Origin of the sequence: Morganella sp. GD04133, assembly GCF_029835375.1 — a bacterium.
GTDB lineage: Bacteria > Pseudomonadota > Gammaproteobacteria > Enterobacterales > Enterobacteriaceae > Morganella > Morganella morganii_B.
Map to the genome: position 1 here is coordinate 1 of NZ_JAODZS010000015.1, position 110,934 is coordinate 110,934.

The 110,934-nt window shown below is 52.2% G+C and carries 93 protein-coding genes and 1 tRNA gene; 61 read left to right on the forward strand and 33 right to left on the reverse strand.

Going from position 1 to position 110,934, the window contains the following annotated elements:
* Positions 1-59: 59 nt before the first annotated feature.
* The 5 genes from N7387_RS08890 to aspA all read right to left on the reverse strand — a co-directional run bounded on the left by N7387_RS08890 (position 60) and on the right by aspA (position 5,246).
* Positions 60-1,319: an integrase arm-type DNA-binding domain-containing protein gene (locus N7387_RS08890; RefSeq protein WP_279798259.1), complete on the reverse strand. Its 1,260-nt coding sequence runs from the start codon at positions 1,317-1,319 to the stop codon at positions 60-62.
* A gap of 195 nt (positions 1,320-1,514) precedes the next feature.
* Positions 1,515-1,590, reverse strand: a tRNA-Phe gene (locus N7387_RS08895).
* Positions 1,591-1,717: 127 nt separating this feature from the next.
* Positions 1,718-2,290, reverse strand: a complete 573-nt coding sequence (locus N7387_RS08900) for a transcriptional regulator (RefSeq protein WP_262881771.1) — start codon at positions 2,288-2,290, stop codon at positions 1,718-1,720.
* Between the two features lie 114 nt (positions 2,291-2,404).
* Complete coding sequence (locus tag N7387_RS08905; protein ID WP_262860669.1) at positions 2,405-3,706, reverse strand: anaerobic C4-dicarboxylate transporter; 1,302 nt, start codon at positions 3,704-3,706, stop codon at positions 2,405-2,407.
* Positions 3,707-3,821: 115 nt separating this feature from the next.
* Positions 3,822-5,246 carry an aspartate ammonia-lyase gene (aspA, locus tag N7387_RS08910; RefSeq protein WP_262860670.1) on the reverse strand — a complete coding sequence of 475 codons (1,425 nt, stop codon included), beginning with the start codon at positions 5,244-5,246 and terminating at the stop codon, positions 3,822-3,824.
* A gap of 378 nt (positions 5,247-5,624) precedes the next feature.
* Here aspA and N7387_RS08915 point away from each other — a divergent pair, with 378 nt between their 5' ends.
* The 7 genes from N7387_RS08915 (at position 5,625) to N7387_RS08945 (ending at position 12,957) form a co-directional block, all read left to right on the forward strand.
* On the forward strand, positions 5,625-6,131 hold the full coding sequence (locus N7387_RS08915) for an FxsA family protein (protein WP_025154712.1): 507 nt from the start codon (positions 5,625-5,627) through the stop codon (positions 6,129-6,131).
* Positions 6,132-6,303: 172 nt separating this feature from the next.
* Positions 6,304-6,597 carry a co-chaperone GroES gene (locus N7387_RS08920; RefSeq protein WP_004240601.1) on the forward strand — a complete coding sequence of 98 codons (294 nt, stop codon included), beginning with the start codon at positions 6,304-6,306 and terminating at the stop codon, positions 6,595-6,597.
* 64 nt (positions 6,598-6,661) lie between these two features.
* The gene (groL, locus tag N7387_RS08925; protein WP_004234968.1) at positions 6,662-8,308 is read left to right on the forward strand and encodes a chaperonin GroEL; all 1,647 of its coding nucleotides are present in this window, start codon (positions 6,662-6,664) and stop codon (positions 8,306-8,308) included.
* Positions 8,309-8,468: 160 nt separating this feature from the next.
* On the forward strand, positions 8,469-9,209 hold the full coding sequence (locus N7387_RS08930) for a MurR/RpiR family transcriptional regulator (RefSeq protein WP_279798276.1): 741 nt from the start codon (positions 8,469-8,471) through the stop codon (positions 9,207-9,209).
* A gap of 274 nt (positions 9,210-9,483) precedes the next feature.
* Complete coding sequence (locus N7387_RS08935; RefSeq protein ID WP_262860673.1) at positions 9,484-11,040, forward strand: PTS transporter subunit EIIC; 1,557 nt, start codon at positions 9,484-9,486, stop codon at positions 11,038-11,040.
* A gap of 11 nt (positions 11,041-11,051) precedes the next feature.
* On the forward strand, positions 11,052-12,422 hold the full coding sequence (locus N7387_RS08940) for an adenylosuccinate lyase family protein (RefSeq protein ID WP_262860687.1): 1,371 nt from the start codon (positions 11,052-11,054) through the stop codon (positions 12,420-12,422).
* Positions 12,423-12,609: 187 nt separating this feature from the next.
* Positions 12,610-12,957 carry a DUF4156 domain-containing protein gene (locus N7387_RS08945; protein ID WP_004234982.1) on the forward strand — a complete coding sequence of 116 codons (348 nt, stop codon included), beginning with the start codon at positions 12,610-12,612 and terminating at the stop codon, positions 12,955-12,957.
* A 329-nt stretch (positions 12,958-13,286) separates the two neighbouring features.
* Here the strand turns inward: N7387_RS08945 and N7387_RS08950 are convergent, their stop codons facing one another.
* Both N7387_RS08950 and epmB read right to left on the reverse strand, forming a co-directional pair.
* Positions 13,287-14,069 (reverse strand): class I SAM-dependent methyltransferase, encoded by a 783-nt coding sequence (locus N7387_RS08950; protein ID WP_279798280.1) that lies wholly within the window; start codon positions 14,067-14,069, stop codon positions 13,287-13,289.
* 98 nt (positions 14,070-14,167) lie between these two features.
* Complete coding sequence (gene epmB, locus N7387_RS08955; RefSeq protein WP_279798282.1) at positions 14,168-15,196, reverse strand: EF-P beta-lysylation protein EpmB; 1,029 nt, start codon at positions 15,194-15,196, stop codon at positions 14,168-14,170.
* A gap of 40 nt (positions 15,197-15,236) precedes the next feature.
* Between epmB and efp the strand changes: the two genes are divergently transcribed.
* Positions 15,237-15,803 carry an elongation factor P gene (gene efp / locus N7387_RS08960; RefSeq protein ID WP_004234989.1) on the forward strand — a complete coding sequence of 189 codons (567 nt, stop codon included), beginning with the start codon at positions 15,237-15,239 and terminating at the stop codon, positions 15,801-15,803.
* 380 nt (positions 15,804-16,183) lie between these two features.
* On the opposite strand, the gene N7387_RS08965 is transcribed toward efp, so the two are convergent.
* The 3 genes from N7387_RS08965 to eptB all read right to left on the reverse strand — a co-directional run bounded on the left by N7387_RS08965 (position 16,184) and on the right by eptB (position 19,677).
* Positions 16,184-16,825 carry a hypothetical protein gene (locus tag N7387_RS08965; RefSeq protein WP_279798285.1) on the reverse strand — a complete coding sequence of 214 codons (642 nt, stop codon included), beginning with the start codon at positions 16,823-16,825 and terminating at the stop codon, positions 16,184-16,186.
* On the reverse strand, positions 16,822-17,526 hold the full coding sequence (locus N7387_RS08970) for a hypothetical protein (protein ID WP_279798287.1): 705 nt from the start codon (positions 17,524-17,526) through the stop codon (positions 16,822-16,824). Before N7387_RS08970 ends, N7387_RS08965 begins: the two co-directional genes overlap by 4 nt.
* Before the next feature lie 477 nt (positions 17,527-18,003).
* Complete coding sequence (eptB, locus tag N7387_RS08975) at positions 18,004-19,677, reverse strand: kdo(2)-lipid A phosphoethanolamine 7''-transferase (RefSeq protein ID WP_279798289.1); 1,674 nt, start codon at positions 19,675-19,677, stop codon at positions 18,004-18,006.
* A gap of 256 nt (positions 19,678-19,933) precedes the next feature.
* Between eptB and N7387_RS08980 the strand changes: the two genes are divergently transcribed.
* The 11 genes from N7387_RS08980 to hycI are packed head-to-tail and all read left to right on the forward strand — an operon-like array spanning position 19,934 to position 31,232.
* Positions 19,934-20,554: a 4Fe-4S dicluster domain-containing protein gene (locus N7387_RS08980; RefSeq protein WP_279798291.1), complete on the forward strand. Its 621-nt coding sequence runs from the start codon at positions 19,934-19,936 to the stop codon at positions 20,552-20,554.
* A complete protein-coding gene (gene hyfB / locus N7387_RS08985; RefSeq protein WP_279798293.1) occupies positions 20,551-22,566 on the forward strand; it encodes a hydrogenase 4 subunit B in 2,016 nt (671 codons plus the stop codon). Before N7387_RS08980 ends, hyfB begins: the two co-directional genes overlap by 4 nt.
* 11 nt (positions 22,567-22,577) lie before the next feature.
* Positions 22,578-23,528 carry a respiratory chain complex I subunit 1 family protein gene (locus N7387_RS08990; RefSeq protein WP_276582655.1) on the forward strand — a complete coding sequence of 317 codons (951 nt, stop codon included), beginning with the start codon at positions 22,578-22,580 and terminating at the stop codon, positions 23,526-23,528.
* Positions 23,529-23,541: 13 nt separating this feature from the next.
* Positions 23,542-24,984: a hydrogenase 4 subunit D gene (locus N7387_RS08995; protein ID WP_279798299.1), complete on the forward strand. Its 1,443-nt coding sequence runs from the start codon at positions 23,542-23,544 to the stop codon at positions 24,982-24,984.
* A 12-nt stretch (positions 24,985-24,996) separates the two neighbouring features.
* A complete protein-coding gene (gene hyfE / locus N7387_RS09000) occupies positions 24,997-25,647 on the forward strand; it encodes a hydrogenase 4 membrane subunit (RefSeq protein ID WP_279798302.1) in 651 nt (216 codons plus the stop codon).
* Between the two features lie 4 nt (positions 25,648-25,651).
* The gene (locus N7387_RS09005; protein WP_024474458.1) at positions 25,652-27,232 is read left to right on the forward strand and encodes a hydrogenase 4 subunit F; all 1,581 of its coding nucleotides are present in this window, start codon (positions 25,652-25,654) and stop codon (positions 27,230-27,232) included.
* Between the two features lie 2 nt (positions 27,233-27,234).
* The gene (locus N7387_RS09010) at positions 27,235-28,968 is read left to right on the forward strand and encodes a hydrogenase large subunit (RefSeq protein WP_108656143.1); all 1,734 of its coding nucleotides are present in this window, start codon (positions 27,235-27,237) and stop codon (positions 28,966-28,968) included.
* Between the two features lie 15 nt (positions 28,969-28,983).
* Positions 28,984-29,535: a hydrogenase 4 subunit H gene (gene hyfH, locus N7387_RS09015; protein WP_025151931.1), complete on the forward strand. Its 552-nt coding sequence runs from the start codon at positions 28,984-28,986 to the stop codon at positions 29,533-29,535.
* Entirely contained in the window at positions 29,532-30,314 is a 783-nt protein-coding gene (locus N7387_RS09020; protein WP_279798309.1) for an NADH-quinone oxidoreductase subunit B family protein, read from the forward strand. The genes hyfH and N7387_RS09020 overlap by 4 nt, the downstream gene beginning before the upstream one ends.
* Positions 30,307-30,741 carry a formate hydrogenlyase maturation HycH family protein gene (locus N7387_RS09025; protein WP_279798311.1) on the forward strand — a complete coding sequence of 145 codons (435 nt, stop codon included), beginning with the start codon at positions 30,307-30,309 and terminating at the stop codon, positions 30,739-30,741. The genes N7387_RS09020 and N7387_RS09025 overlap by 8 nt, the downstream gene beginning before the upstream one ends.
* Positions 30,738-31,232 (forward strand): hydrogenase maturation peptidase HycI, encoded by a 495-nt coding sequence (gene hycI / locus N7387_RS09030; protein ID WP_279798314.1) that lies wholly within the window; start codon positions 30,738-30,740, stop codon positions 31,230-31,232. Before N7387_RS09025 ends, hycI begins: the two co-directional genes overlap by 4 nt.
* Before the next feature lie 85 nt (positions 31,233-31,317).
* Here the strand turns inward: hycI and N7387_RS09035 are convergent, their stop codons facing one another.
* Entirely contained in the window at positions 31,318-31,680 is a 363-nt protein-coding gene (locus N7387_RS09035; RefSeq protein WP_262862451.1) for a hypothetical protein, read from the reverse strand.
* 382 nt (positions 31,681-32,062) lie between these two features.
* Between N7387_RS09035 and N7387_RS09040 the strand changes: the two genes are divergently transcribed.
* The gene (locus N7387_RS09040) at positions 32,063-32,377 is read left to right on the forward strand and encodes a hypothetical protein (RefSeq protein WP_279798317.1); all 315 of its coding nucleotides are present in this window, start codon (positions 32,063-32,065) and stop codon (positions 32,375-32,377) included.
* 58 nt (positions 32,378-32,435) lie between these two features.
* Here the strand turns inward: N7387_RS09040 and N7387_RS09045 are convergent, their stop codons facing one another.
* From N7387_RS09045 to N7387_RS09055, 3 genes are all read right to left on the reverse strand, one after another.
* A complete protein-coding gene (locus N7387_RS09045; protein ID WP_004235011.1) occupies positions 32,436-32,633 on the reverse strand; it encodes a YbdD/YjiX family protein in 198 nt (65 codons plus the stop codon).
* 78 nt (positions 32,634-32,711) lie between these two features.
* On the reverse strand, positions 32,712-34,814 hold the full coding sequence (gene cstA, locus N7387_RS09050) for a pyruvate/proton symporter CstA (RefSeq protein WP_279798320.1): 2,103 nt from the start codon (positions 34,812-34,814) through the stop codon (positions 32,712-32,714).
* 269 nt (positions 34,815-35,083) lie between these two features.
* The gene (locus tag N7387_RS09055; RefSeq protein ID WP_279798322.1) at positions 35,084-36,235 is read right to left on the reverse strand and encodes a hypothetical protein; all 1,152 of its coding nucleotides are present in this window, start codon (positions 36,233-36,235) and stop codon (positions 35,084-35,086) included.
* 201 nt (positions 36,236-36,436) lie between these two features.
* On the opposite strand from N7387_RS09055, the gene N7387_RS09060 reads away from it, so the two are divergent.
* Both N7387_RS09060 and N7387_RS09065 read left to right on the forward strand, forming a co-directional pair.
* Positions 36,437-36,832 carry a type III secretion system chaperone gene (locus tag N7387_RS09060; protein WP_279798323.1) on the forward strand — a complete coding sequence of 132 codons (396 nt, stop codon included), beginning with the start codon at positions 36,437-36,439 and terminating at the stop codon, positions 36,830-36,832.
* Between the two features lie 17 nt (positions 36,833-36,849).
* Positions 36,850-37,461, forward strand: a complete 612-nt coding sequence (locus N7387_RS09065; RefSeq protein ID WP_279798325.1) for a hypothetical protein — start codon at positions 36,850-36,852, stop codon at positions 37,459-37,461.
* A 53-nt stretch (positions 37,462-37,514) separates the two neighbouring features.
* Here the strand turns inward: N7387_RS09065 and N7387_RS09070 are convergent, their stop codons facing one another.
* Positions 37,515-38,426 carry an EamA family transporter gene (locus tag N7387_RS09070; protein ID WP_279798326.1) on the reverse strand — a complete coding sequence of 304 codons (912 nt, stop codon included), beginning with the start codon at positions 38,424-38,426 and terminating at the stop codon, positions 37,515-37,517.
* A gap of 510 nt (positions 38,427-38,936) precedes the next feature.
* On the opposite strand from N7387_RS09070, the gene fdhF reads away from it, so the two are divergent.
* The gene (gene fdhF / locus N7387_RS09075) at positions 38,937-41,090 is read left to right on the forward strand and encodes a formate dehydrogenase subunit alpha (protein WP_279798328.1); all 2,154 of its coding nucleotides are present in this window, start codon (positions 38,937-38,939) and stop codon (positions 41,088-41,090) included.
* Positions 41,091-41,314: 224 nt separating this feature from the next.
* On the opposite strand, the gene N7387_RS09080 is transcribed toward fdhF, so the two are convergent.
* Positions 41,315-42,922 (reverse strand): sigma 54-interacting transcriptional regulator, encoded by a 1,608-nt coding sequence (locus N7387_RS09080; RefSeq protein WP_262861481.1) that lies wholly within the window; start codon positions 42,920-42,922, stop codon positions 41,315-41,317.
* Positions 42,923-43,361: 439 nt separating this feature from the next.
* Between N7387_RS09080 and hydN the strand changes: the two genes are divergently transcribed.
* The 4 genes from hydN (at position 43,362) to N7387_RS09100 (ending at position 46,228) form a co-directional block, all read left to right on the forward strand.
* Positions 43,362-43,910, forward strand: a complete 549-nt coding sequence (gene hydN, locus N7387_RS09085) for an electron transport protein HydN (protein WP_262861494.1) — start codon at positions 43,362-43,364, stop codon at positions 43,908-43,910.
* 10 nt (positions 43,911-43,920) lie between these two features.
* Complete coding sequence (gene hypA / locus N7387_RS09090; RefSeq protein ID WP_045137921.1) at positions 43,921-44,262, forward strand: hydrogenase maturation nickel metallochaperone HypA; 342 nt, start codon at positions 43,921-43,923, stop codon at positions 44,260-44,262.
* Positions 44,263-44,294: 32 nt separating this feature from the next.
* On the forward strand, positions 44,295-44,567 hold the full coding sequence (gene hybG, locus N7387_RS09095) for a hydrogenase maturation factor HybG (RefSeq protein ID WP_046893071.1): 273 nt from the start codon (positions 44,295-44,297) through the stop codon (positions 44,565-44,567).
* 248 nt (positions 44,568-44,815) lie between these two features.
* The gene (locus N7387_RS09100; protein WP_262881752.1) at positions 44,816-46,228 is read left to right on the forward strand and encodes a sucrose-6-phosphate hydrolase; all 1,413 of its coding nucleotides are present in this window, start codon (positions 44,816-44,818) and stop codon (positions 46,226-46,228) included.
* Positions 46,229-46,284: 56 nt separating this feature from the next.
* On the opposite strand, the gene frdD is transcribed toward N7387_RS09100, so the two are convergent.
* Genes frdD through frdA form a run of 4 tightly spaced genes read right to left on the reverse strand, consistent with a single transcriptional unit; the run spans position 46,285 to position 49,592 of the window.
* Positions 46,285-46,641: a fumarate reductase subunit FrdD gene (gene frdD, locus N7387_RS09105; protein WP_279798335.1), complete on the reverse strand. Its 357-nt coding sequence runs from the start codon at positions 46,639-46,641 to the stop codon at positions 46,285-46,287.
* 17 nt (positions 46,642-46,658) lie between these two features.
* Positions 46,659-47,051 carry a fumarate reductase subunit FrdC gene (gene frdC / locus N7387_RS09110; RefSeq protein WP_262868167.1) on the reverse strand — a complete coding sequence of 131 codons (393 nt, stop codon included), beginning with the start codon at positions 47,049-47,051 and terminating at the stop codon, positions 46,659-46,661.
* 11 nt (positions 47,052-47,062) lie between these two features.
* The gene (locus tag N7387_RS09115; RefSeq protein WP_262861485.1) at positions 47,063-47,797 is read right to left on the reverse strand and encodes a succinate dehydrogenase/fumarate reductase iron-sulfur subunit; all 735 of its coding nucleotides are present in this window, start codon (positions 47,795-47,797) and stop codon (positions 47,063-47,065) included.
* A complete protein-coding gene (gene frdA, locus N7387_RS09120) occupies positions 47,790-49,592 on the reverse strand; it encodes a fumarate reductase (quinol) flavoprotein subunit (RefSeq protein WP_279798339.1) in 1,803 nt (600 codons plus the stop codon). Before frdA ends, N7387_RS09115 begins: the two co-directional genes overlap by 8 nt.
* 607 nt (positions 49,593-50,199) lie before the next feature.
* Here frdA and glpA point away from each other — a divergent pair.
* The 4 genes from glpA (at position 50,200) to N7387_RS09140 (ending at position 55,110) form a co-directional block, all read left to right on the forward strand.
* Positions 50,200-51,846 carry an anaerobic glycerol-3-phosphate dehydrogenase subunit A gene (gene glpA / locus N7387_RS09125; RefSeq protein WP_279798340.1) on the forward strand — a complete coding sequence of 549 codons (1,647 nt, stop codon included), beginning with the start codon at positions 50,200-50,202 and terminating at the stop codon, positions 51,844-51,846.
* On the forward strand, positions 51,836-53,122 hold the full coding sequence (gene glpB / locus N7387_RS09130) for a glycerol-3-phosphate dehydrogenase subunit GlpB (protein WP_279798341.1): 1,287 nt from the start codon (positions 51,836-51,838) through the stop codon (positions 53,120-53,122). The genes glpA and glpB overlap by 11 nt, the downstream gene beginning before the upstream one ends.
* Entirely contained in the window at positions 53,119-54,315 is a 1,197-nt protein-coding gene (gene glpC / locus N7387_RS09135) for an anaerobic glycerol-3-phosphate dehydrogenase subunit GlpC (RefSeq protein ID WP_279798343.1), read from the forward strand. The genes glpB and glpC overlap by 4 nt, the downstream gene beginning before the upstream one ends.
* 126 nt (positions 54,316-54,441) lie before the next feature.
* Complete coding sequence (locus tag N7387_RS09140) at positions 54,442-55,110, forward strand: DUF3313 domain-containing protein (RefSeq protein WP_279798344.1); 669 nt, start codon at positions 54,442-54,444, stop codon at positions 55,108-55,110.
* A gap of 73 nt (positions 55,111-55,183) precedes the next feature.
* Here the strand turns inward: N7387_RS09140 and N7387_RS09145 are convergent, their stop codons facing one another.
* Together N7387_RS09145 and N7387_RS09150 are read right to left on the reverse strand one after the other, a co-directional pair.
* A complete protein-coding gene (locus N7387_RS09145) occupies positions 55,184-56,287 on the reverse strand; it encodes a glycerol dehydrogenase (protein ID WP_279798346.1) in 1,104 nt (367 codons plus the stop codon).
* 201 nt (positions 56,288-56,488) lie between these two features.
* Positions 56,489-57,157, reverse strand: a complete 669-nt coding sequence (locus N7387_RS09150; protein ID WP_004236234.1) for a 7-cyano-7-deazaguanine/7-aminomethyl-7-deazaguanine transporter — start codon at positions 57,155-57,157, stop codon at positions 56,489-56,491.
* A 188-nt stretch (positions 57,158-57,345) separates the two neighbouring features.
* Here N7387_RS09150 and tusA point away from each other — a divergent pair, with 188 nt between their 5' ends.
* Complete coding sequence (gene tusA / locus N7387_RS09155; RefSeq protein ID WP_262881864.1) at positions 57,346-57,600, forward strand: sulfurtransferase TusA; 255 nt, start codon at positions 57,346-57,348, stop codon at positions 57,598-57,600.
* A gap of 22 nt (positions 57,601-57,622) precedes the next feature.
* The gene (locus tag N7387_RS09160; protein ID WP_279798348.1) at positions 57,623-58,462 is read left to right on the forward strand and encodes a DUF817 domain-containing protein; all 840 of its coding nucleotides are present in this window, start codon (positions 57,623-57,625) and stop codon (positions 58,460-58,462) included.
* 51 nt (positions 58,463-58,513) lie between these two features.
* Here N7387_RS09160 and N7387_RS09165 read toward each other — a convergent pair whose 3' ends face one another.
* From N7387_RS09165 to N7387_RS09175, 3 genes are all read right to left on the reverse strand, one after another.
* Positions 58,514-67,903, reverse strand: coding sequence for an autotransporter outer membrane beta-barrel domain-containing protein (locus tag N7387_RS09165; protein ID WP_279798349.1), 9,390 nt, complete (start codon positions 67,901-67,903; stop codon positions 58,514-58,516).
* A gap of 507 nt (positions 67,904-68,410) precedes the next feature.
* Positions 68,411-70,816, reverse strand: coding sequence for a zinc/cadmium/mercury/lead-transporting ATPase (locus tag N7387_RS09170; protein WP_279798352.1), 2,406 nt, complete (start codon positions 70,814-70,816; stop codon positions 68,411-68,413).
* Between the two features lie 140 nt (positions 70,817-70,956).
* Entirely contained in the window at positions 70,957-71,589 is a 633-nt protein-coding gene (locus N7387_RS09175) for a lysoplasmalogenase family protein (RefSeq protein ID WP_262860840.1), read from the reverse strand.
* 105 nt (positions 71,590-71,694) lie between these two features.
* Here N7387_RS09175 and N7387_RS09180 point away from each other — a divergent pair, with 105 nt between their 5' ends.
* The gene (locus N7387_RS09180; RefSeq protein ID WP_262860841.1) at positions 71,695-72,048 is read left to right on the forward strand and encodes a DUF2500 domain-containing protein; all 354 of its coding nucleotides are present in this window, start codon (positions 71,695-71,697) and stop codon (positions 72,046-72,048) included.
* Here the strand turns inward: N7387_RS09180 and N7387_RS09185 are convergent, their stop codons facing one another.
* Together N7387_RS09185 and rsmD are read right to left on the reverse strand one after the other, a co-directional pair.
* Positions 72,049-72,336, reverse strand: a complete 288-nt coding sequence (locus tag N7387_RS09185) for a DUF1145 family protein (RefSeq protein ID WP_025151899.1) — start codon at positions 72,334-72,336, stop codon at positions 72,049-72,051.
* Complete coding sequence (rsmD, locus tag N7387_RS09190; protein WP_279798357.1) at positions 72,327-72,935, reverse strand: 16S rRNA (guanine(966)-N(2))-methyltransferase; 609 nt, start codon at positions 72,933-72,935, stop codon at positions 72,327-72,329. Before rsmD ends, N7387_RS09185 begins: the two co-directional genes overlap by 10 nt.
* Before the next feature lie 269 nt (positions 72,936-73,204).
* Between rsmD and ftsY the strand changes: the two genes are divergently transcribed.
* The 8 genes from ftsY (at position 73,205) to N7387_RS09230 (ending at position 82,070) form a co-directional block, all read left to right on the forward strand.
* Positions 73,205-75,412, forward strand: a complete 2,208-nt coding sequence (ftsY, locus tag N7387_RS09195) for a signal recognition particle-docking protein FtsY (protein ID WP_279798429.1) — start codon at positions 73,205-73,207, stop codon at positions 75,410-75,412.
* Positions 75,413-75,418: 6 nt separating this feature from the next.
* Entirely contained in the window at positions 75,419-76,084 is a 666-nt protein-coding gene (gene ftsE, locus N7387_RS09200) for a cell division ATP-binding protein FtsE (protein ID WP_004236250.1), read from the forward strand.
* Entirely contained in the window at positions 76,077-77,048 is a 972-nt protein-coding gene (gene ftsX, locus N7387_RS09205) for a permease-like cell division protein FtsX (RefSeq protein ID WP_279798361.1), read from the forward strand. The genes ftsE and ftsX overlap by 8 nt, the downstream gene beginning before the upstream one ends.
* A 170-nt stretch (positions 77,049-77,218) precedes the next feature.
* Positions 77,219-78,073 (forward strand): RNA polymerase sigma factor RpoH, encoded by an 855-nt coding sequence (gene rpoH / locus N7387_RS09210; protein ID WP_279798363.1) that lies wholly within the window; start codon positions 77,219-77,221, stop codon positions 78,071-78,073.
* 76 nt (positions 78,074-78,149) lie between these two features.
* Entirely contained in the window at positions 78,150-78,395 is a 246-nt protein-coding gene (locus N7387_RS09215) for a Pathogenicity locus (protein WP_072869204.1), read from the forward strand.
* A 1-nt stretch (position 78,396) separates the two neighbouring features.
* Positions 78,397-79,518, forward strand: a complete 1,122-nt coding sequence (locus tag N7387_RS09220) for a sugar diacid recognition domain-containing protein (protein ID WP_262860845.1) — start codon at positions 78,397-78,399, stop codon at positions 79,516-79,518.
* A 134-nt stretch (positions 79,519-79,652) separates the two neighbouring features.
* A complete protein-coding gene (locus tag N7387_RS09225) occupies positions 79,653-80,921 on the forward strand; it encodes an SLC13 family permease (RefSeq protein WP_046893048.1) in 1,269 nt (422 codons plus the stop codon).
* A 12-nt stretch (positions 80,922-80,933) separates the two neighbouring features.
* Complete coding sequence (locus tag N7387_RS09230) at positions 80,934-82,070, forward strand: glycerate kinase (protein ID WP_279798369.1); 1,137 nt, start codon at positions 80,934-80,936, stop codon at positions 82,068-82,070.
* Position 82,071: 1 nt separating this feature from the next.
* Here N7387_RS09230 and N7387_RS09235 read toward each other — a convergent pair whose 3' ends face one another.
* Positions 82,072-82,902: a hypothetical protein gene (locus tag N7387_RS09235; RefSeq protein ID WP_279798372.1), complete on the reverse strand. Its 831-nt coding sequence runs from the start codon at positions 82,900-82,902 to the stop codon at positions 82,072-82,074.
* A 434-nt stretch (positions 82,903-83,336) separates the two neighbouring features.
* Between N7387_RS09235 and N7387_RS09240 the strand changes: the two genes are divergently transcribed.
* The 5 genes from N7387_RS09240 to livF are packed head-to-tail and all read left to right on the forward strand — an operon-like array spanning position 83,337 to position 88,171.
* Positions 83,337-84,449 (forward strand): branched-chain amino acid ABC transporter substrate-binding protein, encoded by a 1,113-nt coding sequence (locus N7387_RS09240; RefSeq protein WP_262882713.1) that lies wholly within the window; start codon positions 83,337-83,339, stop codon positions 84,447-84,449.
* A 47-nt stretch (positions 84,450-84,496) separates the two neighbouring features.
* The gene (gene livH, locus N7387_RS09245) at positions 84,497-85,423 is read left to right on the forward strand and encodes a high-affinity branched-chain amino acid ABC transporter permease LivH (protein ID WP_004236259.1); all 927 of its coding nucleotides are present in this window, start codon (positions 84,497-84,499) and stop codon (positions 85,421-85,423) included.
* Positions 85,420-86,703: a high-affinity branched-chain amino acid ABC transporter permease LivM gene (locus tag N7387_RS09250; RefSeq protein WP_279798377.1), complete on the forward strand. Its 1,284-nt coding sequence runs from the start codon at positions 85,420-85,422 to the stop codon at positions 86,701-86,703. Before livH ends, N7387_RS09250 begins: the two co-directional genes overlap by 4 nt.
* Positions 86,700-87,470, forward strand: a complete 771-nt coding sequence (gene livG, locus N7387_RS09255) for a high-affinity branched-chain amino acid ABC transporter ATP-binding protein LivG (protein WP_262860851.1) — start codon at positions 86,700-86,702, stop codon at positions 87,468-87,470. Before N7387_RS09250 ends, livG begins: the two co-directional genes overlap by 4 nt.
* On the forward strand, positions 87,470-88,171 hold the full coding sequence (gene livF, locus N7387_RS09260; RefSeq protein WP_262882709.1) for a high-affinity branched-chain amino acid ABC transporter ATP-binding protein LivF: 702 nt from the start codon (positions 87,470-87,472) through the stop codon (positions 88,169-88,171). The genes livG and livF overlap by 1 nt, the downstream gene beginning before the upstream one ends.
* On the opposite strand, the gene N7387_RS09265 is transcribed toward livF, so the two are convergent.
* A complete protein-coding gene (locus N7387_RS09265) occupies positions 88,172-89,014 on the reverse strand; it encodes a tetratricopeptide repeat protein (protein ID WP_279798381.1) in 843 nt (280 codons plus the stop codon).
* A gap of 56 nt (positions 89,015-89,070) precedes the next feature.
* Here N7387_RS09265 and N7387_RS09270 point away from each other — a divergent pair, with 56 nt between their 5' ends.
* The 9 genes from N7387_RS09270 (at position 89,071) to N7387_RS09310 (ending at position 99,183) form a co-directional block, all read left to right on the forward strand.
* Complete coding sequence (locus N7387_RS09270; RefSeq protein ID WP_279798383.1) at positions 89,071-89,259, forward strand: hypothetical protein; 189 nt, start codon at positions 89,071-89,073, stop codon at positions 89,257-89,259.
* Positions 89,256-89,726, forward strand: a complete 471-nt coding sequence (locus N7387_RS09275; protein ID WP_279798386.1) for a GNAT family N-acetyltransferase — start codon at positions 89,256-89,258, stop codon at positions 89,724-89,726. The genes N7387_RS09270 and N7387_RS09275 overlap by 4 nt, the downstream gene beginning before the upstream one ends.
* A gap of 130 nt (positions 89,727-89,856) precedes the next feature.
* Positions 89,857-89,946 carry a potassium-transporting ATPase subunit F gene (locus N7387_RS09280; RefSeq protein WP_071997682.1) on the forward strand — a complete coding sequence of 30 codons (90 nt, stop codon included), beginning with the start codon at positions 89,857-89,859 and terminating at the stop codon, positions 89,944-89,946.
* Positions 89,946-91,628, forward strand: coding sequence for a potassium-transporting ATPase subunit KdpA (gene kdpA / locus N7387_RS09285; RefSeq protein WP_279798393.1), 1,683 nt, complete (start codon positions 89,946-89,948; stop codon positions 91,626-91,628). The genes N7387_RS09280 and kdpA overlap by 1 nt, the downstream gene beginning before the upstream one ends.
* Positions 91,629-91,644: 16 nt before the next feature.
* Entirely contained in the window at positions 91,645-93,693 is a 2,049-nt protein-coding gene (gene kdpB, locus N7387_RS09290) for a potassium-transporting ATPase subunit KdpB (protein ID WP_279798396.1), read from the forward strand.
* Between the two features lie 9 nt (positions 93,694-93,702).
* Entirely contained in the window at positions 93,703-94,293 is a 591-nt protein-coding gene (kdpC, locus tag N7387_RS09295; RefSeq protein WP_279798398.1) for a potassium-transporting ATPase subunit KdpC, read from the forward strand.
* A gap of 15 nt (positions 94,294-94,308) precedes the next feature.
* A complete protein-coding gene (gene kdpD / locus N7387_RS09300) occupies positions 94,309-96,996 on the forward strand; it encodes a two-component system sensor histidine kinase KdpD (protein ID WP_279798401.1) in 2,688 nt (895 codons plus the stop codon).
* On the forward strand, positions 96,993-97,676 hold the full coding sequence (gene kdpE, locus N7387_RS09305; protein WP_279798403.1) for a two-component system response regulator KdpE: 684 nt from the start codon (positions 96,993-96,995) through the stop codon (positions 97,674-97,676). The genes kdpD and kdpE overlap by 4 nt, the downstream gene beginning before the upstream one ends.
* Positions 97,677-97,842: 166 nt before the next feature.
* The gene (locus N7387_RS09310; RefSeq protein WP_025151876.1) at positions 97,843-99,183 is read left to right on the forward strand and encodes an anaerobic C4-dicarboxylate transporter; all 1,341 of its coding nucleotides are present in this window, start codon (positions 97,843-97,845) and stop codon (positions 99,181-99,183) included.
* Positions 99,184-99,237: 54 nt separating this feature from the next.
* On the opposite strand, the gene N7387_RS09315 is transcribed toward N7387_RS09310, so the two are convergent.
* The gene (locus N7387_RS09315) at positions 99,238-100,794 is read right to left on the reverse strand and encodes a methyl-accepting chemotaxis protein (protein ID WP_279798431.1); all 1,557 of its coding nucleotides are present in this window, start codon (positions 100,792-100,794) and stop codon (positions 99,238-99,240) included.
* 530 nt (positions 100,795-101,324) lie between these two features.
* Here N7387_RS09315 and N7387_RS09320 point away from each other — a divergent pair.
* Complete coding sequence (locus N7387_RS09320; protein ID WP_279798407.1) at positions 101,325-102,578, forward strand: amidohydrolase family protein; 1,254 nt, start codon at positions 101,325-101,327, stop codon at positions 102,576-102,578.
* 93 nt (positions 102,579-102,671) lie between these two features.
* On the opposite strand, the gene N7387_RS09325 is transcribed toward N7387_RS09320, so the two are convergent.
* The gene (locus N7387_RS09325; RefSeq protein WP_279798409.1) at positions 102,672-104,849 is read right to left on the reverse strand and encodes a TonB-dependent siderophore receptor; all 2,178 of its coding nucleotides are present in this window, start codon (positions 104,847-104,849) and stop codon (positions 102,672-102,674) included.
* A gap of 117 nt (positions 104,850-104,966) precedes the next feature.
* Positions 104,967-106,382, reverse strand: coding sequence for a DHA2 family efflux MFS transporter permease subunit (locus N7387_RS09330; protein ID WP_279798411.1), 1,416 nt, complete (start codon positions 106,380-106,382; stop codon positions 104,967-104,969).
* Positions 106,383-106,506: 124 nt separating this feature from the next.
* Here N7387_RS09330 and N7387_RS09335 point away from each other — a divergent pair, with 124 nt between their 5' ends.
* The gene (locus N7387_RS09335; protein WP_279798413.1) at positions 106,507-106,944 is read left to right on the forward strand and encodes a MarR family transcriptional regulator; all 438 of its coding nucleotides are present in this window, start codon (positions 106,507-106,509) and stop codon (positions 106,942-106,944) included.
* Between the two features lie 34 nt (positions 106,945-106,978).
* Here N7387_RS09335 and N7387_RS09340 read toward each other — a convergent pair whose 3' ends face one another.
* Positions 106,979-107,329, reverse strand: coding sequence for a hypothetical protein (locus N7387_RS09340; RefSeq protein WP_279798417.1), 351 nt, complete (start codon positions 107,327-107,329; stop codon positions 106,979-106,981).
* Positions 107,330-107,728: 399 nt separating this feature from the next.
* Between N7387_RS09340 and N7387_RS09345 the strand changes: the two genes are divergently transcribed.
* The 3 genes from N7387_RS09345 to N7387_RS09355 all read left to right on the forward strand — a co-directional run.
* Positions 107,729-107,995 carry a hypothetical protein gene (locus N7387_RS09345; RefSeq protein ID WP_279798420.1) on the forward strand — a complete coding sequence of 89 codons (267 nt, stop codon included), beginning with the start codon at positions 107,729-107,731 and terminating at the stop codon, positions 107,993-107,995.
* A gap of 1,059 nt (positions 107,996-109,054) precedes the next feature.
* Positions 109,055-109,843 (forward strand): hypothetical protein, encoded by a 789-nt coding sequence (locus N7387_RS09350; RefSeq protein WP_279798421.1) that lies wholly within the window; start codon positions 109,055-109,057, stop codon positions 109,841-109,843.
* A gap of 527 nt (positions 109,844-110,370) precedes the next feature.
* Positions 110,371-110,934: PAAR domain-containing protein (locus N7387_RS09355; protein ID WP_279798424.1), on the forward strand; the 564-nt coding region annotated here is incomplete at its 3' end.

Below are 110,934 nucleotides of genomic sequence, written 5' to 3' on the forward strand. Positions count from 1 at the left end.
TTCAGTGGTATAAGTTTATTGAATAAGACGTATTACAATAAAGTATTAACTATGATTACTTAAAAAGGATTATTCACTTTCGCATAATCAAAAGGTGAAATAGTTTGTTCTCGGTTAGCATCCAGAAAATCAGCCCACCATTGCAGCATCAGTCTGCGTTCCTCGAGAAACTCCGCCTTGTGAATATAAGCTGCACGTACACCATTACGCTCCTGGTGGCTCATCTGACGCTCTACCGCATCTCTTGACCATAATCCTGATTCGATCAATGAACTACAGGCCATAGCTCTGAAGCCGTGACCACAAACATCAACTTTCGTATCGTATCCCATAAGTCGTAATGCATTATTTACCGTGTTTTCACTCATCGGCTTCCAGGGATTGTGATCACCCGTGAAGATCAATTCATGCTCACCGCTGATAGTGTGAATCACCCGGAGAATATCCAGCGCCTGAGTTGAAAGCGGTACCAGGTGCTCTGTACGCATTTTTGAGCCACGATGAGAGAATTTTACACCTTTAATTGGTTTTCGTTCAGAGGGGATAGTCCACATGGCTTTTTCAAAATCTATCTCGGGCCAGCGGGCAAAGCGAAATTCACTGGAGCGGATAAATATCAGCAAAGAAAGCTGTGTTGCCAGTCTGGTCATGATTTGTCCCCGGTAAGTATCAAGACGTTCCAGTAACTCAGATATCCGACTCAGTGGCAATGCAGGTCTGTGCTGTCGTTTAACTGTGGCCAGCGCCCCCGCCATATCGGTAGCGGGATTATAATCAATGATCCCGGACTGTGCGGCATATCGCATGATAGCGGAAATTCGCTGTTGAAGACGGGCTGCTACTTCATAAATCTCTTTTGCTTCAGCAGCTTTAACCGGAATAAGTAAATCAGGTGTTTTCAGTGATGTAATATCCCGTGAACCAATATAAGGGAAAACATGCGTCTGAAGGCTTTTCCAGGTTTTTTCCCTGTGGGATTCTGACCAGGTTTTGTTGCTTTTATGCCAAAGTCCGGCAATGGCTTCAAAGCTTTGTGAAGCGTCTGGTAACGCTTTCTTTATCCGTTTCTGTTCGCAAGGGTCGATACCCTCAGCAATCTGCTTACGTGCGCTGTCTCTTTTATCACGTGCGTCAGAAAGGGACAATTCAGGATAAATTCCCAGAGCCAATGTTTTTTCTTTTCCCTGAAAGCGGTAGCGGAGTCTCCAGTAACGTGAGCCATTGGGATGAACAAGCAAAAACATGTTGCCGGAATCAGCAAGTTTATAGGGTTTTTCTTTCGGTTTTGCAGCCCGAATCTTAGCGTCAGTAAGTGCCATAAAAGGGGTCTCCGGAAGGCGAGAGGGTACAAATTCCTGTCGAATCAGGGTATACCCTCATTTGTACCCACGCAAGTGACTTGATGCGGGTAGAATTTGGTTGAGTTGGGTTGAATGAAGAACTACGGAGAAGTAGATATCTGGCGGGCTTTATAAACGAAAACGGACCTCCGTAGAGGTCCGTTGACATGAATTTGGTGCCCGGACTCGGAATCGAACCAAGGACACGGGGATTTTCAATCCCCTGCTCTACCGACTGAGCTATCCGGGCAACGGGGCGCATTAAACCGTATTCCGTGGTTTGCGTCAATGCCTTTCTGTCAAAAAACCATAAAAAAAGTGTGAGTGTGCTCTTTTTATGCAGAATGCGGACGCAATTTATGCAGGTGATGAATAAATCAGCTGAGCGCACCATTTTTACGGCAGCGGGCGATAGTCAGCACATCTTCCGCCAGCCGGCGGGCCGTATCAATATCACCGGTGCTGCGGGAAATCAGCAGCTTGCTCAGGCATCCTTCCAGAATCAGTTCCAGCTGACGGGCCACCATATCACAGTCATCAATATCCAGCTCTCTGAGCAGCTCTGTAGTGAATGCAAAGGCACTTTGTTTCTGCTGGCGGGATAACTGATGGATCGGGTGATCCGTATCAGGAAATGCGCTGCTGGCCGCAATAAACAGGCATCCCGGAAAACGGTTTTCCCTGACACGTTCCGCCAGTGCCGTGTAACGGGCAAGCAGTTTGTCTTCACAGGACAGAGACTCATCCAGCAGAACGCGGCGCTGCCAGATATCAATCTGATTACCGTGGTAACGCAGGCAGTCGTAGAGCAGGTCATTACGGGTCGGCCAGAAAATCCGCAGGCGTTCGGGATCAATGTCCAGGTTATCGTTGAGGGTGGCTTCAGACATCAGAAGGCCGCGGTTTTCCAGCAGACTCAGTGCCTGATTGAGGACGTCTTCACGTTGCACAGCAGGTTCTCCCTGATAGAGGCATATAATCCAGAATAACGTGAGTACCGGGGAAAGGCGAGAGACGCAGAAAAATAAAATCCGCCCGGGAGGGCGGATTGAGATTGCAGGGAATTACAGAACAATACTGCCGATCAGGAAGCCGAAGCAGACCGACAGGGCAACACCAATGGTGCCCGGGATAAAGAACGGGTGGTTGAAGACCAGTTTGCCGATACGGGTGGTCCCGGTGTCATCCATCTGAACCGCCGCGACCAGTGTCGGGTAGGTCGGCAGGATAAACAGGCCGGAAACCGCTGAGAAAGAGGCAATGGCAGTCAGTGGTGTGACACCCAGCGCCAGCGCCATCGGCATCAGTGCTTTGGCGGTGGCGGCCTGTGAATAGAGCAGGGCAGAACAGAAGAAGAAAATAACCGCCAGCAGCCACGGATGCTGCGTGATTAAATCACCGGCAGTCAGTTTGATCCAGTCCAGGTTCGCCTGAACGAAGGTATCGCCCAGCCACGCCACACCCAGGATACAGATACAGGCGCTCATCCCGGCTTTAAAGGTACTGGAGTTCAGGATGATATCTGTCTCTACCTTACAAATCAGGGTGATAAGTGTCGCGACACTGAGCATGATAATCAGGATGGCGTTAGTGGTTGTCATAATCGGTTCAGACAGCAGACCGACACTCTTACTGTTGACAACCGCAAAGACCACAACAGACAGGACACCGAGCAGGAACAGGAGAACAGACAGCTTGGCAGCCGGTTTGATGGCGGCTTTTTCACTGCGGTTCAGTTCCACCACACCTTCGGCAAGGCGTTTCTTAAAGACCGGGTCATCAGCAAGTTTGTCATCAAACAGCCAGGAGACAATAAAGGACATCAGGATGATCGCAACAAAGGTGGATGGCAGCAGGATCATCAGCAAATGCAGATAACTGACGCCCATCGGCTCCATGACCGATGACATATACACCACCGCCGCTGAAATCGGTGATGCGGTGATCCCAATCTGTGCCGCCACAACAGCAGTGGAAAGCGGACGGGAAGGTTTAATCCCCTGTTCTTTGGCAACTTCGGTGATCACCGGCAGGGTCGCCAGTGAAATATTACCGGTGCCGGCAAACAGTGTCAGAAAATAGGTAACGATCGGGGCGAGGATGGTGATATAGCGCGGATTGCGGCGCAGCAGTTTTTCAGTCTGCTGAACCAGATAATCCAGCCCGCCCGCGACCTGCATGGCAGAGATTGCAGCGATTACAGCCATTATAATGGAGATCACGTCGAACGGGATACTGCCCGGTTTCACGCCGATGGCGGCGAGGGCGAGAACCCCCAGTCCGCCGGCAAAACCGATACCTATCCCTCCGAGGCGAGCCCCGAGATAAATGGCCAGCAGTACGATAATAAATTCGATGGCTAGCATAAGTGCTCCTGTAAAATCCCGTAGAAAAATGTTAAATTTTTGTAGTAGGGTAATAAAAAAGCACGTTACCTTGCGATGACGTGCTTTTGTGTTCTATGTATTTCTTATTATTATATTAATCATCAAAACGCTTTGCTTTATAGGCTGGGTTTTTTAAGTTATCAATCGAGAAAATATCGTCCAGCTCAGCTTCTGTCAGCAGGCCGCGCTCCAGAACCACTTCGCGTACGCTCTTGCCGGTTTCCGCGCAAATCTTACCGACGATATCCCCGTTATGGTGACCGATGAACGGGTTCAGGTAGGTCACGATACCGATAGAATTGAATACATACGCTTCACAAATTTCTTTGTTGGCCGTAATACCGGAAACGCATTTTTCACCCAGATTGCGGCAGGCGTTGCTCAGCAGAGAGATAGATTCAAACATGGCCTGACCGATAGCCGGTTCCATCACGTTCAGCTGTAACTGACCCGCTTCGGCCGCCATAGTGACGCACACATCGTTACCAATGACTTTGAAACAGGCCTGGTTTACCACTTCCGGAATCACCGGGTTCACTTTAGCCGGCATGATAGAAGAACCCGCCTGCATTTCCGGCAGATTGATCTCTTTGAGACCCGCACGCGGACCGGAAGAGAGCAGACGCAGGTCATTACAGATTTTGGAGAGTTTCATCGCCAGGCGTTTCAGCGCGCTGTGCAGCATCACGTAAGCACCGCAGTCAGAGGTGGCTTCAATCAGGTCTTCTGCCGGTACACACGGCAGACCGGTGACTTCCGCCAGTTTCTCCACCGCCAGTTTCTGATAACCCGGTGCGGTGTTCAGCCCGGTACCAATCGCGGTGGCACCAAGGTTAACTTCCAGCACCAGCTGAGCGGTGTGATGCAGGTTTTTGATTTCTTCTTTCATCAGGACAGCAAAGGCATGGAATTCCTGGCCTAATGTCATCGGAACGGCATCCTGTAACTGGGTGCGGCCCATTTTCAGAATGTCTTTGAATTCATCGGATTTGGCATCAAAGGTGCCTTTCAGATACTCAACAGATTTAATCAGCTGGCTGATTGAATTGTAGACGGCGATACGGAAGCCGGTCGGGTAAGCGTCGTTGGTGGACTGCGCTTTGTTCAGGTGGTCGTTCGGGTTAAGGAACTCATATTCCCCTTTTTTGTGGCCCATCAGTTCCAGACCGATATTTGCCAGCACTTCGTTTGTATTCATGTTCAGTGAGGTACCGGCACCGCCCTGGAAAACATCCACAGGGAACTGATCCATACATTTACCGTGGATCAGGACTTCATCGCAGGCTTTGATAATGGTATCCGCAATGGCACGCGGAATAGTGTGGAGTTCTTTATTCGCCATGGCAGCGGCTTTTTTCACCATCACCATGCCACGGATAAATTCCGGGACATCATTGATTGTACGGTCGCTGATATAGAAATTTTCGATAGCCCGCAGTGTATGGACACCATAGTACACATCGTCCGGCACTTCGCGTTTACCCAGCAGGTCTTCTTCGATACGAAAATTATTTGACATGAGAACCTTCTTTGATTGAATGGTTGCCTTACTTAATAGTAAGAACAGCAATTATATTATTTTGTCCGATATTAATAGTGAGTATCACTTAGTTTATTGCATTCGCAGTGATGATATGCTGAATTTGCGTTGAATCCTTTTAGCCAGATCACTTATTAACTGAAATGTTTGCACTATTATCACTCTTATGTGCGATAAATCACAAATATCATGTGCGATTCCGGCACATGCGGCGCTTGAAAACATCGAAAATGACCCCATCATTATGAACATCTATGACTAAAAATCGAATTTACAGCGCGTCTCTTAGAAGTAGTTCACAAAGGCTGACAAAGGGGCGGTTTTTTACATCACAGTGCACCACATAAGGAAGACGTTATGCGTTGGTTACCCCTTATCCTCATTTGTCTGCTGATTTATATTGAGGCGGTCATATTTGTTCATGTGGCATCCGCCATCGGTGTGTTTATGACACTGGTGCTGGTGGTGCTGACATCCTGTCTCGGCGTGTCTCTGGTGCGCAACCAGGGAATGCGTAATCTGAGTCTGATTCAGCAGAAAATTCAGGCGGGTGAAAGCCCGGCGGCAGAAATGATCAAAAGCGTTTCTCTGGTGCTGGCCGGGATCCTGCTGGTTCTGCCGGGCTTTTTCACCGATTTCTTAGGGCTGTTGCTGCTGCTGCCGCCGGTACAAAAACTGCTGGTATCCCGTGTGCTGCCGTTTATCCGTGTGTATCAGCCGCGGACGAACCCGTTCGCCGGTAACGCGGCAAACCAGGGGAATGTCTATGAAGGGGAGTTTGAGCGCCGGGGGGACACACCATCACAGCGGCTCAACCAGTCACCGGCATCGCACAACGATGATAACCCGCAGGATAAACCCTGATATCTGAACAGTTTGGACAGAGACCGTGAAATTTCGTATTTTTTTCGTCTCTGCCCCCTTGAACTTGTCCGGCACTGACCCCATCTGCTCAAACATGGCAATGGTATTAGTATCCGGCCTGAACCTTTAATCCACGTTATTTGATACGGATTTTTTTACAGGAGATCTATCAATGAAAATTCGTCCTTTGCACGACCGTGTTATTGTTAAGCGTAAAGAAGTTGAAGCGAAATCAGCGGGCGGGATCGTCCTGACCGGTACAGCGGCAGGTAAATCGACCCGTGGTGAAGTGCTGGCAGTAGGTAACGGTCGCATCCTGGAAAACGGCGAAATGAAACCACTCGACGTTAAAGTCGGTGATATCGTGATTTTCAATGATGGTTACGGCGTAAAAGCTGAAAAAATTGATAATGAAGAAGTGCTGATTATGTCTGAAAGCGACATCCTGGCGATTGTCGAAGCATAATTACACCGTACTGGTTGTACTCAGATCTTCTTAAACCATAAAAGCATTCGAAGGAATAGAAATAATGGCAGCTAAAGACGTAAAATTCGGTAACGACGCCCGTGTTAAAATGCTCCGTGGTGTCAATGTTCTGGCAGACGCAGTAAAAGTCACTTTAGGTCCGAAAGGCCGTAACGTTGTGTTAGACAAATCTTTCGGCGCACCGGTTATCACGAAAGATGGTGTGTCTGTTGCGCGTGAAATCGAGCTGGACGACAAGTTCGAAAACATGGGCGCACAGATGGTGAAAGAAGTTGCCTCCAAAGCGAACGACGCGGCGGGCGACGGTACCACCACTGCAACCGTACTGGCTCAGTCTATCATCACTGAAGGCCTGAAAGCCGTTGCTGCGGGCATGAACCCGATGGATCTGAAACGCGGTATCGATAAAGCCGTTGTTGCAGCCGTTGAAGAACTGAAAAAACTGTCTGCACCATGCTCTGATACCACTGCAATCGCGCAGGTAGGTACTATCTCTGCAAACTCCGATGAAACCGTCGGTAAACTGATTGCAGAAGCAATGGATAAAGTCGGCAAAGAAGGCGTTATCACTGTTGAAGAAGGCACCGGCCTGGAAGATGAACTGGATGTTGTTGAAGGTATGCAGTTCGACCGCGGTTACCTCTCCCCGTATTTCATCAACAAACCGGAAACCGGTTCTGTTGAATTAGAAAACCCGTACATCCTGCTGGTCGACAAAAAAATCTCCAACATCCGTGAACTGCTGCCGGTTCTGGAAGGCGTTGCCAAAGCAAGCAAACCGCTGATGATCATCGCAGAAGATGTTGAAGGTGAAGCGCTGGCAACACTGGTGGTTAACACCATGCGCGGTATCGTGAAAGTGGCTGCAGTGAAAGCACCGGGCTTCGGCGACCGTCGTAAAGCGATGCTGCAGGATATCGCAACCCTGACCAACGGTACTGTTATCTCTGAAGAGATCGGTATGGAGCTGGAAAAAGCGACTCTGGAAGACCTGGGTCAGGCAAAACGTATCGTTATCAACAAAGATACCACCACTATCATTGATGGTGTGGGTGACGAAGAGACTATCGCAGCACGCGTTGGTCAGATCCGTCAGCAGATCGAAGATTCAACCTCAGATTACGACCGTGAAAAACTGCAGGAGCGCGTAGCGAAACTGGCAGGCGGTGTTGCTGTCATCAAAGTCGGTGCGGCAACTGAAGTTGAAATGAAAGAAAAACGTGCCCGTGTTGACGATGCTCTGCATGCAACCCGCGCAGCGGTTGAAGAAGGTGTGGTTGCCGGTGGCGGTACTGCATTAGTCCGCGTTGCGGCTGCCCTGACTGCGCTGACCGGTGATAACGAAGATCAGAACGTGGGTATCCGTGTTGCGCTGCGCGCAATGGAAGCACCTATGCGTCAGATCGTTGAAAACGCCGGTGAAGAACCATCTGTTGTTGTTAACACCGTGAAAGGCGGTAAGGGTAACTACGGTTACAACGCAGCAACCGAAGAATACGGCGACATGATCGCAATGGGTATCCTGGATCCGACTAAAGTCACCCGTTCTGCTCTGCAGTTCGCCGGTTCTATCGCGGGTCTGATGATCACCACTGAAGCGATGATCACTGAACTGCCTAAAGACGACAAAATGGATTTAGGTGCAGCCGGTGGTATGGGCGGCATGGGCGGTATGGGCGGCATGATGTAATCATGTAGTCTGACTGCAATTGTTTGCTGAAAAAGCCTGTAACCTTAAGTGGTTACAGGCTTTTTTGTGTGTCCGGTTTGTCTTTCATAATATCCCACTGTTTATCATCATTATGAGGTACTATTGAAGGATATCGCTGCTGAAATGGGGGAGTGCGGATATGCTGGATTTTCTGAAGAATTACGATAACTTAACCGTCAGTGAGAAGAAAGTATTAAAATATCTTACCGAAAATATTGCCGATATCCCCTGGCTGAATATTAATGAATTAGTCGCCAAAACGTTTGTTTCCAAAACGGTGATTATCAATTTATCGCAGAAATTAGGTTTCAGCGGGTTTAAAGAACTTAAATTTCAGATTAACAATCATATCCTCTCACAAAATAAAGCAGAGAAAAAAGCACCGGCATCCTATAAAAAACAGCTCGAGAATAATATTCATAAGACCTTCACACTGATTAATGAAGAGCAGATCCGCGATTGTGCAAAAACATTGCGCGGTTCACGGAATATCTTTCTGGTGGCGCGGGGAACCAGTAAGGCGGTCGGTTACTATCTGGAGCATTTATTATTTTCGCTGGGGCTGCACTGCTTTTTTATTAATGATTATAACCTTTCTGACTCCTTCACCCGCCTTGTCAGCAAAGATGACACTGTGATTTTTATCTCTCTCTCCGGCGGAACCAAAAAGATTATTGAAACCGCAAAAATCGTCCAGCTGAAAGATGCCCATATCATCAGTATGACCGCCTTCCACACCAATGAACTGACCACTTACGCAAATAACACTCTCTTTTGCTTCTCTGACAGTTATGACACCAAACGGGATGACTCAAAGTCCAGAACAGGATTTTTTATCCTGGTGGATTTATTAATTAATGAGCTGGAAAGTTTGCTGTAAATAAATGCGCTCATTATTTAGCTTAAGTTGAATTGAATGCTTTTCGTTCAATAATTCCTGCTGTTTTTAAAATAATTGTTTGTTCGAAAAATCATTAACAGAACGTCTTAAAAATCATTATCGCTATGATTTTAAAGTCATTATCACCTGGAAATGACCCGGGTCATAATATAAGACCTGAGATAATATTTAAAACCGTACCATCATTTCATTTCAAAAACGCAGTGCTAGTATTCCGGGTAATATCAATATTCTTCGTCGCAGGGAAAATAATATGGCTAAAAGAAAATTCGGGGAGTCGATCCAGCGCTTTGGCCGGACACTGCTCCTGCCTATCGGGGTTCTGGCTCCGATAGGTATGATTCTGGGGATCAGCGGTGCATTAGTGCAGACCTACATGATCGCCCGGTTCCCTTTCCTCGGAAATGAAACGGTTAACGCACTGCTTGTCAGCATCCGCTCTATTGCGGGGGTTATTTTTGACAACATTCCGCTGCTCTTTGCCATGGGGGTTGCCTACGGGATGAGCCAGCGTGATAAGGGGATCGCGGTCTTTGCCTCTGTGGTGGGGTATTTGTCGCTGATTATCACCATGAATATCTGGCTGGTACTCACCGGTAAACTGGCGGATCCGGCCATTATGGGGCAGGTGGGGCAAATTAAGGTTCTGGGGATCCAGACCTTAAATATCAGTGCCGCCGGAGGGATCATCACCGGTCTGATTGCCGCGTGGGCAACGGACAAGTTCTATAACCTTGAACTGCCGACAGCCTTTGCGTTTTTCTCCGGTAAAAAATCTGTTTCCATCATTATGGTCGGCCTGATGATCATGGTCGGCGCGACATTACCGTTTATCTGGGAAGTGCTGGTTCAGGGGCTGATGAAACTCTCTGCTGTCTTCCTCAGCCCTGTCGGGCCGTTCTTTACGGCGGGTGGTGAGCGTCTGTTTATTCCGTTCGGTCTGCACCACGTCTGGAACGTGTTGTTCAGATTTACCGAAGCCGGCGGTACCTATGTAATCGACGGGCAAACCTATGTTGGTGTTGTTCCGGCATTGACTGAAGTGTTATTCAAACAGGGCCCGGGAACGGAATACTGGGCGATGATGCCAAGCCTGACGCGCTTTATGGCGCAGCAGCAAATGCTGGTGACGCTGTTCCTGTTCCCGGCAATAGCATTAGCTATCTATAAAACATCGAAGAAAGAGAACCGTGCGGAAGTGAAATCCATGCTGGTGACGATGGTACTGACTGCCATGCTCGGTAACGTCACGGAACCGCTCGAATTTACCTTCGTGTTTATCGCACCGCTGCTGTATTTAATTTATGCCATCATCGTGGGGATTGGTGCGGTATTGCTGTCATTTGCTGGTGTCGCGATTGGTTATATCCGCGGAACCATCTTCGATTTCACGATTTTCGGTCTGCTGTACGAGCGCACAAACTGGATATTCCTGGTGCTTATCGGTACCGGTCTGGCGGTGGTGACGTTCTTTATCTTCCGCTGGGCGATCCTCCGGTTCGATATTAAAACGCCGGGCCGTGAAGAATCCAGCAATCTGAAAAACACGTTAATTAAAGAAAAACGTTATGGTGAAATTGCGGAAATTCTTATCGAGGCTTTAGGCGGAAAACAAAATATCCGCAACGTCGATAACTGTATTACCCGTATGCGTATCGATATCGAAGAAGTGAATAAGATTGATAAAGAATTAATGTCGGAATCAGGATGTACTGCATTCTTCTTTCCATCGGCAAACCACGTCCATGTTGTTTACGGACCGAAGGTTGAATTTGTCCGCAACGCTGTTGATGAAGCAATGAAGAAATAAAAGGATATATGATGAGAGCTTTATATGATTCTAAAAGTAAAACCATCGATGACCGCGGCATAAAAGCGCTGCTGTCAGATGAGGCCAAATACACTACCTGGCTGATGTTTGAATCAGTGTTAGCTCAGGCACAGGCAGAACTGGGGTTTATTCCCCGGTCTGCTGCCGATGAAATTAAAGAAAAGGCGGTTATTGAGAATATCGATTTTGAAGAAATGAGCCGTATCTATCAGAAAATCGGTCATGGCTTCGTACCGTTTTTAAAAGTATTAGTGAATGCCTGCTCGGAAGAGAGTGGTAAATATATCCATTACGGTATTACCACCCAGAATATTCAGCAGAGTTCGCAGCTGTATATGATGAAAACAGTGCATAATAAATTTATGCTGCTGTTAAGCGAGATCCTCGAAAATTTATCGCGTCTTGCCGAAAAAACCAAACACATGGTGATGCCGGGCAGGACACACGGGCGTCATGCTATTCCTATCACTTACGGCTACAAAGTGGCGGTGTGGATCAGCGATTTTATTGATTGCAGCCAGCGCATGAAAGAGTGTGAAAAGCGGGTATTCACTATCATGATGGGCGGTGCGGTCGGGGCATTTAACACCATGCCGGGTATCGGTCTGGAAGTCCAGAAGCGGGTTGCTGAACTGACCGGCATGCATGCGATGGAAGTGCCGTCCCGCAACCTGAGTACGCATAAACTGGAGTATATGGCGAACCTGGCGCTGATGGCGAATATCTGCCACAAAATCGGTGAGGAAGTTTACAGCACCACGCTGGAAGAGATCGCGGAAGTTTCCGAGGGCTTTACCAAAGGCACGGTGGGCAGCAGCACCATGCCGCACAAAATTAACCCGAAACTGGCCAAAGGGATTATCGCGAATTCCCAGAAACTGTACTCACTGCCGGGTGTCGGCATGTACTCCGCCGTCAGACCGTATGAGGGCGACAGCAGCTCTTATATGTTATTCGACGGACTGATCGAAGAAGCACTCGAACTGACCACCGAAGTGCTGCTGAGAACAGAAGAGCTCACCAGAACCATCGTACCTCATGAAGAAAGAATGCTGCACAACGTCATGAGAAACAAAGGGCTGGATAACACTGAGTACGTGATGATGAAAATGGCGGAAAAGCTGGGTAAAGATAAAGCTCACTCATTACTGTATGAGGAAGCGATCAAAACCGCCGCGGATGGTGAGGATTTCTACACAAACCTGACGAAAAACGACACCATTACCGCCGCCTTCAGCAATGAAGAAATCAAAGCAATGTTAGATCCGCGCGCGTATATTGGTCTGTCTGTCGAAATCGCCGAAAAAGAAGCAAAACGCGGTTCAGATGCTGCTCAGAAAATTAAAAAAGACTATCAGTAAATTACCGGGCTGACACAGGGAAAACCAAACCGGCACTCTGAGGAAACTCAGGTGCCGGTTTTTTTATGCATAATTTGCGGCTGATTGCGATCAGCGGGTGGTTTTCAGCGATTAGTTTTTGAAGTCGCTGCCACAAAGTGGTTAAATTAGCTGTATAAATTTTTTCCAACCGTGAATGAGGAAAACTATGCGGATTAAAATGTTACCCGGTGCGCTGGCACTGTTATTACTGGCAGGCTGTACGACCACGAACGAACTGAGCTCCGCCGGATCACAGGTCCGCTTTTCCGAAGAGCAGCCACCGGCAGAATGTCAGAAATTAGGTGAAGTTACCGGTGTACAGAGCAACTGGATGACCGGTGTCGGTAACGAAAGCAGCTCTATGCGCGGTGCGGCAAATGACCTGCGTAACAAAGCCGCCGCAATGGGCGGTAATGTGATTTATGGTCTCGGCAGCCCGGCTGAGTCAGCCATTGTGTCCAGCCTGATCCCGGTGGATAGCAAGCTTACTGGTCAGGTTTTTAAGTGCCCATAATTTCGCGTCATCCTTCCGTCCATAGCGGTGTTGGCTGCGCTCAGCGGCCCGGGTCACATACTGATGTATGCTCCCCGTGCCTCTTAGCTTGCCGCCTTGCTCTGAACGAAATGATTTAGCGAAATCCTGAGATTCTGATAAAAAACCGCCGTTAAAATTAACTGGTGGTTTTTTTATTCAGATGCAGAAAGCACAGGTAACAGGTAAAAAAGAACAGAAAGCATGCGGGCCATGGATGTGTTCACAGCGACTTTCTGCTTTTACCGGTTATCAGCATGGCACCGTAATCACGGTTTGTTGTATCTGTATTTACGAAAACGCACGGAAACTCAGCCAATCTTCACTGCCGCAGTGGCAATAAATGTCGGCAGATAATTATCGATAACAAAACGCGGGTTCGGTTGCCAGTCTTCATAAAAATCTGTCAGATGAAAACCGGCTTTCAGTTGTCCGCCGATTAAATCGGTCAGGGAATGACCAAACACAAAAGCCTCCTGCCGTGCCTGCTTTTCTGCCACCTGCTCTGGTGTTAAGGCTGCCAGTTCAGAGAACGGCATTTTATATGCCGGTCTGATAATGCCTTCTTCGCGGTATTTCACATCACGATCGCCGACAAAGACCACTGAATTAAAGAAACTGGCCAGCAGTGTGCCGCCGGTTTTCAGTACGCGGTGGCATTCACGCCATACCGGATTCACATCCGGGATATACAGATTGGAAATCGGATGGAACACGCAGTCAAAAGTACCATCCGCAAATGCGCTGAGATCCCGCATGTCGCCCTGTACCGCCTGCAGTGTCAGCCCGTCGCGCTGAGCAACCTGACGATCATGTTCAAGCTGTTTATCTGATAAATCAAACACCGTTACATCAGCACCGGCGGCAGCCAGTACCGGGGCCTGCTGACCACCGGCAGAGGCCAGACAGAGAATGCGTTTGCCTTTCACATCCCCCAGCCAGGTTTTCGGCAGCGGCAGCGGGGTGAGATGCACATCCCATTTCCCTTGTCTGGCAGCTGCAATCAGCTCCGCGCTGACCGGTGTTGACCACGCCTGCTGCTGTTCCGCCTGTTTATCCCACGCGGCCTGGTTTGAGGTTAAAAAGTCCGTCATAATCTGTACTCCATAATACACAATGAGCGTAATTTAACCTGTCTGAAGGTGCCTGTAAAATACTATTTCTTCAGATGACTGTGTTTACGGGGTAATACTCAGCTCTGACGCAGACGGAGATCGATCGGCGTTTTACTCGGTTCTCCGCCGATTTCCCGGGTCAGACGCGGTACCAGATACCCGGAAACACGCGGCAGAAGATCGTGCATGATGCGGCGGGCTTCGTCATCACTGATCAGAAAATGTCCCGCACCCTGTACTTTATCCAGCACATGCAGGTAATAAGGCAGAATACCGGCGTCAAACAGCGCGTTACTGAGCTGTGCCAGCACCTCTGCATTGTCATTCACATCACGCAGCAGAACGCTCTGATTGAGCAGGGTAACGCCGCTTTCACGCAACTGATTCATTTTTTCTTTCAATGCATCGTCGATTTCATTCGCGTGATTGATATGTGTGACTAAAATTATCTGTAGCCGTGAATCGCGGAAACGCGCGATCAGTCCCGGTGTGATGCGTTCAGGGATCACGACCGGCAGACGGCTGTGAATACGCAGCCGCTGAATATGGGGAATCGCTTCCAGTTGCGTCAGCAGCCAGTCCAGCTCATGGTCTTTTGCCATCAGCGGATCACCGCCGGAGAAAATGATTTCATTGAGTTCAGGATGGTTAGCGATATAATCGAGCGCCTGCTGCCAGTTATGTCTGGTGCCTTTATTGTCCTCATACGGGAAGTGACGGCGGAAACAGTAGCGGCAGTTGACCGCGCACCCGCCTTTTACTAACAGCAATGCCCGGTTGTGATATTTATGCAGTAGTCCCGGAACAACACTGTGTTGTTCATCCAGCGGATCGTCAGAGAACCCCGGGGTCAGGTCAAATTCAGCCCTGTGTGTCATGGTCTGAAGTAATAACGGATCGCGCGGATTGCCTTTTTCCATTTTGGCGATAAAAGGACGGGGGACACGCAGAGCAAACAACCGGCGGGCATCAGCACCGGCACGCCAGTTTTCGTCCTGTTCCAGACCTAATATTGCCAGCAGTTCTGTTGGGTTAGTGACAGAATCAGTGAGTTGATGCAGCCAGACTTCTCGGGCGGGTTGTTTTTGGGTTACAATATCGACCATTTTTTTGGCTATGCCATTTATTTAAAATTAGAGGATTTCCATGGCTACTTATAGTACCAACGAATTTCGCCAAGGTCTTAAAATTATGTTAGACGGCGAACCTTGCGTGGTTGTTGAAAGTGAGTTTGTTAAACCGGGTAAAGGTCAGGCATTCGCCCGTGTACGTCTGCGTAAACTGATCTCCAACAAACTGCTGGAGAAAACCTTCAAATCAACAGACTCTGCGGAAGGCGCTGATGTCATGGATCTGAACCTGACTTACCTGTATAACGACGGTGAGTTCTGGCACTTCATGAACAACGAAACCTTCGAGCAGCTGGCTGCGGATGAGAAAGCTATCGGTGATAACGCCAAATGGCTGATCGACCAGGCGGAATGTATCGTTACCCTGTGGGACGGCCGTCCTATCGCGGTTACCCCGCCGAACTTTGTTGAGCTGGAAATCACGGAAACCGATCCGGGCCTGAAAGGTGATACTGCCGGTACCGGCGGTAAACCAGCGACTCTGAGCACAGGTGCGGTGGTTAAAGTGCCTCTGTTCGTACAGATTGGTGAAGTAATCAAAGTTGACACCCGTTCAGGTGAATACGTTTCCCGCGTGAAATAAGATTACGTGATGAATTGCAAAATCGCCGCGGAAAAGATGAAGTAACGCCATAAAGCCGGACATTTTTAGTTAAGCGGTTTGTAAGGCCTGATTTCGGTATCTGACCGGAGTCAGGCTTTTTTTAGTTCGGTTTCCGGTATTCAGTGTTGTTCACTACAGGGTATCGCTCCCGGGCTTATTTTGACGAGTTCCTGATTGCCTTTATTGCGCAAATATTGCCCACGTTGAAACGCAAATTATTCGAAGAACACCTTTTTCGGGTGGTCCTGACTGACGTATTAATTATGTTGGTTCCTGCACGGAGCAATGGTGTTTCGGTCCAGTTGATTATTGGTTTACTCATACAAAATTCCTTTTCCGATTGATAAGATAGTTTGTGGCTACCCCTGATTGAGTAAACACATCGAATAGTCGAAGAGTGTCGATTCCTGCGTGACAAAGCCGGGGTAAGTCGGTATATAATTTTCGTCAAAGCACCAGGCCTCTTCGGTGCTTGTTGTCTGTTGAGGATGAATCATCAAACTTAATGAAGCAGACAACGTTTCAGGCGGAAGTTGCCTGTGTATCTCATGCAGCGGCATCATGTGTAAAACATTCCCCGGTGCCAGCTTTAAGGTCCGCTCCTCACCTAAAGAAGGTTTTACACCTGCTTTCAGCGGTATGTGATCAAGTATTGATCGCATGATTGTTGTATAGCCGTCTCCGCTGTAACCCACTGCATAGATTTCAAAGTCATGAGTGTGATTCACATCATAGATAAAAGTCCCTCTTTCATCCGGCGAGATAACCGGAGACCAAAATCCCAGCCGTACCGTAAATAAGTCACCGTGATGCAATATGAACCCGTAAGGACTATAAAGGCTGTTATGAGTGCTGAATCCATCTTTCCGGAGGGAGCGGTAAAGATGCTCACTCAGTAATGTACGGTTGGTTGCCAGCTGTTTTAAATCATCAATAATGCGTGTTTTGTCTTGTTGTAAGTCATAACTGTCCATGCGTTCAATGAATGTGCAGAGTTTCATATGACCTCACTGTATTGATCCAGCAAATCATCCATATGGCTATTTTTCAGCTGGCGCAGCAGCGGTACATAATTCGGCGCAGCCAGCGGATCTTTCTGATAAATTACCTGAAACGCCCGCCAGGCGACTGCGGGGTGATAATGATAAATCAGTTCTTCAGCCACCTTACAGGCCCCGGGATCCTGAATTGATTCAAGTAATTCAAGGCTGACGAGATAGCGGGCGGCACTATCATCATGGGGGAACCAGGCAATTTTGTGTAACGAATCACGGTTAAAAACACAAATGTCGGCAGTGAGATCCGGCAAATTGATACTGCCGATAAACGCCGGATTACCACTATCCGACGGAATATAGTCGAATAAAGTGTGCCGGCCATCAATAACAAGGGGATTGTTCTCACTGATGGTCACACGTTCTTTTATCGTTAGCTGTTCTTCGGTAATGCGGTATAACTGAACGGTAAAAGACTGATTGTTTATGGCAAACAAAATACTGTGCCCGGGTACTGAGTATAACTCTGCAGATTTCGCAGTATGCAGTATTTTGATACTGATATTACCGAAATCCGTATAGTGCAGAGTCAGTGTATTCGTGTGCAGGTTGACAACATCAAGAATCGCGGCCTGATGTAAGGTTGTATCGGTACGTTTTATCCGGTCATACACTGTATTGCTGATGCTTTTAACCTCTGCCGTCATATCCAAATTTTTAATTAAAGAAATTATTTCCTCAGGACTGATTTTTTCTGAAAGACATTCGGTAATGATTGTCACGTTATCTACCTTTTATGCAGTGAAAAATGTGTTTTATTAAACGTTATCTGTTTTTTCACACCAAATATTGGCTGATTAATATCCGTTTTCTCTGGTGATATTTATGGTCTTATGTAATAACGACATATTATTATTTTAAGTGTTCATAGGTATATAATAATTTTAGAGCTGCAATATCTATAAATTAATAGCTTATTGTTTGTTAGTACCCCGGGAGGATCGCTATATGTGAAGTCCGGTCAAGGCTGTACTCTCATGTGTGTATATAATGATATCGGTGGTGGAATATAAAAAGCCCCTTAATAATTTGTTGTGCAATTATTGAGGGGCGGCTCAGAGATCTTACTGTATTTTTTATCGGTCAGTCATATCCACAGTGGTATCACTGAATAATTTGCGGTATCACCGATAGCAGAGATTATTTTTATTATTAATTCCGCCATCCGGTGATGTCACGCCGGAACAGCCGAGAATACTGTCAAATAACTCATGATGGAAAAATGTCCGTGTCCGGCTGTTTTCTTTCAGGTTATCAAACAGGGACGGGTTATTATTGATGTAGGTATCCGACATCCAGACAATAAACGGTACACGGAACTGCTCCGGCGGGGCAATATGCCGTGGTGTGCCGTGCAGCTGCATCCCGTTATTTTCGCCCAGGGATTCCCCGTGGTCGGAGGTATAAAAGACAATCGCATTTTTGTCTTTTAATTTTTCTGTCAGTTCATGCAGCAAATGATCGGTATATAAGATCGAATTATCGTAGGCGTTAATTTCTTCCTGCACACTGCATTTGGTGCCCGTATCTGTACATTCCGGCATATATTTGCGGAATTCAGGCGGATAGCGTTTGGAATAAAGATGATGTGAGCCTTTGGTATGTAAAATAATCAGGTTCTGCCCCTGCTTTTTACGGGCGAGCATATCATCAACTTCGTCCATCAGTAATTCATCACGGATAGCTTTGCCCGGCGTTCTGTTCTGAGCGGTGATCATTTCACGGATCAGATAGTTATCCAGGTCGAGCCGGTTATAGAACCAGACTTCACTTTGCATGGAAAATAGTTCGGAATAAAACCCGTTCTGTTTCATTACCGAGAAAACATTATTTTCGGTGACTGTCCGCTGTTCGTTATCTTTTACGCCGCCTTCACGCACAAACATACAACGCAGTGATAATTTGGTGGAGGTATCACAGGAGCGGCCTTTAAAGGCGATAACGTTTTTATCGGCGGATAATAATGGCGTTGTTTCACGTTCATAGCCGAGTAACTGCATATGATCCCAGCGGGCGGTTTCGCCTATCACAAAAACCACATATAAATCGTCATTCTGCGGTGCCGGGGTGTAAGTAAATTCATCGGCCGGATCGAATAAATCGATTTCATTAAAGGTGTCGTCATATTTGACTACCGCATACTGTACCAGCGGCACAATCCAGTTGGTTGGTAAATAAGAGTAACTCAGCTCTCCGCCATAACTCGACACATCAATAGTGCCGTTCATTTCAATTTTTTTCTGATTGGCATCCGCCAGTTTTAAATAACCGAAAATCACAACCGGAATAACAACAAACGTAAACAGAGCGAGTGCCCGGCGGCGTGATGCTGTTTGTATGCGTGTTTTTTTTGCCGACCAGATCAGAAATAAAGCCGGAACGGAAAGCAGTGAAAACCAGAGATAAAAATGCCCGCCGACCGCTTCCTGTGACAGTTCAACACTGTCCGTTGCCAGCGTGGAGACTAAAATTCCGTAACCGATAATCACGTCATAAAACATCACGTAATAACTGACGGCGATACTGACCAGGATAATAAAGCTGGTGAGAATTTTAAAACTCAGCAGCCCGGTTTGGGCAATCAGCCGGAATAAGAAGAAGCTGAACAGAACATTGACAAAAATTTCAGCAATCAGATAAAGGGAACCATAGTCACCGCTCAGTAATAACTGATTCTGAGCGCGGGAAAAATAGACGGTGTAGTTGAGAAAAAAGCCCAGAAACAGGGCAAGAACAGCAGAAACAACATATTCATTTCGTAGTGTGTTTAATAACGGACGTATAGGCATCGGGTACATCACTTCATCGCTAAAGAGAGTTAGAGAAACGATTAGTTACTTGGTTCAATATTTATTCATTAATCATTTGCATCATAACTGATGGCAGCAGACCGCATGACATTTTTGTCGTCATTAGTGTCGAACCGACAGTTATCCCCGCCTGAAAATCACGACAATATACTGATAAACAGACTTTTTTACATATGGCATGAAAAATGCTTAACAAGGGTATCAAACTATATGACTCGTCTGATTTTTCTGGAGGGTGGGGCGAATGAATCGCTTTGTTATTGCCGACCCGCATCTTTGTATCGGATGTAATACCTGTATGGCGGCCTGTTCTGAGACGCATAAACAGCAGGGATTACAAACACATCCGAGATTGAATGTGGTGAAAATCGGGGAACTGACCGCGCCGATGCTTTGTCGTCAGTGTGATGATGCTCCGTGTGCCCGTGTGTGTCCGGTGAATGCCATTACACACGAAAAGGGCATGATCGTGCTGAATGAAAGCCTGTGTATCGGCTGTAAATTGTGCGGTCTGGTCTGTCCGTTCGGGGCTATTACCCCGTCAGGCAGTAAACCTGTCGATATGCCGGACTTCTTTGAACAGTATGTGCCGCAGGAGATGCTGCTGGATGTGCCGGACAGTCTGCCGACCATGAACCCGTTCCTGGCATGGAATGCCGGTATCCGTAATATCGCGGTGAAATGCGATTTGTGTGATTTCAGTGAAGAAGGCCCGGCGTGTGTGAAAGTGTGCCCGACCGATGCCCTCCATCTCGTTGAAGAGAATCAGCTGGAAAACGAAAGTGCGAAACGCCGTACCGCATCTGTCGATGCGATGCCGCCGGAGTTCGACATTTTCGTCTCAGGACAGGAGAGCCGCAAATGACATCTCTTGAATTACTCTTATGGTCCGTTGCCCTGTATACCGCCGGCGGTTTTATTTCGCTGCTGTTTAAACAGCAGGAAAAAATGGCGGTGTATGTTGCCGGGCTCACGGCGATTGCCGGCGGGATCCTCGGTTTATTCAGTGCCGTTCCGGTGCTGATGAGCGGCGAAACACTGACGTTTTTCGCTCAGGGACCTTTCCCGTTCGCCCATTTTGTCGTCCGCCTCGACAGTCTCGCTGCCTTTATGGTGATGGTGATTTCGCTGCTGGTGACCGTCAGCGCCCTCTATTCCCTGAACTATGTGCAGGAATATCTGGGACGCGGCGCGTGGAGCATGGGTTTCTTCCTGAACCTGTTTATCGCCTCCATGGTTGCCCTGGTGGTGATGGATAACGCCTTCTGGTTCATCATTCTGTTTGAAATGATGTCGCTGGCCTCCTGGTTCCTGGTGATTGCGGATCAGGATGACAAATCCATCCGCGCCGGTCTGCTCTACTTCTTTATTGCCCACGCCGGTTCCGTGCTGATCATGATCGCCTTCTTCCTGATGTGGCGCGAAAGCGGCAGTCTGGATTTCGATTCCTTCCGTCAGCTTTCACTGTCTCCGGCAATGGCCTCTGTGGTCTTCCTGCTGGGCTTCTTCGGCTTCGGTGCCAAAGCGGGTATGTTACCGCTGCACAGCTGGCTGCCGCAGGCTCACCCGGCGGCACCGTCTCACGCCTCCGCACTGATGTCCGGTGTGATGGTGAAAATCGGTATCTTCGGGATCATTAAAGTCGGTATCGACCTGCTGGGGGCAACCCAGGGCTGGTGGGGTATCGTGGTACTGGGCTTCGGCGCGGTCTCTTCTGTTCTCGGTGTTATGTATGCGCTGGCGGAGCATGATATCAAACGTCTGCTGGCGTGGCACACCGTGGAAAACATCGGGATTATCCTGATGGGCGTCGGTGTGGCAATGGTCGGTATGGCGAATGATATGCCGGTGCTGGCGACGATTGGTCTGCTCGGCGCGATTTATCACCTGCTCAACCACGCGGTGTTTAAAGGTCTGTTGTTCCTCGGTGCCGGTGCGGTGATTTACCGTATTCATACCCGTGATATGGAAAAAATGGGCGGCCTCGCCAAACTGATGCCGCTGACCGCAACCGCGTTCTTAATCGGTTGTATGGCGATTTCTGCATTACCGCCGCTCAACGGCTTTGTCAGTGAGTGGTACACCTATCAGTCACTGTTTTCAATGAGCCATGACGGCACATTCATCATGAAAATCAGTGGTCCGATCGCCATTGTGATGCTGGCAATTACCGGTGCACTGGCGGCGATGTGTTTCGTGAAAGTATACGGAGTCAGCTTCTGCGGCGGTGCGCGCAGTGAAGCCGCCACCCATGCCCGCGAAGTACCGTGGACAATGACTGCCGCAATGCTGATTTTGGCGGTGGTGTGTGTGCTGCTGGGTGTTGGTGCGAGTGTGATTGCACCGGTGCTGGCGAAAGTGGCGATGACCCTGACCTCCGGCACGGATGTGACAGTGGCACAGGGCGCGATGCTGGTACCGGATTCCGCTGCTCAGGCCATGATTTCTCCGGCCATGACATTCCTGTTACTGCTGGCGCTGCCGCTGATCCCGTTCATCATCTATCTGGTCTTCAAAGGTAAACAGATGGGCTTCCGCCGCAAAGGCGACGCCTGGGCGTGTGGTTATGCATGGGAGCGGGATATGTCGGTGTCTGCCGGGGGCTTTACCCAGCCGCTGCGCTCAATGTTTGCGCCGCTGTACCGCATGCGCAAACAGCTTGATCCGTCAGCCCGCCTGGCTCACGCCTTAGACGTGACCAAAGCCGGGGCCGGAAAAGTCGAGCCATTCTGGGATGAACGCATTATTTATCCGCTGGTGCGCGGGATTAACCGTTTCGCCAAACGCATTCAGTGCCTTCAGGGCGGGGATTTCAGACTTTACTGTCTGTATGTCGTGGCCGCGCTGGTTGTTCTGCTTGTTGTGATTGCGGCGTAAGGAGAGAAACCATGTCGATTCAGGATACACCTACATTGATGACGGGGCTCTTCGCAGTAGTTCAGGCGATTTTCCTGCTGCTGCTGACGCCGCTGTTTACCGGCATCTCCCGTCAGATCCGCGCAAAAATGCACTCCCGTCAGGGGCCGGGCATTATGCAGGATTACCGTGACATCATCAAATTACTGAAACGCCAGTCTGTGGCACCGCGTGATTCCGGGTTTATTTTCCGGGTGATGCCGTATGTGCTGCTCGGCAGCATGCTACTGCTGGCGATGGCGCTGCCGGTTGTCACCACAACGTCACTGTTCAGCGGGGCAGGCGACCTCATCATCATCTTATATATTTTCGCGCTGTTCCGCTTTTTCTTCTCCCTGTCCGGTCTGGATACCGGCAGCCCGTTCGCCGGTATCGGTGCCAGCCGTGAGCTGACCCTCGGCGTGCTGGTGGAGCCGATTCTGTTCCTCGGCCTGCTGGTGGTTGCGCTGATTGCCGGTTCGACCAATATCGGCAGCATCAGTGCTGTGATGAGTCAGGGCTGGGTATCACCGACCGCCACCTTGCTGGCTATGCTGGCCTGTGGGTTCGCGACCTTTATCGAAATGGGCAAAATCCCGTTCGACGTCGCGGAAGCCGAGCAGGAACTGCAGGAAGGGCCGCTGACCGAGTACTCCGGTTCCGGTCTGGCGCTGGTGAAATGGGGGATCGGCCTGAAACAGGTGGTTGTGGCTGTGCTGTTTCTCTCAATTTTCTTCCCGTTCGGCAGTGCATCCGTTCTGACCGCAGGCAGTCTGCTGCTGGCGCTGGGACTGATGCTGGTAAAACTGCTGGTGATTTTCGTTCTGGCATCGCTGGTCGAAAACAGTCTGGCCCGTGGTCGTTTTCTGCTGACGCATCATGTGACCTGGTTAGGATTCGGCGTGGCTGCGCTCGGATTCGTGTTCTATCTCACCGGTCTGTAAGGAGCGATAAAGCATGTTAGAAAATATTGCACTGGCGACCCTGCTGATTCCGTTTGCCGGGGCGTTGCTGGTCAGTGTCCTGCCGACGCGCATGGCCCCGTGGCTGAGTACCTTAGTCGCGCTGCTGGCCTCTCTCGGTACGGCGGCACTGGGCTGGCTGTATCTCGACGGCGGTAAGACTGCCACCACACTGGAACTGGTTCAGGCCGGAAATATCGCCCTGTTCGGCTTTACCGTTGACGGTGTCAGCACTCTGATTGCGTTTGCGGTGGTATTCCTCGGTTTCCTGATTTGTCTGTACTCCACCGGCTACCTGACGGAAGGTAACCGCGAGCACGCCCACGGACCGACCCGCCGTTATTATGCCTTCCTGCTGATTTTTATCGGCGCAATGGCGGGCGTGGTGCTGTCATCCACCATTCTGGGGCAGTTACTGTTCTTTGAAATCACCGGTGGCTGTTCATGGGCGCTGATTGGTTATTACCAGACAGAAAAAGCCCAGCGTTCCGCAATGAAAGCGCTGCTGATCACACACGTCGGTTCCCTCGGTCTGTTTATTGCGGCGGCAACCCTGTTTATCAGTACCGGTACGTTTGCCCTGAGCGCGATTAACCAGCTGAATGAGGCACAAAGCCTGATCGTCTTCGGCGGGATCCTGTTTGCGGCATGGGGTAAATCAGCCCAGCTGCCGTTACAGGCCTGGCTGCCGGACGCAATGGAAGCGCCGACACCGGTGAGTGCGTATCTGCACGCCGCGTCTATGGTGAAAGTGGGGGTTTACATCTTTGCCCGCAGCATCATGTCGTCTGACCATGTGCCGGAAATTATCGGCTGGGTCGGCGTGGTGATGGCCGTTATCACGCTGGTGTATGGTTTTATGATGTATCTGCCGCAGAAAGATATGAAACGTCTGCTGGCCTGGTCAACCATCACCCAGCTGGCGTATATCTTCCTCGCGTTATCGCTGTCCATCTTCGGATCCAAAGAAGCCTTTGACGGCGGTATCGCGTACATCTTTAACCACGCGTTTGCCAAGAGTCTGTTCTTCCTGGTGGCCGGTGCGCTCAGCTACAGCTGCGGAACCCGTATGCTGCCGCGTCTGCGTGGTCTGTCAAAACGCTATCCGCTGCTGGGTGTCGGTTTCTGTGTAGCTGCGCTGGCGATTGCCGGTGTGCCGCCGCTTAACGGCTTCTTCAGTAAATTCCCGATTTTCGCGGCCGGTTTCGCGTTATCTGAACAGTTCTGGATCTTCGCGCCAATCATGGTGCTGGTGCTGATCGAATCCGTTGCCAGCTTTGCCTGGCTGCTCTACTGGTTCGGCAAAGTTGTGCCGGGCGAGCCGAGCGAAGACGTGGCAAACGGAACCCCGGTTCCGGCAGCAATGCAGTGGGTTATCGGCCTGCTGATTGTGATGTCGTTCTGTTCAAGTGTTATCGCCGTCATCTGGCTCGGTTAAGGGAGAGAAAGTATGACTGGTTCCATTATTGTGAACAATCTCGCGGGGCTGATGATGATCACCTCGCTGCTGGTCATCGGGGCAAAGCGCCCGGTGGCTTCCTGCTGGTTCTATGCACTTCAGTCGCTGGTGCTGATGGCGATTTTCGCCACGCTGTCACAGACACTGGATGCACCGCAGCTGGGCATGTGGGCGATCACCGCCTTCGCGACCAAAGTGGTGCTGGTGCCGCTGATTATGGGCTACGCCTTCCGCAAACTGTCTGATCCGACCGCCAACGGCGGCGTGATAAGTCCGGCCTGGCTGATGCTGGCTGCGGCGGTGATTGTGGTGCTGTGCTGGTTTGTGGTCGAACCGGTGAAACTGCCGATGGTGGCGGATCTGAAACCGGCGCTGGCAGTTTCTCTGGGTCACTTTATGCTGGGCTTACTCTGCATCGTGACACAGCGCAACATCCTGAAACAGGCATTCGGTTACTGCCTGATGGAAAACGGATCGCACCTGACACTGGCTCTGCTGGCGTATAAAGCGCCGGAGCTGGTGGAAATCGGTATCGCGACGGACGCCATTTTCGCTGTGATTATCATGGCGGTGCTGGCACGTAAAATCTATCGCACGCTCAACACACTGAACGTGGATCAACTGACCGCGCTGAAGGGGTGATGAGATGAGTCAAACCATGTTGTTAACGTTATTAATGGCAACGCCGCTGGTGATTTCACTGCTGGCATTTGCCTGCCGCCTGGCGGGCGGCGGGGCGAAAGGTGTGGTCACCCTGGTGCATACCATCGGTATCTCCCTGATGCTCGTCTTCTCACTGTGGATGGTGTACACCATCAGTGCGGAAGGTGACCTGCTGATGGCGAACCGCTGGATCCACCTGGACAGCCTGGCCGGGTTATTCCTGGCGATCCTCGGGATTGTCGGTTTCCTGACCGGTCTGTATTCCATCGGTTACATGAACCACGAAGTGAATGACGGTGAAGTGAGTGTGGCAACACTCTGTAACTATTACGGTTTCTTCCATCTGTTCCTGTTCACCATGCTGCTGGTGATCACCAGTAACAACCTGATCCTGATGTGGGCGGCAGTAGAAGCCACCACACTCAGCTCCGCATTCCTGGTGGGTATCTACGGACAGCGCTCTTCTCTGGAAGCGGCGTGGAAATACATCATCATCTGTAGTGTGGGGGTGGCGTTTGGTCTGTTCGGCACCATCCTCGTGTATGCGAATGCGGCGAGTGTGATGCCGGATCCGGAACTGGCTATCTTCTGGACTGAAGTGCTGAAACATACCGCGCTGCTGGATCCGACCCTGATGCACCTGGCCTTTGTGTTTGTGCTGATTGGTTTCGGGACCAAAACCGGTTTGTTCCCGATGCACGCCTGGCTGCCGGATGCGCACAGTGAAGCGCCGAGCCCGGTCTCCGCGCTGTTGTCTGCGGTTCTGCTGAACTGCGCACTGCTGATCATCATCCGTTACTACATCATTATCACCTCCGCTATCGGCGGGGAATTCACTCAGACACTGCTGCTGGTCTTCGGGCTGCTCTCTGTGGCGGTGGCGGCGTTCTTCATCCTTATTCAGCGTGATATGAAACGTCTGCTGGCGTACTCCAGTGTGGAAAACATGGGGCTGATTGCCGTGGCGCTGGGTATCGGCGGTCCGCTGGGTGTGCTGGCTGCACTGCTGCACACACTGAACCACAGCCTGGGCAAAACCCTGCTGTTCTGCGGTTCCGGTAACGTGTTACTGAAGTACGGCACCCGTGATATCACGGTGGTCAAAGGGATGCTGCGCACCATGCCGTTTACGGCGGTTGTCTTTGCGGGCGGCGCGCTGGCACTCGGCGGTATGCCGCCGTTCAACGTGTTCCTCAGTGAGTTTATGACGGTGGTTGCGGGTCTGGCGGCGGATCATTTCTGGCTGACGCTGCTGCTTTTGATCCTGCTCACTATCGTCCTCGGCGGGTTGGTTAGAATGGTATCGAAAACCCTGTTCGGCGCACAGCCTGACTGCGTGTCACGCGGCGAGGCAGGGATCCTGACGACATTGCCGATGGCCATCCTCATTGTACTGATGCTGGTGATGGGCACCCACATTCCGCAGCCGGTCAGCCGTCTGCTCGAAAATGCCGCCACTATTGTCCTGACGGACAGTGCATTACCAGGTACAGAATTAACCACCCCGGACTACCGCTGGCCGTGGGGTGTTGATACAACATCCACATCATCGCAGGAGAAATAAACGTGAGCTATCAGAATTACACAGATACCCTTCAGGGCGTTCGTAAAGGCGCGGGCTATCTGGCACAGGTCCGCGAGAAATTTCCCCATGCGGTGCTGGAAGAGGAGTGGCAGACTGCCAACCAGCTGACCATCACCATCAAAACAGAAATGCTGCCGGAAGTGGTGGAGTTTCTGTACTACGGCTGCGGCGGCTGGCTGCCGGTGCTGTGGGGTAACGATGAGCGTCCGCTGAACGGGCAGTTCGCGGTTTACTATGCACTCTCTATGGAAGAGGGTGAAAAATGCTGGGTGACTGTGAAGGCGTATGTCAGCCCAATCACCCAGGAATTCCCGTCTGTCACACCGCGCGTGCCTGCGGCGGTGTGGGGCGAACGTGAGATCCGTGATATGTACGGGCTGCGCCCGGTGGGTCTGCCGGATGAGCGCCGCCTGGTGCTGCCGGATGACTGGCCGGATGATCTCTATCCGCTGCGCAAAGATACTATGGATTACCGTCAGCGCCCGGCACCGACCACCGATACCGAGACTTACGAGTTTATCAACGACAGCAAAAAAGATGCGCGCGTTGTGCCAATCGGCCCGCTGCACATCACGTCGGATGAACCGGGGCACTTCCGTCTGTTTGTTGACGGGGAGCGGATTGTCGATGCAGACTACCGGATGTTCTACGTCCACCGTGGTATGGAAAAACTGGCGGAAACCCGTATGGGGTATAACGAAGTCACTTTCCTGTCTGACCGTGTGTGCGGCATCTGCGGCTTTACCCACAGCGTGGCGTACACCACATCGGTGGAAAATGCGCTGGGGATTTATGTGCCGCAGCGTGCGCACACTATCCGCAGCGTGCTGCTGGAAGTGGAGCGTCTGCATAGTCACCTGCTGAACATCGGTCTTGCCAGCCACTTCACCGGCTTTGATACCGGCTTTATGCAATTCTTCCGTGTGCGTGAAAAATCCATGACCATGGCTGAATTGCTGACCGGTGCCCGTAAAACGTACGGAACCAACCTGATCGGCGGTGTGCGCCGTGACTTTCTCAAAGAGCAGCGGGTGAAAACCATTCAGCTGGTCCGCGAGATGCGTGCGGATGTCACTCAGCTGGTGGATATGCTGCTGAGCACGCCGAATATGGAACAACGCACGGTCGGCGTCGGTCGTCTGGACCCGAAAGTGGCCCGTGATTACAGCCCGGTCGGCCCGATGATCCGCGCCAGCGGCTTTAAGCGTGATGTGCGTTTTGATCATCCGTTTGCTGATTACGGCAACCTGCCGAAAACCCTGTTTACCATGGATGGCTGTGATGTTTACTCCCGTGTCATGGTGCGTGTGAAAGAAACCCTCGATTCACTCGCCATGATCGAATACGCGCTGGATAACATGCCGGAAGGGCCGATTCTGACTGAAGGCTTTACCTATCAGCCGCACAAATTTGCCCTGGGTTACACCGAAGCACCGCGCGGGGAAGATATCCACTGGAGCATGCTGGGGGATAACCAGAAACTGTTCCGCTGGCGCTGCCGTGCGGCTACTTACGCTAACTGGCCGGTGCTGCGCTACATGCTGCAGGGCAATACCGTGTCCGATGCGCCGCTGATTATCGGCAGCCTTGACCCTTGCTACTCCTGTACTGACCGCGTGACGCTGGTGGATGTGAAAAAACGCAAAGCGAAAACCGTGGCGTACAAAGAGATCGAGCAGTACAGCATCGATCGCAAACATTCACCGCTGAAATAAGCCGGAGGGAATACCATGTTTAAACTGTTTAAGACCCTCCGCAATGCGGGGACAGCAACGGTCAAATACCCGTTCAAACCACTGGAAGTGGCGCACGGATTCCGTGGCAAGCCGGAATATGTGCCGGAACAGTGTATCGCCTGCGGTGCCTGTATTTCTGCCTGTCCGGCAAACGCCCTGACGATGGAAACAGATCTTGAAAGCGGTGAACGCCGCTGGCAGTTATTCCTCGGCCGCTGCATTTACTGTGCGCGTTGCGAGGAAGTCTGCCCGACCAGAGCTATCCATCTGACCGAGGAGTTTGAAACGGCGGTGATGAACAAGGCGGATCTCTATATGAAAGGGACATTCCGCTTACAGCACTGCCGCCAGTGCGGGGAAGCCTTCGCACCGAAAAAATCCGTGGAATATGCCATGGCGCTGATGGTGGCGTCCGGTGTTGAAGAGAGCGGCATTGAAGCCTTGCGGCCGATGTATGAAACCTGTCCGTCCTGTAAGCAGAAAAATAACCTGCTGAACAATGACCGTCAGAACTTCCGTCTGCATATTGAGGGAGAAAAATCATGAGTTTGCCTGAAATCCCGGTGAACCATCATGTCAGTGAACCGCTGAAGATGGATGAGCAGGTGGAGAAACTGAAAAGCACGCTGCTGAAAGATATCAAACGTTCAGCCTATGTTTACCGTGTGGACTGCGGCGGCTGTAACGGCTGTGAGATTGAGATCTTCTCCGCCATTACCCCGGTCTTTGATGCGGAGCGTTTCGGGATCAAAGTGGTGGCCTCGCCGCGTCACGCGGATATTCTGCTGTTTACCGGTGCGGTGACCCGCGCGATGCGGATGCCGGCACTGCGGGCGTATGAATCCGCACCGGATCCGAAAATCTGTATCTCTTATGGCGCCTGCGGCTGCGGCGGCGGTATCTTCCATGATCTGTATTGTGTCTGGGGCGGCAGTGAGCATATCGTGCCGATTGATGTCTGGATCCCGGGCTGTCCGCCGACACCGGCAGCAACTATCTACGGTTTTGCCGTGGCGCTGGGTCTGCTGAATCAGAAACTGAAAGGTCAGGATCATGTTGAGGCGGATGATGAGCGTGTGGAACTGCTGCTGCCGTCCGTTCCGCTGGCAACCCGTGTGATGATTGAACGCGAAGCGCGCCGTCAGGCCGGTTATTATCAGGGGCGTGAAATCAGTGATCGCTTCCTGACACTGCTGGAAAACGCCACACCGGAACAGGTGAAAGGCACAATGCAGACCTGGATGGATGAAGAGCAGGATCCGCGTTTGCGCGAAATCGTGAACCGCCTGGTGACCGTATTACAACAAGGAGGCATTCATGCCTGAACAGACACCCGATCATGCAGACACTGACGGAAAAGTGATCTTCTGGTCGCTGAGACAAAAGTTTGTCGACAGTGACGATGATGTGCCGGAAGAGGCTCAGCAGGTGATGTACTACTCACTGGCAATCGGCCACCACGTTGGCATGATTGATTGTCTGAATACGGAGTTCATCTGCCCGCTCAGCGGTTATCAGTCCTGGGTGAATGCGCTTCCCGAAGGGGAGGCGCGCCGCAAATTGCAGGGACTTATCACCTTCGGTGAAATCAATATCGATTCCACGCATACCAATATGCTGGCACTGGCACTGGATCCGCTGACGAAGGATAAAAATCCGGACTTCCGCGAATGGAGTGCCACGCTGATCCGCCTGCTGGGGGAGATTGAGCGTGAACCGGCAATTTACCTGATAGTGAAGCGCCGCCCATGAGTGAAATGACTGCAAAAAATGTGATGCTGGCGGTCGGTAACAGCATGATGGGCGATGATGCGGCAGGACCAATGCTGTTTGATCTGATGGAAGCGAATCCGGTTGACGGCTGGATCGCCGTTAACGGCGGCAGCGCACCGGAGAATGTGGCACACCAGGTGCGGGCACTGAAACCGGAACGTCTGCTGATTGTGGATGCGGCGGATATTGGCCTGAATCCCGGAGAGATCCGCATTATTGACCCGGATGATATCGCAGAGATGTTTATCATGAGTACGCATAATCTGCCGCTCAACTTTCTTATTGATCAACTGAAAGAAGATATCCCTGAGGTGATTTTCCTGGGTATTCAGCCGGATCTGGTCGGGTTTTATATGCCGGTTAATGAGAAGGTCACCCGTGCGGTACAGCGGATTTATGACGCGCTGCCGGCCCGGGAAGGGTTGGACGGATTTGTATTATTTGAAGGTGAGGAAGAGGACGAATTCTGAGTCGTCGTCTTTTTTGCCGGATATAATCCGGTTATGATTAAATAACGCCGTACTGATAGCAGATGACGGCGTTTTTTATTACCACTCAGCCGACAATCGGGCCTTGTTTGGTGATGCAGTTATCTTCATTCAGACGCAGTTTCAGTGATCTGGCTGCCATTTCATTTTCTGTTGGCGTTCCGGCAAATTTGAAGCCTTTGCGTAACAGGTTGGTTGTATAGTATTTGTTATACATAAACGACCAGACAATTGAAATAAAGAGGCCGCCGATTCCCATCGTCAGAAAGCTGATAATACAGGCGACAACAAAGACCCCGATAAAGGTCATAAAATCCTTGCGGAATAAGCTCGGAAACGCGCCAAACAGCAGTGTTGTCCAGGAATAACCGTAAAAACCGGTCACAATTTCACCTGTTTTCGGGTTTTCCATCATAATTTTAATTGCCATATATTTCCCTATCATAATAATCGATCATAAAAAGTCATTATATTCAATTTTCCTGGTTTATCGATAGTTAATTAAAATTATTTCTTTTTACTCTCACTGGTAACGTGCCGCTGATTACCTGTATTTTTCACAGGTAGTTGTACTGATTTGATAAAATCACATGCGTAAAAATAGTTAATATTTTTATATAATATTTTACTATTATTTTGCGTTTTATTTCTGTGTTATTAATTTTTATGATGTTAAACAGAGGGGATATCAAAGAAAGATCGCGCAATACGGTGACAGAAGCGTAACAGATGAATTTATGGCCGGAATTTGATATATCCGTAAACCGGTTTTTTTTATGGTACATCGGTCTTTTTACTCTGAGTGATGTGCCATGAAAAAAAATGCTGTTGTTATTTCGCTTGTTTTACTGCTGTCTGCCTGTGCCACCAAACAATACCCGCAGGCTGCAGCGATATCCGGCGAGGAATCGGTCTTAATGAACTGTCATGATATTAAAACGGAAATTGCCAAAACCCGCAGTATTGAGCAGGAAATTGAGAAAACCGGTAAATTTGACGGTAAAACGATATTAGGGTTTCTGGGGGATTTTGGTATCGGAAACGGGATTGCCAAAGGGGATGCCCGCGAAAAAGTCTCTGCCCGTCTGGGGCAGCTGATGCGTTTACAGGAAAATAACTGCCGCTGATGTATAAAAAAATACCGCAATCATTTGCGGTATTTTTACCTGAGATCCGTTGTGCGGCTCAGCAGCATTTCGGGCCGCCTTTGCTGCCGTAACGGGCATCCTGACGATCGCGGAAAAACTCTTCATAGGTCATCGGTGTCTGATCAGGATGGGTGTTTTTCATGTGTTGTACATAGTTATCGTAATCCGGCACACCAATCATCATTTTGGCGGTCTGACCGAGATAACGTCCTGCTTTTGCGAGAGTATCAAACATAATTATGACCCTGAACCTGTTGCGTACGGAGGAGCGGCAGACAAACTGCCGCTCCTTATTTCACCAGTATATCAGATTTTAGTGGGCAGATTTGCTGTTTGCCACTAAATCAAGATAGTTTTCCGGCATTGGTTCGTACGGTGTTTCGTTGTCCGTCGGTTTGTCGGATTTCAGGGCTTTCAGCGCGGTCTTCAGTGAGAAGATCGCCAGCACCACCACGACAACCATAAAGAACAGTGTCAGACCGGCATCAAGACGGTTGTTAAACACCAGTTGTGACAATTGTGAGGCAGTGTACTGCGACGGAATATTACCGCTGTCAATCATTGCCTGGAACTTATTCGCTACTGCCAGGAAGCCGACACGGGCATCTTCGCTGAACACTTTTTCCCAGCCTGCGGTCATGGTACAGATTAACAGCCACGCCATCGGCACCAGGGCCACCCAGGCGTAAGCCTGGCGTTTCATCTTGAACAGCACCACTGCGCACAGCATCAGTGCCATACCGGCCAGCATCTGGTTGGCGATACCGAACAGCGGCCACAGGGTGTTAATGCCCCCGAGCGGATCGACCACGCCCTGATGCAGGAAGTAACCCCATGCCAGTACACACAGTGCGGTGGCGACCAGGTTGGCAGGCAGGGAATCTGTCCGTTTCAGTGCCGGGGAAATCACACCCAGTAAGTCCTGTAACATAAAGCGGGCGGAGCGCGTACCGGCATCCACGGCAGTCAGGATAAACAGCGCTTCAAACAGGATGGCGAAGTGATACCAGAAGGAGACATCCATCAGGCCGCCGAGCGCTCCGTGCAGAATATAGGCCATACCGACAGCGAGTGTCGGCGCGCCCCCTGCGCGGGAGATAATACTCTGTTCACCGACTTCATTGGCGATATTGGTTAAGGTTTCCGGGGTTATCTGGAAGCCCCAGCTGCTGACCACACTGGCGGCAGAGGCGACCACATCCGTGGTACCGGCCGGTGCCAGCATTGCCATCGGGCTGTTCATGGCGAAGTACACACCCGGGTCGATCACACAGGCGGCAACCAGTGCCATAATCGCCACAAACGATTCCATCAGCATGCCGCCGTAACCGATAAAGCAGGCCTGGTTTTCGTTAGCCAGCATTTTCGGCGTGGTACCGGAAGCAATCAGGGCGTGGAAGCCGGAGACCGCACCACAGGCAATGGTGATAAACAGGAACGGGAACAGATCCCCTGCCCAGACCGGGCCGGTGCCGTCGACAAATTTAGTCAGCGCAGGCATTTCCAGCATCGGACGCATAATCAGGATACCGATCGCCAGACCGACGATTGTCCCGATTTTCAGGAAGGTAGACAGATAATCACGCGGTGCCAGCAGTAACCAGACCGGCAGAACCGCCGCGACAAAGCCGTAACCGACCAGCATCCAGGTTAACTGTACGCCGTCATAATCAAAATACGGTGCCCAGGTCGGGCTTTCCGCTACCCAGCCGCCGGAGATAATGGCGAACACCAGGAAAATCAGACCGATAACAGACACTTCCCCGACACGTCCTGGACGGATGTAGCGGGTGTAAATCCCCATAAAGAACGCGAGCGGGATAGTAAAGGCGACGGTGTAGGTTCCCCACGGGCTGTGGGTCAGGGCTTTCACCACGATCATGGCGAGGACGGCGAGGATAATCACCATAATCATAAAACAGGCGATCAGCGCGATCACCCCGGCGACATTTCCCATCTCCTCTTTGACCAGTTCCCCGAGGGAGCGGCCATTGCGGCGGGTGGAGACAAACAGCACCATAAAGTCCTGTACCGCACCAGCTAATACCACGCCAGCCAGCAGCCAGAGCATGCCCGGCAGATAGCCCATCTGCGCTGCGAGCACCGGACCGACCAGCGGACCCGCACCGGCGATAGCCGCAAAGTGGTGGCCGAACAGCACTTTTTTGTCTGTCGGTACATAATCAAGCCCGTCATTATTTTTAAAGGCGGGCGTCATGCGGGTTGCATCGACTTTCAGTACTTTTTCAGCGATATACAGCCCGTAATAGCGGTATGCCACCAGATAAATACAGACGGCGGCAACGACTATCCAGAGCGCGTTGATCTGTTCGCCTCTGTTCAGTGCGATATACCCGAGGGCAAAGGCACCGACAATTGCGAGCAGTACGCCGGCAAGTTGTTTGAACGCTTTCATAGATTTCACCTGTCCGAATGAGTAAAGAGAAAGTAGTTTCAGTTTGTTATTATCCAATTGTACGGAAGAGGAATAACACTTATTTGACTTAGTTCCCAGCAGTAACCTGCGGATAAGATGGATTTATTTCATTATTGTTAGGTTAATCACTGTTAGCAGAATGTAGCGTGATTGTAGTTTCAGGGAGATGATAAGTGTGCGGAGTAAACCCTGATATTCAGAGGGGATATTGCCGGAATAGCCCCTCTGAAAAGATTTATTGCGGATATTTAGGCTTTTTTATTTCCTAAATATGCCCGTTGATCATCAGTTCTGTTTGTAAATGCGGGACCGCTGAGGATATCCATAATACTATCAATACCCTGATTTTGTATCTTATTTGAAGAGGTGGATAGTACGCTGTGACTAAGTGTGGCACGTTGCCCGAGAATGTTACTTTTTGTCTGGTTTTCATTCAGTATATCAAAGAGAGCTTCAAGATCTTTTTCCCGGGATGGCGTTGTTATATTTACTTTGGATTCAAATTTTTGGCGGACAGTATCCTCAACACTTATTTCCTTTCTTTGCGGTATTTTTTTATCTTTTATGATATTTTCAGCTTGCGTTCTTGCATCCGCCTTTATTGCGTCAAAATCCAGATACTTTTCTGTTTCTGTATTGCGAAATAATATATTGTAAATTTTTTCAATCAGACCACCATATATATCTGATGCCATTTTACCGGCTATTTCCCTGACTAACGGGATGTCATTAAAAATGAGACTTTCCACAGGTGTCAGTAATTCCTCTTTTTGTGGTGCAGCATCATTTTTGTGAAACGTATCGACCAGCGTTCTGAATTGTTCAGGTACTTCTTTCTTCATATCCGCAATCAGATTTTTCTTTATTTCCGGCACGTTTATTTTTCTTTCCAAATCTTTGTCTGATTTTAAAGGGCTGAGCATTGAGCTGACAGATGCTTTCTTTTCTAACTCTTTTATATTGATATGGTTTTTATTTACGATATCCAGTATTTCTTCTTTTTCTGTACCGGATAATGTTATTTTTTTCTCTGCACATATCTTATCAATTTCCCGGAAAATAATAGCTGCAGGTGTTGTTATTCTTTCTTCAGAATACCATTTTTCTACTATTTTATTTAATTCATCCCGGGTGTTTTTTCCTGTTTCCTTTATTGAGTTATTTCCTTCTTTCTGGCTATTTAATTCTATTTTGTACTGGTAGAATAATAAATCTGTGCATAATTTTCCTATATCAGCAGTGATTTTAATGTATTTCCCTTCAAACTCGATGTCTGTGTTTTTTATATGTGACACTCTTTCCAGTAAGGTATTCATAAAGGGAAGCTTTGACATTCTGTTCAGATGTTTTTCTTCGGATGTTATTTTTTGTTGTTTCGATACGAAGCTGATTAAATTCATGTTTTATTTCCTTTTATATGTAAAAGAAATTATTTTATTTTAATGGTAATTTATTTCTTTAATAAAATGAATATTATGCTTGTATTTTCGCTGATTATACCTACGGTCTGATATTTTGTTTCAATATGAATCAGATATGAAAGTAATATCCGTATTATTTGTCATGATAAGGTCATCATTTCACTAATCAGGGAAACAGAGATGCCGGATTTATCCTCTTTTCACCGCACAGCAATGATGCTGCTGCGTCATATCGGTCTGGACGCGCCACAGCCTGCTACAGATCAGCATACATTTACGTTAACAATCGACAGCCGTTATTCATTATCTCTGGCTGTGATTGATGAGGCAGACTGGTATCTGTCAGCGAATATCGGGGAATTACCACACATTACGCAAAATAATGAATTAATGAGAAATGTCCTGAAGCTGAATACGTTAACGCAGCTTTCCGGGCAGCCGGTGATTTCCCTGAATGACAAAAGTGAGTGGGTGATCTGGAGCCGTCTGTCACTTCAGGGAACGGAAGACAGCCATGTCATTGCGTTATTTGACTATATTCTGAAATCCGCAGATTACCTGTCGGATCTTCACTGACCACAGAGGGAATTATTATGGGACCAACACAGGAAATACAGGGACGTCAGGCGATTCTGAACCTGAATAATAATATTGACGATGGTAATAGTTCATCGTCGTATGTCAGTTCATCCGGGATTAAATCCGTTTTATTAAATGCGTGGAATGCCGTTAAATCCGCCGTTTCCGGCATGTTATCATCATTCGGTTCGCATCTCAGCGGACAGCAGGGCAGTGATAAACAGGACAGAAAAATAGTGATGGATATGTCTTCGCGTCCTCTGCCACCGATCCCCGCGGATGATGACGGAAGTGATTATGCGCAAATCAGTTTTGATGCAGCGCCACAGGGAACATCTGAATTAAAAGATACGTCAACCGGGGAATCTGTTTATGCCACCGTGAACAAACATTCACCACTCAGTGAGGCAGAGAAAGCAAACATTAATTTGTGGGAAGGGATTTCGGATGGCTGCGAATCCGAAGCACCGCCGGTGCCGGGATATACAGACAGAACACCACTTTATACACAGACGCCGAAGAATGATCCGAGAGGAGAGAGTGATTACGCCGATCCGAAGGAATTACTGTTTAATCCTGAACAGCTATTACAGCGTATTGTCGGTGACAAACTGAACAGGCCTTAATGTGACCCGCGAGTCAGCCCGTGAACACCAGGGCTGACTGATAGTTATTCTTTTCAGGCAGTTTTTCTGCGTGTCAGCAGTGTCACCAGACGTTTGCCGAATACTGTCAGAATCAGACCCGCCATAATAAAACCAAGACCGGCGAACTGCATTATGGTGATGGTTTCACCCAGCAGTAGCGCACTGCTGGCAATCCCGGCAAACGGCACCAGCAGAGCAAACGGTGTGACACGCCAGGTTTCGTAGCGGCCCAGCAGACGGCTCCACAGGGTATATCCCACAAAGGTGGAAAGATACGCGAGATACATAATCGCCCCCACGCTCAGCAGGCTGATGTGCGAAATACTGCTGACAATCGCGTCCGCACCTTCCATCCACAATGACATCAGGATAAACGGAATAATCGGTACCAGCGCACTCCAGGCGACCAGCGACATCCCGTTACAGTCCGGTGTCTCTTTCATAATAATACGGTTACAGATATTACCGCAGGCCCAGGAGAAGCCACCGGCCAGCGTCATCATCAGCGCCATCAGCGGAATATCGGTCAGACTGCCGCTGTCCCCGCCTTTCGCCAGCACGGTTAACCCGACAACGGCGACAATAATGCCGATCACCTGGCTGATTTTCAGCGACTCTTTCAGGATAAGGCCGCCGAGGATAATGGTGAAGAAAACCTGGGACTGTAATACCACCGAGGCGATCCCGGCCGGCATCCCGGCTTTGACCGCACTGAACAGAAAGGCAAACTGGCCGAAGCAGATAGTCAGGCCGTAGATAACCAGACGATTCAGGGCGATTTTCGGGCGCGGAATAAAGAAGACGGCGGGCAGCGCCACAAACAGAAAACGCAGTGCCCCGAGAAACAGCGGCGGAATGCCGGTGACGCCCACTTTGATCACCACGAAGTTCACCCCCCAGATCACGGCGACCAGCAGGGCGATTAAAATATCATTCATTTTCATATCAGGTTTTTATCTCGCTTTTATTATTTTGATAATACACGGAGCCACGCGCAGTATCAGGGAGGAAGAGCCGTGAAAAATTAAGTCATTGTTACAGCCATTGTGCTATGAACATTGTAAAACAGTGCCGGGGAACCGATATCAACAGTCAGCGGGAAATTATTCGTAAACTGTTATGAAATACGGGAAAAAACCGGCGGTACGGAGGATTGATCACCATCATAGTGTACTTCTTTAACACAGTTATAATTCATCATGCAATTATAAAATTGTGCTGAAGGGACGTGGCTGCGCCCGTGTCGTTGTCTGACACCGGGCAGCACCGTTCGACATTTTTGACGATCCCGCCGCTGCCATTGCCAGTCATGGTGATAACAAAAAAATGAAAACAAATTATATTCAGTAAGTTAAAGGGATTTCATTGCAAATTTAAAATTGGCATAAACCCTGCATGACTGATGGTGATAAGGCGGTATTTATCCGCTAAAAGAAGATATAGGAGCAATGTTGATGGAAAAAGTCATCACCGTCTGCCCGTATTGCGCCTCAGGCTGTAAAATTAACCTGAAGGTGGAAAACGGGAAGATCATTGGCGCGGAGGGCGCGAATGGTCACACCAATGAAGGAGAGCTCTGCCTGAAAGGGTATTATGGCTGGGACTTCATTCATGACACCAAGATTTTAACCCCCCGCTTAAAGACCCCCATGATCCGCCGTCAGCGTGGTGGCAAACTGGAACCGGTCTCCTGGGAAGAGGCGATTGAGTTTGCCAGTTCCCGCCTGTTGGCTATCAAAGAGAAGTACGGCCCGAAAGCGATTATGACCACCGGTTCATCCCGTGGCCCGGGTAACGAAGCTAACTTCGTAATGCAGAAATTTGTTCGTGCAGCAGTCGGCAGTAACAATATTGACTGCTGCGCACGTGTCTGACACGGCCCTTCGGTTGCAGGTCTGCAGCGTTCGGTCGGTAACGGCGCAATGAGTAACTCAATCGTCGAGATTGAGGATACCAAATGTATTTTTATCTTCGGTTACAATGCCGCGGATTCACACCCTATCGTCGCCCGTCGTATTGTAAAGGCGAAAGAGAAAGGTGCACAGATTATTGTCTGTGACCCGCGCTATATTGAATCAGCACGTCTTGCTGACATTCATTTAGCACTGAAAAATGGTTCAAACATCGCGCTTATCAATGCGTTGGCGCATGTGATTATTGAAGAAAATCTGCACGATAAAGCCTTTATTGATGGCCATACCGAGCAGTTTGAGGAATACCGTAAGCTGGTTGAGCCTTATACACCAGAGTCTGTGGAAGCGACCACCGGTCTGAAAGCCGATGATATCCGCAAAACGGCCCGTATGTATGCGAAAGCAGAAAATGCGGTCATTCTGTGGGGTATGGGTGTGACGCAGTTCTATCAGGGGGTGGAAACTGTCCGCGCACTGACCAGTCTGGCGTTACTGACCGGTAACCTGGGTAAACCGCATGTCGGTGTCGGTCCGGTCCGTGGTCAGAACAACGTTCAGGGTGCCTGCGATATGGGCGCACTGCCGAACACACTGCCGGGCTATCAGTATGTGGAAGACAAAGCCGCACTGGAGAAATTCGCCAAATTCTGGGGCATCGAAAAAATGCCTGCCGAAAACGGTATTCCGCTGAGTGAGGTTCCGCACTTTATCGATGAAGGCGTGCTGAAGGCGCACTACGTGATGGGTGAGGATCCGCTTCAGACTGAACCGGATCTGGCGACTATCCGCCGCACCTTCGATAAACTGGATCTGCTGATTGTCCAGGATATCTTCATGACCAAAACCGCGTCGATTGCTGACGTGATTTTCCCTGCCACTTCCTGGGGGGAACATGAAGGGGTGTATACCGCAGCAGATCGCGGGTTCCAGCGCTTCTATAAAGCGGTTGAGCCGGTCGGTGATGTGAAACCGGACTGGGAAATTATCAGTCTGATGTCCACGGCGATGGGTTATCCGATGCATTACAACAACACCAAAGAGATCTGGGATGAGTTACGTGAACTCTGCCCTATCTACTATGGTGCGACCTACGAGAAAATGGCGGATTTGGCTTATATCCAGTGGCCGTGCCGCGATGTGGCGGACAGTGATCAGGGGACAGAATACCTGTACGACGGCGGTATCTTTGATACCCCGAACGGCAAAGGTCAGTTCTATACCTGTGAATGGCGTGCGCCGATTGATCAGGTCAGTGATGACTATCCGATGGTGCTGGCAACCGTCCGTGAAGTGGGGCACTACTCCTGCCGCTCCATGACCGGTAACTGTAAAGCACTGGCGGCACTGGCGGATGAGCCGGGCTATATCCAGATCAATACCGCAGATGCTGCTGCACTGGGGATTAAAGATCAGGAGCTGGTCTGGGTGGCATCCCGTCAGGGGAAAGTTATCACCCGTGCGAATGTCAGTGAGCGTCCTAACAAAGGGGCAGTTTACATGACTTATCAGTGGTGGATTGGTGCGTGTAACGAGCTGGTGGCGGAAAACCTCAGCCCGATTACCAAAACACCGGAATATAAATACTGTGCTGTCCGCGTCGAACCGATTGCGGATCAAAAACAGGCTGAGCATTATGTTGTTCAGGAATATACCGGTATTAAGCGCCGTCTGCGTGAAGCGGCGGAAGGGTGTTAATCCGTTAGTCTTAATATGATAAAAAACCGGCGCTCAGAAATGACCGCCGGTTTTTTTATATTTTCATTTTTTGTTTAATGATGATGTCAGTCGTATTCAGTTTCTGAATTTTGATCACATAGTATTGCCTGAGAAATAGATGAACATATTACGCTCACTATTTTTGCGATGTATTTTTATTTGCGAGACATTCTTATTTCAGCGGCGGTGATTTAAATATCAATTCAGTGATTATCTTCTTCGAATATATCCTGCACAGAAATACCTAACCGCTGCATACGGGATAATAATGTTGTCCGTTTCAACCCCAGACGGGTTGCCGCACCCCGGGCACCGGCAACAACGCCGTTGGTGGCTTTGAGGGCAGCAATAATCCGGTCACGCTCTTCGTCATCATTCTCCGGTGCGGCAGTCTGCATCCGTTTTTCCAGTGAGCTCGGGGTCTCCAGCGCCGTTTTCAGGCGTGAATGCTTTGGGATATTCAGTTCATGCAACTGAATATTCAGGGTATTTCCGCGCGTCAGGATCACTGCCCGTTCAATGACGTTTTCCAGTTCGCGCACATTACCCGGCCACGGATAACGGCTCAGTTGCTCCAGCGCATCACGCGGGATACAGTCGATATTGCGGTTCATCCGGCGGGCAATCTTCTGTGTGAAGTAGGTCGCCAGCAGCGGAATATCTTCCGGGCGCTCGCGCAGCGGCGGGATCCAGATAGGGAATACATTCAGCCGGTAGTAGAGATCTTCGCGGAACTCGCGGTCATCGGTCATGGATTTCAGGTTGCGGTTGGTGGCGGCAATCAGCCGCACATCCACCGGAATCACCTTATTACCGCCGATGCGCTCAATTTCCCGCTCCTGTAACACCCGCAGCAGTTTTGGCTGGAGATCCAGCGGCATATCGCCGATCTCATCGAGGAACAGAGTGCTTTTATCCGCCATTTCAAAACGGCCGATATGGGTGGTGGTCGCACCGGTGAAAGCGCCTTTGTCATGACCGAACAGGTCGCTTTCCAGCAGCCCGGACGGGATCGCCGCACAGTTCATTTTGATCATGCTGCGGTGATGGCGGTCACTCAGGCGGTGAATAGCGCGGGCGATAAGCTCTTTCCCGGTACCGGTTTCGCCGAGGATCAGTACAGTACTGTCGCTGGCGGCAACCAGATCCACCTGCTCCAGAATGTTACGCATGGCATCACTCTGGTAAATGATTTCACTGAAGCTCTCGTTATTGTGAATCTGTTCATTCAGCCACAGGTTTTCATGCTTGAGGCTGTCTTTCAGCCGGGTGATCTCTTCATAGGCCGCTGCGTTATCCACCGCAATGGCAAACCGGGCGGCTATCTGCTTGAGCAGATTACAGTTATCGTCAGTAAAAATATGATTATTTTCATGGGATAACACCAGAACGCCCAGTGGCTTATGGTTAAATGCCAGCGGCAGCAGCAGGGTTTCTGTCATGCCCTGCGCACAGACATGCTGATACAGCGGATCCTCTGTGGCACTGTCGAGTGTCAGGCGCATCGGCTGGTTACTGTCCAGAACCTGCGCCAGATCAGGATGCAGTTCATCCAGATGATATAATGTCTTTTCTGCGGGTTTGCGGGGCTGGTAATAGCTGGAATAACAAAGATATACAGCAGAACTGTAATTATCACACAACGCAATGCTTATCTGGCTCAGCCCGAAAAACCGGTGGATCTCGCGGGAGACCTCCGCAACCAGGCCGTCCATCTCCAGATGAGAAAGCACTGAGTTGGTGATATCGACCAATATCCGGTACTGGTCACGTTCATGGCGTATGTGTTCGGTCTTGTCAGTGTTGTCCACAACATCTCCGCTCGTCTTCGTCTTTCTCATTCCTGATCCGGACGATTGCTCTTAAAATTAATTCTTCTCTGAATAGTTATAGGTATAAATAAGTTTCAGAGAGGTAATACCCATTATTGTAATGACTCTGTAAGAAAAGAATATCGCTGTCTGATTTAAGTTTGATCCAATCCCCTATTTTTCGGCGGGATGAAAACCTACTATATTATGACGCAGACGGATGATAAAAATTATCGTCAAAAATGTCGAACTGGGTGACGAATATTCTCACTATGACACACAGCGCGGCAGCATTATTTATTAATACGCTGATTTCACTGAAATTAAAAAAAATGTCAGACTGGCACGATGCATGCTTATTTCCTGATTATTCTAACCAGAGGGCGGCTGCACCGGAATGCCGGATGTGAAGTCGCCGCGTATCATTCAGGAGAGTATGATGAACCGTTTCATCATTGCAGACCCAAAGAAGTGCATTGGCTGTCACACATGTGAAGTCGCTTGTGTTGTTTCGCATCAAGAGCAGGAAACCGGTATTGAAACTGTGGTGAAAGATGAATTCTTTCCCCGTATTCATGTGATGAAAGGGTACACCATCAGTACGGCGGTTGTCTGCCGTCAGTGTGAAGACGCACCGTGTGCCAATGTCTGTCCGAACGGCGCTATCAGCCGTAAAGATGATTTTGTGTATGTCGATCAGGCAAAATGTATCGGCTGCAAAACCTGTGTGATTGCCTGTCCTTACGGCACCATGGAAGTGATCAGCCGTCCTGTTGCCCAACAGACCACCGCGCTGAATACCATTCCGCAGTACCGTGCGGAAGCCCACAAATGTGACTTATGCCATACCCGCGCGGGCGGGCCTGCCTGTGTGGAGGTGTGCCCGACTCATGCATTAATGGTGGTTGACCGTAATAAGATGGATGAGATTGTCAAAGAACGCCGCCGCCGTGCCGCATTTGAAATGCCGGCCAACCTGATGTCCTGAGGGCTGGCGGATGCATGAGGTGACGCTGTGCCAGAATGCGCTTGATATTATCGAGCAGCAGGCAAAACAGAGCGGGGCGCAGCGCGTTACCGCAGTCTGGCTGGAACTGAGTGCGGTATCCTGTATCGAAGAGGATGCCCTGCATTTTTGCTTTGATATCGTCTGCCGTGATTCACTGGCGGAAGGCGCTGAACTGCATGTCACTACCGTCCCGGCGCAGGCCTGGTGCCGGGATTGCCAGAAACCGGTCAGTGTGGCCGGGTTTAATACCGGGTGTCCGCACTGCGGCAGCCATAATCTGCAGGTGGACAGCAGTGATGCCATGCAGGTCAGACAAATCGAAATTCAGTAGTCCGGTAAGGACATAGCAATCAGGAGCCGGTTATGTGTTTAGGTATTCCCGGGCAAATCGTTGCCGTGGGCGACTCTGTAACAGACAATGCGCAGGTGGAAGTATGTGGTGTCAGACGGGATGTGAACATCGCGCTGGTTTGTGAAGGTGAGCCATCAGACATGCTGGGGAAATGGGTGCTGGTTCATGTCGGTTTTGCCATGAGCATTATCGACGAACAGGAAGCCCGCGATACGCTGGATGCATTACTGGCGATGGAAAGTGTCGAAGAGGATGTATCGTATTTTTTACGTGGTAATGCGTAAGAGTGTGTTGTCCGATTTTCTGATAAGACACCTGTTCTGACAGGTGTTTTATTCTGCTGTATCCCGCCATTCTGCTATTTTTCCGCAAAACTGTTTTTTATTCAGGACATTGCTTTTCTGCCGGTCGGATACCGCTGTTACCCGCCGGATTCTGAATTATCTTAGAGGGTTGGTGCTCGCATTCAGTACCGTATCTGTGCTTTTATGGTTTCTGAAAAAACAGAACAGGGGATACAGGGGACAGGGATATGGCACAGACAGCATTGTTGTCAGGGATTGTGCAGGCCTTAATGAAGCACCAGGGACGGGCACAGCGGGATAGACATTATCCCGGCTGGCATACAGCGCCGGTGTGCGGCCTGATGAATGATCCGGCCGGATTTATTTATCACAGGGGGCTCTGGCACCTGTTCTATCAGTGGGATCCGTTTGGCTGCGAACATAAATATCCGTGCTGGGGGCACTGGTCTTCAGCGGATCTGGTCAGCTGGACACATGAGCCGGTCGCGCTGCTGCCGTCCGGTAATTATGATACCGGCGGCTGTTTTTCCGGCAGTGCGGTGGTGAATGATGACGCACTGACTCTCTGTTATACCGGCAGTCTGGTGTACCGTGACGGGTCACGGACATTGTGGCAGTGTCTGGCCAGGGAAAAGCCGGATGGCGGCTTTGAGAAATACGGTTCTGCACTGGGGCTGCCGCAAGGATACAGCACTGATGTGATCAATCCGAAGGTCTGGCAGCACCGCGGTCAGTGGTACATGGTGCTGGGTGCCCGTGATGAGAATGACAGAGGCTGTGTGCTGTTGTATGACGCGGCGGAGTTAGGTGAGTGGGTATTGCGTGGTGTACTGGCCGGCAGCCGTCGCGGCGGGTTACGGGATGCCGGGTATTTATGGGAAAACCCCGATTTTTTCCGGCTCGGTAATGAATGGGTCCTGCTGTGCTGTCCCCGTGGTATACCGCGTGAGCCTACCCGTTTTCTGAATAGTTCCCCCGGCGCGTATCTGGTCGGGCAGTTTGATTATGAAAGCAAAACCTTCCGCCATAAACCACAGCTGTATGAAGCCGATGCCGGATTTGAATTTTATGCCCCGCAGACCACACTCGCCTCTGACGGACGACGCATAATGGTGGCGCTGATGGGGGGACCGGGCGGCGAAGAGATGCAGCAGCCGACCGTTAAAAACGGCTGGCTTCACCAGATGACCTGCCCCCGTGAGCTGACACTGCAGAACGGACAGCTGTACCAGCGTCCGGTGAAAGAGCTGGAGGCGTTGCGCGGTACCGGCGGGCAGTGGTCAGGTGAAGCGGATAATGCGCTGGAGCTGAGTGCCGGGCGGCTGGAGGTGATTATCCGGCTCTCCGGCCCGCTTATTCTGAATTTCAGCAAACAGCTGATTTTTTCCTATGACGGGCATGAAATCCGCCTGTCACGCCGCAGTCTGATCAGCGGTGACTGGCAGCACCGTTACTGGCAGGGAGAAGTGACACACCTGCATATTTTTACCGATCACTCGAGCGCGGAGATTTTTATCAATGACGGCGAGGCGGTAATGAGCAGCCGTTATTTCCCGCAGCAGACAGCGACACTGGTATTTCGTGGTCTTTCCCCGGTGCAGCTCAGCTACTGGCAGCTTAATCGTGCAGAAGTGGCCTGACGGCAGATAAAAAAAGACCGGCTTTTAAGCGCCGGTCTTTTTATGACAGACAATGATTACAGCGTGATGACACCAATCACGGCCATCACACTGAGGATGGTTGCCAGGCCGTAAAAGACCCAGCGTCCCGCAGGAACATGGATTTTCAGGTCATGCATGCAATGGTGGATACGGTGCAGTGCACACCACAGCGGCAGGATAATCATCAGCAGCAGGAAAACCTTACCGATAAAGCCCTGGCAGAAGGCCAGAATGCGGCTGTAACTGAGCATATCCGGTGCCACAGCAAACGGGACCAGAAAAGCCAGCAGCACAATAACGGCTGGTGAAACAATGGCACTCCACATGCCGCCTGCGCCAAACAATCCCCAGAAAAACGGTTCCTGTGAGCGTTTCGGATTCGGATTAATCATATCGGTTTCCTTCCTTATCACAGTAACGCAACGGCCAGAATGACGGCGTTAACAATGAGGGTCACCACCCAGAGCAGACGGACAATCGGCTCCGGTCCCATTTTTTCGTCTTTGATAACGATATTGACGGCTTTCGGTGCCAGCTGGAACCAGGTCACCGTGTGCAGCAGCGTACCGGCCAGTGTCAGGATATTAACCAGTACCACCAGCGGATTTTGCAGGAAGTGGACATACCCTGCCCAGTCCGCCGGGCCGCCCTTAAGACAGTAAACGCCGTACATCACCAGCAGGCTGAACCAGAGCTGAACCACTGCGGTGCCTTCCCGCAGCATATAAAAACGGTAAAAACCGAGTTTATTCCACCATGTCGGTGTCATTTCACGCACATAAGGCTTACGTTTGGTCGTCATTTCTCTCTTCCTTATTGTGGTTTCAGACGGGCGATAATGTAATCTTCCGCACTGGCGGCTTTACCCTGCTGAATGGCGGCTGCCGGATCCACATGTTTCGGACAGACTTCCGAGCAGTAACCCACGAAGGTACAGGTCCATACGCCGTTATCGCCGTTGATTTGTGTCATCCGCTCTTTTTTGCCGTGATCGCGGCTGTCGGTGTTATAGCGCTGCGCCAGTGTCAGCACACCCGGGCCGAGGAATTCCGGATTCAGACCAAACTGCGGACAGGCCGCATAGCACAGACCGCAGTTAATGCAGCCGGAGAACTGATGGTATTTCGCCATCTGTCCCGGGGTCTGGTTGTTCGGGCCTTCGGACGGTTTGCGGTCATTGCCGATGATATAAGGCTTGATCGCTTCCAGGCTCTCGATAAAGTGCGTCATATCCACAACCAGGTCGCGTTCAATCGGGAAGTTGCCGAGCGCTTCAACCTCCATGCCCTGCGGGTATTCGCGCAGGAAGGTTTTACAGGCGAGTTTCGGCACCTTGTTGACCATCATGCCGCAGGAGCCGCAGATAGCCATCCGGCAGGACCAGCGGTAGGAGAGATCCGGTGCCAGGTTGTCTTTGATATAGCCCAGCGCATCCAGCAGTGACGTCTGCTCATCGTAAGGCACCTGATACGTGACAGCGTGCGGCTCATTATCCGTTTCCGGGTTATAGCGCATCACTGACATTTTCAGCATTTTCATCTCAGCCATTGACGTTTTCCTTCTCTTTTGCCGCCTGTTCAGCCGCCGCCGCTTCACCACCGTAGACACGTTTTGCCGGGGCAGATTTGGTTATCTTCACATCACTGTATTCCAGATGCGGCGAACCGTCCGGATTGTGGAAAGCGAGGGTGTGTTTCAGGAAATTGACATCGTCGCGCTCAGTACAGCCTTCATCCAGACGCTGGTGTGCGCCGCGTGATTCTTTACGGTTAAAGGCGGAGTGCGCCATACATTCCGCGACATCCAGACCAAAGCCCAGCTCAATGGTGTAGAGCAGGTCGGTATTGAAGACAGAAGAGCGGTCAGTGATTTCCACCCGTTTGAAACGCTCTTTCAGTTCGGCCAGTTTGTCGATGGTTTTCTGCATCAGCTCCGGTGTGCGGTAAATACCGCAGCCTTCTTCCATTGCCTCACCCATCTCATCACGCAGTCTGGACCAGCTTTCGGTACCTTTCTGGTTCATCAGCGCTTTCAGGTTGTTTTCAATGTCAGCGGTGCGGGCATCGATAGCATTGCTGTTGGCGGCGTGGGTTTCCTGTGCGTGTTTAACCGCTTCTTCCCCGGCCAGGCGACCGAAGACCACCAGTTCCGCCAGGGAATTGGAGCCGAGGCGGTTGGCGCCGTGCAGACCGACGGAGGAACACTCGCCGACCGCAAACAGCCCTTTGATGCGGGTTTCACAGCGCTGGTCGGTTTCGATACCGCCCATGGTGTAGTGCGCGGTAGGACGGACAGGGATCGGCTCTTTGACCGGATCCACGCCGACATAGGCTTTCGCCAGCTCGCAGATAAACGGCAGGCGCTCCAGCAGTTTTTTCTCGCCCAGATGACGCAGATCCAGATAAACCACATCACCACGGCTGGTTTTGATAGTCCGGCCTTTGCGCCACTCGTGCCAGAACGCCTGGGAGACTTTATCGCGCGGGCCGAGTTCCATGTATTTGTTTTCCGGATGACCGAGCGGGGTTTCCGGGCCCATGCCGTAATCCTGCAAATAGCGGTAGCCATCTTTATTGACCAGAATACCGCCTTCACCGCGGCAGCCTTCTGTCATCAGAATACCGGAGCCGGGCAGACCGGTCGGGTGATACTGAACGAATTCCATATCCCGCAGCGGCACGCCGTGACGGAAGGCCATACCCATCCCGTCACCGGTGACAATTCCGCCGTTGGTGTTATAGCGGTAGACACGACCGGCGCCGCCGGTGGCCATAATCACCGAATTAGCGCGGATCTGAACTTTTGTCCCTTCCATCATATTGATCGCCACCAGACCGCGCACATGGCCTTCATCCACAATAATATCGAGGACGAAATGCTCATCAAAACGCTGAATCTGCGGGTATTTCAGAGAGGTCTGGAACAGAGTGTGCAGCATATGAAAGCCGGTTTTATCGGCAGCGAACCAGGTCCGCTCGATTTTCATACCACCAAAACGGCGCACGTTGACGGAACCGTCTTCTTTACGGCTCCACGGGCAGCCCCACAGTTCCAGCTGGGTCATTTCTGTCGGACAGTGTTCGACAAAATACTCCACCACATCCTGCTCACATAACCAGTCGCCCCCGGACACCGTATCACCGAAATGATAATCATAGGAATCATGGGATTGTGTCACAGCCGCAGAGCCACCTTCTGCGGCCACGGTGTGGCTGCGCATCGGGTAAACTTTTGAGATCAGAGCAATTTTCAGGTTCGGGTTAGCTTCTGCAGCGGCAATCGCCGCCCGCAGCCCTGCACCGCCTGCTCCGATAATTGCGATATCGGCATTAAAGGTTTGCACTGTGCTTCTCCATTGTTCAGGTAAATCGAAAGTTAAAATGTAAAAACGAAATCTGACACGGGTACTTAAAATTGTTATCAGTAACCGAATCCTTTCAGTTGATAAAAACGCTAATCAATTCCGGTTACTGACTGGTTATAAAAATCACATTCTGTTTAAAGTATAGCGAATAGTTGATCGTTTAAATTTGATATAACCAAGGGTTTTAAGCGCTAATTTTTCATTTTTGCGGATGAATAACCGGATATTTCAGGTAATAACCTAAGTAATTACTTTGGTGTATCTGTTTTGTTTGTTTTTCGTTAAATGAAATATGCAAGGTAAACATATAATTAGCGCTAAAAGCATAGCGCATATCAGCAGCGGTACAATCATTAAATAGCAGAGGTGTGAATCAGACAGAAAACCGGCGGAAAATCAGTTGGTTTTCTGGTGGTTTTTGCGGAAAACTCCGGATGTTGCGGGTATGTGATATTCATCACGACTATGGATTATTTCGCTCTGATTTTTGGTGTTTTGTTTTCGTTTTTGCTCATTATCAATCATAAAGGAAGAAAAAACGGTTACGCTATCACCATAATAAAGGAACATGACTGAGAGGAACCCCATGTCTGATTCACCTGTCAATGAAGCGGATGTCATTATCATCGGCGGTGGCGCAACCGGTGCCGGGATGGCACGGGACTGCGCCCGGCGGGGGCTGCGCACGCTGCTGCTGGAGCGGTTTGATATCGCGACCGGTGCGACCGGTCGTAACCACGGCCTGCTGCACAGCGGTGCCCGTTATGCGGTGACGGATCCGGAATCCGCCCGTGAGTGTATTTCGGAAAACCGGATTTTGCGGCGTATTGCCCGCCACTGTGTCGAGGAAACCAGCGGTTTGTTTATCACACTGCCGGAAGATGAGATGGCGTATCAGGCCACGTTTATTGAAGCCTGCCGCGCGGCAGGTATCGAAACTCAGGTGATGTCCCCGCAGGAGGCGCTGCGTTTTGAGCCGTCTGTAAACCCGGCGCTGCTGTGTGCAGTGAAAGTGCCGGACGGCACGGTGGATCCGTTCCGCCTGACCGCCGCCAATATGCTGGATGCAAGGGAGCACGGTGCGCAGGTGCTGACTTATCACGAGGTCACGGATGTGCTGCGTCAGGGCGATCAGGTAACCGGCGTGCAGGTTTATGATCATCAGAATCACCGCCGCTATCCCTTGTATGCGCCGGTGGTGGTTAATGCGGCAGGGATCTGGAGTCAGCGTATCGCCGGTTTTGCCGGGGTGCAGATTAGTATGCTGCCTGCCAAAGGATCACTGCTGATCCTCGGGCACCGCCTCAACCAGCGTGTTATTAACCGCTGCCGCAAGCCGGGTGATGCGGATATTTTGGTGCCGGGGGATACCATTTCCCTGATCGGCACCACGTCAGTTCATATTCCTTATGATGATATCGACAACATGATTGTCACGGCGGATGAGGTCGATACCCTGATCCGCGAGGGTTCGCGGCTGGCACCGGCAATGGCGCAGGCGCGTATTCTGCGGGCATATGCGGGGGTCCGTCCGCTGGTGGCGGCGGATGATGATCCGACCGGGCGTAGTATCAGCCGGGGGATTGTGCTGCTGGATCATGAGAAACGCGACGGATTGCGCGGCTTCCTTACTATCACCGGCGGCAAGCTGATGACTTACCGGCTGATGGCGGAATGGGCGACAGACGCGGTGTGCGCGAAGCTCGGTATCACCGCGCTGTGCTCCACGGCGGAGGAACCGCTGCCGGGCTCGGCACAGTCGGCGGAACAGACATTGCGTAAGGTGATTTCCCTTCCTGCCCCGTTACGCGGATCGGCGGTGTACCGTCACGGCGATCGCGCGGCAGAACTGCCGCACACGACGCGGCTGGATAAAAGTCTGGTCTGTGAGTGTGAAGCGGTCACTGCCGGTGAGGTGCGCTATGCCACGGAAAGCCTGACGGTGAATAACCTGCTGGATCTGCGCCGCCGCACCCGTGTCGGTATGGGGACCTGCCAGGGCGAGCTGTGCGCCTGCCGGGCGGCGGAACTGCTGACTCAGCTGAGAATCACCACCGCTGAAAAATCCGAAACCGAACTGATGCATTTCCTGAATGAACGCTGGAAAGGTGTGCGCCCGGTGGCGTGGGGGAATGCGCTGCGGGAAAGTGAGTTCACCGGCTGGGTGTATCAGGGATTATGCGGGCTGGAAAACAGCGGGACAGACGAACAGGGAGAGCAGCATGAAATATGATGTGGTTATCGCGGGCGGCGGCCTTGCCGGTCTCTCCTGCGGCGTGAAACTGGCAGAGAGCGGACTGAGCTGCGCCATTATCAGCGCAGGACAGAGCGCGCTGCATTTCTCATCGGCGTCACTGGATCTGCTCTCGGCGCTGCCGGACGGGCAGCCGGTCACGGAGCCGCTTTCGGCACTGGCGGCACTGGCACATCAGGCACCGGCGCATCCCTACAGTGTGATAGGAGAGAGTGCGGTACGCCGCGGTGTGTCACAGGCAATGGCGCTGTTGCAGCAGGATGACTTACCGTTGCGGGGATCGGCGGAGCGTAATCACTGGCGTCTGACCCCGGCCGGACAATGGCGGATGAGCTGGCTGACCCCGGATGTGGTACCGGTTCTGAGCGAAAAAATGACGGCAGACTGGCAGCCGGCTGCGGTTATCAGCATCACCGGTTTTCTTGATTTTCAGGCGGAAATGGCTGCCGCCGCACTGACCCGTCAGGGGTATCCGGCACAGGCGTATACCCTGCATCTGCCGTGCCTGGATAAGTTACGCAATAACCCGAGTGAGTTCCGTTCCGTCAATATTGCCCGTGTGCTGGATTTGCCGCAAAACCGGCAGGAACTGGCTGATGAACTGGCACAGTGCGGGATCACGGAACAATCCCTGATTTTACCGGCCTGTTTCGGGGCGGAAAACGGTGACGGAGTGGCTTTTTTACAGCAGCAGCTGAATAAAACGGTTTATCAGTTGCCGACCCTTCCGCCGTCACTGTTGGGAATGCGCCTGCATCAGGCATTATTGTGCCGTTTCCGCCGGGCGGGGGGATTTGTGATGCCGGGGGACAGTGTCATTTCTGTCCGCCGTGACGGTGAGCGGATCACGCAGCTGTTTACCCGTAATCACGGTGATATTCCGGTACAGGCAGCGCAGTTTGTGCTGGCGACCGGCAGTTTCTTCAGTAACGGGCTGGCGAGTGATATTGACCATATTTATGAGCCGCTGCTGAATCTGAATCTGACCGAAACCCTGCCGCGCCGGGAATGGACATCAGCAGATCTGTTTGCCCGTCAGCGTTATCTGGAAGCCGGAGTGGCAACAGATGCACATCTGCATCCGGCGGATGCGAATGGCACTATCACTAACCTGTATGCTGCCGGGGCGGTGCTGGGCGGGTATAACCCGTTACAGGAGGGCTGCGGTGCGGGTGTTTCTCTTGTCACTGCGATGTACGCAGCGGAACAGATTCTGGCGCAGATTGGCGCGGCGGTAACGGAGGAACAGGTATGAGTACGGGACAAACACAGTTTGAGAACTGCATCAAATGCACCGTCTGTACAACGTACTGCCCGGTGGCGAAGGTAAATCCGGATTATCCCGGCCCGAAACAGGCGGGGCCGGACGGTGAGCGGCTGCGCCTGAAAGATGCCATGCTGTATGATGATGCGCTCACCCTCTGCACCAACTGCAAACGTTGCGAAGTGGCGTGCCCGTCGGATGTCCGCATCGGGGATATTATCGCCCGTGCCAAACTGACATATTCCCCGTCACGGCCGAAGATCCGTGACGCGATTCTGAGCCACACTGATCTGATGGGATCACTTTCCTCGCCGTTTGCGCCGGTGGTCAATACCATCACCGGGATGAAACCGGTACGCAAACTGCTGGATACCGCTCTGAAAATTGATCACCGCCGTGAACTGCCGAAATATTCGTTCGGTACTTTCCGCCGCTGGTACAAAAAACAGCAGGAAAAGCAGACAAAATTCGGCGAACAGGTCGCGTACTTCCACGGTTGTTATGTGAATTATAACCATCCGCAGCTTGGTAAAGATGTGATTAAGGTGTTTAACAGCATGGGGATCGGTGTACAACTGCTGGAGCGGGAAAAATGCTGTGGTGTGGCGCTGATCGCCAACGGGTTTGCAAAGCAGGCGAAAAAACAGGCGTCGGTGAATGTGGAATCCCTCACCAAAGCGATTGTTGAACAGAAGATGCCGGTGATTGCGACATCCTCCACCTGTGCTTTTACCCTGCGGGATGAATATCCGCATATCCTGGATGTGGATACCGCACCGCTGCGCGATAACATAGAGCTGGTGACCCGTTATCTTTACCGGCTGATGCAGGAGGGGCGCAAACCGGCGCTTAAACATACGCCGCTGAAGGTTGGCTATCACACGCCGTGTCATATGGAAAAAATGGGCTGGACGGCCTATTCCCTTGAGCTTATCCGATCAATACCGGGGGTGGAACTGATCGTGCTGGATTCACAATGCTGTGGTATTGCCGGAACTTACGGGTTTAAAAAGGAAAACTACGAAACATCACAGGCGATTGGTTCCCCGCTGTTCCGCCAGATAGAGGAGAGTGGTATTGACCTGGTGATCAGTGACTGTGAAACCTGTAAATGGCAGATTGAGATGTCGACCAGCAAAAAATGCGAGCACCCGGTATCTCTGCTGGCGCGGGCGCTGGCATAAATAAAGGATGACAGAAACCGGCTGAATATTACACATAAACCGCATTTTCCATTCACTTTTTTCTCCCGCCCGGTGCTAGCATCGGGCGGATTTTTTAAAGAAAATGATAAAGATATTGAGAGGAAAATGAACAAGTTCGCATCACATTCAGTCACTAACTGTATTATTGCCGTGTCAATGGTATTCCTGCTTTCTGCCTGTTCAAGCCGTTTACCGGATCACGCCGAACAATCTGATTTTCTGAGTGATTATCAGCGCCTGACCGAAACAGAAACAGCCTCCGGTGAGGTGATTAAATCCTGGCGTTCTGACGATTTCACGGCAGAAAACCCGAAAGCAACGCTTATCTTCACACCGGTTGTGTTTAAGCCGCTGAATGAAAATAACAAAATGGGTAAACAGTTTATGACTGTTTTGCTCAATTACACTAATCAGCAGATCAAAAATGAGCTGGCAAAGCGGTATCAGCTGACGGAAACGGCTGCACCGGGTGTGCTGCGTTTTGAGGGCGTGGTGACCGCTGTTAAGGTCACTAACGAAGATTTTAAACCCTATGAGGTCTTGCCGGTGATGCTGATCGTTGCCGGAACACAGCTGGCGATCGGCAACCGTGATGCGGACACGTCCATCTATTTTGAATGGAAAATAACGGATTCCGTATCAAAAAAACCGTATCTTGAAGCGATCCGCAAAAATAAAGGGGAGCAGATGAGCAACAAAGACCAGACAATCACATTAGAAGAACTGAAAGCCGCAGTGGATACGATTGCCGCAGAGATCCTGCCCGCAGCATAATGAATACCGGCAGCGGATTACAGACAGTAACGCCCGGTTATCCCGGGCGTTACGGAACAGCATAATAAGCAGATTAATACAGCCAGTCGCGACCCATGCGGTCAGCAGCCATAATCGCGGCATAGACCTGGTCAGAATCGACTTCAAACGGCATGTTGTAGATGGTTTCGTTGTCTGCACAACTCAGCTCGGCAACCGCCATGACTTTCTCTTCCAGCTCGGTACCGATGCTGTCCACACCCAGTTCTTCTAGGGTGATTGGCAGACCGACCTGAGCACAGAACTCCAGCACGGTTTCCAGCTCTTCCGCCGGAGCATTTTCCAGCACTAACTGCACGAGAGTACCGAACGCCACTTTTTCACCGTGGTACATGTGGTGGCACTCTTCCAGCGCGGTAAAGCCGTTGTGGATAGCATGTGCCGCTGCAAGACCGGCGCTTTCAAAGCCCAGCCCGCTGAGCAGGGTGTTGGCTTCAATGATGTTTTCCACCGCCTTGGTGCTGACCCCGGCTTCCACCGCCAGTTTGGCTTTAATGCCGTCGCTGAGCAGCGTGTCAAAGCAGAGGTTCGCCAGTGCCAGCGCCGCCAGAGTGGTGGTGCCGCCTGCCATGGTGGCTTTTCCGGCTGCGCTGCACGCGCGGGCTTCAAAGTAAGTGGCCAGTGCATCACCCATACCGGCCACCAGCAGGCGTGCCGGTGCGCGGGCAATGATATTGGTATCCATCACCACCACATTCGGGTTCTGCGGATAGAACAGGTAGCTGTCGAACGCACCGAGTTCATTATAAACAACGGACAGTGCGCTGGTCGGCGCATCGGTTGATGCGATTGTCGGGGCAATGATCACCGGCAGTTTGGCAAAATGCGCCACAGCCTTGGCGGTATCCAGTGTTTTACCGCCGCCCACACCCAGTATCGCCTGGCATTTGTGGTTTTTCGCCAGTTTGGTCAGACGGTCGATCTCTTCGTGCGTACACTCGCCGCCGAAGGTTTCAAAGACACCGCTGACGTCGTATTCGCTCAGGCTGTCATTCACAATATCGCCCACCAGTTCGCGGACAAATTTATCAGCAATCACCAACGTTTTTTCCGCTAATGGTCTGATGTATTTACCCACATGGTAAAGCGCGTCCGGACCCTGAATGTATTTGGCCGGGGATTGGATCACTTTTAACATACTCAAACTCCTGAATGCATTCGCGTTATGGTGTCAGTGAGGGATAGTATTCCGTCTGAATCAGACTAACAGTTACAGTAACGGATATGTGAGAGCTGACGCACTGTACGGGCCGGGAGCACGGGGGCAGATCGGGAAAATGTGATACAGACGACAGCACAGAGGCAGGATAGCGCCTCTGCGTGTCAGAAAAATGAATAATCAGTGATGCGCGGGCAGGGAACCGTCAGCGCGTTGCGCAAAAAAAGAGCGCAGGATCAGATTAAGCAGCACGCCGTAAGCCGGCAGGAAGAACAGCATGCAGATAGTGACTTTGAAACTGTAATCCACCAGGGCGATTTCCACCCAGTTTGCCGCCATAAACGGATCGGTACTGCGCCAGAAGGCGATAAAGAAGAAAGCCAGGGTATCGATCAGGTTGCCGACAAACATGGCGGCAGCCGGTGCCACATACCAGCGGCGGTTCTGACGCAGGCGGTTAAAGACATTCACATCCAGAATCTGTCCGAGGGCATACGCCATAAAGCTGGCGGCGGCAATCCGCGCCACAAACAGGTTGAAGTGCGACAGAGCCTCAAAACCGGCCCATTCTCCCTGAAAAAACAGGGCGGAGACCACATAGGAAATCGCCAGTGCTGGGATCATCACCGAGGTGATAATCCGCCGAGCCAGCGGTGCGCCGTAGATACGGACGGTCAGGTCGGTCGCCAGGAAAATAAACGGAAACGTGAAAGCCCCCCAGGTGGTATGGAAGCCGAAAATGGTGATCGGCAACTGCACCAGGTAGTTACTGGAGGTAATGATCAGAACATGAAAAAGTGATAACCAGATAAGCGCTGTGCGCCGCTGGCGGGCAGATAAATCAAACATATTGTACCTTTTTGGTGGTTGGGGTGAGGGAACCCAATAATCTCAGCGCGCAATAATACGCCGTTTGCGCAACAAAAGCAAAGGACTCTCCCTGCCGGGAGCGGCTGAAGGATTAACGACACAGAAGCGGCGCAGGACGTTTATTTCCGGTATAATTCCCGGATTCGTTACTTAACAGGACAATCATGATGTCTGATACTTTTTCCTGTGCCGATAAAACACTCGACACACTCGGGCTGCGCTGCCCGGAGCCGGTGATGCTGGTGCGTAAAACCATCCGCGGGATGAATACCGGTGACATTTTGCTGGTGGTGGCGGATGATCCGGCGACCACGCGGGACATTCCCGGGTTCTGCCGTTTTATGGAGCATGAGCTGGTGGCTCAGGACGCTGAAACCGCGCCGTACCGTTATCTGATCCGCAAAAAAGAGAGCGCGCTGTAATCCTTCTTTCAGGGACTGAACCATGCTTGACCGCTTTGATACCTTTCTGCTGGCACAGAAACACTCATCTCTGACCGGCTGGCGCCGGTTTATCCTTGAATTTTGGTTTTTCGGTCTGAAAGAGGCGCGGGCATGCCTGTTTGCCGCCTTCTTTTTTCTCGCCTTGTTTCTGGTACCGGCTGCCGGTGTCGCGGGGATCCCCCGTTATGATTTTCTGCTGATCCTGGCAGTCCTGTTTCAGGCCGCGATGGTGTGGAAAAAGCTGGAAACCACGGATGAACTGAAAGCTATCTGTATTTTCCATGTGGTCGGTTTTGTCATGGAGCTGTTTAAAACCTCCTCCGCCATCGGATCGTGGAGCTATCCTGATGCGGCGTATACCAAATTATGGAATGTGCCGTTATTCACCGGGTTTATGTATGCGGCGGTCGGCAGTTATGTAATTCAGGCGTGGCGCTTCCTGAATGTCAGAATTGAAAACTTCCCGCCGTACTGGCTGGCAACCCTGATTGCGCTGGCAATTTATGTCAATTTCTTTGCCCATCACTTTATCGGCGATTACCGCTGGTATCTCACCGCGTTTATTCTCGGGATGTATGCACGAACCATGGTTTATTACACGCCGTATGATAAAGAACGCCGTATGCCGCTGCTGCTCGCTTTCGTACTGATTGGCTTTTTTATCTGGCTGGCGGAAAACTTCGGCACCTTTTTCGGCGTCTGGCAGTACCCGAATCAGATCGGGGCGTGGGCGACGGTGCATGCCGGAAAGTGGGCATCCTGGTCGCTGCTGGTGATTGTTACCTTTACGATTGTGGCGTACCTCAAACATATTAAAGCCACGATTCTGGTGGTGAAATAAAAAAGCCCCCGGTTACCGGGGGCGTTTCAGTTTGCGGTTACGGCGCGCTTATCAGAAATTATATTTCACACCGAGCATAACGGCGGTATCACTGTAACCTTTATCCCCGACCTGCTGTGTCACGTTCCCCCACATATTCAGTTGCGGAGAGGCGTTACCTTCCATTCCCAGTTTCACTTCTGCAATATTCGCGGCACCCCCTTGTTTCACCGTATAACTGCCGGTGGTTTCATGGGTCAGTGTTGTACCGAAATCTTTGCTGTTATGAACCCAGGTCAGTTCAGCATACGGTTTGAGCAGTTGATCGTTCTCTCCGCCTTCCTGCGGTGATGATGTCATAAAGGCTTTGACACCCAGCCGGGTCTGAATATTACCGTCACCGTTACCGGAGATACGGGTATTCGACGCTTCGGTATGATCATCGGCTTTGACGCCCATCCAGACAGCCTGTGCTTTTGGCTGAACCCAGAACTGGTGATTCTGACTTTCGCCCGCTTTCAGGATATAACCCCCTTCAAGCGAGGCGGTGAAGCCTTTGGAATCATACTTCTCGGTATCCAGTCCTTCACCGTTCACTTCGTTACGGAACCAGCTGTACTGTACCCAGCTATCCGCGTAAGCGCCGGTGCGGGTCTGACTGTCCGCAAACCAGGTGCCGTACAGGCCGATATTATAGCCGTCACTGGTCCCTTTTGAGCGGGCGTTGCTGCCGGAAGTCACCGACGAGTTATGGCTGCGGGCATAACCGGCCATCAGGCCGGTACGCCACAGATCACTGCCATTACCGCTCCACCGGGCCACATCACCGCCAAACTGTGTCACAAAGCGGTTATCCTGTGTTTTCAGCGTACCGCTGTTATCACGGGAACGATTATGACTGCCCGCGGTACGTAACCACATGGAGGTTGATTTTTTCTCTCCGGTCATGATGTCGGTATACAGGGTTTCGCCGCTGCGGTCAGCCATACTGCTGACAAACATCGTATTTGCCGCCGCCAGGTTTGCGGTGTAGCTTCCGGCTTCCGGACGATCCGGATTTTCAGTGCGTAAATACCAGTTGCCGTCACCCGGTGCTGACGTACTGCCCTGATACAGATGATATTCATAAGCACCGGCAACCACCCGGCCTTCCAGCTCAAAGTTCGCGCCGGACTGCCCGGCAATATCAATAATCTTAATACCGTCAGCCGTATCACCACCGTGACCGCCGATATTATGAACAGTGACTTTACTGCTGCCGTCTGCATTACCGGTGATCACCAGGCGGTCTGTCGCGGCATTATCACCGGCCAGCACCGTATCAAAAATCAGCCTGCTGCCGTCTTTACCACTGTAGTTACCGTTAATGGTGAAATCAGCAAAACTGTTTCCGGTCAGTGCATGTGGCATGATGATGCGCCCGGCGTTACTGACATTGCCATTGACACGTCCGTAACCGCCGATGGCGCCCTGACTGCTGACAGAAACGTTACTGGTCAGACTGACAACATTATTTACCACCGTGACGACCGGATTACGATAACCATCCATATCGCCGACAGTGACTGATGTGACCGGCTTATCACCGCCTAACTGTAATAATCCGTTTTCGACCAGTGTGTTACCCGCAGACACGTGGCTGTCAGTCAGTTGCAGCGTGCCTTTGCCGTTCTTAATAATGTCACCGCTGCCGCTGACCTGATTGGTAAAGGCCCAGGTGGTATCTGTGTTCAGATGCAATACCCCGTCATTCTGCACGCTGCTGTTTCCGAGCTGATCGGCATGCGAAGCGGTAAGCGATGATCCTGCGGCGGTCGAGAACAGGCCGCTGTACTGACGGTTATCACCACTCAGATAAACGGCACTGTTATTGGTTAAATCCACCCGGCCGGTCTGTCCGCTGAGATTATTGGTGAAATTTCCCTGTGTATTACTGAGAACCAGTTTACCGTCATTGCGGATATCGCCGCTTCCCAGTCCGTTCACTGCGTTCAGATTAGCCTGTGCGGCTGCGGCAATGTTCACAACGGCATTGAGTGCGGTGTTTGCCTGAGCAAGCGTCAGTTCGCCGCCGTTCAGGGTCAGTTCACCTTTACCGCTGAGTTGTCCGGCTGCTGTTCCGCCGTTCTGAATCGTCAGATGACCGTCATTCAGCAGCAGTGTACTGCCTTCCGCTGTATTTAATGCGCCGATGGTCTGGCGTGTCTGATTCATATCCGCAGATGTTCCGTCTGCCAGCGCCAGTTCGGATGTCTGTCCCAGCGCACCGTCCGCATCGGCACGAAGATGCCCTTTACGGACAAGGGTCGCACCGGTGTAGCTGTTTTTGCCGTTCGACAGAGAGGCTACCGCGTTGTCATCAACCGCTGCAAATACCAGGTCTCCGCTGCCGGATACCAGTGCGGAAAGCCCGTTGGACTGCGTACCGTTTTTGGCGGCAGTGGCTTCCAGCTTCAGTGCATCATCGCCGGTGGCCAGCAGTTCCAGGGCTTTCAGACCGTAGTTGATATAAAGGCCGTCATACTTCGCCCCGGTTGTCAGTCCGTAATTAAATGTGCCTTTTGCCGATGTGACTGTTGAGCCGGTATTTGACACATTCGCATAGACATCCTGACTCAGTGGCTGACCATTTTCATCGGTCAGCGTCAGCTCACTGCCCGAACCTTTCGCCTGTCCGGAGGCCAGACTGACAATGACCGATCCTTCATCCAGTTCCAGAAGCGACATACCTTCCAGTCCCGGGGTTACGTTACCCGGTAATTTAGCCCGGATTTCACCGCCGCCGGTAACATCAATAGTACCTGCCTCAATCGTGCCCTCTGAGCGGAATTCACCGCTGTAGTCCGTGATATGATTAAAGGCTAATGCACCGCCGTTCATGGTCAGGCCGCCGATTTTCTGCACGCCGTCGGACACGGAGGTGATATTCCCTTCTGAAAGGATCAGGGTTGCATTTGTCAGCGCTGCTGTATTCAGGTTATCCAGAACAAACCCGGTGTTTTTCAGGCTGACATTCCCGGTAAACGCAGAGCCGGTTTTGCTGCCGAAATCAAAGGTATCTGACGCATTATGACGGCTGATATTCAGGGTACCGCTGCCGGTCAGGGCATGGTCAAACCCGGCCAGATCGCTGAGGGTCAGGGCACTGTTGTCCGCGATCCCCACAGCCAGATCCGCCCCGAGTTTCTGTGTGCTGTCGAGGGTGACAGCGGCACTGTCGGTCAGGCTGAGCAGTCCGCTGCCGCTGACATTGTTGGCAAAAATGCCCTGATAACCGGCCAGTTGCAGGGTATCGCCGGCGGCGGCCAGATTCACACTGCTGTCTTTGCCGAGGTTGTTTCCGGCAGCCACACGCAGCAGGCTGTCACCGCTGACCTGCCAGTTACCGAGGAAGCCGCTGTTATCGGCGGTCATCTCCGCCTTGCTGCCGCCGGTGACAGACACCGTGGTGCCGCTGACGCCGTACAGCGCATTGTGAATACTGCCGCTCAGCTTACTGAGAACCAGTCCGGCACCGGCGGCATCCAGATGAACTGCGGCACTGTCTGCGCCGAGGTTTTGTGCCTGCGATACGGTCAGTTTGCCGTTGCTGGTCAGGTGATGTTCGCCGGTAAAGCTGCGGTTATCACCGCTGAGGGTGACGGCGGCCTGTGTGCTGACCTGACCATTTCCGCTCAGGGCATTCACCAGGGTGAGATTATCCGCCAGCAGGTTCAGGGTGCCGGTGACAGCCACCGCCGCCGTGCCGAGGGTGCCGTTGTCACGCAGGGTGACGGAGGCGTTTTTGCCGATCTGCGTGGTGCCTGCCAGACTGCTGTTGGCGGCTGAGACAGACAGATCGCCGCCGGTGACACTGAGGGTGCCGTTACCGGTCAGGCCGCCGGTCGCCGATGAGGTGCCGCCGGCGGAGAGATTCAGTGTCCCGCCGGTGAGATCCACGGTGCCGCTGTTGCTCATGGCACCGCTGTTGAGCACGCCGCCATTACCGAGTGTCACCAGTCCGGCGTTTTCCAGCGCGCCGGTAGTCTGGGTATGACCCGCCAGATTTGCTGCCGCGCCGGTATTCACCTTCAGCGACGAGGTCTGACCGAGGGCATTGTCTGCCCCGAGTTTCAGTATCCCGGCGGTGACGGTGGTGATGCCGCGGTAACTGTTGTTGCTGTTGGCCAGGGTCAGTGCGCCGCGTGAGGCATCAACCTGCAAACCGCCGCTGCCGGTCAGCAGGGCATTCAGCGTCCGGTTGGCGTCTGCACCGGCTTCTGTCGTCAGGCGCAGGGCATCTGTTCCGTCGGTCAGCAGTTCCAGTGCGCTCAGGCTGTATTTCACAAACAGGCCGTTGCCGCCCTTATTGTCCGATGTGGACAGTCCGTAATTGTGTGTGGCATTCGCCACGGTGGTACCGTCCTGTTTCACCGCAGACTGTACCGCCTGGTTGTCGCTGCCGACAGTCACGCCGTTGATCACCAAACCGATATCAGAGGTGGTGCCCGATACCTGTCCGGCGTTGATCAGTGTCTGCATGATATTGCCGCGATCCTGCTCCAGCAGAGACAGATCCGGTGCAATGACCGGTGTTTCATTGTTCCACTCTGCTGTGCCGGATACGGAGACGGTTCCTTTGTTCAGTGCCAGTGTATCGGCATTGATGATACCGGTGGCCTTGGATTGCGGTGCGCCGCCCTCAAACTCCAGGGTACCGCCATCGACGGTCAGGTTGTGCAGCGTGCTGTCCTGCTGTCCGGCGCGGACAGTGCTGTCCGTCCCGGCGGTCAGCGTGGCTTTGCTCAGCGCGGCGGTATTACCGGCAGTCAGATCGAAGGTGGTGTTTTTCAGGCTGACATTCCCGGCAAATGCGGTGCCGGTTTTGCTGCCGAAATCAAAGGTGTCCGCCGCATTATGGCGGCTGATGTTCAGGGTGCCGCTGCCGGTCAGGGCATGGTCAAACCCGGCCAGATCGCTGAGGGTCAGGGCACTGTTGTCCGCGATCCCCACAGCCAGATCCGCACCGAGTTTCTGTGTGCTGTCGAGGGTGACGGCGGCACTGTCGGTCAGGCTGAGCAGTCCGCTGCCGCTGACATTGTTGGCAAAAATGCCCTGATAACCGGCCAGTTGCAGGGTATCGCCGGTGGCAGCCAGATTCACACTGCTGTCTTTGCCGAGGTTGTTTCCGGCAGCCACACGCAGCAGGCTGTCACCGCTGACCTGCCAGTTACCGAGGAAGCCGCTGTTATCGGCGGTCATCTCCGCCTTGCTGCCGCCGGTGACAGACACCGTGGTACCGCTGACGCCGTACAGCGCATTGTGAATACTGCCGCTCAGGTTGCTGAGAACCAGTCCGGCACCGGCGGCATCCAGATGAACCGTGGCACTGTCTGCGCCGAGGTTTTGTGCCTGCGATACGGTCAGTTTGCCGTTGCTGTTCAGGTGATGTTCGCCGGTGAAGCTGCGGTTATCACCGCTGAGGGTGACGGCGGCCTGTGTGCTGACCTGACCGTCGCCGCTCAGGGCATTCACCAGGGTGAGGTTATCCGCCAGCAGGTTCAGGGTGCCGGTGACAGCCACCGCCGCCGTGCCGAGGGTACCGTTGTCACGCAGGGTGACGGAGGCGTTTTTGCCAATCTGCGTGGTGCCTGCCAGACCGCTGTTGGCGGCTGAGACAGACAGATCGCCGCCGGTGACACTGAGAGTGCCGTTACCGGTCAGGCCGCCGGTCGCCGATGAGGTGCCGCCGGCGGAGAGATTCAGCGTCCCGCCGGTGAGATCCACGGTGCCGCTGTTGCTCATGGCACCGCTGTTGAGCACGCCGCCATTACCGAGTGTCACCAGTCCGGCATTTTCCAGTGCGCCGGTGGTCTGGGTATGACCCGCCAGATTTGCTGCCGCGTTAGCGTTGACATTCAGTGATGAGGTCTGACCGAGGGCGTTATCACTGCCCAGTGCCAGGGTACCCGTACGGACAAGGGTATTACCGGTATAATTATTACCGGAATTATTGATGGTGAGTGTTTCTGCACCTGCGTCAATTGCCAGGGCACCGGCTCCGCTCAGGCGTGCGGTTAAGGCTTTATCGCTGTTAACCGCCCCTTGTGTGGAGAGTGTCAGTATTTTGCCGGTCAGCAGAGTCAGGCTATCCAGTTGTGATGACAGACTCAGCCCCGTTCCGGCGCCGGATAAGGCATAGTTATACACGCCGTCAGCCACGGTTTCACCATTCTGAATAACGGCTGATGTCACATTGTTCTGCAGCGCATTTCCGGACAGATCCTGTAAGGAAAGCCGCGCCAGCTCTTCTGCCGTCAGGGTATTGTTACTGCTGATAAGCTGACTGTTTGTTCCGGTGTCGGCATCCAGGAGATTACCGGCGGTATTCAGTAACGGATCAACCTGAATAATGCCGTTACTGCTGACGTTTAATGTTCCTGTGGCAATTTTTCCGTCCCCGGTAAATTGCGTTTTGCCGCCGTTCAGATCCAGATTACCGACCGCCTGTTCCCCGTTTCCGATGGTCAGGGTGGTTCCGCTGCTGTTGGTAAGAGAAGCGTGTGCCAGTGATTGGGTATTCTGGCCGGAAAGCGAAAACAGGGCATTTTTCAGTTGTACATGACCGGTATACGCATTGCCGGTAAGGGCTCCGAATCTGAAGTTGCCGCCGCCGCCGTCAACCGCCAGTTTACCGCTGCCGGTCAGTGCATTATTCAGCTCACTGATTCCGCTCAGATTCAGCGTACCGTCCACCGTCAGTGAACTTCCGTCAAGCTGATTACTGTTGCCGGCATTCAGCGTCCCGACCTGAGCAATCAGCCAGTTTCCTGTAAACGTATTGGCTTTGCTTAATGTGACTGCCGCGTTATTACTCACTACCGCATTACCGTCACCGGCAGCAAGGTGTCCGAGAGAGGCATTCAGAATACCGTTAAATGTATTACCGAACTGAAGCTGACTGTTTTTATCCAGCAGTACCGTACCACCGCTGATATTACTGTCAGCGGCCAGCGTGATATCACTGTCAGTCAGGTTAATATTGCTGAATCCCCGCAGTGTGGTTTCATTTTTCAGCGTGTCGGCGGAGTGATTAAAGTTAAGCGTGTTATTTCCGCTGCCCGAATCAATATCACCCAGATAGGAACTTCCCTGAGTCAGATTATTCAGTGTGAAAATATCATCACCGCTGCCGGTTGTGACGGAGTGGATATCTGCTCCGTTATCAATGTTTACCTGGTTATTGCCGTTACCCAGGTTGATCGCGCCGGTACTTTTTGAGCCAGCACCCAGCGTCAGTATATCGTTACCGTTTCCGGTGGTCAGAGAACCGGAAAGTGTGCCGTTATTGGTGATAGTCTGTGCGGCGTTTCCGGCAAATTTCACATCTCCGCCGATCGTGCCGTTATTGATCAGTGTACGCCCGGCGGTGCCGGTAAAGCTCAGTGCTGTCGCACCGGCGGCATTCAGCTGAATATTCTGACCGATGGTGGTGATATTACTGCTGCCGTCGGCAATACTCAGCGCCGTTCCCTCCGGACTGGTCACATTGACGGTCAGTTTGCTGTTGCTCAGATCAACACCACCGCCGGTAGTAACAATCCCGTTACCGGCACCGTTGACGTTGATATCCAGTGCGTCGCTGTTCAGCCCGGATAACGCGGTGTTAGTCAGGGCAATACCGGTACCGGAGCCGTTCACATTGATGGTGTTATTACCCTTCTGACCGGCTTTAAATGTCAGTCCGCTGATATCTGATAACCCGGTACCGTTGAGGACATTCAGGGTAACACCGGTCAGGGCAGCCTGCGCCGCTGCCGTTTTGGCAAACATATTACCGGTGCCGTTCAGATTAACGGTGATATCGGTAAGCTGGTGAGTACCATCATTCAGTTTAAACGCAGTGGCGCTGCCACTGGTATTGATGACACCGCCGAGCATATTGATTTGTGCTTTCAGCAACGATTCAACGGCATTCCCCGATGTGGCATTGATCGTACCCCCGGTATTATTAATATTGACGGTCTGCTGATTGGCTGATGAAACGCTGATGCCGTTCGCTGTACTGGTAATATCACCGTGGTTTTCCAGTGATGCGGAACCTGTTCCGCTGTGAACTGCTTTTATACCGGTTACCGCTGTTATTTTACCGCCGGTTTTGTTTTCCAGTACGATATTGCCGCTCCCGGCATGTGCGGCGCTGATCCCGGTTCCGGTAATCAGTTCACCACCGGAGGCAAGATAGATATTACTGCTGTTTCCTGCACCTGTTTTCGTTGCCAGAATACCGTTGCTTGTTGTACCGCTGATATTAATCAGTGAGCCGCCCGCCAGGTTAAATACCACATCTTTATTTCCTGTCGGGCCGTTATCGTATCCGGTGCTGATACCGCCGCTGTTACTGACGCCGTCACCGGTAGTAAAATTAGTACCGTTGAACCGCGCGATACGGAGTGAAACCCCGTTACCAAAACCATTAACCGGGTCATAGGAACCCAGCACAAGACCGTTATTATCACTGCCAAAAATATTTTGATCGGATGTTAAGGAAAACGCTGCACCATCGTCCATCAGATACTGATAATGCTTATTACTTGACCCTGCACCATTGGTCAGGTTTGGTGTTTTTATACTGACATCGGCATCGGCGGTAAAACGAATAATACTTTCCGCCGGAGAGGCATTCGACCAGAAGACGGCCGGGTAGGAACCTGTCGTGGCATTGATAGTTAATTTACCGGTGAAATTAATTTTGTTTGCCTGAGCAAGCTGATGGTTGGTGCCGAAGGTCAGAGCAATGGGGGATGTTATATTACCGAAGGTCAGTTCGCTGCTGGTATTCTGGGAAACAGCATTGCCCATATTGCCCAGAACGGCGATCATACTGTCAGTAACCGAACCGATATCATCCAGAATAATATTAATTTTTGTTGATGCATTTGCGTCGGTTTTAAAAATGTAATTACCAATAGACGTTGAGCTCACTAAGCCTGATAAATTACTGACTGTGAAAGTGCTTTCATTAGCCCAGTTAGCATTATTAAGGTTGTTGAAGTTAAACGAAGAGGTTCCGGTGTCAAGTTTATATCCGCCACCATCAATCACAATGTTTTGTTTGGTATTTTCTGTCAGTTTAACATCAATGTTACCGGTGAGTTTAATATCGTTAAGAAATAATATTGTTGTTTTATCACCGGTTGTCAGCGCATTTCTTAATTCAGTAAATGAGGATACGCTGACACAGGAACTGCTGGCCGCGCACTCAGAAGGGCTGATTGCATAAGCAGGAATTGCGGTAAATGCGGACAGGATCGCGGTCGCCAGAAAATGCAGTTTAAAGTAACGGCTCAGGCGGGAAGCGGAATGCTGTGCAATTGACAGGGAGCGGCCTGATGCTGTTTTCTGTTTTCCCTTGGCCAGTTCACTGGCGACAACCCAGGTATTAAGAACCTTGCTCCATACAATACGGTAAATAGTATTCATATCCAAACCATTCCTTTTTTGATTAATTCTTTTGCTGTCTTTAAAAAAGACAACGGAAATAGCACTCTTAAAGTGAGCGCGTATTTTTACGTAAGAATTGGTCTTGTATTAAAATAAAGGTAATTAATACAGACGCATTGTGGTGTACAGAAATTAATAGTCTTATAAAACAGAAAAAATATATTTTTATAAAATTAAGAGTAATCGGAAATATTCCGGAGTAGTGAAAATACTACCGAAAGAAAATATAAAATGATAAGTAAATATTACCGGGGCGGCTAAAAAATGATAATGCTTCGGCGGGATGAACATTATGTGATGTAACAGGAAAAAACCGTGTTATAAAAAAAAATACAGGATACATCACTACCCCGGAAAGGGTGTTCAGTCCGGAGGCAGGCAGAGCGTTGCGTATAACCGGACTACATTATTCTATTAAAAAAATAATGCCGGTCACGTGTGTGACCGGCATTGATGCATAAACGTCTTTTGGTATATCCGCAGAGGTTATTTTTTCATGACCCGCAGCAGGCGGACAGCGTTGGCGGTCACCAGTGCGGTTGCTCCGGAGTCAGCCAGAACCGCAACCCACAGGCCGGTCAGCCCCATCAGAGTGGTGACCAGGAACACCGCTTTCAGCCCCAGCGCGATAGTAATGTTCTCGCGGATGATCTTACGGGTGGCTCGTGACAGCGTGATCACTTCGGCAATACCGGTCAGGCGGTTATGAGTCAGTGCGGCATCGGCGGTTTCCAGTGCCACATCGGTCCCGCTGCCCATGGCAACCCCGATACCGGCCGCTTTCATTGCCGGGGCATCATTGATACCGTCGCCGACCATCATGGTGTGATGATCGTTATTCAGCGCCATCACCGCTTTGACTTTATCTTCCGGCATCAGTCCGGCGCGGAAATCCATGCCGATGGTACCGGCGATAGCGGCGGCTGCACGCGGGTTATCCCCGGTCAGCATCACGGCGCTGACACCCATCGCTTTCAGCTGACCGATGGCCTCAATGGCATCACTGCGCAGCGTATCCTGCATGGCGATAAGTCCGGTCAGCTGGTTGCCTGCAACCACAGCAACGACCGTTTTCCCTTCATTTTCCAGCCGGGTGACGTCTGCCGCAGCGGCTTCCGTCAGCAGACCGTCAGCCAGTTTACCCGGTGCGCTGACCAGGATGGTCACACCGTTGAGAACCCCGTCAACCCCTTTACCGGCATGGGCTTTGCGGTTTTCCGCTTCGGTGATGGTCAGCCCCTGAGCCTCAGTACGCTCCAGAATCGCTTTGGCTAACGGATGATGTGACCCGCTTTCCACGGCGGAGGCAAACATCAGCACATCGGCATCACTGTGATTATTCAGGGCAACAATATCAGTCACCTGCGGTTTACCTTCTGTCAGCGTACCGGTTTTATCCAGCGCGACAGTGGTCACGGTACCCAGCTGCTCCAGTGCGGCACCGCCTTTGATCAGCGCACCACGGCGGGTGGCGGCAGCCAGCGCGGAGGTGATTGCCGCCGGGGTGGAGATAACCAGCGCACACGGACAACCAATCAGCAGCAGTGTCAGACCCCGGTAGATCCACGGATACCATTCCTGTCCCATAAACAGCGGCGGAATGACAATCACCAGGGCAGAGAACAGCATGATCATCGGCGTATAGTAACGGCTGAAGCGGTCGATAAAGCGCTCGATTGGTGCCCGGCGCTCTTCCGCTTCCTCGATCAGTGTCAGAATGCGGTCGATGGCGTTCTGGCCCTGCTCGGAGACCACTTTCATCTGCACTGCGCGATCCACTGACAGCGAACCGGCGGCCACTTTTTCACCCTGTGCCCGCTCAACCGGGACGGATTCCCCGGTCAGGGCACTTTCGTCAAAGCTCGCAAACTCACTGAGCAGCTCAGCATCTGTCGGCAGGCGTCCGCCCGGTGCGATTTCAATAATGTCACCGGGACGCAGCTGTGCAACCGGTACGGAGACTTTCTGCCCGTCCTTAATCACCACCGCATCTTCCGGCACCAGTGCCATCAGCGCGCTGACACCCCGCCGAGCGCGGCCTGCCGCATAGGATTCCAGCATTTCGCCCAGCAGGAACAGCAGGATAACCATGGCTGCTTCTTCAGTGGCACCGATCACAATGGCACCGACTGCCGCGACCGTCATCAGCGTTTCAATCGCAAACGGCGTACCGGAGCGGATAAGACGCAGCGCGCTTTTGGCGATCGGGAACAGCCCGATCAGCGTTGAGGCGATAAAGGCGTATTTGCCCAGCACCGGATTTACAAACTCCAGCGCATAGCTGAGTGCAATCAGCACCGCAAGAATCAGCATCGGTGTTGCCTGTTTCAGCAGGCTCTGCTCTTCTTTTTTCTTCGGTGCGGCACTGCCGCCGTTCAGATCCCATAGGACAAATCCGGCCTGCTGCACGGCACTGGTCACATCCGCGCGGACATCCCCGGCAGCATCCACCACCAGTTTTTCCGTGGCAAACATCACTTTTGCCTGGGTGACCGCCGCAATTTTCAGAACGGCAGTTTCAATCTTGCGCGCACAGCTCGGGCAGTCCATCCCTTCCACCTGCCAGTTGTAACGCTGGCTGCCGCTTAATTCAGGCGGCGCGGTATCATCGGCGGCGGCGTGATCGTGTGAACAGCAGCTGCCGTGTGCGTGTTCATGACTGGTGTGGTCATGGTCGTGTTCAGAATGCGCATGATCGTGCGGGGCATGACCATGCGCACGGGACTCATCGTCGTCGTGTTCCGGATGTTCATGCTCACTGTGATCGTGTGCGGCAGTGGCGTGTGGCTGATGAGCCTGTGACTCACTTTTTCCGCCGGTGGTGCAGGCAGATTTGCTGCCGCAGCAGCTGCTGCTGTGAGTATGCTCATGATGTTCTTTGTTAGGGTGCATAAACACCTCCCTGTTCAACGGTGAGTTGATGTTAATTTTTCTCATTAACAGGAAGTGTACACATTGGAGTCTACTCCAGAGTCAACAACAGGGGCGCATAATTATTGGCAAATTGTGCGCTCCTGTTGTCAGAAGCAGAATTACATCAGCGTGATGGCGCGGACAATCAGGAAATGTCCGAGGAAATAGAAGGTGGAGTAAATCGCTTTTGCCAGTTTAAAGGTAAACAGGAAGCGGTTGATCAGCCAGAGGATCAGGTTCAGCACCAGACAGAATGCCCCGATCATCAGGGAGAAGTTGTAATCGGTACCCAGCCCGAAGAACTGCTCTCCGGCAAGCCAGCCCATCACCAGCGCACTGAGCAGTGCTGTCAGCACCGGTACTTTATGATCGCCGAGTTTGTACCAGAGCAGCGCAAGTACCGCGATGGCAATCACCGGCATGGCAATCATCAGCGGAATATAGAAGGTAAAATTATTGAGCAGGGCGAAACTCAGGGCATAGAGCAGATAAAACACAGCACTGGTATACAGCGACAGGTCGATTTTATTATCAGCAACCAGGCGGATGGTATCGGAGACAATAGCCACTAACAGCCCGACACACACCAGATACCCGGAGATATCCAGCCCGTAATCCCCGCTCCACGCCCACAGCAGCAACAGCAGCAGGGTGACGGGACGGAAAACCCAGCGCTGCCAGTTTGGTCCCCGGTAGGCGGCGTCGATATAGAGCCAGCCGGAAAAAAGTACAGCAATAAATGGCCAATTCATAGGGTGTCCTTGAGGTATGTTGATGGCGATTAACACCTGAATATTTGATAATATCCCGTATTTACAGAACACGATCAACCAGATTGCAGGAAAACAACCATACTCATGAATAAATTCGGTTTGTTAGGTTTTATTGTCGCTGCTTTGATTATTATCCTGGCGACCCGCCGCTTCTTTGAACAGCGCAAACAAAATGAGATAAATGACCACGCTGCGGTGGCGGCATATCAGGTCACGGTGACAGAGAAAAAGGATTATCCATATCCGAATATGCGCTCCCGTGAGCGGGATGTGGTTTTCCCGGAAACCTTCCGTTATGAGGTGCATTTCACGCCGCTGTCGGGGAAACCCATTGTGGTGTATATCAAAGAGGATGAATATAAGGCGATTACCCTGCATTCACGCGGAACGCTGTCAATGCAGGGGACGAGGTTTATCCGTTATGAGCCGCTGCGCTGATCAGGGTTTATCCTGATCTTTCAGTTCTGCCTGCTGGCGGCGCAGCAGGGCGAGCAGTTCAAACACACCGAATAAAAAGACGCGCACTTTACCGGCGGCGGTCAGTTTTTTATCCTGCGGCTGACCGGCATTAAACAGCGCCATCAGCAGCCCGTGCATCACCACCATAAAAAAGGTGGCGATATGCATAAAGATATTCAGCGGTTTCGGGAACGGATGCACCAGGCTGAAAATCAGAAAACCCCAGACAGCCAGCATCAGTATGCGGCCAATATTAATCAGGAACATACGGACTCCTGTTCAGTCGTCTGCGTCTGACGCAGATAAAGACGATATGCAACCTGGCCGGCCACCTTCTCCCGGTGGCACACCCAGTTATCCGGAACAACCAGTGTGTCTGATTCCGCCTCGGCTTCAATGTAGATCATTGCCTCCGGGCTGAGCCAGTTGTTTGTCTCCAGTAAATCAACGGTTTCCTGAAGCAGTCCTTTACGGAACGGCGGGTCGAGAAACACCACATCAAACGGCGTTCCCGGCTGCGCCAGAAACTGCAGGGCACTCTGATTAACGACAGTGGCCTGTTCACACTTGAGCAGACGGGCATTGGCGCTGATCTGAGTTGCAACGGCGCGGTTGAGTTCCGTAAATGTCACAGCAGAGGCATAGCGGGAAAGTGCCTCAAAACCGAGTGCGCCGCTGCCTGCGAACGCATCAAGACAGCGCGCGCCGTTAATTACCGGCATCAGCCAGTTAAACAGGGTTTCGCGCACGCGATCCGTGGTCGGGCGCAGGCCGTCATGTGTCAGAACCGGCAGTTTACGTCCGCGCCAGAGACCGGCGATAATGCGGATCTGCCCTTGTGGTGCGGTTTGAGCTTTTTTAACCATAACCTTCGTAACTTATTAATTCTGAAATTATTAATTCAGAAATATGAATAACAGACAGGAAAATAGCGGAATATTATACGCAGGTTTTGTAAGAATTCGTTTAAATTTAATATGAAATTACGGAAAGCCGATGCGCAACCATCCTGTGAAATGATAGACTGCGTCTGATTTGCAACTAATGATGATAAAGACGCCATATCTGCTCAGGATTTTCCGGACATACCGTGCCGGAAGGTGACGGGTGGCAGTATGCAAGGAGTATAGTGGCTGTGGCAAAAGAGAAGAAAAAAGGTTTTTTTTCCTGGCTGGGTTTTGGTCGTAAAGATGACGAACAGGCAGCACAGGAAGAACAGGCGCGTCTAGCGGAAGAGCAGGCGCGTCGTGATGAAGAAGCAGCAGAAGAAGCCCGTCAGGCGGAAGAGCAGGCGCGTCGTGATGAAGAAGCGGCGGAAGACGCCCGTCAGGCGGAAGAACAGGCCCGTCGTGATGCCGAAGCGGCTGAACAGGCACGTTTAGCGGAAGAGCAGGCCCGCCGTGATGCCGAAGCGGCTGAAAAAGCCCGTCAGGCGGAAGAACAGGCCCGTCGTGACGCGGAAGCGGCTGAACAGATCCGTCAGGCAGAAGCGCAGACCCGCCGTGATGCAGAAGCGGCGGAACAGCAGCGCTTTGCACAGGAGCAGGCGCGCCGCAATGCTGAAATCACCGAACAGCAGCGTCTGGCAGAAGAAAAACGTCTGGCGGAAGCGCAGGCGGCAGAGCAGCAGCGTGCGGAAGAAGAACAGCGCCGTCTGAAGGAGCAGGCACTGCGTGATGCGGAAACCGCTAAACAGCAGCGTCTGGCAGAAGAAAAACGGCTGGCGGAAGCACAGGCGGCAGAGCAGCAGCGTGCGGAAGAAGAACAGCGCCGTCTGAAGGAGCAGGCACTGCGTGATGCGGAAACCGCAAAACAACAGCGTATCGCGGAAGAAAAACGGCTGGCTGAAGAACAGGCAGCTGAACAGCAGCGCGCGGAAGAAGAACAGCGCCGCCTGAAAGAGCAGGCACTGCGTGACGCGGAAATTGCGAAACAACAGCGTATCGCGGAAGAAAAACGGCTGGCAGAAGAACAGGCCGCGGCACAGCGCCGTGCGGAAGAAGAACAGCGCCGTGCGCAAGAGCAGGCACTGCGTGATGCGGAAGCAGCAAAACAGCAGCGTATCGCGGAAGAAAAACGGCTGGCAGAAGAACAGGCCGCAGAGCAGCAGCGCGCGCAAGAAGAACAGCGCCGCGCGCAGGCGCAGGCACTGCGTGATGCGGAAGCGGCAAAACAGCAGCGTATCGCTGAAGATAAACGCCGGGCGGAAGAAGAAGCCGCAGAGCAACAGCGTTTAGCGCTGGAGCAGAAACAGCGTGACGCCGAAGCCGCTGAACAGGCGCGTCTGGCGGAAGAACAGCGCCTTGCGCAAGAGGAAGAAGCCCGCCGTCTCGCGGAAGCTGAAGCTGAAGCGGAAGCACAGGACGCGGTACTGGTTGAAAATGAGTCGCCGGCCCCGGCAGAGACACAGGAAAGACCGGCAAAAGAAGGGTTCTTTGCCCGTCTGAAACGCAGTCTGGTACGCACCCGTGAGAATATCGGCTCCGGTTTCTTCGGGATCTTCCGTGGTAAAAAGATCGATGACGATCTGTTTGAAGAACTGGAAGAACAGTTACTGGTGGCAGATGTCGGTGTGGAAACCACCCGCAAGATCATCACCAGTCTGACTCAGCATGCCAGCCGCCGTGATCTGAAAGATGCGGAAGCCTTATATGTTAAACTGCGCGAAGAAATGGGCGAGATCCTGGCAACCGTCGATAAGCCGCTGGAAATTGGAGATAAAAAACCGTATGTGATCCTGATGGTCGGCGTCAATGGTGTCGGTAAAACCACCACCATCGGTAAAATGGCGCGTCAGTATCAGGCTCAGGGTAAATCTGTCATGCTGGCTGCCGGAGATACCTTCCGTGCCGCTGCGGTGGAACAGCTCCAGGTCTGGGGCGAGCGCAACAATATCCCTGTCGTGGCGCAGCACACCGGCGCGGACCCGGCCTCGGTGATTTTTGATGCCATCCAGTCCGCCAAAGCCAAAGGGGTGGATGTGCTGATTGCCGACACCGCAGGGCGTCTGCAGAACAAAGCGCACCTGATGGAAGAACTCAAGAAAATCGTGCGGGTGATGAAAAAACTCGATGAAGATGCCCCGCATGAAATTATGCTGACATTAGATGCCAGCACCGGACAGAACGCTGTCAGCCAGGCGCGTCTCTTTAATGAAGCGGTCGGCCTGACCGGGCTGACTCTGACCAAACTTGACGGAACGGCGAAAGGTGGTGTGATCTTTGCCATCGCAGACCAGTTCGGTATTCCTATCCGGTATATCGGGGTGGGTGAGGGTATTGAAGATCTGCGTCCTTTCAAAGCCGGTGATTTTATTGAGGCACTTTTTGCCCGGGAGGATTAATCATCCATGATTCGCTTTGAACACGTCAGTAAAGCCTATTTAGGCGGTCGTCAGGCGCTCCAGGGGGTGGATTTCCATATCCGCCCGGCGGAGATGGTCTTCCTGACCGGCCATTCCGGCGCAGGGAAGAGTACCCTGCTGAAACTGATTTGTGGGATTGAGCGACCCAGTGACGGCACCATTTTATTTGACGGCCACAATATCAGCCGTCTGAAAAACCGTGAAGTGCCTTTCCTGCGCCGCCAAATCGGCATGATTTTTCAGGATCACCATCTGCTGCTGGATCGCACGGTATATGACAATGTGGCGATGCCGCTGATCATTGCCGGTGCCAGCCCGGAAGATATCCGCCGCCGCGTCAGTGCCGCGCTGGATAAAGTCGGTCTGCTGGATAAGGCCCGTAACTTCCCGGTACAGCTCTCCGGCGGTGAACAGCAGCGCGTGGGCATTGCCCGTGCCGTGGTAAATAAACCAATGGTACTGCTGGCGGATGAACCGACCGGTAACCTGGACAGTGAACTGTCAGAAGGCATTTTACGGCTGTTTGAAGAGTTTAACCGTGTGGGGGTCACTGTTCTGATGGCAACGCACGATATCATGCTGATTGAACGGCGCAATTACCGCGTGCTGACGCTGAGTCAGGGACGCATGGCGGGAGGTCATCATGGTTAAGCAACCGCGTAAACCGGCAAAAAAAATGCCGTCCAAAGCCAAAGCCCTGAAAGGCGGCTGGCGGGAACAGTGGCGACATGCGTGGGTAAACACACTGGGCGATATGCTGCGCCAGCCGCTGTCAACACTGCTGACAGTGATGGTGATTGCGATTTCCCTGACACTGCCGAGCGTCTTTTATATCGTCTGGAAAAACGTCAGCCATGCGGCGCAACAGTGGTATCCGACTCCGCAGCTGACCGTTTATCTGGATAAAGGTCTGGATGAACAGGGCGGACAGAAACTGGCGGACGAGCTGAAAGCGCTCGATGGCGTGGAGAGTGTCAATTATCTCTCCCGTGACCAGGCAATAACCGAATTCCGTGCCTGGTCCGGTTTCAGTACCGCACTGGATATGCTGGAAGAGAACCCGCTGCCGGCGGTGGCGATTGTCACCCCGAAAGTGGATATGCAGAGCAGCGACACGCTCTCTACCCTGCGTGATCGCGTCACGGCACTGTCCGGGATTGATGAGGTACGGATGGATGACAGCTGGTTTGCCCGGCTGGCGGCACTGACCGGCCTGGTGGGGCAGATAGCTTCCCTGATCGGGGTACTGATGGTTGTGGCGCTGTTCCTGGTGATCGGCAACAGTGTACGGCTCAATATTTTCAGCCGCCGCGAAACCATCAATGTGATGAAACTGATCGGCGCGACAGACGGTTTTATTCTGCGTCCGTTCCTCAACGGCGGTATGTTGCTCGGGGCGTTCGGCGCAGTGCTGTCACTGGTGTTGTCCGCATTGCTGGTCTGGAAACTGGGGGATGTGGTGACCGATGTCTCCAAAATTTTCGGGACCACATTTACACTGACCGGGCTGGACTGGGACGAAGCGCTGCTGATTGTGCTGGTGTCCGGTATGATTGGCTGGATAGCTGCCTGGCTGGCAACGGTCCGTCATTTACGGAATTTTATGCCACAGTAACGGTCTTATTATCCGGCGGGGTATTACCCCGCCGGATATCCCGCATCACCGGTTTACATTCAATCAAATGACAGCGCCGGCACTAAGTGATAGGCGTAACTCTGTCCTGTGTTGTACACTGTTCACTATTATTGTCTGCCGACGTCATTTTTATTTGTACTGAGGACTGAATGACTAAAGATACGCAATTCCCTGTTTTAGTTCCGCAAGGGAGCATTGAGGCCTATATCCGGGCAGCTAACCAGTATCCGATGCTGACAGCCGAAGAAGAAAAAGAGCTGGCTGAGCGTCTGTATTATGACGGCGACCTTGAGGCCGCCAAAAAACTGATCATGTCGCATCTGCGGTTTGTTATCCATGTCGCCCGCAGTTATTCAGGTTATGGCCTGCCTCAGGCGGATCTTATCCAGGAAGGCAACATCGGGCTGATGAAAGCCGTGCGCCGCTTTAACCCGGAAATGGGTGTGCGCCTGGTATCGTTTGCGGTTCACTGGATCAAAGCTGAAATTCATGAGTATGTGCTGCGTAACTGGCGCATCGTCAAAATTGCCACCACCAAAGCACAGCGCAAACTGTTTTTTAATCTGCGTAAATCCAAAAAACGCCTCGGCTGGTTTAACCAGGATGAAGTGGAAATGGTGGCGAAAGAGCTGGGGGTGACCAGCAAAGATGTGCTGGAAATGGAATCCCGTATGGCGGCGCAGGACATGGCATTTGATATGTCCGATGACGACGACGGCGATCACCCTGTGGTGGCACCGGCACTGTTCCTGGAAGATAAATCCTCTGATTTCGCTGATGAAATTGAGGAAGATAACTGGGACAGCCACGCCACGGACAAACTCACCCTGGCGATTGATTCACTGGACGATCGCAGCCGTGACATTATCCGTGCCCGCTGGCTGGATGATGACAGCAAAACCACCCTCCAGGAACTGGCGGACAAATACGGCGTTTCCGCCGAGCGCGTCCGTCAGCTGGAAAAAAATGCCATGAAAAAACTGCGCGAGGCGATTGAGGGCTGATAACAATGCGCCCGTTTCTGCGGCGATCTGTTATGGCAGCCATCGTATTTTCTGATAATCACTGACGGGGGATATTATGGCTTTTTCGTCTGAAGACAAAGCAGTTCTGCTGGCGGTAAAGGGCGTGGGTGCGAAAGTTATCGAACGCCTTGAGCAGATGGGATTTTCTGATCTTAATCAGCTTGCCGCCGCGGATGCCCAATCCCTGCTGAGTGCCGGTGCGGCACTTACCGGCTCTACCTGCTGGCGCAACAGTCCGCTGGCCAGAAAAGCCATTGAGTCTGCCATTGCGGCAGCACGCCAGGCACAGAATCCGTCCTGATATGACACCGGTTCAGCTCGATCAGCGCACTGCCCGGCTGATTGTTCAGCGGGCGATGCAAATCCTCAGTTACTCCGTGAATGTGATGAATGCACAGGGCGTGATTATTGCGTCCGGTGACCCGCAGCGGGTCAATCAGCGCCATGAAGGTGCGGTGCTGGCACTGACAGAAAACCGCATTGTGGAAATTGATGAAGCCACCGCCGCCACGCTGAAAGGCGTGAAACCGGGTATTAATCTGCCGGTGATTTTCCGCGATACCATGGTGGGGGTGGTCGGGATTTCCGGCAGACCGGATGAAGTGCGCAACTACGCTGAGCTGGTGCGCATGGCGGCGGAGCTGGTGCTGGAGCAGGCCGATCTGCTGGAAAAATCCCAGTGGGATCGCCGTTACCGTGATGAGCTGGTCAGCCAGCTGATAAGCCCGGAGCAGCAGCCGCAGTCGGTAAAATCGATCGCTGCCTATCTCGGGATCTCCCCCGATAAACCCCGCATAGCCCTGATCCTCGCACTGCCTGCGCCGGATCATGAGCGGTTTCACCGTCTGGTGGACTATATTGATAATCTGAAAATGGATTTGCTGGTCAGTATCCGGGGAATAAATTCCCTCGTGGTGCTGAAACCGGTGGCCTGTGATGCGGATTTTCAGCCGCTCTCTCCGGTGCAGAAGCAGTTACAGGCACTGCGCCGCCAGCTGCCGGATCTGCTGATGTATGTCGGCGGTTTCTTTCACGGAAACAATGGTCTGCACCGCTCCTGGCAGAGTGCCTGCGCTGTGCAGCAACTGGGGCAGACCCCGGCGTACAGCCGTCAGAAAACCATTTTTTACGATGAAGTCAAATTACCCGCCTTGTTACAGGGATTTCAGGAGAGCTGGCAGGCCGCTGAACTGGCCTCCGCCTGGCAGAAACTGAAAGCGGCGGACAGCCGCCGTGTGTTGTGTCATACCCTGAAGACCTATTTTGATCAGAATTGTGATCTGTCTCAAACCACAAAAACGCTGCATATTCACACAAATACCCTCCGTTACCGCCTTCAGCGTGTTGAATCGATTACTGGCTTAAATATCAATAGATTGGAGTCAATGATTCAGCTTTATTTCGGTATGCTGACCGATCTGTGATTTGTGCGTTTGTACAAAATACGCGGTTTCAGCCCGTTCTTTTTTGTCGGAACCTCTCAAGCTTAACCTGATGGCTGCCGCCATAATGCCTCCTGTTCTGTCCGAATAATCATAACTACAGCAGGAGTCTGCACATGGTGACTGTTTCAGCTTTGGGCGCAATGGTTGCGCTGGTCGTGGCGATAGGGTTAATACTGAAAAAAGTACCGCCGGTATACGGGATGATGGCGGGGGCGCTGGCCGGAGGATTGGTCGGCGGTGCGGATCTGGTGCAGACGGTGACACTGATGGTCACCGGTGCTCAGGGGATCACCAACGCGGTGCTGCGTATTCTGGCGGCGGGTGTGCTGGCCGGGGTACTGATTGAATCCGGTGCGGCGAATACCATTGCGGAAACCATTGTCCGTAAAGTGGGTGAAAAGCGGGCACTGCTGGCGCTGGCGGTGGCAACCCTGTTACTGACAGCCGTTGGTGTGTTTATCGACGTGGCGGTTATCACCGTTTCGCCGATTGCGCTGGCGATTGCGCACCGCGCGGACTTGTCCAAAATGGCGATTCTGCTGGCGATGATCGGCGGCGGTAAAGCGGGTAACGTGATGTCTCCGAACCCGAACACCATTGCAGCGGCGGATAACTTTAACGTGCCGCTGACATCACTGATGGCGGCGGGGATTATCCCGGGCATTTTCGGGCTGATCGTGGCGTATTTTCTGGCGAAGCGTTTGGTTCACCGTGGTTCAAAAGTGACGCAGGAAGAGCTGATTGCGGCGCATCATGATGGTAAGTTACCGGGATTCTGGGCGGCAATGAGTGCCCCGCTGGTGGCAATTTTTCTGCTGTCACTGCGTCCGGTCGCCGGTATCAGCATTGATCCGCTGATCGCCCTGCCGGTCGGCGGTCTGGCCGGTGCGCTGATCATGGGACGCTTCCGCCAGTCTAATCATTTTATTACCTCCGGGCTGAGCCGGATGGCACCGGTGGCAATTATGCTGCTGGGAACCGGAACCCTGGCGGGGATTATCGCCAACTCCGGTCTGAAAGATGTGTTAATTAACGGCCTGACGGCGTCCGGTCTGCCATCCTATCTGCTGGCACCGATTTCCGGGGCACTGATGTCCATGGCAACCGCATCCACCACAGCGGGTACGGCGGTGGCATCTGCGGTATTCAGCTCAACACTGCTTGATCTGGGCGTGAGTGCGCTGGCCGGGGCGGCGATGATCCACGCCGGTGCGGTGGTGCTCGACCAGATGCCGCACGGCAGCTTCTTCCATGCAACCGGCGGCAGTGTCAATATGCAGGTTCATGAGCGTCTGAAATTACTGCCTTACGAAACCATGGTGGGTCTGGTGATCGCGATTGTCTCCACACTGATTTTCGGTGTCTTCGGGTTTGGTGGGTAAAAGGAATTAAGTATGAAAATAGTGATTGCTCCGGATTCATTTAAAGAGAGTCTGACCGCCCTTCAGGTCGCTGATGCGGTGGAAGCGGGATTCAGAACCATTTTCCCTGATGCGCAGTACATCAAACTGCCGATGGCGGACGGCGGCGAGGGCACAGTGGTCTCTATTATTGAAGCCACACAGGGAACACTGAAAGAAACCGGGGTTACAGCACCACTGGGGAATAAAGTGACCGGGTTTTACGGGCTGTCCGGTGACGGCAAAACTGCCATTATTGAGATGGCAGCCGCCTCCGGGTTACATCTGGTGCCCCCGGCACAGCGCGACCCGCGCATAACCACCACCTTCGGCACCGGGGAACTTATCCTGGCAGCGCTGGATGACGGCGCGGAGAAAATTATCCTCGGGATCGGCGGCAGTGCCACCAATGACGGCGGTGCCGGGATGATGCAGGCGCTGGGCGTGGTATTCCGTGATGAACAGGGAAACTCACTGCCATTCGGCGGCAGTGCGCTGGCAACACTGGCCTCCGCGGATTTGTCCGGGCTGGATCCGCGTCTGGCGAAGACAGAGTTTGTGGTGGCTTGTGATGTGAATAATCCGCTGTGCGGACCGAAAGGGGCATCTGCCACCTTCGGGCCGCAGAAAGGCGCGACACCGGCGATAGTCAGTGAGCTGGATGCGGCGCTGCGTCACTACGGGGAAGTGATTGAATCCCTGACCGGCAAATCACTGAGTGATGTCGCCGGTGCCGGCGCGGCAGGCGGCATGGGCGTTCCGCTGATGGCATGGCTTGATGCCCGGATGCAGCCGGGTATTGAGATGGTGATCGAAACACTGGATCTGAACGCGGTGGTGAAAGACGCTGATCTGGTGATCACCGGGGAAGGGCGGATGGACAGTCAGACGATTCAGGGAAAAACCCCGGCGGGTGTGGCGAAAGCCGCAAAAGCGCGCGGAATTCCGGTGATCGCGCTGGTTGGCGGGATGAGTGACGACTATGCCGTTGTGCATGAACACGGTATTGATGCCGTGTTCTCTGTGATCCCGCGGGTTTGCTCTCTGGATGAGGCACTGGCACAGGCGGCGGTCAATATTGAAGTTGCCGCCCGTAATATCGCAGCGGTACTGGCGATGAAAACAGGATAAATCAGTAATATTCGTAGCGGGATTCCAGCGTGATCCCGCTGCTCTGAATAGTGGCAGAACCTTCTAACTGGATCGCTTTGATCATGGTCTGCAATTCACAGTTTCCGTACTTATCCCATCGGTAGCAGTTATAGGAATAGGTGCTTTTTCCCCAGAATGTCGGCAGTTTTTGTGTGACGCTGACGACCTGATTCTGTTCGTTATAGGTATATTCCTGCGTCATCACATTCGGCTGCTCAATATCAGTCAGCAGCCCGTCAGTGCCATAATGATAAACCGTCACCCGTGTTTCACCGTTCTCTGTCTCTTTCCCGGAAACCAGGCGATTATTTTGATAACGGTAGCGGGTTTCTGACTGCCAGGATTGGTTATCCGGCGTTGTTTTATAGGATTCTGTCAGGCTGACGATCCGGTTTTCTGCATTACGGGTATATTGCTGATCAATCTGCGTGCTCAGTGTGGTATCGCCCGGGATCACATTACTGATGGTGATGGTCGCCTGATCCGGATTTTCCGGCATGATTTGTGTGGTTTGCGTAATCGGTACCTGGCCTTCTTCTATCGCCATTTCACGGTATTCATAATCATATTGTGTCAGGTCAGCGCACGGACCGAAGTGCAGTTTTTCTTTCACCCACAGGATAAGCCCCATCGAGCGGTAAGACGTGATGGTGATTGATTTTACCGGCCCGTAATATTTCGTGCCGGTAATAATAAATGTATTTTGCCGGTTAATATCCTGAGCAGCAGTATCGCACTGACCGGGGGTTACCGCTGCCGCAGTCAGCGGCAGCGCAAAAGTGAGCAGGAGTATGCCTGTTAGTTTATTCATGGCGCGGACCATTCCATCAGTCAGAGTGAACAGAAAACCCGGATCCGGACAAATCAATCAGTAAACTGAATCAGATCCCGGGTTACTACGTCGCCGGATGAATCTAATAACAAAGAGAGATAATTGCTATCGGAATAGTGGGGAAAACTATTTTTCCGATGATGAATTTCCGCATTAAGTTATCCTTAACGAATCATTAACCAGTTTATAACACTGTTTTTTGCCGAAAAAACACCCGATTGCAACCGGATATTATCCTGTTAATGATGCAATAATCTCCTTTTCTGATTTGCTTTTCAGAATAAAAATCCTGTTTAATGAACTGAAAATAAAGCATTAATTAATGTAATGCGACTCATTATAACGGAACTTTTAAAAATACCGCACATGCTGACCGTCCGGTCACTGCAAAGCTAACCGATGGGGATGTTCTGATGAAAAAAACAATGAAAATGGCCGTCATTGCCGGGGCTGTATCCTGTGCATTAAGTGCAGCGGCGTACGCTGAAGATATTAAAGTCGCGGTGGTGGGCGCAATGTCCGGGCCGGTCGCACAATACGGTGATATGGAGTTTACCGGTGCCCGTCAGGCGATTGAGGACATCAACGCCAAAGGCGGGATTAACGGCAATAAACTGGTGATCACCGAATACGATGACGCCTGTGACCCGAAACAGGCGGTGGCGGTCGCCAACAAAGTGATTAATGACGGCATGCGTTATGTGATCGGACACCTCTGCTCCTCCTCCACACAACCCGCGTCAGATATTTATGAGGACGAAGGGATCCTGATGATCACCCCGGCGGCAACCAATGCGGATTTAACCACGCGCGGTTACAGCCTGATCATGCGCACCACCGGCCTGGATTCTGACCAGGGCCCGACTGCCGCAAAATATATCCTCGAAAAAGTGAAACCGCAGCGTATTGCCGTGGTGCATGACAAGCAGCAGTACGGTGAAGGCCTGGCGCGTTCCGTGAAAGACAATCTGAACAACGCCGGGGTGAAAGAAGTGCTGTTTGAAGGGGTCACGGCAGGTGATAAAGATTTCTCCGCGCTGGTGGCGCGTCTGAAGAAAGAAAATGTCGATTTTGTCTATTTCGGCGGTTACTACCCGGAAATGGGACAGATTTTACGCCAGGCAAAACAGGCGGGGCTGAATATCCGCTTTATGGGGCCGGAAGGCGTGGGTAACTCCTCACTCTCCAACATTGCCGGTGACGCATCTGAAGGCATGCTGGTGACGCTGCCGAAACGCTATGACCAGGTGCCTGCCAACAAACCGGTGGTGGATGCCCTGGCAGCGAAGAAACTGGATGCGACCGGGCCATTCGTCTGGACAACCTATGCCGCATTACAGTCACTGACCACCGCAATGCAGCGCAGCGGCAGCATGGAACCGGCGGATCTGGCCGCCGATCTGAAAGGTAAGCCGGTCGAAACGGTCATGGGCGAACTGAGCTGGACACCAAACGGGGATCTGAAAGGTTTCGAGTTCGGCGTATTTGAATGGCACAAAGACGGAACCTCATCACCGCTGAACTGATCCGCAGTGGTGACTGATGCGGGCAGTGTGTTTCAGGGGAGTGCGCTATGTCAGAACAATTATTATATTTTACGCAACAATTGCTGAACGGATTAACGCTGGGAAGCACCTATGCCCTGATCGCCATCGGTTACACCATGGTGTACGGCATTATCGGTATGATTAACTTTGCCCACGGCGAAGTATATATGATCGGCAGTTACGTCTCGTTTATTGTGATTGCCGGGCTGATGATGCTGGGGATTGATGTCGGCTGGCTGTTAATTACCGCTGCATTTATTACAGCGATAATTATTGCCAGTGCCTATGGCTGGAGTATCGAACGGGTCGCCTACCGGCCTGTCCGTCACTCAAAACGGCTGATTGCCCTGATTTCGGCGATCGGGATGTCCATTTTTCTGCAAAACTTTGTCAGTCTTTCCCAGGGCTCCCGCGATCTCGCGCTGCCCGGGCTGATCAACGGTCGCTGGACCTTCGGGGAAAGCGGCGGTTTCTCCGCCACGGTTTCCGCTATGCAGATCACCATCTGGGTGGTGACGGTGCTGGCCATGCTGGCGCTGACCCTTTTTATCCGTTACTCACGAATGGGCCGCGCCTGCCGGGCCTGTGCGGAAGATCTGAAAATGGCCGGTTTGCTCGGGATCAACACCGATCGCGTAATCGCACTGACCTTTGTGATCGGTGCAGCAATGGCAGCGGTGGCCGGGGTGCTGCTGGGACAGTTTTACGGCGTGATCAACCCGTACATTGGCTTTATGGCCGGGATGAAAGCCTTTACCGCAGCTGTTCTCGGCGGGATCGGCAGTATTCCCGGGGCGATGATCGGCGGGGTGATCCTCGGCGTGTCAGAAGCCATGACCTCCGCCTATTTCAGTACGGAATATAAAGATGTGGTGTCATTCGGCTTGCTTATCCTTGTGTTACTGGTGATGCCGACCGGGATCCTCGGGCGTCCGGAGGTTGAAAAGGTATGACAAAATCTCACTGGATCAACGCCATTGTCGCCACCGCAACGCTGTTTGTGCTGGCCTCCGTGATGATGGGGCTGCAATTGTCCCTCGACGGCACCCGTCTGATTGTCCGCAACGCCGATGCCGTCCGCTGGGAGTGGATTGGCACCGGCTGTGTGATTGTCTTTATTTTTCAGCTGGTGCGCCCGTCGCTGAAAAAATTGACGGCACGTCTGCCGAAAAGCAGCGTATCACTGCCGGGTTTTGACGGCTCCACCAACACGCAGAAAATTATTGCCGGGCTGATTATTATCGCTGCCATTATCTGGCCGTTTATGGTGTCGCGCGGCAGTGTGGATATCGCCACCTTAACCTTTATCTATGTGATGCTCGGCCTCGGGTTGAATGTGGTGGTCGGGTTATCCGGCCTGCTGGTGCTGGGCTACGCCGGGTTTTATGCCATCGGGGCGTACACCTACGGGCTGATGAACCACTATTTCGGCTGGGGATTCTGGCAGAGCCTGCCGCTGGCCGGTATTGCCGCGGCGCTGTCCGGCCTGCTGCTCGGTTTTCCGGTGCTGCGGCTGCGGGGGGATTATCTGGCGATTGTGACACTCGGCTTCGGGGAAATTGTCCGTATTCTGCTGCTGAATAATACGGAATTTACCGGCGGGCCGAACGGCATCAGTCAGATCCCGAAACCGACGCTGTTCGGGCTGGAATTCAGCCGGACCGCCAAAGAGGGCGGCTGGGATACGTTCCATAATTTCTTCGGCCTGGCGTATGACCCGGGCGATCGTATTATCTTCCTGTATCTGGTCGCGCTGCTGCTGGTACTGGCAACACTGTTTATTATCAGCCGGTTACTGAGAATGCCGTTGGGCCGGGCGTGGGAAGCGCTGCGTGAGGATGAAATCGCCTGCCGCTCGCTGGGGCTCAGCCCGACACGCATCAAACTGACGGCATTTACTATCAGTGCGGCCTTTGCCGGGGTGGCGGGTACGTTATTTGCCGCCCGTCAGGGTTTTATCAGCCCGGAATCCTTTACCTTCACAGAATCGGCTTTTGTGCTGGCAGTGGTGGTGCTGGGCGGTATGGGCTCACAAACCTCGGTGATTCTGGCCGCCGTTATCCTGGTGGTTTCCCGTGAAATGATGCGTGATCTGAACGCTTACAGCATGCTGTTGCTCGGGGCGCTGATGGTGCTGATGATGGTCTGGCGACCGCAGGGATTACTGCCGGTGTCGCGTCCGCACCTGAAAGTCAGCACAACGGATGCGGAAAAAACCGGAGGTGCGCAATGACTGATACCTTATTGCAGGTCTCCGGCCTGACCATGCGTTTCGGCGGGTTGCTGGCGGTGAACAATGTATCGCTGGAGCTGAACCGGGGCGAGATAGTCTCTCTGATCGGCCCCAACGGTGCGGGAAAAACCACGATCTTCAACTGCCTGACCGGTTTCTACAAACCGGCGGACGGGCAGATCCTGCTGCGCGGAAAACCGGTGCAGGGGTTATCCGGACAGGCAATCGCCCGTCTCGGTATGATCCGCACCTTCCAGCATGTGCGTTTATTCCGGGAAATGACGGTGATTGAAAACCTGCTGGTGGCGCAGCATCAGCATCATAAAAGCGGATTACTCGCCGGGCTGCTGACATTGCCCTCATTCCGCCGTGATCAGCGTGAAGCCACGGAGCGTGCGGTGATGTGGCTGGACAGAATCGGGCTGACGGCACTGGCAAACCGGCAGGCGGGTAACCTGGCGTATGGTCAGCAGCGGCGGCTGGAAATCGCCCGCTGTATGGTGACCCGGCCGGATATTCTGATGCTGGATGAACCGGCGGCCGGGCTGAACCCGAAAGAAACGGACGACCTCGATGCACTGATCGCGGAACTGCGGGCGGAGCACGGCGTCTCTGTCCTGCTGATCGAACATGATATGAAACTGGTGATGGGAATTTCAGACCGGATCTATGTGGTGAACCAGGGAACGCCGCTGGCAAGCGGCAGCCCGGCGGCGATCCGCAACCATCCGGATGTGATCCGTGCGTATTTGGGGGAGGCATACTGATGCTGGAATTTAATCATGTCTCCGCGCAGTACGGCAAAATTCAGGCGCTGCATGACGTCAGTCTGTCGGTGCGCAAAGGGGAAATTGTCACCCTGATCGGCGCGAACGGCGCGGGGAAAACCACGCTGCTCAGCACACTGTGCGGGGAGCCGCGGGCAACCACCGGTGAGATCCGCTATCTCGGGGAGAACATCACGGCACTGCCGACGGCGCAGATCATGCGCAAAGACATTGCACTGGTGCCGGAAGGGCGGCGCGTGTTCGGGCGGATGACGGTAGAAGAGAATCTGGCCATGGGCGGATTTTTTGCATCCAAACCGCAGTATCAGGCACGGATTGCTCAGGTGTATGAGCTTTTCCCGAGGCTTCAGGAGCGCCGCCATCAGCGGGCGGGAACAATGTCCGGTGGTGAGCAGCAGATGCTGGCTATCGGCCGCGCGCTGATGAGCAGCCCTCAGTTGTTACTGCTGGATGAACCGTCCCTCGGGCTGGCGCCGATTATTATTATGCAGATTTTCGATACCATCCGTGAACTGCGCGATGCGGGTATGACTATCTTTTTGGTCGAACAGAATGCCAACCAGGCGCTGAAACTGGCAGACAGAGGTTATGTGCTTGAAAACGGGCGGGTCGTACTGGAGGATACCGGTCCGGCACTGCTGGTGAATGAAGCGGTCAGAAGCGCCTATCTGGGCGGCTGATTACGGTTTTCCGGAGAAAATCTGACGGAATGTATCCTCATTTTCTGTCAGATTTTTTACCCACGGGCAGGCTTCCGGCTCGCCGTTGTCACAGGCAGCTTTCATCAGCGCCACACCTTCGCTGTAATCCTGCTGCGTGCCGTGCCCCTGAAGAGACATCATGGCGAGATAAAACTGAGCCGGGCCGTGTGACTGCCGCGCCGCGCGCTCATAAAAATTCCGGGCAATGGCGCAATCACTCCGTTCACAGCCTTTTCCGCGATAATACATTACACCCAGCTGATAAAGCGCGTCCGGCTGATCCTGAGCTGCCGCTTTCTCGAACCAGGTTCTGGCTTTACTGATATCCTGATCCGCCCCTTCGCCATATAAATACATCATACCCAGCTGATACCGGGCAACGGCCATATTCTGCCTGGCGGCCTGTTCAAACCAGTAATGGGCCTGCACCATCTCTTTGTTGTCACGATGGTTTAAATCGGCCAGATGAAGGTACACATTGGCCAGATTTACCTGTCCCGGCGCATATTTCTGCACTGCGGCTTTTTCAAACCAGATTTTGGCGTCCTGTAATGACTTCACAGACTGATCATTGAGCAGGAGCAGTTTTCCCAGCTCATTCTGAGCATACGGGTTATTTTGTTCCGCTGCTTTCCGGTACCAGTATTTGGCCTGCACAATATCCTGCTGTGTACGGAAGTTATCCGCCAGTGTTATCTGTGCGGCAATATTACCGCGCAGTGCCCTGGCTTCGGTATGTTGTACTGCCGCCTGTTTCGCCTGAAGCGGCGCGGCAGTAAACAGTACGGCAAGCAGGAGTCCTGCGGTGGTGACGGTTTTCATTACACATCCTGTTATTGATGATGGCATCAGTTTCCTGCGGACATAACCGGGTGATCATGACCGATGTAAAGAGCGGGCAGGCCCGGATGCCCGCTGATGGTGCACCACAATGGTGCAAAACGCGCTTTTCTGCAACGGGAACCGGCGGAAAAGGCAGACAGAAAAAATGGAATGATTATTGCAGTCATTATTGCAGACAAAAAACCGGATTTTTTACCGTTTATAGCTATATGAGGCATTTATGACTGAGTACGATTTTGTAATAAAAGCGGATGATTTATCCTCACCGCAAACCGGGGCGCTGATTGCCCTGCATTTACAGGGAATGGCGCAAAATACGCCGCAGGAGCATGTTTATGCCCTGGACAAAAGTGGTCTGCGGGCGGATAACATCCGTGTCTGGAGTGTATGGGACGGTGACCGTATCGCGGCTGTCGGGGCGCTGAAACTGCTTTCTGATACGCAGGGTGAAATAAAATCGATGCGGGCTCATCCGGATTTTCGCGGCAAAGGGGCGGGTAAATTACTGCTGCTGCACATTATTGCACAGGCAAAACAGGATGGTATGACCCGCCTGAGCCTGGAGACCGGCTGCCATCCGGATTTTGAACCGGCGCTGGCGCTGTACCGCCGCTGCGGTTTTCAGTCCGGAGCGGCGTTTGGTGATTATCAGCCCGGTGAACATCATCAGTTTTTCCATCTGGATTTGTGATAACAGGGCGGGTTGACGGAAACCCGCATTTTTATACTTTTTTTATACCTTTCCCGCCGAATTTTGCGACATCTTTGCACCCGCTTTTCTAGACTCAATGATGAATACCTCACACATGTAAGGACAAGTTATGAGTCTGGCTCTTATTGCAGGCATCGCCGGTACATTACTGCTGCTGGCATACCTCCTTTATGCCCTGATTAAGGCGGAGAAATTCTGATGGCCGCGAATGCCTTTTTACTTATCGCCGGGTTTCTGATTGTTTTGCTGATTGCGGCAAAACTGCTCAGTAACCTGCTGGTCTGCTTTATTGACGGCACACCGCTGCTGGTGCTGCGCCGTGTGGAAGGTGTACTGTGGCGCTTTGCGGGAATTGGCCGCGACGAAATGCGCTGGCAGGGATATCTGACGGCACTGCTGCTGTTTAATGCGCTGGGACTGATATTCCTGACGGCGATCCTGATGCTGCAGGCGGATTTACCGCTCAACCCGCGTCACTTCCCGGGGATGTCATGGGATCTGGCGCTGAATACGGCGGTCAGTTTTGTCACTAATACCAACTGGCAGTCTTACAGCGGGGAATCCACGGTCAGCTACTTCAGCCAGATGGCCGGGCTGACAGTACAGAACTTCCTGTCCGCCGCCACCGGTATCGCCGTGGCGTTTGCCCTGATCCGCGCCCTGTGCCGCCGCTCTGTACAGACACTCGGCAATGCGTGGGCAGATCTGACCCGCATCACGCTGTGGTTACTGTTACCACTCTCTGTGATTATTGCGCTGTTCTTTATTTCGCAGGGCGTTATTCAGAACTTCCATGATTATCAAACTATTATCACGCCGGAAGGCGTGCAGCAGGTATTGCCGATGGGGCCGGTTGCGTCTCAGGAAGCAATTAAACTGCTTGGTACCAACGGCGGCGGATTCTTCGGGGCCAACTCGGCGCATCCGTTTGAAAACCCGACGGCGCTGACTAACTTTGTGCAGATGCTGGCGATTTTCCTGATCCCGGCGGCACTCTGTTTTGCATTCGGGCGCTGTGCCGGTAATCCGGGCCAGGGTCGTGCACTGCTGGCGGCAATGACCATTGTTTTTGTTGCTGCGGCTGCTGCCGTGATGTGGAGCGAAACGCACGGTAATCCGGCCTTTGCGGGCATGGGGATCGACAGCGCGTTCAATATGGAAGGGAAAGAGAGCCGTTTCGGTATCCTTGCCACCGGGCTGTTTGTGGCTGTGACTACAGCCGCCTCCTGCGGTGCGGTAAACAGCATGCATGATTCCCTGACTCCGCTGGGCGGTCTGGTGCCGCTGTGGCTGATGCAGATCGGTGAAGTGATCTTCGGCGGCGTGGGGGCCGGTTTCTACGGCATGATGCTGTTTGTCTTCCTCGCTGTTTTTATCGCCGGACTGATGATTGGCCGCACGCCGGAATACCTCAGCAAAAAAATTGAGGTTCGGGAGATGAAACTGACCGCGCTGGCGATTCTGGTCACCCCGGCGCTGGTTCTCGGCGGTACGGCACTGGCGATGATGACGGAAGCCGGACGCGGCGCCATGCTCAATCCGGGCGCACACGGCTTCAGTGAAGTACTGTATGCCCTCTCATCCGCGTCAAACAATAACGGCAGTGCCTTTGCCGGGCTGAGTACCAACACCCCGTTCTGGAACCTGCTGCTGGCATTCTGCATGTTTGCGGGTCGTTTTGTGGTGATTGCGCTGGTGATGATGCTGGCGGGTTCGCTGGTCAGCAAAACTATCCGGACCGCCGGTGCAGGCACATTGCCGACAACCGGGCCGCTGTTTACCGGGCTGCTGATTGCCGCAATATTACTGATCGGCGCACTGACCTTTGTTCCTGCACTGGCACTGGGGCCGGTGGCGGAATTTCTTGATTTACTTAAGTGATTGACGGGAGAACACCATGAGTCGTCAGACACAGCGATTATTTGAACCCGCACTGGTGCGCCGCGCACTGCCGGATGCATTCCGCAAGCTTTCGCCGGTGGTGCAGTGGCAGAATCCGGTGATGTTTATTGTCTGGTGCGGCAGCCTGCTGACCACACTGCTGGCCGCCGGGATGTTCAGCGGATTTATCAGCGGTAACGGCGGATTTACCCTCACCATCGCCCTGTGGCTGTGGTTTACCGTGCTGTTTGCCAACTTCGCTGAAGCGCTGGCGGAAGGGCGCAGCAAAGCGCAGGCCGACAGCCTGAAAGGGATGAAAAAAACCAGCCGCGCACGGCGTCTGCATGCGGCACAGCGTGACAGCGGCTTTGATATGGTCTCTGCCGACACCCTGCGCAAAGGGGACTGGGTACTGGTGGAAGCGGGCGATCTGATCCCGTGTGACGGTACCGTGCTGGAAGGCGGCGCATCTGTGGATGAGAGCGCGATTACCGGTGAATCCGCCCCGGTGATCCGCGAATCCGGCGGCGATTTTGCCTCTGTTACCGGCGGGACCCGCATTCTGTCCGACTGGCTGATTATTGAGTGCAGTGCCAACCCGGGCGACAGCTTCCTTGACCGCATGATCAGCATGGTCGAAGGTGCGAAACGCAGCAAAACGCCGAACGAGATTGCTCTGACAATTTTGCTGGCTGCCCTGAGTATTGTGTTCCTGCTGGCGGTGGCGACACTCTGGCCGTTTACCGCCTATACCGGTCATCCGGTCACTCTGACGGTCATGATCGCCCTGCTGGTCTGTCTGATCCCGACCACCATCAGCGGCCTGCTCTCCGCCATTGGTGTGGCAGGGATGAGCCGCATGCTGGCGGCTAACGTGATCGCCACCAGCGGCCGGGCGGTGGAAGCTGCCGGGGATGTGGACGTGCTGCTGCTGGACAAAACCGGCACCATCACGCTGGGTAACCGTCAGGCCTCTGCTTTCCTCGCCGCACTCGGTGTGGATGAAAAAACGCTGGCGGATGCGGCACAGCTGTCATCCCTGGCGGATGAAACCCCGGAAGGGCGCAGTATCGTGGTGCTGGCAAAACAGCGTTTCAGCCTGCGGGCACGCAACCTGGAAAGCCTGAATGCCACCTTTATTCCGTTTACCGCCCAGACCCGCATGAGCGGTATCAATGTGGACGGACGCACTATCCGCAAAGGTTCCGTGGATGCTATCCGCCGTTATATTGAGGCCAACCATGGTCACTTCCCGGCGCAGGTTGACAAACTGGTGGAAGAGGTTGCACGCGGCGGCGGTACTCCGCTGGTGGTGGCGGAAGAGCACCGTGTGCTCGGCGTGATCGCCCTGAAAGATATCGTAAAAGGCGGGATCCGCGAACGCTTTGCACAACTGCGTCAGATGGGGATCAAAACGGTGATGATCACAGGGGATAACCGGCTGACGGCGGCGGCGATTGCCGCCGAAGCCGGGGTGGATGATTTCCTCGCGGAAGCGACGCCGGAAGCCAAACTGGCGCTGATCCGTCAGTACCAGAAAGAAGGGCGGCTGGTGGCAATGACCGGCGACGGCACCAATGATGCCCCGGCGCTGGCACAGGCGGATGTTGCGGTTGCCATGAACTCGGGCACCCAGGCGGCGAAAGAAGCGGGGAATATGGTCGATCTGGACTCCAACCCGACCAAACTGATTGAGGTGGTGCATATTGGTAAACAGATGCTGATGACACGCGGTTCGCTGACCACGTTCAGTATCTCCAATGATATCGCCAAATATTTCGCGATTATCCCGGCAGCGTTTGCGGTGACCTATCCGCAGCTGGATGCGCTTAATATCATGCGCCTGCACTCACCGGATTCCGCCATGTTAAGTGCGGTGATCTTCAATGCCCTGATTATCGTCTTTCTGATCCCGCTGGCGCTGAAAGGGGTACCGTATCACGCCCTGAGTGCCGCACAGATGTTACGCCGTAATCTGTGGATCTACGGACTGGGTGGCCTGGTTGTGCCGTTTATCGGTATAAAATTGATCGATATGTTACTGACCCTGACAGGGTTAGTATAAGGATAAACAATGAGTCAGATACGTCCCGCAATCATAATATTTCTGGTTCTGGCACTGGTAACAGGGGTATTTTATCCTCTGCTGACCACCTCACTCGGGGAGTGGTGGTTTGCCCGCCAGGCCAACGGCTCACTGATTGAAGTGAATAACGAAGTCAAAGGCTCGGCGCTGATCGGCCAGCCGTTTACACAGCCCGGCTATTTTCACGGACGCCCGTCAGAAACGGCGGAGCATCCGTATAACGCACTGAGTTCCGGCGGCAGCAACCTGAGCACCGGCAACCCGGAACTGTTACAGCGGGTGGCGCAGCGGGCAGAGACATTAAGGGCGGAAAACCCGGACGCGTCGCATACGGTGCCGGTTGACCTGGTGACCGCCTCTGCCAGCGGGCTGGACCCGGATATCTCCCCGGAGGCCGCTTACTGGCAGGCACCGCGTGTTGCCAAAGCGCGTAATATGACACAGGCTGAGGTGGAGAAACTGATCCGCGAACATATCACCACCCCGGTGCCTGCGTTTACCGGTGTGCCGATCGTGAACGTGCTGACACTGAACCTGGCGCTGGATGCACATGCGGCGGACAAAACCAGCCTGAACTAACGGAAGGACAGCATTATGTATGAAGAGCCACTGCGCCCCGATCCTGACCAGTTACTGGCACAGGTCACAGAGCGTCCGCGCGGAAAACTGAAGATCTTCTTCGGTGCCTGTGCGGGGGTCGGGAAAACCTACGCCATGCTGAAAGAGGCGCAGCGGCTGCGTGAACAGGGCATTGATGTGCTGGCCGGGGTGGTGGAAACCCACGGTCGCAGTGAAACCGCCGCGTTGCTGGAAGGGCTGCGCATTCTGCCGCTGAAAAAACACAACTACCGGGGACGGCAGGTGGCGGGGTTTGATCTCGATCGCGCACTGGCACTGCATCCGGCGGTGATCCTGATGGACGAACTGGCGCACACCAATATCCCCGGCGCCCGTCACCCGAAACGCTGGCAGGATGTGGAAGAGCTGCTCAATGCCGGGATCGATGTCCTCACCACCATCAATGTGCAGCACCTGGAAAGCCTGAATGACATTGTCGGCGGCGTGACCGGTGTTCGTGTGCGGGAAACCGTGCCGGACCCGGTGTTTGATGCCGCCGATGAAATAGTGCTGGTGGATTTAACCCCGGACGACCTGCTCGACAGACTGCGCGAGGGGAAAGTGTATCTCCCGGCTCAGGCAGAGCGGGCGATCGAGCACTTTTTCCGCAAAGGCAATCTGCTGGCACTGCGTGAACTGGCGCTGCGCCGGACCACCGACCGTGTCGATGAACAGATGCGTGCCTGGCGGGAACGGAAAGGGCAGGAGAAAGTCTGGCACACCCGGGATGCGATACTGGTCTGTCTGCGCCCGGACGGCGGCAATGAAAAACTGGTGCGTGCCGCCGCCCGGTTGGCGGCACGGCTCGGCAGTGACTGGCATGCCATTTTTGTCGAAACCCCTGCACGGCATAAATTACCGTCACCGCAGCGGCGTACCCTCCTCACCACCCTGTCACTGGCACAGCAACTGGGTGCCACCACGGCAACGCTGGCAGAGCCGGAGGAGAGCCGGGCGGTGATCCGCTATGCGCGGGAAAATAACCTCGGCAAAATTATGATTGCCCGCCATGAACGGACATCCTGGTGGCGGCGCGACAAATTACAGGAACAGCTCAGCCGCAGTGCCGCTGATCTGGATGTGGTGATGATCGCTCCGCAGGACAGGCAGCCGGAAAACCGCGAAAAATTCAGCGACAACCGGCCGTTTCTGGATAAACACAAAACCGATTTGCAGGGCTGCGTTATTGCGGCACTGATTTGTGCCATCACCACGCTGATGGCGCACCACTGGCTGATGGCCTTTGATAATGCTAACCTGGTGATGCTCTATATCCTGGGTGTGGTGGTGGTGGCGAGGTTCTACGGGCGCTGGCCTTCTGTGTTTGCCACCATTATTAACGTTATCAGCTTTGATCTCTTTCTGATCAACCCGAAAGGTACCCTGGCTGTCTCGGATATGCAGTATCTGCTCACCTTCGCCGTGATGATGACGGTCGGGCTGGTGATCGGCAGTCTGACCGCCGGTGTCCGTTATCAGGCGCGGGTGGCGCGTTACCGCGAACAGCGTACCTGGCATCTCTATGAAATGTCGAAAGCCCTGGCGGTGGCGCGGGAATCTGATGATATTGCCTCGGTCAGTTGCCACTTTATCAGCCACAGCCTGCATGCCCGCTGTGAAATGTTGCTGCCGGATGAACAGGGGAATCTGATCCCGGCCGGCGGCGGCACAGCCGATAACAGCCGTGACGATGCCATCATCCGCTGGAGTTATGACAAAGGCCAGCCCGCCGGGTTCGGTACCGGCACACTGCCCGGTGTGCCGTATCAGATCCTGCCGGTCTGCACGACAGAAAAAGTCTACGGCGTGGTGATTGTGGAGCCGTATAACCGCCGTCAGCTGCTGATCCCCGAACAGCAGCGGCTGCTGGAAACCCTGATCCTGCTGGCAGCGGGGGCACTGGAGCGCCGCACCCTGACAGAACGCGAGGCGCAGTCGCGGCTGGTCAGTGAACGTGAGCAAGTGCGCAACTCACTGCTGGCGGCGCTGTCTCATGATCTGCGCACACCGCTGACCGTGTTGTTTGGTCAGGCGGAGATCCTGACGCTGGATCTGACCAGCGAAGGTTCACCGTATGCCGCACAGGCCAATGAGATCCGCCAGCACATCCTCAGCACCACACGGCTGGTCAATAACCTGCTGGATATGGCACGGATCCAGTCCGGCGGCTTTAATCTCAATAAAGAGTGGCTGCCGCTGGAAGAGGTGATCGGCAGTGCCCTGCAAATGCTGAAACCGCGTTTTGACACGGATTCGGTACAGATTGACCTCAATGACCCGATGCAGCTGATTTGTGCGGACGGCCCGCTGTTTGAACGGGTGTTGATCAATCTGCTGGAAAACGCGATAAAATACGCCGGGCCGCAGGCGCAGATTGGCATCCGCTCGCGGTTGTCGGACAATATGATTGATATTGAAGTGTGGGATAACGGCCCGGGTATCCCGGCCGGACAGGAAGCACTGATATTTGAGAAATTTTCGCGCGGTCAGAAAGAATCCGCCATTCCGGGGATCGGCCTCGGGCTGGCGATCTGCCGGGCCATTGCCGAAGTGCACGGCGGCACTATTTTAGCCGGAAACCGTGACGGGGGTGGCGCAAGCTTCCATATCCGTCTACCCTGTGAAGATCCGCCCGTGATTGATGAAGATGATAACCTGCTGTGACCACTGTACTGATTGTTGAAGATGAAAAAGGGATCCGCCGCCTTCTGCGCAACGCGCTGGAAGGGGATTCCGTGCGTGTGTTTGAAGCGGAAGACCTGGCGCGCGGGCTGGTGGAAGCCGCGACCCGCAAACCGGACCTGGTGATCCTCGACCTTGGGCTGCCGGACGGCGACGGCATCACCTTTGTGCAGGAATTCCGTCAGTGGAGTTCCGTACCGGTGCTGGTGCTTTCCGCCCGTGACAGTGAGCATGACAAAATTGCCGCGCTGGATGCCGGCGCGGATGACTACATGACCAAACCCTTTGGTGTCGGGGAGTTACAGGCGCGGCTGCGGGTGCTGATGCGCCGCTATCCCGGCAGTGAAAAGAACGATCCCGTCTATGCGTTCGGGGATATCTGTGTGGATATTGCCGCGCGCCAGGTCAGTAAAGGCGGGCAGGAAGTGCATCTCACGCCGATTGAATTCCGCCTGCTGACTATTCTTATCGGCCACAGCGGCAAAGTGCTGACCCAGCGGCAGCTGCTCAATGAAGTGTGGGGGCCGAACGCCGTCGAACACGCCCACTACCTGCGTATTTATATGGGGCATCTGCGCCAGAAGCTGGAAACAGATCCTGCCCGTCCTCAGCATTTCATCACTGAAACCGGTATCGGTTACCGGTTTGTCTCCGTTCCCTGAATCCCCCTCCGGCTGTTTTTTTTACCTCCGTCACTGTTATAGAAAAACTGTTCTGTTTTCCGGCCGTTTTTATTGTTTACATCAAAAAATGGTTATTTTGTGCGCTTTATAGTGAAACCAGGTGATACAGACCCACGGATTTTTAAGTACCTAAAAGGAGTTAGTTATGGATTTTGCTATCCAGCTTGTCGTGGTATTGATCTGTCTGTTTTACGGGGCGCGCAAAGGCGGGATTGCCCTGGGGTTGCTGGGCGGGATAGGCCTGGTGCTGCTGGTTTTTGTCTTCCACTTAAAGCCCGGAAAGCCGCCGGTGGATGTGATGCTGGTGATTATTGCGGTCGTGGCGGCATCGGCTACTCTGCAGGCTTCCGGGGGACTGGATGTGATGCTGCAGATAGCAGAGCGTCTGCTGCGGCGTAATCCGAAATATGTCTCAATTGTGGCACCGTTTGTGACCTGTCTGCTGACCATTCTGTGCGGCACCGGTCATGTCGTCTACACCATCTTACCTATCATCTATGATGTCGCGATTAAAAATAATATCCGCCCGGAAAGGCCGATGGCAGCCAGTACAATCGGTTCCCAGATGGGGATAATCGCCAGCCCGGTGTCGGTTGCCGTGGTCTCTCTGGTCGCTATGCTGGGGGATGTGACCATCAACGGCAAACATCTGGGCTTTGTTGACCTGCTGGCGATCACCATTCCGTCCACCCTGATCGGGATACTGTGTATCGGTATCTTCAGCTGGTATCGCGGCAAAGATCTGGATAAGGATCCGGAATTTCAGGCGTTTATCGCAAAACCGGAAAACCGGAAATACGTCTACGGCGATACCGCCACGCTGCTCAATAAAAAATTACCCGCCAGTAACTGGCTGGCAATGTGGATCTTTCTGGCCTCTATCGCGGTCGTGGCATCACTGGGGGCCTTTCCGTGGCTGAGGCCGGTTTTTGACGGCAAGCCGCTGTCGATGGTTCTGGTGATTCAGATCTTTATGCTGCTGGCCGGGGCATTAATTATCATTTTTACCGATACCAAACCGGCATCTATTTCGAAAAATGAAGTGTTCCGCTCGGGGATGATCGCGATTGTGGCGGTTTACGGTATCGCGTGGATGGCGGAAACCATGTTCGGTGCTCACCTTGAGCAGATTGAGAGTGTGCTGGGATCGCTGGTCAAAGAGTATCCGTGGGCTTACGCGGTGGTGCTGCTGCTGGTGTCCAAGTTTGTTAACTCGCAGGCGGCGGCTCTGGCGGCAGTGGTTCCGCTGGCGCTGGCTATCGGGGTAAATCCGGCCTATATCGTGGCATCCGCACCGGCCTGTTACGGTTACTACATTCTGCCGACCTACCCGAGTGACCTGGCGGCTATCCAGTTCGACCGCTCAGGTACCACCAAAATCGGGCGCTTTGTGATTAACCACAGCTTTATTGCGCCGGGACTGATTGGTGTCGGGGTTTCCTGCGTGTGCGGCTGGTTCTTTTCCGCGATGTACGGTTTTCTCTGACAGCTGTCCGGAACAGTGATAACGGGCAGTGATGCCCGTTATCACCGTGCGTTATTAAGACGGCGTTCCGGTAAGCTGAAAGACCCCGACCATCTCATTGAGTGTACCGGCCTGCTCATTCAGGGAAGAGGCGGCGGCAACCGACTGTTCCACCAGGGTGGCATTCTGCTGGGTGGCGGAATCAATCAGTCCGATAGCGCTGTTGATCTGGGTAATGCCGTCAGTCTGTTCATGGCTGGCGTGACCGATCTCATGCAGTAAATCATCCATCTGGCTGACATTACTGATAATACCGCGCAGTGATTCAGCCGCATCTTCCACCAGTTGTAATCCCTCGCGGGTCTGACCGGCAGAGTTTTCAATCAGTGTGCGGATCTCACTGGCAGAATCGGCGCTGCGCTGCGCCAGCAGACGAACCTCACCGGCGACCACCGCAAAACCGCGCCCGTGCTCACCGGCTCTGGCGGCCTCCACGGCGGCATTCAGCGCCAGAATATTGGTCTGGAACGCAATCGAATCAATCAGATTGATAATGTCTGACATCCGGGTGGCGGTGGTGTTGATCGTGCGGATTTTATCCGTCACCTGTTCCATCATCTCGCCGTTGTGTTTCACCACCCCGGCGGTATTTGCCGACAGCGTGGTCGCCTTAAGGGTATTGGCAGCGGTGTTTTTCACCGTTGCGGTGATCTGCTCCATGGAGGCCGCCGTTTCTTCCACCGACGCGGCCTGTTCTTCCGTACGGGCAGCCAGGTTCTGGTTACCGGCAACAATCTGCTCTGCGGTGGCAGACAGGCTGACCGCGCCGTTTTTCACTTCGGTCACGATATCCTGCAAATGCACCTGCATTTCAGCCAGCGCATTGAGCAGCACGCCGGTTTCATCATGATGCGTGACATTGATCTGCTGTGTCAGATCCCCTTGTGCAATGGCGCGGGCAAGCGTCACGGCTTTATCCAGCGGACGGGTGATACTGCGTACAATAATCTGTGCCAGTACGGCACTGATGATGGCACTGATGATGGTCAGGGTGATCAGCAGGAGACGGTTGGTTTTAAAATTACTCTCCACCTGATTTCCCGCCTCTTTCATATGCGCATCCTGAATGGCGATTAACTGCATCACATTATCGCGGTAAGCGCGCTGGATACCGGCGGTGGTATTCACCATCTCATTGATTGCGGCGGCTTCATCTCCGTTTTGTGAGAACTGAACCATGCGGCGCTGAGAAGTAAGGTATTTCTGACGAACATCGCGGATTTCTTTCAGGATGTTCTGAGATGCCTCATCTTTCAGCGTCTCATTAAATTCATCCAGGATCAGGGTGATTTTTTTACTGGTTTCGGAGGCACCGGCAGCCAGCTGACGAATCTGAGGGTTCTTATCATCCAGCAGTAAAAGCTGTTGAATACCGACAAAATCATGAAAGTAATCAATCAGTAAGTTTGCTTTTACCGTGACAGGATAGTCCTCGTCCAGGATATCGCGGATGCCGTCATTGGCGTTGTTCAGACTGACAACGGACAGTGTGGCACTGATAATCATCAGCAGAATGGAAAAGCCAAAAGCCACGAAAAGTTTCGTACTGATTTTAATGCTGCGCAGAAACATCATTCCTCCGGATACTCAGTAAATGACTGGTTATCGGAAACTATAGGGAAAACTTTATCAATTAATTAAATTAATTCATAAGCACATAACGATAACAGCTGAAATAACAAAGGATTATCAGGACTATTTTTCTTCAGAGGCGGCCTTTCGCAGCGATAATCTCAGTGCTTAAGACCTTTGTTTTACGCTTTGTTGATGTTTTGTGCTGAGTTTTTATGAGAGAGAGACATAAAAAATGAGGTAAAAAAGTACAGATTTCTCATTTTTGTCTGTCAGAAATCACCGGATATTTTGCTGAAAAATAAGAATTATTTTCTTTTTTCTTCCGGAACGGAGAATAAACGTCCCCTTTTCCCGGAAAATAAGATGGATTTTATGCTGCCGATTTACAGGTTGATTTTATAATCAGATTGTAATGTACTGGTAAGTACATTTTTGATATTAACCAGAGAGGCCAGCATGGAAAACAATAAAAAAATCATTCGCGGCGGCACAATCATCACAATGGATGATGCCACCGTCATAACTGGATGGCGCTGTTCCGTGGTGTCTCGGCGGAAGAGTCGTTACCGGCATTTCTTATCAATACCTTCCATGCATTCGGCGCAATGATGACGGCAGACAATATGTATGCCGCTGTTCTGAACGGCAATATCAGTGCCCTGAATGCCGGTACCACAACGGTTTATGAAGTGAATGACTGCGTTAACTCACCGGAACATGCCGCCAATGCGGTTGCGGCGATGAAAGCCAGCGGTATCCGTGGCGTCTACGGTTACGGCATGCAGGTCTATGATTTTAAACCCGCGGGCTTTGCGTCCATGGATGCACGGCGTGACTGTGCCCGTGATATTTCCGAAACGTTGTTCCGTGACCAGGATCGGCTGGCGCCCGGGATGCTGATTTCCGATCCGGGTACGGTACCGTTTGCCGAATCGGCAAAACAAATCCGTCTGGCGGATAAACTCGGTCTGAAACACGCTTCCCATACAGGCGCAGCCAAAACCTCAGTTTTGCTGCGCGGCCTGCGTGAACTGGACGATCACGGCTTATTACTGCCGGGACATATCCACGCTCACAGTAACGGACTGACCGGCGAAGACTGGAAGCTGATCGCCAAAAGCGGCGGTCATGTGGCGAGCACACCATCCAGTGAGTTACAGATGGGGATGGGTTTCCTGCCTTATCAGCCGTGTGCGGAGTTTGGTATTCCGTTTGCGCTGGGTACGGATTTCATCGGTGTGACAACGGATGACCTGTTCACTCAGATGAATATGGCACTGCAAATCGAGCGGGCACTGGCGAATGAGAAAGTACACCAGCGCGATACCATGCCGTTTGAAATTACCCCGACCATCCGTGAAGCCCTGCACTGGGCAACCCTCGGCGCGGCACAAGTACTGGGACTGGAAAACGAGATCGGCTCGCTGGTTGCCGGGAAAAAAGCGGACATCATCATTATCCGCCACAGAGACGGTTTTGTGGCACCGGTCCACGCCGCAGGCAGTGTGGTACAGATGACACACGCCGGTGATGTCGATACCGTGCTGGCCGATGGTGTGATCCGCAAACAAAACGGTGTGCTGACCGGTTTTGATCTGCCTGAGGTAACCCGCTTATCCCATAACGCCCTGGCCGGGCTGGAAACACGCATCCGTGACCGGAAAATCCTCAATGCACAGGAAGTGGAAGCCTTCTTCCGCCTGGCGGAACGGATGGCATCCTTCCATTTCGCACAGGCATACAGTGATGAATTTTTTGTTCAGGCCATGAAACAGTCCTGATTTGCAGTGCGCTGCGGCGGGCAGCGGTCTCTCTTAGTGATCCCGCCTTTTCGGGGATTCCGGTTTAATCCGGGATCCCTTTTTTTATGCCTTTTACCAGTGAAGGGTCAGCGTGGTGGTTATCTGACGGTCATTGCCCCAACTGCATGCCGTATCGGTAAAGCAGGCGGAAACATAATGCTTGTTGAACAGATTATTGATATTCAGCGCGATTTCCGCATCCTCAAGGGCAGGGAGGTTATCAAGCCGGTAGCTCAGCATCATATCCGCCACGGTGTAAGCCGGAACGGTGAAGCTGTTGGCGTCATCCCCTTGTGTTTTACCGTTATAACGTACGCCGCCGCCGACAGTCAGGCCGCTGAGCGGTGTGCTGTCAAAGGTGTAATCTGTCCACAGCGAGGCAGTGTGCGCCGGGACCATGGCGGGGTGATGATTGGCATTCTCCGCCTGCTGACGGAAACGGGTATCGGTATAAGCATAGCCGGCGATCAGGTTCCAGTTGTAGGTCAGCGCGGCTTTGGTTTCCAGCTCACCCCCCCGCGAACGAATTTTCCCGCCCTGAACACTGAAAAACGGATTCAGCGGGTCGCGGTGCAGGTTATTATCTTTGGTCAGTTCATACACTGCGAGTGTGGCGGACAGCGCAGCATTCTCCGGCAGGTATTTCAGCCCGGCCTCATATTGTTTTCCGCGTGACGGTGACAGCGGTTTTCCGCTGACCGTAGCTGCAGTGCTCGGCTCAAAGGATTCGCTGTAGCTGAAATACGGGGCGAAACCATAAGGCAGCTGATAGTTCACACCACCGCGCCAGGTGAACTCTCTGTCTGTCTGGTGATGGGCGCTGTCTGCGCCGCTGAGGTTATCGTGGCTGCGGGATTTACTGGTATTTTCGTCATAACGGCCGCCGAGGGTGAATGTCCAGTCATCCAGGAAAAGCTGATCCTGGGCATAAATTCCGGTCTGATGATTTTTATTCACCGTGCCGCTGTCTGCCAGCGGTAATACGGTCAGATTACCGTACTGCGGAGATCGCAGATCCAGCGGGGCAGCAACGCCCATCTCATTGGTCATCCGGTTGCGAAGCTGTGAGTAATCCACGCCCGCCATCAGGGTATTGCGCCAGCCGTGACCGCTGATGTTGTGGATGACATGGGTATCAGTGACCAGGCCGGACAGCCGTTCGTCATTGCGGATATGGCTGCGGGAGAGGGTGGATGAGAGATCCTGCTGCGGCACGCCGTAACAGGCCGCCGGATTGCTGCTGCATAATCCGCTGCCGTAAATGGTGCGCCAGTTGGTGCTGATGTGCTGATAACGTAATCCCTGATGCAGCGACCAGTTATCATTGAACGCATGATCAAACTGCCAGCCGATCAGCCGCTGCTGCCGTTCAAAGCGGTTATAGCCCGGCTCGCCTTCGTTAAACCCGGTCGGCAATTTCCCGGCAGCGCCGCTGTCCACTGTTCCTTCACGCGGCAGCCAGCCGTAATAGCCGTTGCGCGGGGCATTCATGGCCTGGGCGGTAAGCAGCAAAGAAGTGGCATCATCCGGCTGCCAGAGGTAAGAGCCCTGCAAGGCATAATACCGCTCCCGCTCCCCCTGTTGCTGCTGATGCTGGTCATGCAGTGTGCCGGTCAGGCGGTAAGCCTGTGTTTCCTCATCATTCAGGGCATCACTGAGATCAAACCCAGTCTGCCACAGGTGGTGATCCCCGGCCTGTAAGCGGATTTCCCGCAGCGGATCCCTCTGCGGACGTTTGGAGGTCATCGTGACCACGCCGCCCGGATTGGATTGTCCGTAAAGCACCGACGCCGGGCCTTTCAGCACATCAATCCGCTGCATAAATTCCGGCAGCATCCGGCTCTCCGCATACATATCCCCCTGTACCTTTAATCCGTCCAGATAGATATTCTGGCTGACATTATGGAAGCCGCGCATCATGACACTGTCGAAAACGGATGAACTGCCGGACGTACCGGTCACCACGCCGGGGGTATATCCCAGCGCCTGTTTCAGCGTGGCAGGATTGCGGGCGGTGATTTCCTCCTCACTGATCACCGAAACTGAAGAAGGAACTTTGTTCAGCGGCGTGGCGGTTTTGGTGGCACTGTCGCTGTGTGTGGCGCGGTATGTGCCGTTGCTGTCCAGCGGACTGACCGCAGGCGGCGCGGCGGTGACCACGATTTCATCTTCAGCGGCGTGGCAGACACCGGCAACCAGTAAAGCCGCCAGCGAAAGCCGGAACAGGGAAGTGCGGTATAGTGCAGTCATACATCCTATCTCATTGAATGATAATTATTACCGTCATAAGTGACATGTGTGCGGATGACGGCTGTGATAAATAATGAAAAAGGCTGCCGGAGCAGCCATCAGAGTTAATTCAGGTGATTACGCCGCATCAGCGTGCGGGCGCGGTTTTTTCATGAAGAAGGCGAAAACCAGTGATAACAGGCCGAGCAGCAGACTCAGCCAGAATACGGCATGGATCCCCGATGCCAGTGCGGCGGTTGTTGTCTGCTGTGCTGCCGCCGCGTCACGGTAAAAAGACATCAGAGAGATGGCTGAAGCGGTACCAACGGCACCGGCTACCTGATAAAAGGTATTCCAGACGGCAGAGCCATCAGCATATAACCTGGCGGGCAGGGCACTCATGGCAGTAGTCTGCGCGGGCATGATCACACAGGTGACACCCAGGCACAGGAGCATAAAGGCGGCGACAATCTGCCACACCGGCGCATTTTCACCGATGGCATACAGGAACAACGCCGCACTCATCAGCATAAACAGAGAGCCGCAGACCACAAACGGGCGTGAATCAAACCGGTTATACAGAAAGCCGATCAGCGGTGAGAACACCACATTGATAATATTGCCCGGCAGCAGCAGAACCCCAGCCAGTGCCGCACTCAGCATCAGCACATCTTTCAGGAATACCGGCAGAATAATTGCAGCGGAGAGCACACTCATCATGCTCAGGATCATCATGATCAGGCCAATAATAAACAGCGGATTACGGAACACATCCGGGTGGATCATCGGCATCGCCATGTGTGTCTGACGGCGGGCGAATACGCCGAGGCAGAGAACCCCCGCCAGCAGGGAGCCCCAGACAGCGGGATCGCTCAGGCTGTGTTCCGCCAGGATAGCCAGCCCGTAGATGATGCCGCTGAATCCGGCGGAGGAAAGCAGAAGAGAAACAATATCAATACGCGGGCGTGTGATGTCACCAATCGGTGCGATGGATTTTACGGCAAACAAAATGATGGCGGCATAGGCCAGCGCACTGAGCCAGAAAATAGCATGCCAGCTGAACAGGGTGATAATAAAGCCGGAGATTGTCGGCCCCAGTGCCGGTGCCAGGGTAATCGCAATACCTATCATCCCCATCACCACCCCGCGCTGATAGACCGGAAAAATGAGTAATGCCGCACTCATCATTACCGGCAATATCACCCCGGTACCGATGGCCTGGATAACCCGCCCGAGCAGCAGTACGGCAAAACCGGGGGCCAGTGCGGCTACCAGACAACCGGCTAGGGAAACACACAGCGCGGTGAGGATCAGCACTCTGGTATTAAACCAGCGCACCAGAAACGCCGACACCGGAACGAACACCGCCAGCGTCAGCAGGTAGCCGGTCACCAGCCACTGCGCCTGACCGGCGGAGAGAGAGAACTGGCTCATCAGATTGGTGAGCGCCATATTTAATGCGGTTTCCCCGAACAGGCCGGTAAATGTCCCGGCCATCAGTACGCTCAGCATCATTTTCGGATAGCGTACCTGTATTGTTGCTTCTGTTGTCACATTCTTATCCTATTATTTCATCAACCAGGTTGACGAAAGGAAAAGTAACGCACTTTGCGATGATGGTCAACTTAGTTGACTAAGTGTTTTTGGTATACTGCACAAAAAGAAAAGGGGAGTGCGCGTGAAAATTGCATTGAATGACCTGGATTTTATCGACCTTATCAGTGAGCGGCACACACTGCTCCGTGAACGGATTGATACACTCTGGAATGCCCGCAGCGACATTCACATGAGTAATTCGGAGTGGTACATTTTATCGAGGGTGTATGACCAGCCGGTATCCATAGCTGATATTTCTGCGACAGTGACGATTTCCCGTCAGGCGATTCATAAATTCATCCGCCAGATGGAAGAAAAGGGATTAATCACCATCTTTGATGTTCAGGGCAGCAAAAAGCTCAAGGGGGTGAAAATGACACCGTTCGGGCAGCAATGCTATGACGCCTATGAAGCCATCAAAACCGGATTATGTGATGACATTGCGGCTGCTGTCGGGCAGGAAAATCTCGCACTGATCATCCGGCTATTTCAGCAACCCTGGTTTGATAAAAAACAGTAACGCCTTTTCTGCTGCCCGGAAAAGGCGTTACTGTTCAGGCGGCAGCGATAAGGGTGAACAGCCAGCGGAGCAGCACATCGGTCAGAGCGGCATCATCCGCCGGGTTCAGTTTTGCGGATTCTTTCCGGAAATGCTGCCATAACACACCGTTCTGCGCGGGGATTTGCCGGTGCAGGCGCTGCGCTGCTTCCAGCTTGCCGCTGATCACCTGCGGATCCGGAAAACGCGGCAGCGGCTGCCCGTACAGGCACTGCAGGTCATCCTGCAACTGTGAAATTTGTGACGGTGCAAAATTCAGTAATTTCCCGCTGTGTATTAATGCCGGGGAAGACTCCGCCTGAACCGCCTGTAATGATTGATGTAATACCTGTTGCAGTGTGTTCATTTTTCTCTCCTGATAATCCGGGCTGCTGTGCCGGGGATAATAGCGGACAGAAAAACCAATGCTTCGCTGTCCGGCGAAATATCTGCGTTTATCATGGAAGAGGAAAAGAAACGGAACACTCCGGTTATTGCTTTTTAATTGTGCTTATCCCGGGGAAAAGGATTCAGGACTTATGATCATGTCCGCAGAATGATAAATAACGGTAAAGCTCAGGCAGATCTGAATGCCTCCGGCGGACAACAACCCTTGTATCAGTCAAAAGAGGATGGGAATTCCGGAAAAATACGCTTTTCATGTGGTTATATTGTGGAAAGCTTAGGTTTTGGTAATGTAATCATTGGCAAATATCCTTAGGAAAAGCATAATGGTGTAAATTTTACTGACTTCCTCAGGTAACAAATGAGCCAGTACGAATTAGATTATTCATTCAGTGACGCATATCAAAGTACCCTGAATAACATTTCAAGAAATGAATGGGAGGTAAGAAACGCCTGCCTGAGCTTATCCGCAGGGCTGGATAATATCGAAATTTATAAATACATAGACACTGATTTTATTGCAACATGGAGATTAATGTCTCCGGCAGATTTATCCTCAGAGGATTTTTTAGATACCATAACGATATATTCAACCTATGACGTGTGTAATAATAACAGAAATGACTGATTTCAATGCATTAACGAAAATACCATTTGGTTGGAGTCAAGTGTTTATATTTTATTTTTTATTTTTAGTGATATTGTTTGTTCTAAGAAAGTTAATGATTTTTTTGATAAAAAGAAATAACGCATTACTGGATTTTTTTTACATATTAGTAATAATGGCTATTGGTGGGGGGTATCTGACAATATTTAAGCTTGGTGAGGATTTCATTCCGGGATATTTTTTTATAACGTCAGGTGGGAATAAAGACATTATAATATGGAGCAGCCTTTTATTTGCTTTCATCCTTGCTTTTTTTTCATCACCAAACATAAGAAAGTAATGTGTTTTCTGGAAATATCATTAGCCACAATTCTTGGTTTTCATAAATAATTAACTTTAAATTTATCTTAAGTTAACTATCTCATTGGTATTAATGTGAATAAATAAGGCGTTATCGTAAGTGAAAATTGCAGCTGCGTATAGATATTATTGCTGGTTTTCACTGTCACCCTGTTCTCCGGGAAAATGTCACTTTTGGTGAGATTAGTTAAGGTATTTACTTTAGTTAAATAAGGGCTGTTTTATGATTTTATTAGCCTGAGACTATCCCGGATGACTAAGGTCATTTAGGATAGTTCTGTGAGAAAACAGACTTGGCCGGTATAAGCAGTAACGGTTGTTTAACCTGTTTATTTTGTTATTTATTCAATGGAATGATAATAGCGTAAATTGGACTTTTCTGTCGGGGTCCAGTATGGCTACTGCTTCAGTGAAGTGCCGGTAATTTGCCGGTTATGGTGTGCGATTTTAAGCATTACAGGATCAATCACAGCACTTAGTTTTTCGACAAAATAGATCCCGGGAATCACACCAATGATACCGGGCATTTTGGAAGCAGATGAAGCGTCATATACGTAAATTTAATGATATTTAGAAGGCTCATTTTTTCAGTATCCGAGGGGATATACGTAGCGATTTAGTATACTGAGCTCAGAATGATGAGTAATCTTAAAAAGATAGCTAATAACAGAATTTAAATATTGTTAAGAGTAATTTCATTTTTATATCTGAGGAGGCATCATGAAAATTAGTTCGCCAGGTTCAATGTCAGGTCATAGAATTAACAATAAGGAATATGACTACATAAATAATATGAACAATAATTTATTGAAGATAGAAAAACAGCTTTATTGTACAAATGAACCAGACAATAAAACAAAGCTTAAATTAAATAATTTAATATTTGGCTTTATCAATGAGATAGAAAATAAACTTAAATCGGATCATGGGTTAACAGATAAATTACAAAAAAAGCTGCAGATATTGAATATAAAGTTTGGTATGGCTGCAATAAAAAGTGGAGATACAGACTGGGAGAGCTTTAGTTTAGCAAAAGAGGTTTATGATAATAGTCAATTACCTGATTATTTTTCATTGACTCTTGACGAGTTACAGACACAAAAGATAACAGCAGAGGAAAGAATATATGCATGGAACTGTTGTCAATATAATTTTGCACATAACCTCATTTATACCGAAATGCCAGCTCCTGAAAATAAAATGCAAGAGATGTTTTCACTTTATTTTGATCAGTACAAAATGCAGGGTATTTCGGAAAATATTGCGATAGCCTCAGCAAATGCTAAAATTGCAGAAAAGTTGTGCCAAAATAGCTTTGGCACAGAAGAGGAAGGACTAAATTCCTCATTATTTATTGCCAGTAGAAAACTTAATCAATTTTATGATGATTATATAAAGTGTGTAAACCCCGAAACGGATATGAACCTGATATTAGAGGGGGAAATCTTATCTGAATATATGTCAGTCTTCATCCCGTCTGAAATTAAAAAATTATTAAAAATAAGTTAACTAACTTGTAGGCGAAAAAGTGACATCAATTATATTGGTCTGCACATGACAGCCGCCGGAACCGCATGATGTTCAACCGGCAGGCATTATTGCGCACCAAAAAGCGCATAGGCTAAAACGGAGCAGGAAGCCCCACAGCAGCCGCAGAAGAAAAATAAGGTGAGGTGCAAGCGAAGAAGCGAAAACGCCGTACAAACCGGACATCAGTACGTGCGCGAGGTGCTGGTAGATTTGATGATTTTCCGGACATGCCAGGAAGCCCGTGAAAGCGGGCTGAATAGCAACAAATACAGACCGTAAATCTTAACAAATCTTAACTAAAATTGGGTTTTGAGAGGCTGCCACGATTATCATGGCGATATTAATGATTGTTCAGTGTGAAAATTATACGACATCCTGCTGACCAACGAAAAATATAATGACGTTCCTGACTGGGTTTCACTTATGGGTTAATATTCTTACGTGATAATAACTAATTCAGAGATAATACAATGTCAGGATACCGGCCGAATATATTCGGCAAAGCCATGGCGATTGATTGTGACAAAACCACAACAGGAGCCACCTGTATCGCGTCGTCAAGCATGATAAAATACAAAGGCACCCCTGCGGTGATTGTCGGCGACCTCACCACCCCCTGCCCGCAGTGCAAACAGACCGGCACGATAGCAACCGGAGACAGCCGGATGATGAATAACCGCAAACCACAGGCTGTTGACGGTTCAATCGTGCAGTGCGGTTGTCCTTATGGCTCTAATACCATTATCGCAAAAGCTTCCCCCGCGAACGCTACATCACTCACAGATGTGAGGGCATTTTCAGAATCAAAATCACATACAGGATATGCCGGTACCCGAAAACTTCCGGCCTACCTCACCGGAGAAAAAACCGAATTAGGATTTATTCCTGATTATCCGGCGCTACGTAACAGCATGGTTTTTCCGGATCAACGGTTGAGGGGGATGTTGTATCAAAATAATTTCGATGTGATGTTGCTCACCGTTAGTGAAGTTTTTGAAGTGCTTCAGTCATGGGGATGGAAAGACACAAAAACGGCCTGGGTAGAAATGACACAATCCGGTATCGGGCAG

Excerpts from the sequence above, each read along its gene's own strand:
- N7387_RS08890 (WP_279798259.1), bottom strand. The coding sequence starts at position 1,319 with ATGGCACTTACTGACGCTAAGATTCGGGCTGCAAAACCGAAAGAAAAA.
- N7387_RS08905 (WP_262860669.1), bottom strand. The coding sequence starts at position 3,706 with ATGCTAGCCATCGAATTTATTATCGTACTGCTGGCCATTTATCTCGGG.
- aspA (WP_262860670.1), bottom strand. The coding sequence starts at position 5,246 with ATGTCAAATAATTTTCGTATCGAAGAAGACCTGCTGGGTAAACGCGAA.
- N7387_RS08915 (WP_025154712.1), top strand. The coding sequence starts at position 5,625 with ATGCGTTGGTTACCCCTTATCCTCATTTGTCTGCTGATTTATATTGAG.
- N7387_RS08920 (WP_004240601.1), top strand. The coding sequence starts at position 6,304 with ATGAAAATTCGTCCTTTGCACGACCGTGTTATTGTTAAGCGTAAAGAA.
- groL (WP_004234968.1), top strand. The coding sequence starts at position 6,662 with ATGGCAGCTAAAGACGTAAAATTCGGTAACGACGCCCGTGTTAAAATG.
- N7387_RS08930 (WP_279798276.1), top strand. The coding sequence starts at position 8,469 with ATGCTGGATTTTCTGAAGAATTACGATAACTTAACCGTCAGTGAGAAG.
- N7387_RS08935 (WP_262860673.1), top strand. The coding sequence starts at position 9,484 with ATGGCTAAAAGAAAATTCGGGGAGTCGATCCAGCGCTTTGGCCGGACA.
- N7387_RS08940 (WP_262860687.1), top strand. The coding sequence starts at position 11,052 with ATGAGAGCTTTATATGATTCTAAAAGTAAAACCATCGATGACCGCGGC.
- N7387_RS08945 (WP_004234982.1), top strand. The coding sequence starts at position 12,610 with ATGCGGATTAAAATGTTACCCGGTGCGCTGGCACTGTTATTACTGGCA.
- N7387_RS08950 (WP_279798280.1), bottom strand. The coding sequence starts at position 14,069 with ATGACGGACTTTTTAACCTCAAACCAGGCCGCGTGGGATAAACAGGCG.
- epmB (WP_279798282.1), bottom strand. The coding sequence starts at position 15,196 with ATGGTCGATATTGTAACCCAAAAACAACCCGCCCGAGAAGTCTGGCTG.
- efp (WP_004234989.1), top strand. The coding sequence starts at position 15,237 with ATGGCTACTTATAGTACCAACGAATTTCGCCAAGGTCTTAAAATTATG.
- N7387_RS08965 (WP_279798285.1), bottom strand. The coding sequence starts at position 16,825 with ATGAAACTCTGCACATTCATTGAACGCATGGACAGTTATGACTTACAA.
- N7387_RS08970 (WP_279798287.1), bottom strand. The coding sequence starts at position 17,526 with ATGACGGCAGAGGTTAAAAGCATCAGCAATACAGTGTATGACCGGATA.
- eptB (WP_279798289.1), bottom strand. The coding sequence starts at position 19,677 with ATGTACCCGATGCCTATACGTCCGTTATTAAACACACTACGAAATGAA.
- N7387_RS08980 (WP_279798291.1), top strand. The coding sequence starts at position 19,934 with ATGAATCGCTTTGTTATTGCCGACCCGCATCTTTGTATCGGATGTAAT.
- hyfB (WP_279798293.1), top strand. The coding sequence starts at position 20,551 with ATGACATCTCTTGAATTACTCTTATGGTCCGTTGCCCTGTATACCGCC.
- N7387_RS08990 (WP_276582655.1), top strand. The coding sequence starts at position 22,578 with ATGTCGATTCAGGATACACCTACATTGATGACGGGGCTCTTCGCAGTA.
- N7387_RS08995 (WP_279798299.1), top strand. The coding sequence starts at position 23,542 with ATGTTAGAAAATATTGCACTGGCGACCCTGCTGATTCCGTTTGCCGGG.
- hyfE (WP_279798302.1), top strand. The coding sequence starts at position 24,997 with ATGACTGGTTCCATTATTGTGAACAATCTCGCGGGGCTGATGATGATC.
- N7387_RS09005 (WP_024474458.1), top strand. The coding sequence starts at position 25,652 with ATGAGTCAAACCATGTTGTTAACGTTATTAATGGCAACGCCGCTGGTG.
- hyfH (WP_025151931.1), top strand. The coding sequence starts at position 28,984 with ATGTTTAAACTGTTTAAGACCCTCCGCAATGCGGGGACAGCAACGGTC.
- N7387_RS09020 (WP_279798309.1), top strand. The coding sequence starts at position 29,532 with ATGAGTTTGCCTGAAATCCCGGTGAACCATCATGTCAGTGAACCGCTG.
- N7387_RS09025 (WP_279798311.1), top strand. The coding sequence starts at position 30,307 with ATGCCTGAACAGACACCCGATCATGCAGACACTGACGGAAAAGTGATC.
- hycI (WP_279798314.1), top strand. The coding sequence starts at position 30,738 with ATGAGTGAAATGACTGCAAAAAATGTGATGCTGGCGGTCGGTAACAGC.
- N7387_RS09035 (WP_262862451.1), bottom strand. The coding sequence starts at position 31,680 with ATGGCAATTAAAATTATGATGGAAAACCCGAAAACAGGTGAAATTGTG.
- N7387_RS09040 (WP_279798317.1), top strand. The coding sequence starts at position 32,063 with ATGAAAAAAAATGCTGTTGTTATTTCGCTTGTTTTACTGCTGTCTGCC.
- N7387_RS09045 (WP_004235011.1), bottom strand. The coding sequence starts at position 32,633 with ATGTTTGATACTCTCGCAAAAGCAGGACGTTATCTCGGTCAGACCGCC.
- cstA (WP_279798320.1), bottom strand. The coding sequence starts at position 34,814 with ATGAAAGCGTTCAAACAACTTGCCGGCGTACTGCTCGCAATTGTCGGT.
- N7387_RS09055 (WP_279798322.1), bottom strand. The coding sequence starts at position 36,235 with ATGAATTTAATCAGCTTCGTATCGAAACAACAAAAAATAACATCCGAA.
- N7387_RS09060 (WP_279798323.1), top strand. The coding sequence starts at position 36,437 with ATGCCGGATTTATCCTCTTTTCACCGCACAGCAATGATGCTGCTGCGT.
- N7387_RS09065 (WP_279798325.1), top strand. The coding sequence starts at position 36,850 with ATGGGACCAACACAGGAAATACAGGGACGTCAGGCGATTCTGAACCTG.
- N7387_RS09070 (WP_279798326.1), bottom strand. The coding sequence starts at position 38,426 with ATGAAAATGAATGATATTTTAATCGCCCTGCTGGTCGCCGTGATCTGG.
- hydN (WP_262861494.1), top strand. The coding sequence starts at position 43,362 with ATGAACCGTTTCATCATTGCAGACCCAAAGAAGTGCATTGGCTGTCAC.
- hypA (WP_045137921.1), top strand. The coding sequence starts at position 43,921 with ATGCATGAGGTGACGCTGTGCCAGAATGCGCTTGATATTATCGAGCAG.
- hybG (WP_046893071.1), top strand. The coding sequence starts at position 44,295 with ATGTGTTTAGGTATTCCCGGGCAAATCGTTGCCGTGGGCGACTCTGTA.
- N7387_RS09100 (WP_262881752.1), top strand. The coding sequence starts at position 44,816 with ATGGCACAGACAGCATTGTTGTCAGGGATTGTGCAGGCCTTAATGAAG.
- frdD (WP_279798335.1), bottom strand. The coding sequence starts at position 46,641 with ATGATTAATCCGAATCCGAAACGCTCACAGGAACCGTTTTTCTGGGGA.
- frdC (WP_262868167.1), bottom strand. The coding sequence starts at position 47,051 with ATGACGACCAAACGTAAGCCTTATGTGCGTGAAATGACACCGACATGG.
- N7387_RS09115 (WP_262861485.1), bottom strand. The coding sequence starts at position 47,797 with ATGGCTGAGATGAAAATGCTGAAAATGTCAGTGATGCGCTATAACCCG.
- glpA (WP_279798340.1), top strand. The coding sequence starts at position 50,200 with ATGTCTGATTCACCTGTCAATGAAGCGGATGTCATTATCATCGGCGGT.
- glpB (WP_279798341.1), top strand. The coding sequence starts at position 51,836 with ATGAAATATGATGTGGTTATCGCGGGCGGCGGCCTTGCCGGTCTCTCC.
- glpC (WP_279798343.1), top strand. The coding sequence starts at position 53,119 with ATGAGTACGGGACAAACACAGTTTGAGAACTGCATCAAATGCACCGTC.
- N7387_RS09140 (WP_279798344.1), top strand. The coding sequence starts at position 54,442 with ATGAACAAGTTCGCATCACATTCAGTCACTAACTGTATTATTGCCGTG.
- N7387_RS09145 (WP_279798346.1), bottom strand. The coding sequence starts at position 56,287 with ATGTTAAAAGTGATCCAATCCCCGGCCAAATACATTCAGGGTCCGGAC.
- N7387_RS09150 (WP_004236234.1), bottom strand. The coding sequence starts at position 57,157 with ATGTTTGATTTATCTGCCCGCCAGCGGCGCACAGCGCTTATCTGGTTA.
- tusA (WP_262881864.1), top strand. The coding sequence starts at position 57,346 with ATGTCTGATACTTTTTCCTGTGCCGATAAAACACTCGACACACTCGGG.
- N7387_RS09160 (WP_279798348.1), top strand. The coding sequence starts at position 57,623 with ATGCTTGACCGCTTTGATACCTTTCTGCTGGCACAGAAACACTCATCT.
- N7387_RS09165 (WP_279798349.1), bottom strand. The coding sequence starts at position 67,903 with ATGAATACTATTTACCGTATTGTATGGAGCAAGGTTCTTAATACCTGG.
- N7387_RS09170 (WP_279798352.1), bottom strand. The coding sequence starts at position 70,816 with ATGCACCCTAACAAAGAACATCATGAGCATACTCACAGCAGCAGCTGC.
- N7387_RS09175 (WP_262860840.1), bottom strand. The coding sequence starts at position 71,589 with ATGAATTGGCCATTTATTGCTGTACTTTTTTCCGGCTGGCTCTATATC.
- N7387_RS09180 (WP_262860841.1), top strand. The coding sequence starts at position 71,695 with ATGAATAAATTCGGTTTGTTAGGTTTTATTGTCGCTGCTTTGATTATT.
- N7387_RS09185 (WP_025151899.1), bottom strand. The coding sequence starts at position 72,336 with ATGTTCCTGATTAATATTGGCCGCATACTGATGCTGGCTGTCTGGGGT.
- rsmD (WP_279798357.1), bottom strand. The coding sequence starts at position 72,935 with ATGGTTAAAAAAGCTCAAACCGCACCACAAGGGCAGATCCGCATTATC.
- ftsE (WP_004236250.1), top strand. The coding sequence starts at position 75,419 with ATGATTCGCTTTGAACACGTCAGTAAAGCCTATTTAGGCGGTCGTCAG.
- ftsX (WP_279798361.1), top strand. The coding sequence starts at position 76,077 with ATGGTTAAGCAACCGCGTAAACCGGCAAAAAAAATGCCGTCCAAAGCC.
- rpoH (WP_279798363.1), top strand. The coding sequence starts at position 77,219 with ATGACTAAAGATACGCAATTCCCTGTTTTAGTTCCGCAAGGGAGCATT.
- N7387_RS09215 (WP_072869204.1), top strand. The coding sequence starts at position 78,150 with ATGGCTTTTTCGTCTGAAGACAAAGCAGTTCTGCTGGCGGTAAAGGGC.
- N7387_RS09220 (WP_262860845.1), top strand. The coding sequence starts at position 78,397 with ATGACACCGGTTCAGCTCGATCAGCGCACTGCCCGGCTGATTGTTCAG.
- N7387_RS09225 (WP_046893048.1), top strand. The coding sequence starts at position 79,653 with ATGGTGACTGTTTCAGCTTTGGGCGCAATGGTTGCGCTGGTCGTGGCG.
- N7387_RS09230 (WP_279798369.1), top strand. The coding sequence starts at position 80,934 with ATGAAAATAGTGATTGCTCCGGATTCATTTAAAGAGAGTCTGACCGCC.
- N7387_RS09235 (WP_279798372.1), bottom strand. The coding sequence starts at position 82,902 with ATGAATAAACTAACAGGCATACTCCTGCTCACTTTTGCGCTGCCGCTG.
- N7387_RS09240 (WP_262882713.1), top strand. The coding sequence starts at position 83,337 with ATGAAAAAAACAATGAAAATGGCCGTCATTGCCGGGGCTGTATCCTGT.
- livH (WP_004236259.1), top strand. The coding sequence starts at position 84,497 with ATGTCAGAACAATTATTATATTTTACGCAACAATTGCTGAACGGATTA.
- N7387_RS09250 (WP_279798377.1), top strand. The coding sequence starts at position 85,420 with ATGACAAAATCTCACTGGATCAACGCCATTGTCGCCACCGCAACGCTG.
- livG (WP_262860851.1), top strand. The coding sequence starts at position 86,700 with ATGACTGATACCTTATTGCAGGTCTCCGGCCTGACCATGCGTTTCGGC.
- livF (WP_262882709.1), top strand. The coding sequence starts at position 87,470 with ATGCTGGAATTTAATCATGTCTCCGCGCAGTACGGCAAAATTCAGGCG.
- N7387_RS09265 (WP_279798381.1), bottom strand. The coding sequence starts at position 89,014 with ATGAAAACCGTCACCACCGCAGGACTCCTGCTTGCCGTACTGTTTACT.
- N7387_RS09270 (WP_279798383.1), top strand. The coding sequence starts at position 89,071 with ATGACCGATGTAAAGAGCGGGCAGGCCCGGATGCCCGCTGATGGTGCA.
- N7387_RS09275 (WP_279798386.1), top strand. The coding sequence starts at position 89,256 with ATGACTGAGTACGATTTTGTAATAAAAGCGGATGATTTATCCTCACCG.
- N7387_RS09280 (WP_071997682.1), top strand. The coding sequence starts at position 89,857 with ATGAGTCTGGCTCTTATTGCAGGCATCGCCGGTACATTACTGCTGCTG.
- kdpA (WP_279798393.1), top strand. The coding sequence starts at position 89,946 with ATGGCCGCGAATGCCTTTTTACTTATCGCCGGGTTTCTGATTGTTTTG.
- kdpB (WP_279798396.1), top strand. The coding sequence starts at position 91,645 with ATGAGTCGTCAGACACAGCGATTATTTGAACCCGCACTGGTGCGCCGC.
- kdpC (WP_279798398.1), top strand. The coding sequence starts at position 93,703 with ATGAGTCAGATACGTCCCGCAATCATAATATTTCTGGTTCTGGCACTG.
- kdpD (WP_279798401.1), top strand. The coding sequence starts at position 94,309 with ATGTATGAAGAGCCACTGCGCCCCGATCCTGACCAGTTACTGGCACAG.
- N7387_RS09310 (WP_025151876.1), top strand. The coding sequence starts at position 97,843 with ATGGATTTTGCTATCCAGCTTGTCGTGGTATTGATCTGTCTGTTTTAC.
- N7387_RS09315 (WP_279798431.1), bottom strand. The coding sequence starts at position 100,794 with ATGTTTCTGCGCAGCATTAAAATCAGTACGAAACTTTTCGTGGCTTTT.
- N7387_RS09320 (WP_279798407.1), top strand. The coding sequence starts at position 101,325 with ATGGCGCTGTTCCGTGGTGTCTCGGCGGAAGAGTCGTTACCGGCATTT.
- N7387_RS09325 (WP_279798409.1), bottom strand. The coding sequence starts at position 104,849 with ATGACTGCACTATACCGCACTTCCCTGTTCCGGCTTTCGCTGGCGGCT.
- N7387_RS09340 (WP_279798417.1), bottom strand. The coding sequence starts at position 107,329 with ATGAACACACTGCAACAGGTATTACATCAATCATTACAGGCGGTTCAG.
- N7387_RS09345 (WP_279798420.1), top strand. The coding sequence starts at position 107,729 with ATGAGCCAGTACGAATTAGATTATTCATTCAGTGACGCATATCAAAGT.
- N7387_RS09350 (WP_279798421.1), top strand. The coding sequence starts at position 109,055 with ATGAAAATTAGTTCGCCAGGTTCAATGTCAGGTCATAGAATTAACAAT.